The organism is Cytobacillus praedii (genome assembly GCF_001439605.1).
Lineage (GTDB): Bacteria > Bacillota > Bacilli > Bacillales > Cytobacillaceae > Cytobacillus > Cytobacillus praedii.
Map to the genome: position 1 here is coordinate 45,885 of NZ_LMBX01000014.1, position 97,126 is coordinate 143,010.

A 97,126-nucleotide genomic window follows, 5' to 3' on the forward strand; every position below is an offset into this window, starting at 1 on the left:
TGGATGAAAGCCCAAACTTGATAAAAAAACGAAAAAAAGGGTCTTCATCAAATAGATGAAAGCCTAAACTTGATAAAAAGACGTGAAAAAAGGCCTTCATGAAAGGAATGAAAGCCCAAACTTGATAAAAAGACGTGAAAAGAGGTCTTCAACGAAGGGATGAAGTCCCTAATTTGATAAAAAACGTGAAAAGAGGCCTTCGTGAAAGGAATGAAAGCCCTAATTTGATAAAAAAGCGTGAAAAGAGGCCTTCGTGAAAGGAATGAAAGCCCTAATTTGATAAAAAAGCGTGAAAATGTGCCTTCATGAAAGGAATGAAAGCCCAAACTTGATAAAAAAACATAAAAAGAGGCCTTCATTAAGGGGATGCCCCCCCCTACTTGGTAATTAACCGTGAAAATGTGCCTTCATGAAAGGAATGAAAGCCCAACTTGATAAAAAAACGTAAAAAGAGGTCTACATAGAGGGGATGAAGTCCCCAACCTTAAATAGGCAAAACTGTAGATCAACCCTGGCGAGAACTTGAAACTTTTACAGTGTATTCTCGTATAGAGAATGGAGTGAATGAAAGGGGGGACAAAATTTGGAAATTGTTCTATGGGCTATTGGTGGGATAGTATTTGTACTTGCATTGATTAACGGAATTGGTTTTTATAAGTACCGAAGAGAAATAATGAAGTTGGATGCTAATTATATTATTGAGTTTATTAAAAGGAATGCGGAGAATGGAAATGTTTCATTATCTATTAATTATAACAATGAAAAATGGGCAGAAGTGAATGAAAAGATTCCTCAACCTTTAGCAAGCACGGTTAAAATTATGGTAGCAATTGAATTTGCGCAGCAAGCGGCAGATGGTCGGATTGATCCGAAGAAGATGGTAAGTTTGCAAGAACTAGATTTATATTATGTACCGAGAACAGATGGTGGTGCCCATGAGGCATGGCTTGCACAATTTAAGAAGGCCAACATTGATTATGTACCATTAAGTGAGATTGCAAAGGGTATGATTGCATTCAGCTCTAATGCAAATACTGATTATCTGATTCAAGTTCTTGGATTGGAAAAAATCAATCGTGTGGCTGAAAGCCTAGAAATAACCAATCATGAGCCAATCTATCCGATTGTTAGCTCACTGTTTATTCCTTCAAGTCTAATGACAGAAATGAATTTATCCAAAAAAGAGACGCTGCATGAGCTCAAACAGATGGCCATGAACGACTATCGAAATCGCGCAATAGCTATTCATAAGAACCTTCTCTCCAAACCGCTAATTCCTCGAGAAAAGCAAAAACTAATTAAAGTGTTGAATATGAAATTTCAAAAAGTCTGGTCGGATCGTATAACACGTTCAACAACAGAAACATATGCATCTATAATGAAGAAGCTGAACAGCAAAGAGTTTTTTAATAAGAATGTTTATGACTATTTGGATCCAATTATGGAGCAATTAATGGGTAAACCTGAAAATAGTGATTGGCTCCAACATGCAGGGCAAAAAGGGGGCTCCACTGCATTTGTAATAACTATGGCAATGTATGCAACTGATAAGGAAGGCAATCAAACCGAATTAGCCTTTTTCGCCAATGAATTATCTTTAATAGAGCAAACAAAACTTTCTCGAGTGCTGAACGAGTTTCAGCTGAGGTTTCTCAGGGATTCAGAATTTAGAGAACTTATAAGGTCAGAGTTTTCACATTTGTAGAAAGGCACGGATATACCCTTCTTTTATTATGGATTCCTATAAAATAGTAGATTTCTCCGCAAAAAAGCCTAAAATGAATAATGGGAGGTTTTATTCATGCAAGAAATTAGTAATCTCGCATTATTCATTATTCTGTTATTTGTTTTTGTCCCGATTATTATTTCAATGAATCAAAAGTTAGGGATGGGCAAAGATATCCTCTATTCTTCGATAAGAGGATTTATTCAATTATTATTATTAGGATTTTTTATTTCATTTTTGTTTTCTTTAGAAAATGTTTTCGTCGTATTTGGCTATATTTTTCTCATGATGATTATTGCTTCATTAAATGCATCTAAGAGAGGGTTGGACCGGAAAAAGTCATTTTTTATATTACTTGCCGGAATTGCACTGTCTGTTCTTCTCTGTATTTGTATCTGGCTAGTTTTTGAAATTATCCCGCTTGAGGCGCAGTATTTAATTCCCGTAGGGGGGATGTTTATTGGAAATGCGATGATTGCTGGTGCGGTTGTTTTAGAAGCAATGAAAAACAATCCTGAAATGGAAGAAGAGTTTTTGAAGAAAAAGGCTATTAAAATAGCGATGATCCCAACAGTAGATATGTTAAAAACAGTCGGTCTGATTCAAATCCCTGGTACAATGACAGGTATGATTCTTGCTGGTGCAGATCCTTTCGGTTCAGTAAAATATCAAATTTTTATTATTTTTACCTTATTAGTTGTATCCTCATTGGCAGCCATCATCGTCTGTTTACTCAATTATAAATACATTATGAAGGAAATCTCCATCCAACAGGATACTAGTATTACATTATAAGAGGATGAAAATGAGTGCAACAAATTCAAATTCTGCAAAAAGTTATAGATTACATAGATGAACATATTAAGGAAGAGATCAATCCAATGGATTTAGCACGTATTGCCGGTTATTCTCCATTTCATTTTTATCGGTTATTTAATCAGCATATTGGCTTTTCCATAATGGAATACGTTTTAAGAAGAAAGCTGCAATATGCTTTATATGAGCTTGCAAATGGAAAGAAAATAATTGAAATTGCAATGGATTACGGCTTTCACACGCATGCTGGATTTACTAAAGCATTTAAGAGATGTTTTGGCTGTCCTCCTAGTCTTTATAAGCTTCATTGTCCAGTATCTCTCCCGAATAGACTAGATTTATTGAAATTACAGCAAAAGGAGGTTGGGGGAATCGTCCTTCAGCCGAAAATGATTTCAAGAAATGCCTTTTGGGTAGCTGGAAAAAAGTTTGAAATCCAAGCGGGCAATATTTCTTTTACGAGAGATGCACCAGCTTTCTGGGAAGATGGCGGATTTAATGACGGTGCAGTTGAGACAGATCTGTATAAATTACTCAATCCCAAAAAGCATGGTGAATATTGCTTTAATATTAGTCATGATATAGTTGAAAATCTTTTTACGTTTCTTTTTGCAGTAGACTATGAAAAGGATACTAATATCCCGACAGAAATGGTTAAATGGGAGATTCCTGCAGCGACATATGCTGTTTTTAGGACTCCGTTAGTAGAAGTAGATCAGTTTGTTTCTTCTATTAAAGGGACTTGGCGTTATATTATTGAAGACTGGCTCCCGTATTCAGACTATGAAGTTGATGAAGATAGCTATGATTTTGAGTATTATGATGAAAATTGTCACCATTGGGACCACGAGAAAATTTATATGGAAATTCATCTTCCAGTAAAAAAAAGAAGAGGGTGAAACTTACCCTCTAGACATTTTTAATACTTTTTTTAATAAGTAAAGCACCGGGGATAAGAGGATTGCACTTATCACGATAGCTGTATTAATTGAAAATAATGAAGCGATTCCTCCAATGATTGGTCCGCCGCTAATCTGACCTATTGCATCTACTTGCCCTTTCACCGAAAAAAAGGTTGCGCGGACGGATGATTCCGGAATTACCGTATTCAGCCATATTTCTTCGAGTGGATGCATAATCTGCCTAGCTAATTGAATAATTACATAAAAACTTATCAAACCAATAATAGACGTAGAGTATGAAAAACCAATTAGTGAACATATAATCAGCAAACTTCCTATAAATAGAGAGAGATAAATTAATTTAAGATGCTGATGAATAGAGCTTCGATTTATGACATGCAATAGTACAAAAGACAAAAGGACAATCAAAAATTGAATAGCACCAGTTACAATTACAATATTTCTTTCGGAGAAATAGGTGAGGGGGGATGCGTCAATGAAATGTGTTAGCCATAAACGATCAAAGCCCTCGCTATAAAATCCGAAAAACAATGCTATTAGGAAAAGCAATCTTATTAAACGAATTTCTTTAGAATAGTTAGCAATTTTGCTGATATTTGTTTTCATATTCATCCATACAGATGATTGTGTTTGCAATCTCAATGGGATGAACTTTTCTTCTTTCATATAAATCATTAAATAAACAGCGAGAGCGATCATGCAAAGTCCGCCAAGTATGATAGGCAGGTTCAGCATAAATATTCCTGTAACGATGCTTAAAGGAATTGCGATCATTTGACCAAGGTTGCTTGCCTTTGCTCCATTAACAAATGCACTAGCCGCCTGTTCTTCACCTATTTCATCACTAATCCATGCTTGTAATGACCCGCTGGTAAAGGTATAGCCGATCCCCCATAATATTTGTGAAAAAATAACAGCTAGAAATATTGGAAACAATCCTTCAACTAGAAATCCAATACCAATTAAAAGGTATCCAATAATAATTGATAATTTTCTGCTTTTTATATCAGAAACAACCCCAGTCGGAATTTCAAAAATAAAAACAGTTAGTTCAAGTACAGTACCAACCAATACCAGTTCAATCGGATTGAGATTGACTACTTGCACATGATACAACAAATTTACTGTAAAAATAAATGTGAAGAATAGTTGAGAAAAAAAACAGGTATGGATATATACAAAATATGGATTACGGTTCAATAAGCGATTCATATCATTCCTCCTTACATTTATCTTAAAGAGGAATGAACGTTATTTCTTTTCCAAATTTGCGATAATAGAATAAAAGAAACCTGTCTCAATACGTAAGAGACAGGTTTATCTGTTATTTATTCCTTGCAGCGAAGATTCTATTTCTTCCTTCTTGTTTTGCTTTATATAACGCTTGATCAGTAAGATCCAGAAGTTCTGAGAAATTATCTGCTGATTCTGGCAAATGACCAACTCCCATTGAAACGGTTACAGGCTTTCCAGTAGGGCTGTTCGTCGTTTCTAAAGTTTTCCTCAAACGCTCCGCAATTACTACTGCTTGTTCAAGTTCGATTTCTGGAAGGATAATCAGAAATTCTTCACCACCCCAGCGGAAGCCCAGATCACTTTCAATCGTTATCTCAGAAATTAATTTAGCGATGTATCTTAAAACCTCATCTCCTTTAAGATGGCCATACTGATCATTTATTAATTTAAAACGATCAATATCGAAAAGGATAATAGAAAATGGATCTGTGCTAAGTGTCATTTTTTCCAAAGCACGGCGATTATATAGGCCTGTTAGATGATCACGCTTTGATTCGCTTTCAGCAGAGTTGAGCTTTTTCTGGTAAAAATCAATTGCGATTAATAATGTACGCTTCAATTCTCTAATCTCAAAATACCATTCGGGAATTTTTTCTGTCGGTACCGGTTTGTTTTTTGTAACTTGATGAGCATAAATGGCTAAATCCCTAATTGGATCAACAATTTTTATTAACATAAAGATCGTTAATACAAATACAAATAGCATAAATGGGATCGTATAGAAGCTAATTTGTTTGCCTAGTTCGTAAGTTGGTTTATTTACAGCTATCTGTGAGGTTTGAGAAACAATCCCCCAGTCATTTGCATCAACAGTGGCATAGCCAGCTAACATTTTTTCTCCCAAAGTATTAATAACAACCCGACTTCCGCTGTTACCTTTTATTAATTCTTTTACTACTTCGTTTTCTTTAACATTGTCATTTATTCTATTTATATTGGGATGAAAAATGATATTTCCCTTTGAATCAACAACATAAACATATGAATCGTTTTGGTGCTTAGGATGCTGACCAAGAATGGTCTTAATACTGTTTTCTTCATGCAGATTGATTGTTCCAGCAAGAAAGCCAATATATGTACCGACATCATTAAAAACTGGAACAGATATTAATATAACTAATTTTCCATTTATCCCAACATAGGGGTCCGAAACTGTATGTCTTTTTCTCTCTAGTGCTTCACGAGCACCGATTGAATTTACTTTTGTTCCTTCTACATTAATATCTGGAACAGATGCAATAACAATCCCATTACGATCAACAAACCAGGTACTGTTGAAATAAGTTGTAGAGTGCAATAAATCATATAAATCTTTATATATATATTTTGAATCTAACGTTTTATAATCTTCGTCTCTTGCTTCGACACTTAAATTTGAAAACATATCACGAAAATGCATGTTTGTTGTATCAGCCAGTTTTTTTGCATAAAATTGATTCTCTATTAAATAATTTTTCTCAAGAGTATTTTTGCTTACTATTTGGCTTGATATTAAACTGCCAACATATGTGCCAATCATCGCAAAGCTCAACAAGAGTAAAATTAATAATTTTATACTTAATTTTATTGGTTTCATATCATTTCCTCAAAAAAAAGTACTATTCACAGTTTGAATAGCCTTAAGAAGAGTATACTATTATTTTTAAACGGATAACAATATGAAATTCATGTTTTAAAGCATAGAAATGTTGGAAATAGCAGATGTTCTATTAATATCAATATTTAGTGGAGATAGGGAACGCAAATTTTCTCCTTTAATTATTTTTCTACAATCATATTAAGGAGATGATCCAACCTCCGAATGCCCCAGCGGCAACAATTATCCAAGAAGGCAGTTTCCAAAAAACGAGCATGCTATATAAAATCCCAGCAAATGCAAAGTCCACTGGAGATACTATCGAGCTAGTCCAAATAGGGTAATACAATGCAGCAATCAAGATTCCGACAACAGCAGCGTTTACACCCATTAATGCACCTTTAATTTTTGGATTTTGCCGCAGCATATCCCAAAAAGGAAGAGTACCTAATATTAACAGGAAGGCTGGTAAGAAAATAGCGACCGAAGCAATTATTCCTCCTTTCCAACCATCCATCACCGCTCCGAGATAGGCTGCAAATGTAAATAGAGGACCAGGAACAGCTTGTGCAGCACCGTAACCAGCCAAGAAGCTCTCTTCACTTATCCAGCCGCTTGGAACAAATTCACGTTCAAGTAAGGGAAGGACGACATGACCGCCGCCAAACACTAACGAACCGGATCTGTAAAAACTATCGAACATTGCAATCCAATAGGATGAAGTAAATTCGCGTAAGAATGGCAAAATTATAAGTAAACTAAAGAATAATAGAAGACATCCTATACCTAACCTTCGGGATAGAGGAAAATGAGTTTTTACAGTATGACTCTCATGATTTTGTTTATAAAGGAAATAGCCAATTAGTGCAGATAGAACGATGATCCCAACTTGAGTAAATGCAGTTTGCCATAATAAAGAAGCAACTAATGCAAATAAAGCAATTGCTTTTCTGCTTAAATCTGGTGTTAGTTTCTGTCCCATTCCTAAAATAGCATGCGCAACAACAACTACTGCAACAATCTTCAATCCATGAATCCATCCTGCTTCTGAGACATCAAAGGTTTGCAGAAAGAGTGCAAATAAAATGAGAGCGATGACTGAAGGCAATGTAAAACCTAGAAACGATACAATTCCTCCTAAGACACCGGCACGCATTACCCCGATTCCAATCCCTACCTGGCTGCTTGCCGGACCGGGTAGGAATTGACATAAAGCAACTAAATCTGCATAGCTTTTTTCATCCATCCATTTTCTCTTGCGAATGTACTCTTCATGAAAGTAGCCTAAATGAGCAATGGGTCCTCCAAAAGATGTGAATCCAAGACGTGTTGAAATAATCAGGATTTCAATTAATTTAGAAAAATATCTTTCTGTTTTTTGAGATTTCAAAGTTGATCACCCTCTTGCATGTGTTTTAATATTTTACAGCTCTAGCGATTGATTCGCTGAAGTCTATCAATATTAAAAATATAACACTTGTTCTGTTCTTAGCAGAATGACCAACAAAAAATTTACAAAATCTTTACATTGTAATATATCCATTTTAATACAATTATTATATTGGAATGTTTTAGGAGGGAATGATAAACAATTGTCGAATTTATTCATATTACGAGGATTTGATATTTGTAAATAGATATTCTTTAAGGACGTGGTCTAAATGATAACTTACCCATTCTTAGATAAGGGAACAACAATTGGTGTAACGGCGCCATCTTCTGGAGTACAGCCTGAATTGCATGATCTGATAAAACAATCGTGCGAGCGAATGAAGTCAAAAGGTTTCAATGTTACATGCGGAGATACAGTTTGGACTCAAGACAAAGCAAAATCTGCACCAGCAAAGAAACGTGCCGAGGAATTTAATAAAATGATGGCTGATGAAAATATTGGCCTGATTTTTCCTCCTTGGGGCGGTGAGCTGCTGATTGAAATACTTGAGGAAATTGATTTTAGCCAGATTCAAAATAAGTGGGTTTTAGGTTATTCAGATACGAGTGTTTTATTGCTGGCAATCACTTTAACAAGTGGAATCGCAACCGCACATGGAACAAATTTAATCGATTTAAGAGGGGAATATTCAGACGAAACGACAGCCATGTGGGAGAAGGTGCTTTCAAAAAAGCATGGTGAATCTGTGCTGCAGCATTCGTCTAAGAAATATCAAGAAAAGTGGGAGCACGATCATCCAACTCCCTGTGTCTTCCATTTAACAGAACCAACTTCCTGGAAGACGATTTCAGAAGGGAAAGTTGAAGTAGAAGGTCGATTAGTTGGCGGCTGTATTGATATGATCCGGCATTTAATTGGCACACCGTTTGGTAATGTACAAAGCTTTAGACAGAATTATATTAATGATGAACCGCTTCTATGGTATTTTGAGAATTGTGAGATGACCGCGACTGATTTAAGAAGGTCTTTAGTACAAATGAAATTAGCTGGCTGGTTTGAAAATTGTGCAGGGATCTTGTTTGGCAGAAGTGCGGCGAATACGCCTGTAGGAAACTATACAGTAGAAGATGTTTATTTAGAATTATCAGCAGAACTCGATATTCCAGTTATTTATGATATCGATTGCGGTCATGTACCTCCACAAATGACTTTCATCAATGGATCATATGCTGAAGTAATTGTAGGGGAAGGGAAAAGTACAGTACGCCAATACTTTAGATAATTCGTGATTAAACAGGGGGATTATCAATGAAACAAAAAGGATTTGTTCGGCCAACTGATTATTATGATGAACGTCTATCTGTAATTGATGAACAAATATGTATGTTATTTAAAGAAAGGAAAGTGCTTTCGAACAAACATCCCGGATTTCCACCTGATGAGTACATTACCAAGTGGGCCGGAAAGTTCGAACTTTATGAGGACTTGCTCAGGTCTATATTTGGAGCACTTAGAATGGAAGATGAATTTAGACCTCGTGTTGAACCAACTAATTTTATTAAGCATATTCCAATTTTAAAATCTATTGAAATAGATATGAAAATATACACTGTAACCTTTATTCGGCAGTTTGAGAATGCGAGTGTTGTACACTTAGATATCAATTGGGACGGTACGAATGATTCTCGTGAAGAATTACATAATTACCGTACCTTTGAAATGAACTTAGGAAAGCAATATGATTGTCGGCCATATGGAGGAAGAGGAGGTACGGGTCAATATACACACCAATTCATTGTAACTCCTCCAATACCGGATGATCCAACTGGGCTTATTATTTCTTTTATTGAATATAACTCAATTTTTAGTGACAAGAAAACAGGAGTTGAAGTGAAAATTCATGTAGAGGAAGGTTGTTAATACATTTCGATTAGATAAGTTTGAGAGGGAAGCAGGATGAATTTTTTTATCAGAAAAATGACTGAACATTTTGCGGTGGAAATACTCAATTGGAAGTATGAAGCACCGTATGATTTTTATAATAATGACCTATGTACAGAAAATATAAAAGAACTCCTTGAGCAAACATATTATGCAGTCGTAAATGAAAATGATTTTTTAATAGGATTTTTCTGTATTGGCAGCTCTGCACAAGTTCCAATCGGTTTGGAATATGGTGCGTATTCGGATGGTTATATCGATATAGGGCTTGGCATGAAGCCAGAATTAACAGGGAAGGGTTATGGTTACTCATACTTTTCTTATCTTCTTCAATATATTAGGGAGATTTATACAGATAATAACGTCCGTTTAACAGTTGCTAAGTTTAATCAGCGTGCCATTCGTTTGTATGAAAAACTTGGGTTTGAACGTAAAATTGAATTTGCGAATAATTCAACTATTTTCTTAACAATGATAAAGGAATAAACGCAGGATTATTCGGAGGGGAATGGTTTTTCATACGAACAAAAGTAAATTATCCATTTATCTATTTTTTTATGGAGCCAGCTGTCGTATTTGTATATAAAATTGAAACGAATGATTACTTAACCGTCTCAAGGTTTTTAGATGGTGGAAGTTTGGAAACGTATGAATTGAATCATCCGGAAGAATTTAATACATTTACACATGAAGAATCGCACCCACTTTTTGGTCGAGGATACTTCATTCAACAAAACGATACTTACAAGATGACAAAATTCATTAATAAACAAATTCAAAAACACCGTGTAATCAACGATGGACCGATACACATTGTTTCAACAGAGTCGGCAGCTGGAACCATTAGGTATAGTATAGATAGGCCAAGGAAAGTGCTTGCATTTTCAGAGTTTTTTTCATTTGGACCATTGTGGAAGCTTGATAGGGAAGAAGGTCAGGCTTATCGAAATGAATGGCTTTTTGACAATATTAACATGGAGTTTCAAGATGATTATGAAAACGAAATGAGATTTGCCAATACGTTGCTTGAAATAGAAGACATAGAAGAGGGGGTTCCTATTTACATATGGGTTGGAAATAATACACTCGAGCAAATTGGTGTCCGTTTTATCTTGCAGCTGCTAAGCGGAAAAGCAAATGCTGTCTTTCTCATAAATTCTGCTGTCCTCTATCAAAAACTTATTAATCATCATCTACCCATTTACCATACTAGTCAAATGACACCTGATCACATTAAGCTTATTTTCGAACAAGGAAAGAATAGTCACCCATTATCTCTAGAAGATCGTGAACAATATGTAAGATAATGGAAATCACTGGCGCAATCAAAGGGAGTTCTTCGCCTATGGCGGAATAATGAAATAAGTAGCGTCTCTGAAAATCATTATGACTCATTAATCATTCAAATAATTAAAAAGATACATAGAGAACAGGTGCATAAAGATTTTATCAGGGCATCTAAAGTGATTGGAGAAATGCTGGAGCAAATGATGGAAGAATTCGTTAGCGATTCCTTTTTGGAATATAGAATTAGATATTTAATATACAATGGGGTACTCGAATTAAAGGGTGTACCTAAATCGATGAGACACTATAGCGTGAAGCTGAGATAATTAAAAATTTCCTTATGGGAGATAAACTGATGAATCCAATGAATCTCATGGCATTAGGATTACCTTTCGTTATCGTAATGTTAGTAATAATTTGTTTTTATAAAGTGTTTGTCAAAAAGAAAAGTGTGGCGCCTTTCTATACTCCATTTGATAAAATCACTGGTCAAGCTGAAGTGGAATACCATGAGGAGCAAGAAATTATAGCTGTGAATGAGGACGAAGGCGACGATAAAAATCGGTAAACAGTGTTTGACAGGGTATCCCAAGTAGGGGATATCTTTTTTTTGCACACTTAAGTTGAGTAAATATATTTTTCTTTTAAGGGAATAATATACCATGATGGACTAAGATTGTTGAGAATTCTCAAAACTGATTGATTACAAAAGGTTTTGAAGAAAAATGAAAGTCTAATATAGAAGGAGTAAATAATTATGATCTTTTATATAAGTATCCTATATCCTTCATTGGCAGCAAGACAAAACGTTTCTCAAAAGGTGTATAACCTATGAGGCAGCAAAAATTGATCATGCTCTTAATAATGATTCTCCCTTGGTTAACCATCCCCTTAATCGGCAAAAAATCAATCAAAAGATATTTATCTGCAGGTATATTTATTTCAATTATTGTTACCATAGAAAGTTTCATTGCCAAAAAAAGAAGATGGTGGTGGTTTCATGTTAAAATTCATCCGAATATACAAGGTGAGTTTCCTTTAATATGGGGTCCATTTCTAATTGGCTCGCTTTGGATTTTAAAATTTACATACCGAAATTTCTATCGATATATTATTTTAAATCTCATTATTGATACATTTTTCACATATGCATTTGTGAATTTCCTTCAATACATAGGAATTGGGACACTTGGACGTTTAAAAAAAATCCAATTATCATTGCTTTTCTTTTTCAAATCTCTCCTTTTGTATGGTTTTCAAACTATCAAGGAAACCTTCATAAAGGGTTAGAAAGGGAGAGTATAAAAAATAAAAATCACCACAACTTGATAAATGTGGTGATTTTTTTCTTGTACAGATTATTCCACTAGATCATCTTTAGACACGGCCCAAAAAGAAACTGCGATTGATAGACATACAACTATAAATGGAGCATAAAAAATTAGAAAATGACTCATGAAATCTCTCCTTTTAAGGATGATTGCTTTGTTTTCCTTGTACATATTCCTTATTAAACAAAAACAATCTGAGAAGCAGAATCAATGATGGAATTAATAATGCAAGTCCTGCAAGGAAAGCAAATATTAAAGCTGTTGCCATGGCTTCATTAGTAAAACCGTCATAAATAGTAAGATGTGGATATAGTAAGTATGGGTAATGAGAAATGCCATAGGCAAAAAAGGCAAGTGCAAATTGCCCCGTTAAAAGTCCAAATGCAAGACCATATCTGATTCGCTTCCATAGTAAATAAACTGTTCCAACAAATAGTATGAGTGAGAACGCAAACAACCACCATAAATGTATTAAGCGAGTATAATGCTCATGATTATGTCCGTGCATTTCAACGATTATTCCAGTTGCGGTAAGAATACAAGGACCTGCCCAAATAAGAGAATATTTCCGCATAAGTTCAGTCGCTTCTATGTCATTAGCATGATCTGCATACCATGTCAAAAATACAGCTGAAATATATAATACGGCTGTCAAACTTAAAACAACAATGCTCCAACTTAATGGGCTTGTAAAAAGCTTTAAATAATCGAGTACAGGACCTGTTTGCTCCAGCGTGACAAAACCTCCTTCTGAAATCGATATTACTATGGATAATGAAGCGGGTATAAATAGCCCTGATACCCCATATAAAAAGACATATATTTTTTGTTTAAGACCCCCATAGGTTGTAAATGCATAATAGGAGCCTCTAATAGCGAGCAAAATGATCGCTATGCTCACAGGAACTAGTAAAGTTGTACCGTAAAAATACGCTGTTTTTGGGAAAAAGCCGACAATTCCTACAAAGAAAAACACAAGAAAAACGTTTGTAACCTCCCAAACAGGGGATAAGTACCTCTGGATAATTTTCGTTAGAATATGCTGTTTACCTCTGTATAGACTATAAGCATTAAAGAATCCTGCACCAAAATCAATCGAAGCAATGATAATATACCCAAAAAGGAATAACCAAAGGACAGAAATTCCGATCACTTCAAGAGTCAATCCAGTTCACCTGCTTCCTCTGTTACTCGATCAGCTAGCTCCTGCTCAATTGTGTTCTTACGAAACATTCTTGAAAGAACAATGATACTGCCTATTCCTAAAATTATATATAAACCTGCAAATAAAATAAGCATCGTATCTACTTGGCCGCTTGATGTCGCAGCATCTTTTGTTTTCATAATTCCTCGTAAAACCCAGGGCTGACGTCCAACCTCATCAAGCCACCACCCTGCCTCAATTGCAAGAATGGAGAGCGGACCACCTATGACAATCAACGATCGATACCATTTGGAACTGATGAACGTCCACTTCCTCCATAAACCAGCAATAAATGCGATAGATAGCACTAACATCAACATGCCGATTGTAACCATCGCATCGAATAAATAGTGGATATATAGCGGAGGTGTTTCATCCTTCTTAAAATCATTGAGTCCAACGACTTCATAGCTAGGAATTCCATGGGCTAAAATGCTAAGGGCAAATGGGATTTTCAACGCATATTTCACTTCACCATCCTCAAGTATTCCATATAGGATTAGAGGAGCTTTTCCCTCCGTATCAAAATGCCATTCTGCCGCAGCTAATTTCTCTGGCTGATATTCAGCTAAATACTTACCAGAGAAATCACCAATGATAACCGTTGCAATTGTAAATATTAACCCAACTTTCATAGTGAAGAATAATGCCTTTTTATGATAGAGATGATTAGAGCCTTTCAGTAAACGGAAAGCAGCAATAGATGCGAGAACAAAGGCAGAGGTCATATAAGCTGACACAAGAACATGCGCAACCTTAGTAGGCATTGCAGGATTAAACATAGCTAGCAAGGGTTTAATATTTACTAAATGTCCATCTACTATGTCAAAACCTTGGGGTGCATTCATAAAAGCATTTACAATTGTAATAAAAATTGCCGAAAAAGAAGCACCTAGAGCTACTGGAATTAGTAGCAGCAAATGCTTTTTCTGGTTTTCAAACCGATCCCATGTATATAGATAAATGCCTAGGAATATTGCTTCAAAGAAAAAGGCAAATGTTTCCATGAATAAAGGGAGGGCAATTACATTCCCTGCAAGCTCCATAAAGTTTGGCCATAGGAGGGAGAGCTGTAAGCCTATCGCAGTACCAGTCACAACACCAACTGCAACTGTGATTACATAGCCGCGGGTCCATCTCCTGGCTAATAGAATATAATGTTCGTCCTGCTTCTTTATCCCAACCCATTGAGCCATCATAATCATTAGGGGGATGCCAACCCCAATGGTGGCATAAATAATATGGAAGGACAAAGTCATTTCAGTTAAAACCCGACTGAAGAAAACAGCTTCTTCATTTCCCATTTCAAAAACTCCTTTTCTTATCCTGCAAAAGCTCGGCCAATAAATGATAATCCCATAATTAGCGCAACAATAAATACCAGCCAAGTTAATTTTCTTTCGTGATTTTTATACATGAATGATCACTCCTTCATTCTGTCCTTTATATATTATTTTCTATAAAAGGGAGTTTGATGTAAGAAAGAATATTGCGATAATATTTTGCGGACAGAATATCAGAAAATACCATAATCTGTTAGTATGAAAATAAGAAAAGATACTCAAAATTTTATATTCTTACTCTAAGTCAAGAATTTTATATTTAAAGAAAATGTATGGTCTTGAATTTTAATCCTCAAATGGAGCCAATGGAGATCCAAATTGTTGTAGGTGGTGCAAATTTCGATGAATATTTTAGAGCAAGGTGAGTGAATGAAACACATATTGTTATCTAACTAAACCACGTAAATGCTAAATGCATATTTCATAACTGCTGGTATACTCAATTAGAATAGGAGTTTAACATGGAATTTAATTTTAATTGTTTCTTAATAATTTAGAAAAAGGTATATGGATTTAAGTCTCATAGAATAAGCAGTTTGTATGGATTCACATAAACTAGACAAAGGAATGCAAATAGATGAATTTATCAAATACAGAATTAAAAAAATTAAGTCAAAAAGTTACTCATGTATTAATGAATGGAATGAAATGGCAGATTGATGAAGATATACGTTTAATTGGCAGCGGAGTTATAAATGCCGTATTTTTAATTAGGGAAAGGGAAAGAGGGTTGCTTGCGGTTCGAACACCATGGAGATCGGAAGAACGGATGATGGACAAAAATTCAAGCGGAATTATTTCTTTACAAAAAGAAGCAGCGATAGCAAAGCATTGTGCTAAACATCAAATTCCTGTTCCTAAAATACATCAGCTATATATTGGGAATGACATTAATTTTCTAGTATCTGATTTTATTTCTGGAGATAACCAAAAAATTTCATCATATTCTATAGGGAAGCTACTATCAAAAATACATAAAGTCCCTCTAAACGACTTATTCATTATAGATCAAAAAGAACGAACATTAAGTAGAATAATCTCTGAAAGAATAGCAGAACGAGCAATATCATTAGGGAAACTGATAAATACTGATATCATCGTTCCAGATTCAGGAATATTAGAGACCATATTGGATACTTCTAATATAAAAAACCGCCTCTTGCACCTGGATGTAAGAAGACCAAATATCATAGGTGAAAATGGAATCGTTCAATCCATAATCGATTGGGATAATGCATTTATTGGGAATCCAATAATGGAATTAATGAGAATATTAGAGACACAAGAATTAAATGCAGAGGCCTTTTTAGAAGGATATAACGAAACAGAACTACTTAAAAATACAGAGGATGTGATCCAATTAATCTATCGGCTTGATACGGCTCTCATGCTCTCAATATTGTTTATTTCGTTTTTAAATGATAAAGATAAAGGGGAATACTATCTAAAGCGCGTTCAATTGTTAATCAGTGAAATAAATAAATGCTTATAAAAAAAATTGCCATGATTGTATTTAACCACGAGTAAATTTTTTTGCTATACATCTACTAAAGCAATGCTTATTGACTCTTTTTTTAGGCTATTTCAAAATAGGATTAGCATTTGGGGCTATTTTTATGTTAACAGTCTATTTGCATAGAAAAGGGGTATGGAAACTGAAATAATAAAAGGTGATTGCTGCAGTGTAAAATAGGCATCATTAACTGAGTATTCATCCTTTTATATAATTTTTACAATTCGAAAGAAATTGTTTCAACACGATGTATTGAAAAGTTTTTTCCGTAATTATCCAATCATAAACCATATCTTATTCATCCAAAATAAGATAGCTTGTTCATTAAACAAGGGGGAGATTACGGTTGAAATGGCATAAAAGAATGCTTACTTTATTGCAGAAGCAGGGAGACAAGAAAGTCGCATTATGTGTAGATACATCTACAAATGAAGTTCCAAAGATGCTGATTAATAATATTGTTAAGCTATTTGAGCAACTAAAACCGGATACACTATTAGTTCAGGCAGATTTTAAAATAAGGAGTATTACGCCAATAAAAAGTGATACCATTAAATATTATTCACACGGAAAGTCTTCCTACACACTAGTACTTGAATGGGCACAGGAAGAAAAATTAGATACTCTATTTTATATTACTGATGTGACCGGGTTTATACCTGAAGAAATGGATACAGTTGATTTTGATTTATATTGGCTCGTTCCTGATGATTTCATCCCAAATGTTCCATTTGGGAAAGTAATTAAAGTTGCTTAACAAGAAAGATCCCTCGCAAGATGTGAGGGATCCAATTTGTCTTAACTATGAATATGAAGCTGTTTTTTTTGATAATCTTTATAGATCAAATGCCACTTTCTAAATTTTGTCCATGCTTTTTCGAAATCAGGCTGGATAATCGACAGCTGTACCCAGCCTCTTTCAGCCAAGTAAGCACTTTTATAATGCAATTCAAAACCTGTTAGAGCTGCATCATCTGCCATATATTGATCATCTTCATTTCCTTTTAATGTGACAATCATGGGATACCCGTCAGTTGTTAAAAACGACATTTCCTCTTCATTCTCTGCGGCAAGCAACAGTTCATAACGGCTTTGTAACAGTTTATAGCGTCCATCATTTTCATAAGCATATAAGGCTTGCTCAAAGCTTTTGAATAGCTGGGAGGAGTAAGTAAATGGGATATTCCCATTTGCATATAAGCCAAGATCAAGATAAGATGGTAAATTCTTGTCCACTTCTATGACATGATTAGAAAAGACAATTGCAATTCCGCTCATCGTCCCTACAGCTTTCCCGCTTACTCCTGTTGCTAGGTATACATCAGCTAAGGAGAATGGCAGTGCTCCAAAGGAACTTACACAATCGACACATAATTTGACCTGATATTTTCGGCACAGGTGCTGAATCATTTCTAAATTATTTAGCATGCCAGTTGATGTTTCCCCATGAGCCATAAGGAGCCATTCATATTTTTCATTTTCAAGCTTTTCGTGAATTTGAGACTCTTTAAATGGCTCGCCCCATTCATACGAAAGTAGTTCGTATTTGAGATTCCACCGATCTGCTTGTGCTTTTAATCGTTCCCCAAACGCCCCATTGGTAAGAATTAACCCTTTCCCTGACAGACAGCTAATTTGCCCAACCATCGCCTCATTTGCAAGTGTGCCACTGCCTGACAATACGTGTACATATTTAGCCTTACTCATATTCAGAAGACGATTCTGGACACTCTTTAAAGAAACGGAGAAATCATAAGAACGATGAGAAATAGGCTCTTGCAGCAAAGCAGCACGAATATCATTGGTTAATTGAACAGGCCCTGGGAAAAAGGAGTACGTCTTTTGTTTTAATCTTGCGGCAACAGACTGTTCATAACGTGCTCTTGTTAGAACCATAGGAATAAATTGCGCATCATCAGAGCCAACTGGATCTGCGAAGGCTTCAAATCCCATTTGATCATATAGTTTTAATTCACGGACAGTTCCAGAAATAACTGCTGCGCTATACCCTTTTTTATACGCATAATCAGATAATGCCCCAGTAAGCATAAAGAAAACACGTCCATTCCGATGCTCTTTCCTAACAGCAAGAAGCCGGATTTCACAAAGCTTACCAGTTAACGCATCCTCCGATAATAGATTTTCAACAGGGCCTAACTTCTTATCTAAAGAGAAGGGACGCTGATCACGAATAGCAATCATTCCTACAAGCTCTTGATCTTTTAAAACAATAATATATTGATTTTCATTATGAAATGGATCCACACGTACTCCATTGGGATCTGGGGCGTGTTGTGGGATCTCTTCTACAAAGGTTTCATAGTTTAATTTTGCAATTTCCGCAAACTCTTTTTCAGTACGTGCAATTTTACACCAATACATTTGAAAAAACCTCTCTTTTACAAAGCTACATTCTAATGATATGCATCATGATTAAAATCTATTTTCGCATAAGAAGAGCTATATGGAAATACCTTTCTCCTAAAAATGGAAAACTGCAGTAAAATTAATCGATGCTCTACATGGAAGTAAGATTATCTTATTTTATTTATAATGCCAGATTAATAGAATCATTTCTAAGTGTTTTTAGTTTGGAATACAACAAGGCTAGGGGATGAATCTAAGACCTCTGATTTAAAAGGCAATAATTCCATCTGGTGAACTCTAGAACATTAGTCCTATTGATTAAAATAAAATGAATATTTATAATTATCAGTATATTATAAAGAGGAGGCTAAATATGTCTTTAACGAAAAAGATCCTATTGGGAATGGGAATTGGAATCGTTGTTGGCTTACTATTAAATTTAGCTTTGCCTGATATGTATGATACTGTCCAATCGTATATTTTATATCCATTAGGTAAAATATTCGTGAATTTAATTAAAATGCTGGTTGTACCAATTGTTGTTGTTTCCTTAATTCTTGGGACTGCTGGAATTAGCGATCCGAAAAAATTAGGGAAAATTGGTGCGAAGACTATTTCATTCTTTCTTATCACAACAGCAATAGCTATTATTTTAGCAATTGGAATGAGCTATTTGTTCCAGCCAGGATCGGGAGACTTTCAATTAAATGGAGCGAATTATGAGGCAACAGAAGCGCCACCTGTCATTGATACGCTTGTGAACATTATACCAACAAATCCAGTCAATGCGATGGCTGAGGAATCAATGCTGCAAATCATCGTTTTTTCGATTTTTATCGGATATGGGTTGTCCAGACTTGGTGAAAAGGTGAATGGAATCTATCGACTCATTGAGCAGGCAAATGATGTATTAATGTATCTAGTTAACGTAATTATGAAATTTGCGCCATTTGGTGCATTTGCATTAATTGCTACGGCAATCGGCGGTCAAGGATTTGGGGCCATTATGGCGATGGGCAAATATATGTTTGTTGTATTATTTGTACTTCTTCTTCAGCTTGTACTTGTATACGGATCAGCATTATCTTTCATAGGAAAAATGAACCCAATTAAGTTTTTTAAAGGATTTTCACCGGCTATGATTGTTGCTTTCAGCACGTCAAGCAGCAGTGCAACTTTACCCATCTCTATGAAATCAGCACAAAATAATTTAAATGTTTCAAAGAGTGTCAGTGGTTTTGTCCAACCGCTTGGTGCAACCATTAATATGGATGGTACAGCGATTATGCAAGGAGTTGCAACGGTTTTTATTGCACAAGTTTATGGCAGTAATCTTAGTTTAAGCCAATTGCTCACCATTTTATTAACAGCAACATTAGCGAGTATAGGAACTGCTGGAGTACCAGGTGTTGGGCTTATCATGTTATCAATGGTGTTGACATCTGTCGGTCTTCCTGTTGAGGCAATTGCATTGGTTCTTGGGGTCGACCGTTTGTTAGATATGTGCAGGACTTCTGTCAATATTACAGGCGATGCTGTATGTGCTGTCATTGTGGATCGATCGGAAGGTAAGCAGGAAGATTTCGTATCAGAGGAGAAAAGCGCTTAATGCTTCACTATAATTCTTGAAATTAGGCTCCTTTTGGGAGTCTATTTTCATTCATCCATCTTTTGTAAAATATTTCATAATAAACTATAATAATGTCAACTTTTTAGAATTCTAATAATTTTATGAATCGATGGAGGAGACTATGCAAACTATACATACTTTTGGCAAGCAGGATCCAAATAAGTCCTACATAAAGAGACCAGCAGTCTATGCGGTTGTTTTCAATGAAACAATGAAGAATGCAGCAGTCGTTCAGACAGACGGCGGGAAATGCTTTCTCCTTGGTGGAGGGCTAGAGGGTGAGGAAACACACATCGAATGCTTAAAAAGAGAAGCAATTGAGGAATTAGGCTTAGAAATAGAAATCAAACAATATATTGGATACGCGGAGAGATACTTTTTTTCAACGAAGGAATATACGGATTATTTGAGTCAGGGCTATTTTTATAGATGTGAGCTCGGAAAAAAGATTTGCGAACCGCTAGAAGAGGATCATCATTTAATATGGATGGAAATTGAAGAGGTTCAAAAAAATTATTTCATGAACACCAAAGCTGGGCAGTGAAAACGGCTTTAGAATTAAGTAGACAAAATGACAAATAAATTGCTAAGGGGAACTCTTTTACTTTCATCAGCATCGTTTATATCAAAAATTCTTGGATTTATCTATATTGTTCCTTTTACACTATTAGTTGGGGATTCTGGCTATGCTTTATACAAGTATGCTTATGGTCCTTATTCGATTATGCTAAGTCTTTCAACTATGGGCATCCCATTAGCTATTTCTAAATTAACTGCAAAATACAAACAGCTTGAAAGAGAGGACATCGTTCGGAAAATAGTAAAGTCAGGTATGGCAGTCATGCTTGTTACAGGCATGACTTCTTTCTTGCTATTATATTTGTTAGCTCCGTTCCTTGCAGGAATCGTTGTTGATGGAAAAGGCAATGGGAATTCGTTAGGGAGTGTCATCTTTGTCATACGTGTTGTCAGCTTTGCCTTGATCATTATCCCGCCTATGAGTCTGCTGCGTGGGTTTTTTCAAGGAAATGATTCGATGGGACCTTCAGCTATCAGTACAGTTGTCGAACAACTATCAAGAGTATTATTTATCTTAGCAGGTGTTGTCATTTCATTAAAATTCTTACATTTATCAATCAAATCAGCTGTGGGAGTTGCAGCATTTGGTGCATTTATTGGCGGAATAGCTGGGCTTGCAGTCCTTTTGTTCTATTTTTGGAAAAGAAAACGATTTCTTATGAAACCAAGAAACGAGATAGTCATACATAATGATATTTCGGTCATTTCTATATTTAAAGAAATGATCACATACTCTATTCCGTTCGTCATCATGGGACTAAGCCTGCCAATTTATCAAAATATTGATACATACACGATAAATGATGTACTAAGGAGTAATGGGTATGTGAGAGGTGAAGAGGAAATTGTTAACGCAGTTATCGGTCTTGCTCAAATTCTCGTGCTCATTCCTGTTTCGATTACTACGGGACTCAGCGTATCGATTATTCCAAACATAACAAAATCGTTTGTTCAGAATAATTTTGGTTTGTTAAAAGAACAGATGGGTCAATCTCTGCTAATTCTTACGTTTATTATCATGCCTGCTTCATTAGGGATCTTTGTTCTTGCTGAACCATTATATCAATTGTTATTAGCTGGAAATTCACCAGTATTAGGCGGCCAAATATTGAAGGTTTATGCCCCCGCTGCGATATTGATTGCATTCTATGGGATAACTACTTCTATTCTACAAGCAATTAATCAGCAGAAAAAGTTAATAATCGGATTATTTATAGGTATCATTATGAAAGTAATCCTGAACTTTGTTATTACCAAGTATTTTTTTAGAAAAGGGTTTTATCTTAGCAACATACGTTGGGTATTTTACTTCACTAACTTTTAACATATTGATCATCCAAAAGACGATTGGTTTAAAACGGCTAAAAATCAAATATCGGTTAGTGAGTATCTTGGTTTCTGCATTGATTATGGCTATTTGTGTTTACTTTCTAAAGGAAGTTTTAGAAGAATTTGCAGGTACATTTTTAGTTGTTATGATTTGTAGCACATTAGGTATTCTCCTGTTTACATCATTTCTTTATATGGCATAAATTTTATTCGATTTAAAAATTTTCTAAAGGGGAAGTAAGTCAGAGATTTTTAGAGAATTATTAAGCATTTACAAATAATTATCCAGATTTTGATGTTTGCCACACTATTTTAACTGTGATAATAATGGTATGAAATAAATATGAATGTTTTCTAGGGTTCCGCAAACTTATTTGGACTGGTCCGAGAGAAAACTCGCAGCAATTGCTGCGCCACGGAAGGATAAAAGCCTGGGAGATAACTGTTATACAGATCTCTTTGGCTTATTTTTTTTGACTAAAAAACGTTTGGGAGGAAAAAAGATGAACTGGGTTAAAGTTTTCATTGCTGCATTTTTTGAAGTATTCTGGGTGATAGGCTTAAAACATGCGGACGATTTATGGACATGGATTGGGACAATCATTTCGATTATTATTAGCTTTTATTTAATGATCATGGCTGGGAAAAAATTGCCGGTAGGGACGGTGTATGCCGTATTTGTTGGAATGGGTACAGCTGGGACAGTATTATCGGAAATCATTTTCTTTCATGAACCATTGAAGATTTCTAAGATCATTCTTGTTTTAATTCTATTAATTGGTGTTGTTGGTCTTAAGCTTGTAACGAAAGATGAGCAAATTGAGGGAGGGGATACAGAATGAGCTGGATGTACCTGATACTTGCAGGAATTTTTGAAATGATCGGTGTAACGATGATTAACAGTTTACACAAGAACGGCAACTGGAAATCGCTTTTCTTCATGCTTGTTGGTTTCGGATTAAGCTTTGTATTTCTCGCACTTGCCATGGAAAAACTGCCAATGGGAACAGCTTATGCGATATGGACAGGAATGGGGGCTTCTGGAGGAGCTATATTAGGAATGGTCTTATATGGGGAGCCAAAGGACTGGAAACGTCTTTTATTTATAACTTTGGTATTAGGCTCTGCAATTGGCTTAAAGATCGTATCATAGGATAATTTTTTTATTTAACTGTACAATTTAGTATTAAAACTTTCTATCACTTTACCGATATAATAAAGTGCGATTAACTATTGCGTATACTGCCAGATAATTCTTGAAGTTAATTTATTTTACACCAAATGGGAGTGACAGAAAGTTGAAGATAAAAACGAGTTTAATTTCTACCCTATCCATCTTAATAATAACGGTAATTGGTTTAGGCTTGTTTTCAATTGCTATAATTAATTCAACCATTGATCAAAATCAGTTATTAAAAAACAAAATGGAAGTTCAAAAAGGAATAGTTAAAGTTCAATATCGTCTAACTGGTGTTTCTAATGATGAACGAGCGTTTATCATTACCGGGGAGGAACAATATTCTGCTGGGATGCAAAATAAAGCAAATGAAATTAAGAAAACCTTTAAAGACATAGAAGCTTTAATAAAAGAAGACAAATATAAAAAAGATCTTGTTTCTCTAGAAGAAAGTTTCGATGAATTCTGGAAGATGAATCAGCAGGTAATAAGAACTTTCAATGAAAATCCATCTGAAGCTAGAAGTTTACATTTTGGCGAAGAGAGAGCTTTAAGGAAAGAAGTATTAGATCCCGCTGTAAACCAGCTAGTTGAAACCCTTGAGAAAGATGTAAATAGTTTAAGTAATAGGATAGAAAGAGAAGGAAGCTGGAGTAAGACAGCACTCCTTTCTGCCGTAATCATCGCGACAATCATTGGTGTTTTGTTAGGGATCTTCTTATTAAGGTCCATTCTTATCCCACTTGGTCAAATTAACAAACAATTAGAAGAAATTGCTCAAGGTGAGGCGGATTTAACAAAACGAGTAAGAATCAAGGGGAAGAATGAGTTTGGACAATTAGCTAAATCGTTTAATATGTTCGTAGAATCATTGAGAGATATCATTAAACAAGTTGGCAGCTCCTCAGAACAAGTTGCTGCATCATCAGAAGAATTAACAGCAAGTGCAGAACAATCAAAAGCGACTACAGAGCTTGTTTCTGCTTCTATGCAAACCATTGCAGATAGCAATGCAGACCAAAGTGAAATGATGGAGAATAGTTTGCAAGAAGTTAATCAATCACTGCAAAGCTTAGTAGAGGTGACAGAAAACACAGCAACGGTGGCAGAGGTTTCGTCAGCAATGAAAATACAGGCTGAAAATGGATCAGAATCTGTAAAAAAGGTTGTAGAGCAAATGGAGTCTATTCATCATTCGGTTGACTTGGCTGGTGAAGGTGTAAACTCTTTAGTATCAAGTGTACAAGAAATTAAAGAAATTTCTTCATTAATCACGGATATTTCCAGTCAAACCAATTTACTAGCATTAAATGCGGCAATTGAAGCTGCGAGAGCAGGTGAACATGGAAAAGGCTTTGCTGTAGTAGCAGATGAAGTCAGAATATTGGCGGACGAAACAAATCTTTCTGTTAATAAAATTCACCATCTAGTTGCAACGATTCAGAGCGAATCGAATGATACCGTCAGCAACATTGTCCAAGTTAAGGAAAATGTCGCTACAGGTATAAATATTTCGAAGGAAACTGTAACTAACTTTAAAGAAATTCTTGATTCAATTGAAAAAGTAACCGCACAAATCCAGGGGGTAGCTGCAACTACACAGCAAATAACCGCTGGTTTTGAAATGGTACAGCATTCAATTGAAGGAATAACTGAAGGAACGAAAGAAACTGCAGCAAGTACAGAAAACATTGCATCCTCCACACAAGAGCAGTTGGCTACAATGGAAGAAATATCCTATGCAACAGCCTCTTTATCAAAATTAGCTGAGGACCTGCAAACCATGGTATCACGATTTAAAGTATAAAATAATTGTATGACACCTCCAGTTTGGGAGGTGTTTTTTGTTTAGCTATATTTAATATTTAGAAAATTATACCAATACTTAGGTTTTTGTATTATAATCTTAGGAATATTTAAAAAGGGGAGAGATAACTGTGAATGAGTGTTTTGTTTGTAATAAACATAGTGGAGCTATTAAAACGGCTGGTGTACAGATCTATGAAAATGAGTATGTCTATATAGGGCATATTGATAGGAATGGAGAACCTAATTATTTAGGGCATATTATGATTGATTTAAAAAGACACGCTCCAACACTCGGAGATATGACGGCAGATGAAGCTAAAGCATTTGGATTAATGATGGCTAGGGTTAGTAAAGCACTCATGGAATCTGAACAGGCAGAACATGTTTATGCAGTTGTTTCAGGTAACACAGTACCGCATCTACATCTACACTTAGTAGCGAGATATCCAAATACGCCTAAGGAATTTTGGGGTCCATGGGAAGTATATGATTGGGGAGATGCCCCGATGGGTGACAATACCGATGTAGTGGCACTTTGCACCCGTATAAAAACGTACCTAGAGAACAATTGATATGAGTAGTACAATTAAAGAATTCACATGGGTTGGCAGCCAGGATCATTATGTTGATAAAATAAATGTTCAAAGAATTAATCACATAACTATTGGACGTTTTGGAGGGAATTCAGCAGCAGGTCAGTATAAAAATGAAGATGGCTGTTTAATATGGGCAGACGAGAAAAAGGAATGGGAATTTGCAATCATTCTGGACGCACATAATACTGCAGAAAGTGCAGAATTAGTAATAGATATATTTACATTGAAAAAAACAGACATTGCAGCTGCGTTTTCAATGCCCATGAACAAATGTTTTAAAAGACTTGAAAAAGTAGTCCTAGATCAATTTCAAGGAGAAGAATTTCTTTCTGCATGTCGTAGAATAAAGGGAGAAACGGCTTGTTTAATTGTCGCACGAAGGAATAAATATATTTGGTGGCTCTCTGTTGGTGACTGTATCTCTTATATCTTTCATCCAGAACTTGCTTCACTTGGTCAATACCAAATAAATCAACGACAATTCTTCGAATGGATTGGACAAGTCAATACATTTGAACAAACAGTTCCATGTTATAGCAGTGGTACAAGAGAGCTAAGAAAGGGATCAAACCAAATTTTTTTAACAACCGACGGACTTATTGAATGTCCTAATGACCCCTTTTCAAATCCAAAAGATATTTATAGTTTGCTTTCAAATTCAGAAGATAAAGAGAGCATTAAGTTGCTTCTTCAAAAAATTCAGGAGAATCATGTAAGAGATAGCACAACAATTATTTCTTGGAAAGTAGATATTGTTAATAAGGTAACAAGACCTAGTAATGAATAGAGATTCTGGTTTTTAACTTATCTTCATACAATCGAACCTGTTAAAATAATATTCCTTTTATCCTATTAAAAAAGTTAAAATGAAGAAACATAATCATAATTATCATCCTCCATAATCAAATTATATCAGGAAGTTGAAAATCTGTTATACTATATAAGGTGAATCTTAGAATTTAATGATAACCATCCCTTAATAAAACCTGGCTAATTATTGATAAAAGGAAGGTAATATATGTCTGTTGAAAATGAAAATATAACGAGATTACACATAGACAATAAAGAATACATATTAATTGGAACAGCACACGTTTCAAAGCACAGTGCAGAATTGGTTAAAGAAGTAATAGAAGCTGAACAGCCAGATGCTGTATGTATCGAGTTAGATGAACAAAGATATAAATCCATTACAGACGGGAATAAGTGGAAGGAAATGGATATCTTTCAGGTGATTAAAGAGAAAAAAGCCTCATTGCTATTAATGAATCTCGCTATTTCTTCTTTCCAGAATCGGATGGCCAAGCAATTTGGCATAAATGCAGGACAGGAAATGATTCAAGGAATTGAATCAGCAAAGGAAACAGGGGCTGAACTTGTCCTTGCCGACCGAAATATTCAAATTACCTTTTCACGTATATGGGGAGGAATAGGATTAAAAGGGAAAGCAATGCTGCTTACACAAGTAATCGCTAGTATATTCAGTAAAGAAAGTATTTCTGAAGAAGAACTGGAAAAGATTAAGGACCAAGATACGATTAATGCCATTTTAAATGAGTTCACTGAAACCTTTCCGAAATTAAAGACGCCATTAATTGATGAGCGCGACCAGTATTTAGCTGAGAAAATTAAAAACGCTCCTGGAGAAAAAGTTGTTGCTGTGTTAGGAGCAGCACACGTGCCAGGTATAACAAAGGAAATAAGGAAAGAACATAATTTAGCTCGCCTGAACGAAGTACCGCCAAAATCGAAGGCTCCCAAAATTATCGGGTGGCTTATTCCAATTTTTATTATCGCTATTATTGCCTATACCTTTAATACGAACCCTTCTGCCGGTCTTCAGCAAACATTAAGCTGGGTCCTTTGGCACGGAGCGTTTGCTGCACTAGGAACAGCCATTGCATTCGGACACCCGCTAGCCATTTTGACAGCGTTTATCGCTGCGCCTATTACAGCATTAGATCCAATAACGGCTGCAGGCTGGTTTGCTGGAACGGTACAGGCCTATTTCCGTAGACCAAGCGTAAAAGACTTTGAGACTCTGTCTGAGGACGTTTTTAGTTTTAAAGGTTTTTGGCAAAATAAAGTAACAAGAGTACTTCTTGTAGTTGTTCTGGCAAATATCGGAAGCTCGCTTGGAACCTTTATTGGCGGAGCAGATGTCATTCGTTTATTTATCAAGCATTTATAATGACAAAGGATGTTGTCTATGAACGTAGATAACATCCTTTTATAATAAAATGAGAAAGGTATGATCTGAAAATCTAAGAAAATTTGCAAAAACAGTAAGTTTTCCTTTTATTTAGTAGTAGGTACAATCTTTTTTGTAGTGAGTACTGTCATAGCATCCTCTACATCAATTGCAAAGCGGATTGGATTGTCTATTTTCTCAAAATGAATATACATCAGTCTTGGGTTATCAAAAAGCCAATGATTATGAAAGGCCGTCACAATAATATTGTTTTCGCGAAGCCTGCTAATAAAGGGATTTATTTCTTCTTGCAAAATCACTGTTTCCCCACTGCATAGTGCTCTGCCGTCCGCTGTTAATGATTCAAAAGCAAACATTTGTGGAATCAATAAAAATGATCTTCCACGCCTTCCAAGTACTCGAGGCATAATATTTGTACGTGATTTCATCACAATGCAAATGCCATCTTCAAATGTATGCATGCTGCCACCTAATATTCTATTGAACTCTTCACATATCTCTCTTCCCCGTCTGTTTGCTACACTTTGAACTCTTTGAGAATTTCCAACATTGCGTGTGATTAAAACTTCCAGTGCTCTTCTTACTTTTCTTGCAAATGTCAAAGGATTATCATTAGATTCGAAATGCATGTACATTAGCCGAGGATTTTCAAAAAGCCAATGATTGTGAAGAGCCGTCACAATAATACCTTGTTCACGCAAAATTGTCATAAATGGGTTCACTTCTTCTTGAAGGAGGACAGTTTCACCAAGACATAATGCCTTTCCATTCTGATCTAGGTTTTCAAATGAAAATGCCTGTGGAACAAACATAAAGGATTCTGCTCTCCGACCTAATACAACTGGGTGAATATTTGTCCTAGATCTTGTCGCAGTACAAACATCATTAATAACAGAAGGTGTTGCCCCCAGAATTTCCGCAAACTCCTGGCAAAGGGGATCTGGGTTCATGTTGCTCATATTGTTCAATTTCAAATCATCTCCTGATTATTAAATTTCTGGACATTATGTTCAGTTGCGTAAATTAAGGAACTTGACTGATTGTTTGTGAGTGAAAGTCTGTATATTTTACCTATGCACTAGGTTAACATCAAATGCAAAATTGGGTTATAGTTCGGCAGGGTTTTGATGCATATGAAAAAGGAATAAAGGGACAATTAACAATTTCTAATGAAGAAGGATTAAAGATCACTCGTGATTGGGAAGATAAAAAAGGACTTGTAAACGATCTACAAGCAAGCAATTAGTTTATTTTAGATAAATAAATAAAATCAAACGACTAGATAGGATTCCATCAACCTCATGTGTAATATATTAGTAATACAGATATTATGTCAGGAGAGATATTTATGACTGGAGCTATTGCTATTGTTATGGTTTTCTCTATACCAATCATCGCCATCGTAACCGATCATTTTCAAAAACAGTCAAAGATCAAGCACAAAATGATCCAGGACGAATTAGAATTGGAAAAGCTTAAACATCAAAACTACCTAATTGAAACGCAAAAAATGAGACTAGAGCTGGAACAAATGCAGCTCGAAGGACAAAAAGATAAAAAAGTATTGTGAAAATGCAGTAATTGGTGTTTTATTTGGCCGCAGGAATCATTGGGATTATATGATTCCTGCGCGTATTTAGCTTATAAAAAGGGGATTCTATTTTCTCTGATACTCGCCCGAATGTTAATTAATCAAATAGGATTCATCACATTCTTCAATGCCCGTCCCCAGTGAATTAACGTGAAAAGCGGAATCATCCTACCTCAATGATGCCCGGATTCAGTGAAATAACGTGAAAAGGGAAATGATCCCACCTCAATGATGCCCACATTCAGTGAAATAACGTGAAAAGGGGAATCATCCCGCCTCAATGATGCCCGCGTACATCGAATTAATGCGAAAAGGGGAATCATCCCACCTCAATGATGCCAGCGTCCATTGAATTAATGTGAAAAGGGGAATCATCCCACCTCAATGATGCCAGCGTCCATTGAAATAACGTGAAAAGGGGAATGATCCCACCTTAATGATGCCCGCATTCTGTGAAATAACGTGAAAAGGGGAATCATCCCGCCTCAATGATGCCCGACTCCAGCAAATTTACCTGTAAAGGGCTATCATTCCTAATTCTTTAATACCTGAGCCTATCGGAAATCTGAACATCATTTGTTGTCCAAAGTTAAATCCAATGTTTTCTTAGGTTCTTAATTCTTTTTAAAAATTTCAATTTTTATACATACAAGCCGTACTACATTCATCCAATATAAATGATCAATACAATAATGTAAAAATAATTACGCCAGAGAGTAAAAAAATATTGCGCTTTAATGAAAAATGAATTACTCTTAAAAGTAAGAGGAGGTGTAAATCTTGGAAGATCTGAGATTAAATGTTTCATTATTGCGTAGAAGAGTGCCTAATTTAACAACCGCAGCAAAATCTGTTGGATTACGTCCTGCTACTGTTTCTAATCTTTGCACAGGGAAGATCCCTGTTGGCAGGTCAGAAGTTCGCACATTAGTTGCACTTGCTTCGCTAGCTGAGTGTAGTCTAGATGAGTTGATCATTAGAGGGGAGAAGGTTGAGATGATTGAAACGAAGATCAAAGCTTTAGATTTATTTGCACCACTTGCAAAAGGCGGCACAATAGGTCTTGTGGCTCGCCATGGTATGGGCCAGCTTGTCCTGCTGTCTGAGTTATTTTTTCGCTTAAAAAAGGATGGTTTTACAACCATTTTGCTTATGCCAGAAGGAAACTTTCCAGAATTAAGTGATGTCAAAGTAAATACTGACATCATTGCTGCAACGATCGATGAAGCATATGAAGAAATCGCTGTGAAAGGAAAGACAACAGATATCGCATTCGCTGCAGATCGTAGAAATGTTTTAACTGGGGAAATTTACGACCTTCAAGAGCGATTACAGGGAATAGGGCTCAATACTGTCACCACCTTTTTGGTCGATTTGACCGGAGAATCAGTTGATGAAGACCTGCCATACGGTCCGCTTGAAACATTATGGCAATTCGATGCAGATTTGTCGGCAAGACATAAGTTTCCAGCAGTTAACCCAATTTATTCAACCTCCTCCGTTTTAGAAGGAGCCCATCTTGATCAAAATCACCTCGCCACACAACAGCGCGCACAAAAACTCCTACGTCGGTACCGTGAGCTCCTGTCATTAGTAAATGTAAGAGGATTGGAGTATCTCCCAGCATCAGAAATTCAAACGTTCAAACGTGGTGAACGGCTGGAAGCCTATTTAACTCAGCCGTTCTATGTCGCAGAAGAATTCACAGGACAAAAAGGGGAATCTGTTGCCTTAATAGAAACAATAAACGATGTCCGTAAAATCTTAGATGGAGTAACTGATTCTATCGAAACTGAAAGATTATCCTATATTGGTCAATATATTGCTGATTAATAAGAAAGCAAAGTAGAACTCGTTATTTGGGTTCAATTTTTTTTGTTTTATTTGGTTATTTTGTTTATCATGAATAATTAAATATTACTAAAGTTAATAAGAGTATGGAGCTTGTGAAGAGCTAGGATTTATCCTAACTTAAAGTCAGTATAAATATATTTATTTAAAAAATGTTCAAAACAGTTGTCTGATGTATTTTCTTTTTTCATGCAACTCTAAAGTTGCTCTTGACAAGCAACCTTAGAGTTGCATATACTAAATATATGAATTGGGACAAAGACGTTATATTCAAAGCACTTGGAGACTCGACTCGAAGGCTGATATTAGACGAACTTTCCAAACGAAACGAGCAGACGTTGTATGAACTTACAGTTCGACTCATAACGATCCACAATCTTTCCATTTCGCGACAGGCGATAGCTAAACATCTTGCAGCATTAGAAGATGCAGGGCTCGTATCTTCAAAACGAAAGGGGAAATATCGAGTACTTATATTTAACAATGAACCACTTAAAAATTTACTAGAAGGATGGATATAGATTTTATTGGGAAGATTTTAGATGAATCTATGATAACTCAGCTATGAGCCATTTTTAGCAAAGCACCTTACGTAATGACTTTAATTGGAGGGAAAAACAGAATGAAAATCATTGTAACCAGTATATTTGTAGATAACCAAGATAAGGCACTGCAATTTTATTCTGAAACACTGGGATTTGTAAAAAAACATGACGTTCCTACTGGTGAATTTAGGTGGATAACGCTTGTATCTCCTGAGGATGAAAAGGGTACCGAGCTTTTACTTGAACCAAATAACCATCCAGCAGCAAAAGAGTATCAACAGAAGTTATTTGCTGATGGCATACCAGTAACAATGTTTGGGGTTGCAGATATTCATGCAGAGTACAAAAAATTAATGGAAAAAGGTGTGAAGTTTACTATGGAACCCACAAAGATGGGTGATTTAACAATAGCAGTATTCGATGATACATGCGGCAACCTTATTCAGATTATGCAAGAATAAACAAAATACAAAATAAATGAGATTACTTAACGATATTTTCGATAAATTATAAGTACTGTGTAATTCTATTATTTAAAATAAATTACTTTATTTTAACCCTGTCCTAATTTTTGGGACGGGGTTTTATTTTTTTTTAGAATAACACGAAAGCCATATTTTGAATGAAATACTAGAGGTGAAATATAATACATATTCTGGCTTTATCCGCGGCATACAGAGTTGTAAGGGATTAAAATTTTGCAAAAATTTCAACGTTAAGGGCTTATTAAAATAGGAATTCCATTTATCTTTATAGGCTGTTGGATCCTTTTAAGAGAAGCTTTTTGTTACAGATGCTCTACTCTGTTACCAAGAAGTAGACTCTTATATATTTAAAAAAATATTTTATTCAATTACAGAAATATTAATTGAATAATGGAAATTTAATTGGTATAATATTCATAATATTATGGAAGGGAGTGAGATTACGCAATGACAAATTTCATGAAGATAACCTTGGATTTTAAATATATTGCCCCTCACTCATACGGATTAAATTAGTTAGAAATTGGTTGATTTGACCTATGATTTGAGCTTGGGCATATAAAAGCACAGGCTTTTTTGTTATGGATTAAACAGTTTGAGCCACAGGGTTATTTCATATAACTCTGTGGTTTTTTTGTTTGATTTATATAACAAATATTTAATTCCAGTTGTTATTTTCAACATTATAACTGGAGGTAATCAAATGGATTTACAAACACTTGGTTGGAACGATTTTTTCAAAGAAACATTTTTTCTGTATCAAGAAAAGGGCCTTCACCCTGGAAGAGTTATTTCACGAAAAAATAATAATTATGTAATCATTTGCGAAGAGAAGCTAGCTCTAGCCAAGATAACTGGGAAATTCCGATATAATACCCAAACTAACAAAGATTTCCCCACAGTTGGTGATTGGGTAGCTTTGGAAATGAAAAAACAAAGTAGTCATTTATTAATCCATGCAGTCTTGCCAAGAGAAAATGCGTTTGTCAGAAAGTCCCCTATATCTGGAGGAAGAAAACTAAAAGAAGGTGTGGTGATTGGTGGAAAAACAGAGGAGCAAATTATAGCCTCTAACATTAATACTGCATTTATAGTAATTGGTTTAGATAATAATTTTGAAATTCGGAGAATTGAAAGATATTTAACTTTGGTTTATCACAGCAATATAAATCCAGTCATCATCTTAAATAAACTAGACCTATGTTTTTCATTGGATGATTATATAAAACAAGTGAAAGACATTGCTGGTATGGTACCTGTCCATCCTATAAGTGCTGAAAAAGGAATGAACATGGATGTATTTTCAAATTATTTACTCCCCGGAAAGACTGTTGTGTTCTTAGGTTCATCGGGTGTTGGAAAATCAACGATAACTAATTATTTGTTAGGGGATGAAAAACAAAAGAAGCAATCCATTAGTAAGTCAACTGGAAAAGGGAGACACACAACAACGAGTGTGGAACTTATTCTTCATCATTCAAACGGAATGATCATAGATACTCCAGGTGTAAGAGAACTGCAACTTTGGGGAGATGAAGAAATTCTTGATCAAAGCTTTGAGGATATTAAACAATTAATCTATCATTGCAAGTTCAATAATTGTCACCATCAAAAAGAACCCGGCTGCGCAATTCAAAAAGCAATAGAGGATAATCTATTAAGCAGAAGTCGCTTTGAAAGCTATCAAAAACAGTTATTTGAATTACAAAGATTGCGTACAAAAAGAAGAGATTTTGAGAAAAAATTAAACAAAAAATAATGCAAATTAGATAAATAAGGAGTTGTCTGTTTATGTTGAAATTAAAATATCTTTTTGATAATGCGGATTTAGCAGAAATGTTATTAGGAAACTGGGAATATGATAAAGAATCTATTGATATGTTTAAATATTATAGGATATCTTCAAATGCTATTTATCCGTTTCAATCACGAAACAAGATACACATGCTAAGATATTCCCCAAAATCAGAGAAATGCCAGGATAATATTTTAGCAGAACTTGAATTTATTTCATATCTGCGTTCGAAACAGTATGGGGTTTTAGAAACTGCTCTATCAAAAAATGGGGAGGAACTTATTGAAGCACAAACCCCTTGGGGCGATTATCTTGCTTCTGTATTTAAACGTGTAGCAGGCGTACAGCTTAACAAGACCGAGTTAAGTGATATCATCCTTTTCAATTATGGAAAAGCATTAGGTAAACTTCATCAGTTATCAAGTGAGTATCAGCCAATTAAAAGCAAACGATGGTCATACAGTGACGTGTTAAATTGGATTCATCATACTCTAGTTGATTTACCAGATGAAACATCAGCTTTAATGGAAACAAAATTACTGCAAGACTATTTTCACTCTATTCCTATTACAAAAGCCAATTTTGGGCTGATTCATTATGATTTTGAATATGATAATGTATTCTACGATGAAGCGTCTAACTCTTGTAATGTGATTGACTTTGATGATGCAATGTATCACTGGTACGTAATGGATATTGTGCAAGCACTAGACAGTATGCAAGATTGTATTCCGATTGAATTGTTTCAGCAAAAAAAGCAATGTTTCATGGACGGGTATCGTACAGAATATGGAGTTCCAGAAGATATGCTGTCCTTAATACCAGCTTGCAGACGTTTTGCCAATTTATATGGTTATGTTCGAGTATTAAGATCGATTGAGGAAAAGTGGGAAAATGAACCAGAATGGCTAGTAAGTTTGAGAGCGGAATTAATAAAGGGTATGAAAGAAGAATCTTCTTGGTTTGGTATGAATATTTAAATTTTGAAGTTTGCATAAAAGGTTTTTTTCAAAAATAGGACGCAAATCCGGAATAAGATTTGCGTTCTATCTGAATCGGTTCAGTTAGCGAACAAATAAATCGGGAGATTCAACATTGATTCTTGAAAGAGCAATGTTACAGGTAAACAAGGGAAAGGAGTATGAATTTGAAAATGCTTTTCGCTAAGGCATCACCTATCAATTCTTCTATGAAAGGCTAGATCTCATATAACTGCAAGTTTGTGAAGTATTGGGGCACTGAGAAAGTATGGATGATCACATAATTAGAATTCATCAGTCCTCAGAATACCAGGAATGGGAAAATTTTACACTTCATTTTTACAACCCTTTCCCTTTTGTTTAACATTTTCATGGTAACTTTTTCGAAATAAGTATATTCCATAAATGGGCGCGTTTATTTAAGAACGCGTCTTTTTTATGTACAAGATAAGTGAATATTGTAGTTTCAAACTTATTAAATATAAGTTGTTCTTAACAAAGGTTGAACGTCCTATCTAAACATTCTTAAAAAAATATAAAAAGAGGAGAAGGAAGGGGTAAAGAAGGGATTCAGCTGTTTCAAATGGAAAGGATTAAATGGCTAGTATATTTGAAAAATTGATTAGCCTATATTCATTTAGTATAGTTAAGGTTATGGGTTATAAATGGACTAAAATATTCTGAACGTATCTAGTATTTCCACTGCTTACACAATCCAAAGAGAGGTTGTTTGGTTCTACTAATAGTTAAATTAAAGGAGTCGATTATATGGAAAAGGTCACACCATTTTTAATGTTCCAAGATGGCAAGGCAGAAGAAGCGATGAATCATTACGTATCAATCATTGAAGACTCAGAAATTACAAGTGTTGTTCGCTATGGAAAGAATGAAACAGGGAATGAAGGAACAGTAATGCAGGCTACTTTTTCCTTAAAGGGGCAAGAATTTATGTGCATTGACAGCAATGTGAAGCATCAGTTTTCTTTTACTCCTTCGTTCTCAATTTTTGTTACTTGTGACACTGAGGAGGAGCTTGACGATCTTTATGGAAAACTCATCATAGATGGGCAAGCATTAATGCCATTAGGTGACTATGGTTTCAGTAAGAAGTTTGGCTGGCTAAATGATCGGTTTGGTGTCTCTTGGCAGCTAAATCTCCCGAAATAAAATACATATTTGGAAAAGCACGGACAAATCTTCCGTGCTTTATTATTTGTCGTGTTTTTATAGGAATTATTGTTGAAATAACCTACAGATATTTTTTTTCTTTTTGAAAAAGTATTTTATAAAAACAAACATTGAAATATAAAATCGAGTTGAAAAATTTCATATTTGAGCGCATTAAATCAAACGGTACTCTTCAAGATGTTGAGAATTGCTTAGTAAAAGAACTTAAAAATAAGAGGTCGATTTCAAGCAATGAAAAAAACTAACAAATAGTTGTTTCACCTTTAGTTATCGTCCCATCTTGGTCATCTATGAAGTCAGTTCCATTCTCGCAGTTTTCTTTATTTTCCCATTTAACAATATATTCATTTCCCTTATGCCTAACTGATATTACTTCAACTTTACCAATGTTTTTAGTGTGTTCTTTTAATACGATTGATTCTGCTTCTTCTTCAGAGATTTTCGGCTCTGAGTAATTATTACAACTACTCATTACTAAAATTAACGATAGAGAAAATGAAAACACTATTCTTTTCAAAAATTTCCACCCCCATATTTATTTTGACGCTAGCACTAGTATAGATGTTTCAAACAACAACCTTTCTATACAACTTTTTTAGGAGATTTCTAGTTCCTAATAGGGTGTTCTAAACATAGAAGATTATAGTGAAAGAAATAATATTGATTTTTCATCATAAAGTTAATTTGAAAATCCCTTGTCTTTTCTGAATGTTTTTATCAATAATTGGAGCAGATGATTGTTGAAATAAACTTTGTCATATTGGCACTTTTTATTTAAAAAGCAGGAGATTGCAGTTTAAAGTCGTATTAAATTAGTAAAATTACAAATTTTGGGTTATCAGAATGAGAAATGAATAAAACGGGGGATGTAGAATGCCAAATAACTTACTATCTATGTTGAGGGATTATGAAGTGTCTGTAGCTACGAGTAAAGAAGCAGACCATATACTAGGACTTTTAAAAGAAGTTGCAAAATGGCTGAAAGAAAAGGGGATTGATCAATGGGGATTTCTGGCAGGTGGAGGAGAAGATGATGAAGTAAGACAAGCAATAAATAATAAAGAGACTTTTATTGTTAAAAGAGATGGAGAGATTGTGGCTACGTTTACGCTGTATCAGTCACAAAGCTCATGGGACAAATATATCTGGGGAAATTTAAATAATGAAGCTGTATACCTTCACAGATTAGCTATAACCCGTTCTAAAATTGGTTCCGGTCTAGGAAAGGAAGTATTGCTCTGGTTGGAAACTTATCTTAAAAAAGAAGGGAAAAATACAATCAGATTAGATTGCGTAGGGAGTAATAGTAAATTAAATGAATTTTATCGCAGTAATGGTTTTGAAAATGTAGGTACTGTTGATGGACATTCTATGTTTCAAAAGAACTTCTAAGTGATGATGATTTTGATTGGAAATACCTTGATAGTAAACTAGAGTAAAAGAAAGAGCTTCATTCGTCTTTACCTGTAGGAAAGTTATATCAGCCCACTAATATTTAAATTAGCATCTAATTAAGTTATTTCTATTTTTTCAGTTAGAGATTGTTTAAAGGAACTAATATCGGAATGAGCGGTAAAAAAACAATATTCCTAAGAAAAAAATAAAAAGCATTCTTGGTATGAACCTCGAATGCTTTTTGCCTTCTTAATTAGAATGAATGAACTGGACTCTTCCAATTTGCCCATCTGTTAATCGAACTTTAATTCCATGTGGATGTGTACCTGAATTGGTGAGGATATCTTTAACGACTCCTCTTGTAAGTTTTCCAGTTCTTTGATCTGCCTTCAATACAATATCTACAGTAATTCCTGGTGAAATGTCTTTACGATTTGTTCCATTCATTAGCTGCCCATTTTTCTGCGGGTATTGCTTGGTTTCTTTGTTTGCTGACTTTTCATTTTCTTTGCAGAAAGGTCAACATTTGATTTACCTTTACCAGAAGTGTTTTGGTTCTTTTTGTTTTCAAGCTGTTTTTTCATTGCCTCTTGCAAGCTTACTTTCTTTTTTTGAGCATCTGATTGATTGTTTTCTGTCATCTAAAATTCCTCCATTTGGAATATGTTAGTTAGAAGTATAATCTATTTATGAAATTTATGAAAGTACAAAGAATGGATGAATGATCTCTTTAATGAATTATTTAATCATTCTTTCCAGGAAAACAGATATAATTATTTTATTATCCAGAGGTGAAAAGCATGAGTACACAGAATAAATTAAATCCTATTGAAGCTGCAATTCATTTTATCAGCAAACACTTTTCTGATTGCCATGGCGCATTATTAGCTGGGAGTGTAGTTCGTGGAGAAGCAACAGAAACATCGGACCTTGATATTATCATATTCGATAATACTATTAATTCGTCTTATAGGGAGTCGTTGATAGACCAAGGATGGGCGATAGAGGTTTTTGTACATAACCTAACCACATATAAATATTTTTTTGAAAGTGATAGGAAAAGAGCCAGACCCTCTTTACCCAGGATGGTTTTTGAAGGAATGATCCTAAAAGATGAGGGAATAGTAGATTCTATAAAAACAGAAGCGAAGAACTTATTAGATAATGGACCAGAAAAATGGTCAGATGAAACAATGACGACAAAGCGTTATTTTATAACGGATGCATTGGATGATTTTATTGGCTGTTCGAATCGGGCGGAGGAACTTTTTATTGCAAATACACTTGCAGAATTGACTTGTGAGTTTATTTTAAGAACAAATAAACAATGGATTGGTACTTCAAAATGGCTCGTACGTTCATTAAGAAATTATGATGAAGTGTTCGCAAAAAAATTTGTAGAAACATTTGATACTTATTATAAAAGCGGAGAAAAAAGTCAAGTTATTCAATTAGTTGATTCTATTTTGCAGCCTTTTGGCGGAAGGCTATTTGATGGGTTTTCATTGGGGAAAAGAGAATGACTAATTTTAATAAAAAGTATATGTTAGTTTAAAGTTATAGTCTTACTATAAAGATTGTTCCTAAATCAATGATGAATAAGGAGGTTAACTAGTGAAAACAATCGTATTTACCGGTGGCGGGTCGGCTGGTCATGTAACACCAAACATGGCCATAATCAAGGAATTGAATAAGGATTGGGACATCCATTATATCGGTTCAAAAAAAGGGATAGAAAAAGAGTTAATACAACGAATAAGTATTCCTTACTATGAAATTCACAGCGGCAAGTTAAGAAGATATGCAGATAAAGAAAACTTGATTGATATTTTTAAGGTTATTAAGGGGTGCATTGAAGCAAGATCCCTCTTAAAAAAACTAAAACCAGACTTAGTTTTTTCTAAAGGCGGATTCGTTTCTGTACCTGTCATTTTAGCTGCAAAAAGTCTAAGAATACCTATTTATATTCATGAAAGTGACATGTCTCCTGGATTGGCTAATAAAATCTCTCAAAGATTTGCGACAAAAATATTTACCTCTTTTGATGAGACAAAGAGATATTTTCCTGAGCATAAAACCTTCGTCATCGGATCTCCGGTTAGAAAAGAATTGTTCAACGGGACGGCTGATAAAGGAAGGCAATTTCTTGGTTTCAGCAGTCGTCTACCGATATTAACGATTATGGGCGGAAGCTTAGGAGCAAAAAAAATAAATGAGGCAGTCCGAGCATCTATTGATAGGCTAACAGCTAATTATCAAATCGTCCATATATGCGGAAGGGATCACATAGATGAGACTCTTATAATGAATACTAGATATAGACAATTTGAATATGTTCATGATGAACTGCCAGATATATTAGCTGCAACAGATTTAGTCATTACAAGGGGTGGCTCAAATGCCATATTTGAATTTTTAGCGTTGCATATCCCTATGATAATTATCCCTCTAGGCTTGCATCAAAGTAGGGGAGATCAAATATTAAATGCTAAAGCATTCGAGGAGAAAGGCTACTCTATTACTATAGAAGAAGAATATTTAAATCAAAAATCATTAATCAAAACTTTAGATTCCTTAAACAAAAATAAAAGTATATATGATAAAAATATGAAAGATTCCATACAAAGGGATGCTTTGAAAACTCTTGTAAATGAAATCAATTATTTTACTTCAAGTACTAATAGATTGTGAGAAAACTAAAATTTGCAGTGTACAAAAATTACCTTTACATTTATAACGTTAGGGTATAGAATCTCTATATACCTAAAAAAACTAGGTAGGTGATTATTGTGTTTAATCGTGAATTGGTTAAAGGGAGTACATCGCTCTTGCTTCTGCAATTATTAGAGGAGAGGGACATGTATGGCTATGAACTTGTAAAAGAACTAGAGAAACGAAGCGAAAATGAATTTTCTGTTAAAGAAGGAACGCTTTATCCTGCACTTCATAAACTTGAAAAACAAGAATATATTGAATGTTATTGGCAGGAACAGAAGAAGGGGCCAGCAAGGAAGTATTATCGTATAACCGAAGCTGGCAAGGAAATGCTGCTCGAAAAAACCCGTGAATGGAACGAATTTGTATCAGTAATGAACAAGCTGATTGGGAGAAAAAAATATGGAACGGCTAAAGAATGAATTTTTAGCAGAGTTAGCACAAAGCCTTATTTCTCATCCAGATAAAGAATCAATTTTGAATGATTATGATGCACATCTGGATGAGCTTTTAGTTACGCTTTATACACTTGAAGACGAATCAGAGATTCGCGATCAAGTGTATTCAAGATTTGGAACACCCAAAGAGATAGCTGACATGTGGAAAGAAGAGCTTTCCGTGACTCCTAGTAAAATGAAGTGGCTGTTCGTAGCAGTAAATATATGTTTGTTTGTGGGAGGTGCAATTCTTACTATCGCGCATAATCTCCTTGATTGGGGATGGCTTACGAAAGTATGGAATCAATTGACATCATTTCCTATCGTAATTGCACTAATATACTCATTTTTTTGGGCGCTGCTAGGCTATGAAATTGGCAGAGGATTTGGACATAAAGGAAGAAAGCTAATGAAAGGAACCTTTTTAATCGCTTTACTTCCCAATATATTATTAATGATATTAACGGTTTTTAAAATCATCCCACATGAATGGTTTAGTCCTTTGCTGACAGAATCCTTTATCGGTATTTGTATCATTTTCACGATTCTTTTATACCCCATTTGCCTTATAAGTTACCGTTGGGGGAAAAAAGCTTCTGTGTAGGCTTTTTTTTATTCATATACATAGAAATTCTATATATATAGAAAAACTATATTCGTTTGGAGGTTTTAAACATGGAATTGAAAATAGAAAAGAGGGACTGGCTGTTTTTTCTTTTATGCTTAATTGCGGGGGTAATTGCAGAAGAAGCTTTTTTTAGAGATGAAATAGGCATTTCCTATTTTATATTCATTGCCGTTTTCTACACAATATTCTACTGGCGGTTTCGTTCATTTTCATTTTCGCATCAGCGAGTGGGATACCTTATCTTAATTTCAATTTGGCTTTTAGCTGCAGGCTACTACATGAATGATACAATTCTTTTTTATGCTTTAAATATACTTGTTATTCCATCACTTGTTATCTTTCATCTAGCCTTAATAACTTCTCCTAAAAAAATGGAATGGAATAAGCTGTTTTTCATTCTTTATACTACTTTAAAGCTTGCACATGGAGTACGCTATGCTGGCATATTCATTAGGCATATTGCAAAAAAGATAAACCGTGGCAACAATTCTAAACATAATAATGTTTTGAAAAAAGTTCTTATTGGTGTAGCTATAGCGGTTCCTTTTCTTTTTGTTGTTCTTAATCTGCTAATGTCTGCTGATGCACAATTTGAGAGGCTTTTAAGTAACATACCTAATTTATTTAACTTTCAGACAGAATATTTCTTTCGTATTATTATCATTCTAATTTACACATTGGGATTTTTTGGGTTCATGCAAGTTCTTTTACAAAAAAAGGTACAGATTGTGCAGAAGGAAGATACTTATAAGCTTCCTCAAATGGATGGAGTCGTAACCTTGACTGTTCTATTACTGTTAGATTTAGTGTATCTCTTATTTGTTGTCGTTCAATTTAAATATTTCTTTAGCGGAACACTTGGTGATGGGTTCACCTATGCAGAGTATGCCCGTAGAGGTTTTTTTGAATTGTTATTTGTTACGCTAATAAACCTGACCGTTACAATGGGAGTAATTAATTTTACAAAGAGTGTTCTAGGAAAATTGAAGACAACGATTCGTTTTGCCTTATCGCTGTTAGTTTTATCAAGCGGTGTTCTCCTGATATCAGCTTTTATGAGGATGTCGATGTATGAGGATGCCTATGGGTTCACCTTTACAAGAGTTCTTGTAACTTCATTCATGATTTTTCTTATGGTCATCTTTGCATACACACTATTGAAAATTTGGCTAGATAGGCTATCATTGTTTCATTTTTATTTCATTACATCCCTAATCTACTTCGCCGGAATGAATGTCATCAATTTTGATCAAATAGTAGTTGACCGTAATATCGAGCGTTACGAGACAACAGGGAAAATTGATATCCACTATTTAAATAGCTTCTCATCAACTGGAATTCTTGGATTGATTGAACTATATGAAAAGAATCCTGATGTACCAGGATTAGAAGCATTATTAAAACAGCGGAAAGAAGAAAGAGAGTATTTAAATCCTGATACATGGCAATCACATAACTTAATGAGAGATAAGGCTTATAAAAGACTAGGGAAATTGGAACTAAACTAATCACTAACATGGATGAAATGAAGTGTTTGCAATGGGGAATATCGTGTTAAATAAACGATTAGCAATTGTCTCGATACCTCTGATCGCTGTTCATTTTACTATTCTATCTTTTTGGATTTTTGATTGGCAAAATCCACCTACAGATTTAGGTCTAATTAGTTGGGGTGGTCCTATTCTATTAGGAATGATCATTTATTTTGTCTATTTGAACTGAACTGTACCAAAAAAAATGAAGGGTTCCTTATTATAATTTTATTTGGTTCAACTTTAATGACGATCATTTTATGTGTTCTTACAATAATGATTGAATGGATTTCAAACTCAATGCCTTAGATCGTGGAGTTTGTCAGTCCTAAAATATATTTAGGTTAATGATTTTTATAAATGGAATGACCATTCTATTTAGGTGCTTGTTGGCTGTCATAGCACGTGCGATATGTATCCAGAGCTTGAAGCTTTTAAAAGGGAATTATAAGACAGCAATTCCGATCACCCGTGTATTGTTTCAAGCTCCTAAATTTTTAGTTATATTGACATGAGCAAGGCTATCTTGGAATTATCTACATAAGCTTCAAAGTATAACTGTACATTCATAACAAGTATCCTGAATTATACCATTCGTAATTCACAAAATGTAAGCAATGCAGGATTTGTTCTTCTCAGTGTGGTGATTCCTTTTCTTATTGCACCTGTTGCCTTTTAACGAATTCTTCAAGAATTAAAATAACATCGTAATTAAATTTGAAGATGAATTAGTCGTCTAATCCGAATGTTAAAAGTGTAAAAGGTTATTTTTGATATGATGATTATTTCTCCTGCTGATTAAAGAAATAACATGAGCTATACTTTCTACCCCTGGTTTAATCTGACTCTCCTTCACTTGAGAGATGCTTAATCGAAGGAGATTATCCATTTTATATTCTGGCAAATACATTCTGGAGGCATCATCAACAAAAATACGCTGCTCGTTTAACAAATGAACTACCTGTTTTGCTAAAATATTTTCGGGCAAACGGATGGATAGATAGAAACCTGAAGTCGGTTTAGAAAATTGTGTATCTTCTGGAAGTAATAATACACAGGCTTCTTTGAGGATTTGCATTTTACTACGGTAAACCTTTTTAATTTTTTTGAGATGGCTAGTAAACATCCCACTTTTCAAATAGATTTCAAGCGTACCTTGAGAAATTGCTGAACTATTAAAATCCGCACTGAATTTATATCGTAAAAAATTCCTAATCATTAATGTTGGGAGAATGACAGCAGCAACCCTTAACCCTGGGAGAAAAACTTTCGAAAAGCTTTTTACATAAATCACTCTTCCAGAAGGATCAAAAGAAAATAAGGGATCTGATTTTCCATTTGGATCAAGGTCTCCTAAAAAATCATCTTCCACTATATAAACATAATATCTTTCAGCTAATTCAACAATTTTTTTCTTTTCCTTATTGGTATAACAATGTCCAAGTGGGTTGTGAAATCTCGGAATAATATAGAAAAATTTTATATCATTGTTTCGAAAAATGTATTCCAATCGATCAAAATCAATCCCTTCTTCCGATAATTCAATACCAAAAGCAGTAGCTTGTTGCAGATTGATAGTCTCGATGAAACCAAAATAAGTAGGCTGCTCAATGAGAATATTGTTTTTTCCATTTGGAAACGGCATAGAAGCTAATAAATTAAGAGCTTGCTGTGATCCAGAAACCACCACTACTCTTTCGGGCTGGGTGAATACTTGCAAATTTTGCAGATATTTCACTATCTGTACTCGTAATGAGTAAAGCCCTTGTTGATCAGAATATGTAAAAAGCTCTTCTTTATATATATCAATTGCTTGATTCATACAATGTTGAAAATCAATATAAGGTATGCATATGTAGCATGGTATAGTGGAATGGCAATGGGAGGAATTGCAAAAGTTAGTCAAATTCAATACCTACAGCCATTTTTAATGATTTTATTTGCAGCAGTTTTTCTCGATGAAACGGTCACATTCTTCACGATTGTAATTGCAATGATTGTTGTTTTTTCTGTTATTATAGGCAAAAATACATCCGTGGTAAAAAAGGGTCTATCTGGGAAGAGTTAATTGCTCATAACATTCAAGGTCATCTTTGTTAAGCTGATTGATTTGAACGCACATATTAAATTCATTAAATAGTGCGTTCTCACAATTCGCAGCCTTTCATTTGAAAATTCTTTAATTAATCAAAAATTAAACAGTAATAATAACTTTTCCTAGTGCATGACCTTCAGCAAAATACCTGAATGCTTCTTGTACTTCGCTTATTTTATACCGTCTATCAATTACTGGTTTTATTTTTTCATCCTCAAGCAGTTCTTTCAAGTTGATTAGATCTTTTTGGTTTGCTCTTTGCAGCAGGTTACTCATTTCTTTTTTACCTGTCATTGAAATAAAAGGGCCAAAAATTAAAGTTTGAAATAATTGTTCTTCAGATCTCCATACGTAAACAAATCTTCCATTTGGTTTTAATGCTGGTTATACGCTGAAAGGGGATGAAACCCATTCACCCCAAGAATTAAATCTTAATACTCTTTTTTTAGAGTGAAATCCTCCTTTGTATAGTCAATAACATGATCTGCACCTATTGCTTTTAATATTTCTATATTCCTAGTACTGCAAACTCCTGTTACATCAGCCCACATTGTCTTAGCCAATTGGACAGCGAATGTACCAACACCACCAGATGCCCCGTGAATTAATACCTTTTGTCCTGTTTTGAGCTTACCTTTGTCCCTTAATCCTTGTAAGGCAGTAACTCCAGCCATTGGCGAAGCAGCTGCTTCCTCAAAGGGGATATTGTGCGGTTTAAGGGCTAATGCATGTTCGGGAACAGCTACGTATTCGGCTAAACCGCCCCACCCGCAAATAGATAAATCACCAAACACTTCGTCACCAGTGTGAAACTGCTTAACATCTTTTCCTACTTCTTCAATCTGTCCGGCAATGTCACCTCCAGGCATGGGGTATTTAGGCTTTGTTAGTCCGAAGGCAAATCGAGCTAGAAACGGTTGACCTTTTAAAAGAACTAGGTTACCAAAGTTTAACGAAGAAGCATGAATTTTTATCAATACTTGATTATCTAGTGGTACCGGTTTTCCTACTTCTTTTAATTCGAGTATGTCAGGTGAGCCGTATTTGTAACTAACGACTGCTTTCATAAATCCCCCTCCAAATTTCCCACTAAATTTTTAGAGATTTAAACGATGAAAGACCTGTATCAAAAGTCTAATAAGGGAAATATATGATTTATTTTCACCTTAAGAACGTGTGGATATAGAATGAATAGATTTTAATATTCGAATAGATTGATTTTTGTTATCAATCTTATTGATAACTGAAGTTAGTTGAAGAGTGTTTATATTATCGTGAAAAAATTTTTAGGTTTGGAAATGTGAGAAGGAATTAAAAATGAAATTTATTGATCCATCCACATTATCAGGGGGGATACCGCCACATTCTTTTGAATGGTATAAGCAACTTCGCAATCTTCAAGGCATTTCAAATATACTTGGAATTCTTTAATACAACAGCCTAAAGGGGAATCAATTTTTGATAAAGAAGCAGCCAAAATGATAATCAATAAGAAGGTATTAGATGTTGGCTGCGGACACAGCGATTTCACACTTAAATGCAGTTTGCTGGCAAAAGAGATTGTGGGCTTTGATGTTACAGAAAATTTCATAAAAATTGGATTAGAGAATAAACGGGCCAACCTCTGCATATCCCCACCTTAAAAAAGTCATCAAAAATGGCGGGAAGATTCTCGGTCTTCATCCTGGGGATGAATGGGGGAAAGAATTGCCTCTTCTTTTTCCTAATCTCACTAATGCCCAAAAGGAACTCGGATTTTAGACACAATTAAGCACAGACTTAAAAGAAAGTAGTTATACATGTCATCATAGTGAAATAATAAAAAGTTTGGAATTTATCAGTTCTCCAATAGATGATTTAAAATTACACTGTTTTGGTCAACATCCTCCCATTTATGAAATATTAAAGGAAAGGAACTTATCTGAATTAGCTAAGGTTTTCAATCAGAATGGGACAGCAGATGGATTGCCCATAACGTTTCCCAGTTTTCTAGTTCGTGCAATTGTTTAATTATTTTTAACTGTAATATAATCAACTCATTTTATTAAGCAAGTCATAGCCCTATATAATTTTATTTGCTTTTGCATAGGTATGGGTGTTTAAACCCTGATATTCCATTCTGCTAGACTACTATCAAATAGTGAGGGAAGTTAGTGCTGATCTTTCATCCAATCCGAATGAAAGGTCAGCACTAAGGGCGACTGGAACCTGAAGTTAGATAATTACAAGGTAGTAACTAATCCTTACCATCTAAAGTGTGAACACTAGCACAATACTATAAAGCTACCTTCGTACAGGAAAAAATTATTTCAGAAAAAATCTTCCTAATCTGCAACTTTTTGTTATCCTGAAACGTGGATATGCTGAAAGGGGGCACAGCTTTGGATTTAGATGAGGCATATGAGGTATATGTAAAGGATCTATACCGCTATTTGTTATCCCTTTCAAAGGATCACTATACAGCAGAAGACCTAGTACAAGAGGCGTTCTACCGTGCATATATCCATTTAGGAGATAATGAAATTAATAATATTAAGGCATGGCTTTTTAAAGTAGCCTATCATGCATTTATTGATTCTTCCAGAAAGAATAATCGTTTAATTATCAGTGACAAAATCGAAGGTTTGAACAAGAATCAAATCAATCATGAAAAAAATCCAGAAAATCGGATATTAGAGAAGGAGAGTTTTCAAGTGCTGATAGAAGATATCCATTCTTTAAAAGAAACGGAAACACACGTGATTCTATTATGCGATTTACATCAGTTATCCCTAAAAGAATCTGCAGAAATATTAGAAATAAACCTAAATACTTTAAAAAGCCATCTTGTACGCGGTCGAAAAAAATTAATTGAAAGGGTTAAAGAGAGGAGGAGGCAAGATGAAAGAGAATAATCATGAGGACAAAGAAATTTATCAATCCTATATTAATCATTCCATTCAAGATTTTGAAAATAGTCAGACCATTAATGTAAAGAATCAAAGATTCATAATAAAAAAAGGAAAATACATGGCATTAATCACTACGATTATGATAAGTCTTGCGATACTGCTATTAATCATTCCTGTCATGACACTTAGTTCTTACCTATACTATGCGATCGGAGGAAAGGCAAATCATTTAATTGATATTGCCACAAAAACCGTCTATGTAACCGAGCCAAACATCAGTTTAGAGGAGATGGAATTGGAGGAACATATTAAATTCTTCTCTATGGACATTCAATTTGATATCTTCAAAAGAATTGGGAAAGAAGATTATAAAGCAGGAGAGTATTTCATTAACTATGCATTTGACAAACCTGCATTTCCAGAAAGGGAGATTCTTTTGGATCGACCTTTGCCAAAGATATCTAGTATGGAATCTTATCGTATGTTTCATCCGGATGCCGTAAAACCTCCTGGACTTGAAGTTGAATGGGATCTATTAAAAAAACTGCCTGATGGGACAGTTGGTGAAGTTTATATTTCACTAACTAAATTAATGAAAGCAGGAGAATTAGAAAAACAACTTGGCAAAAATGTAGAGGTTCGGTGGGTCGCAGTTGATACTGGACTTGAAAAGAAGCAAACAGATAAAGACGGCTATCCAGTCGCTCCAATCGGGTATCCTTTACAAATTGATCATACCACTTGGTCACCCTTTAATGGACGCGATCAAACAAATGAAGATGTTTTTATGGATATCCTTGAATTTCTGAGAAAAGATGAGGAGAATGCAGCAAAAATAGCAAGTGCAAAGACCCTTGCATTAGAAGAAAGAGTCCCCTATTTAAAGAAAAATGGGATTCATGTATACGGGGCTGTTGTGACAGGACCAATCCCAGAATTAAGAAAACTTCAAGAAAATGAAGCCATTCGAACAATGAAGGTAGGGGAAGTTAAACTATGGAATTGGAAGTAAAAAGCAAAAAAAAGCTGTATCAAAGAAAAAGCATTCCCACTGTCACAGGTCTTCTTTCCTTTATTATAGCAATTATTGCACTTTCGGGATTAAATATAGCATTAATTATGGATTATGATGAGTTCCCAGATTTTTTTCTAATTAAACTGCCTTTAGCTGGTTTGATTTTAGGGGCGATTGGGCTTTTTACGCAAAACAGGTCGAGATTGTTTTCAATCTGGGGAATTTTCTTATGCCTCTTCATATTTATTTTTACATTTATGATGTTTGGACTGGCATGGAGCATTAACCCAAAACCATAATAAAAAGGCTGGTGAATTTTATTTAGCAGTTCAGTTATTGTGGAGAAACAGGAGTAATAACATTCCAATTCTAAGACCAAATCGCATTGGGATTTGGTCTTTTACATTTGTTGATTTATCCCTGCAGAAAGATTGGGTTTAACCGATAAGGTCTTTAACTACGTTAAACTGTATAGTATAGATAAAAGGGCTTTGGGAGGAGGTTCTTGAATGAAGAAAGTTACTATAATTTCACTTTCAATTTGTTTTTTATTTGTCATAGGAATTGTCATTAATAGTAGTTTTCTAAAAATAGAAAAAGATATGATCAAATATGAGGGGCGTATTTATTCTAATATTTCGCAACTTGATTGGTTTGAAAAAGAAAAAAACAAGTACCAAAAAGGGGAAAGAATTGGTGAAATTAAAAGAATTTCCAAGTCTTATCTTTCTCTACGGAATTTTTCTGCATCTTAATTACCAAAAGGAACTGTTTTGTATAGTACCGTTAATACAAAAGAAGGAATAAAACCAATCATCATATTAGCTGAAACAGAAAATGATGGGATTTTATATTATAGATGGCTACCAAAAGAGTAATCAATTTCGGCTTTATAATTGAGGAACAAAAAATTAAACGAAGAAAAACGCTGGGATTAATTTTTCCAAGTGTTTTTCTTCGTTTTAAATTAGTTGCTAATTATTATTAATGAAAACTTTACTGTTTAATATGAAAATTGTCCACATTATCTGAACTTCTTATGAATATTACCAGCCATTATAATTATACTTTTACCTTCTTATCCGTAACCTCTAATACATCTAAAAGGAATACAAACACAGGAATTCCAACAATAAGTCCCCAAACTCCAAAGAAATGTTCACCGAAGATTAGCACGATAAATGTGTAAAATACAGGTAAATCAGTCTTAGCAGACATTAATTTTGGATTAAGAATGTAAGCCTCAATTGCATGAATAATCATGATTACAATAAGGATATAGATTACTTGAATGAAACCACCAAGTGTATAAGCAATTGTACAAAGCGGGATTAGTGAAATAATAACCCCTGCAACAGGGATTAACCCTAGTAAAAAGATTAGAATCGATAATCCCATTAATTGAGGGAAGTCCATAATCCATAATGCTAATGTAGTTAAACCGCAATTTACAATGGCAATAATAAATTGTGCTTCAATAACTTTACCAAACGTCAGGACAAATTTTTTGGCAAAAAACTCAATCTCATTGTAAAAAGGAGCAATTTTACTATTTTTAAATTTTGAAGTAAATTCGATTAATCTTGGCTTTTCTAATAAGAAGAATAAACTTAGAATCAGAGAAAGCATGACCTGAATGGCGATATTACTTACGCCGCTGAAGTACTTAAGAAGGAATGTAAATCCCTGCTCCAAATATTTCGAGATTTGGTTCGTTTCTATAAAACTCATGACATAATTGATGATGATATTGTCATGCTGCTGTGTATAGAAAACGGTAATCTGTGTGACTAGTTGGGAGATTTCAGCAACAATGATCGGCAAGTATTTGCTAATTCCAATCGTTAACAGCCCGATGATAGCCAAATATACAATGAGCACAGTTACTTTTCGATTCAATTTAACCTTTCTAGTAATCAGGTTAACTAATCGATTAAGTAAAAAAGAAAAAATAAATGTGATTAGAATTAAATTAATCATGCTTCTAAGCAAGTATAGAACGAATAATAAAATTCCGAAAATAATAAATCTTTTGAACGCACTTTTTTGTAATAAAGTTTGAATCGTCTCCATTAAAGTCAAATTCCTCCAATATGTCGTAGCAGATGGCTACACTTCTTACTTCTATTTTAGTCTATTTTTAAAGATAAGCATAATGATTTCATCAAAAAACAGATACTTTTTCACATTCACTTCAAGTATATTCCATGATTTAATTAAAATGATGAAACCTTCCTAAATTTGGAACGTAACAGTATAATATTTACATATTTTCTAAAGGAGATATAGAATGGGGAAAATAAAAGAATTAATTAGTTGGAAATTTTTATTATTTATAGCGATATCAATTATTCTTACAAATGTACCAATCATTGGGAACTATTTTCGTGTGGTTAATACGGTCATTCATGAATCAGGTCATGCAATCATTGCTCTTTTTGGAGGGAAGGTACACGAAATCTCCCTGTTTATGAATACAGAAGGCGTAACATATACTAGTCATTCTTCTTGGTTTGGCGGTTTTTTTACTGGGGGAGCAGGTTATGTTTTTTCTTCCTTTATGGCTTTCCTTTCCTTTTGGTTTATTAGCAGAAGGCAGTACAAGCCGTTAATCGTCATCCTTTTATTATTGATTGGATTAAATCTAATCTTTTGGGTTAGGAATTTCTACGGCATTTTTTGGCTTATTACATTTGGCGCAGCATTTATCTTTTTATTATTTAAGAGCACAGCCGCTATCGTCGAACATTTCTTATTGATGATTGCAAGCATTCTCTTAGTTGAATCTATTTCGTCATCATTTACTATATTTTTGCTAAGTTTTACACAGCCGCATGCAGCTGGGGATGCAACAGGACTTGCACAGGCAACACATATTATACCTGCGCAGTTTTGGGGAATAGTCTTCATATGCCAAGCCATAGCATTTGCAATAGCTGGATTTAAGGTTGGGGGCTATCGAATAAATAAATAGTTTCTTGCGTTTAGACATGGATGTATCAAGTGATACATCCTATTTTTTTATGCTTAAAAGGAAAATTAGCCAGTTTCGTTCTTTATTATGCAAAATTTTCTATAAAAATCTGCCTGTTCGTATTGGAATATGGTATTATTACGTTTGAATGTTTGTTATATGTTTTTTCGATTTTTTTCGATGAATTCAAACATACACTAAATGATTGAAGGAGATAAAAATGACAGATCATACAATAATTCGTTTTGAACAAGTAACGAAGCAATATGATAATGACCCACCAGTCTTGAACGATGTAAGCTTTGAAATTGAAAGAGGGAAATTCTATACACTTTTAGGACCGTCTGGCTGTGGGAAAACAACAATTTTGAGATTGATAGCTGGATTTATTGAGCCGTCCAATGGAAAAATTTTCATTAATGGAAAAATTGTTAACGACGTACCTGCAAATAAACGGCAAGTGAATACAGTTTTTCAGGACTATGCATTGTTTCCACATTTAAATGTATATGAAAACGTGGCTTTCGGATTAAGAATAAAGAAGCTAAAAAACAATGAGATTGATAGAAAAGTAAAAGAAGCATTAAGATTTGTCAACCTTGAAGGATATGAGAAAAGAGAAATTAAAGAAATGTCAGGCGGACAGCGTCAGCGTGTAGCTATCGCACGTGCGATTGTTAATGAACCAGAAGTTATTCTTTTGGATGAACCATTATCGGCTCTTGACCTGAAATTGCGTACAGAAATGCAATATGAACTACGTGAATTGCAGCGAAGACTTGGAATTACTTTTATTTTCGTTACACATGACCAAGAAGAGGCACTTGCCATGTCTGATGAAATCTTTGTCCTTAATAATGGCAATATTGAACAAAGTGGAACGCCAACAGATATTTATGATGAACCTATTAACCGATTTGTTGCAGACTTTATCGGAGAATCAAATATTGTTCCAGGCGTTATGTTAAAAGATTTTTCTGTACAATTTGCTGGAAAAACGTTTGAATGTGTTGATGGTGGTTTTGATCCAAATGAGGCAGTCGAAATTGTTATTCGACCGGAGGATTTAGAAATTACGATGCCAGAAAATGGGAAGCTTCGTGTGCATGTTGATTCTCAATTATTCCGTGGGGTCCACTATGAAATTAGCTGTAATGACCAGGATGGCAATGAATGGCTTGTCCATTCAACAAGGAAGGCAATCGTTGGTGAGGAAATTGGCCTCACGTTTGATCCCGAGGCCATTCATGTTATGAGACATGGGGAGACGGAAGAGGAATTCGACAAACGACTAGAAGCATATGAAGAGGGAAGCTATGAAAAGTAAATCACGGAATTTTTACCTCATTCCATATGTTATTTGGATCGCCCTTTTTGTCGTTATGCCGATTCTCTTGGTTCTTTATTACTCATTTTTCGACATTGATGGACAATTTACGCTTGATAATTATAAAAAGTTTTTTACACCGGTTTATTTGAAAATGACGTTTAGTTCTTTTTGGTATGCCTTTTTAATTACATTGTTCACATTACTTGTAGCGTATCCAATTGCTTACTTGCTTACAAAAACAAAGCATAAGCAGCTTTTATTATTATTAATTATCCTTCCTTCTTGGATCAATTTATTGCTAAAAGCTTACGCATTCATTGGTATATTCGGAACATACGGAGCTGCAAATAGCTTCCTTGAAGTAATTGGGATTGGGACGAAGCAAATCCTTTTCACAGATTTTAGCTTTATCTTTGTTTCTGTTTATATTTTCTTGCCATTTATGATTTTGCCTATTTTTAACGCGTTGGATGAATTGAATCCTTCACTAGTTGATGCATCCAATGACCTTGGTGCTTCAAAATGGACAACTTTTTTGCGGGTCATTTTCCCGCTGACAATTGATGGAGTAAAATCTGGGTGTCAAATTGTCTTCATTCCAGCCCTGTCACTGTTCATGCTTACAAGATTAATAGCTGGAAATCGAGTAATTACACTTGGTACTGCCATTGAACAGCATTTCTTAGTTACTCAAGACTGGGGGATGGGGGCAACGATCGCCGTCTTCTTAATCATTGCTATGGTACTAATTATGATTCTCACTGGGAAGAGAAAGCGGGGGATCTTATGAAAAAATTATCTAAACTATCAACAGTTTATTTAGTCATTATGTTTTTCATTCTGTATGCCCCGATATTATATTTAATGTTTTATTCTTTTAATAGTGGGGGAACGATGTATCATTTTGAAGGATTTACACTTGATTGGTACAAGGAGTTATTTGGCGATTCAAGACTGTTGATCATCGTTCTAAATACAGCTATTATAGCTCTGCTTTCAGCTGCAATTTCAACAATACTTGGGGTTGCAGGTGCATTAGCTATCTATTATGCAAGAAGAAGAAGAGTGAAAAACACATTGCTTTCACTGAATAATGTTTTAATTGTCAGTCCAGATGTTATTATTGGTGCATCCTTTTTAATTTTATTTACGATGGTTGGTATTAAGCTAGGATTTATCTCCGTATTACTAGCTCATATTGCTTTTAGTGTGCCAATCGTTGTTATTATGGTACTGCCAAAAATTGAAGAAATGAACACATCAATGATTTATGCGGCTCTTGATCTAGGTGCTAGCCGCTGGGATGTGTTGACAAAAGTCGTGCTTCCTTATATTACACCAGGGATTTTCGCAGGTTTTTTCATGGCATTAACATATTCATTAGATGATTTTGCCGTTACCTTTTTTGTAACCGGGAATGGCTTTACTACCTTATCAGTAGAAATTTATTCACTTGCCAGAAGAGGCGTTTCATTAAATATTAATGCTCTTTCTACACTTTTATTTATTTTCACTATGCTCCTAGTAGTCGGTTATTACTTCATCACTAAACGTAATAACAAGCCAGGCAGAATGGGGGTTAGATAATGAAAGAGCTGATTCGTGCATTATTAGCCGTATTAATTGTTTCGTTTATTTTAATATTTATTGTTTTTAGGCTTAACTCATCTCAGGGATATACGAGCGGAAATACGCTTACTATTTTTAACTGGGGCGATTATATCGATGAAGACCTAATTAAACAATTTGAAGAGGAAACTGGAATAAAGGTCATTTATGAGACGTTTGATTCTAATGAGGCCATGCTGACGAAAATCGAGCAGGGAGGGACTGCCTATGATATTGCCGTCCCTTCTGAGTACATCATTGATAAAATGATTCAAGAGGATCTGCTTCTTCCAATCGATCATTCTAAGCTCCCTAATTTTCAATATCTTGATTCCCGTTTCTTAGATTTGCCATTTGATCACGGGAACAAATATTCGATTCCTTATTTTTGGGGAACAGTTGGCATTTTATACAACACGAAAATACTTGGAGATCGTGAACTAACTAGCTGGAATGACCTTTGGGATCCGGCATTTAAGAATCAAATTTTGCTGGTTGATAGTGCACGTGAAGTGTTAGGTATGTCATTAAATAGCTTAGGCTATTCATTAAATGATAAAAACAAAGATCATCTTCAAGAAGCAAAAGAAAAGATAGATGCATTAACACCTAATATAAAGGCGATTGTTGGGGACGAAAACCGTTTATTATTACAAAATGAAGAAGCAGCGATCGGACTTGTCTGGTCTGGGACTGCTCAAGAAATTATGTGGGAAAATGAGAATGTCGAATACGTAATCCCAGAAGAAGGATCAAACTTATGGTTTGATAATATGGTCATCCCAAAAACTGCAAAAAATGTCGAGGCTGCACATGCATTTATTAATTTTATGCTAGATCCAGAAGTAGCAGCTCAGAACACAGACTATGTCGGCTATTCAACACCAAATAAAGAAGCATTAAAATTCATGGATGAAGAAGTAGTAAGTGACGAACGATTTTATCCAGATGAAGAAATGACTTCAAAGCTCGAGGTATATGAAAACCTAGGAAAAAGGATGCTCGCTCATTACAATGATCTTTTTCTTGAATTTAAAATGCATACAAAATAATTGTGAAACTGACTGGCCATTAGCTGGTCAGTTTTTTTATATCAGCACTTATCATATTCTTAAAGAATATTGGAGAAATTAATGGAAAAAGGAGTGATGAAATGAAACAGATGCTTTTCTTATTTATTCTTCTTTTTTCTCATATCCAGCCCATATCTGCGGAAGCTCCTCATATAAAGAGAGAACTAGCCATTGTAATTGATGACCTTGGAAACCATATGGAGGGAACAGAAGAAATTTTACAGCTTCCGATCACCTTAACTGCTGCAATTATGCCCTTTATGCCAAGTACAAAAGCAGACGCAGAACTTGCAAAACGAAATGGACATGATGTGATTGTTCATTTGCCTATGGAGCCAAAAAAAGGAAAGAAAAGCTGGCTCGGCCCTGGTGCTATCACAACAGACCTTAGTGATGAAGAAATTAGAAATCGAGTAGTCGCTGCTATTAAGGATGTTCCGCATGCAATCGGCATGAATCATCATATGGGCTCGAAAGCAACAGAGGATGAGAGGGTTATGAGAATTGTCATGGAAGTCTGTAAAGAATTTGGATTTTTTTATCTCGATAGCAAAACAACGTCAAATAGTGTTGCAGGAAAGATTGCACAACAACTAGACGTTCCATTTCTAGAAAATAACTTATTTTTTGATGACGTATATACAACACGCCATGTAACAAAACAAGCGAACCTATTAGCTGGAAAATTGAATAAAAGTGATCAATTAATTGCAATTGGACATGTCGGTATTTCTGGTCCAATTATGGCCAGTGTATTGGAAGCATATATTCCAGTTTATAAAAACAAAGCAGAACTTGTACCGCTTTCTAAGCTCATTCCTGGCTATGAGTTATTAGATGAAGGGATATAAGAAAAGAAACAACCTTATTGTACGTTTACAAGGTTGTTTCTTTTTTTACAGGAAATATTTAGAAGCCGCCCACATTCTGATCTGGTTAGTCCCGCAGTCGCTGCGAAGGTAGAAGAGGTGGACGGCTATAATTTTAGTATATGTTTTAGTGAAAAAAAGATTCTAGTTCACACACTTTTAGTGAAAGGAAATGAGTTTTCCACTATTATTAAAGATGATAAGAAATGTTTAGTAATTGAGGTGTACTATGAAGATTCGTGAAATCACTTTACGTCATTTAAAGATGAAAATGAAATCTCCTTTTTCAACAAGTTTTGGTACAATGCAAGATAAAGAATTTCTCCTCCTTGAAGCGAAATCCGAAAATGAGAATATCGGATGGGGAGAATCTGTAGCCTTTGACACGCCATGGTATACAGAAGAAACAGTAAAGACAAATTGGCATATGCTCGAGGATTTTATTATCCCGGCAGTATTAAACAAGGAGTTTAACCATCCAGATCAAGTATCAGATCTACTCTCATCCATTAGAAAAAATAATATGGCCAAATCAACAATTGAGGGGGCAGTATGGGACTTATACGCGAAAGAAAAAGGGATTAGCTTAACCAAAGCTCTTGGAGGAAATAAGGCGAAAATAGAAGTAGGAATAAGCATTGGTATTCAAAAAACTATTGATGATCTTTTACAATTAATTGATGGGTATACAGCAAAAGGGTACAAGCGAATGAAGGTAAAAATTAAACCAGGCTGGGACCTTGGGGTCATTCGAGAAATCCGCAAGCATTTCCCAAAAGTCCCATTAATGGCTGATGCAAACTCTGCATACACGTTAAATGATATCGATCTGTTTAAATCAATGGATGAATATGGGTTAATGATGATTGAACAGCCATTTGCTGCAAATGACTTTATCGATCACGCAAAACTTCAAAGGGAAATTACTACACCGATTTGTTTGGATGAAAGCATTCATTCGTTTGAGGATGCGCGGCTAGCAATTGAATTGAACGCTTGTCAAATAATTAATATAAAAATTGGCAGGGTAGGGGGACTAACAGAGGCGAAAAGAATTCATAATCTATGTAAAGAAAACAAGATTCCTGTATGGTGTGGGGGCATGCTTGAAGCTGGCATTGGAAGAGCGCATAATATTGCATTAACTACATTATCGAATTTTATTTTGCCTGGTGATACAGCTGGTTCTTCTCATTATTGGGAAAAGGATATCATTAACCCAGAGGTGACAGTAGAAAATGGATATATTAATGTTCCTGATCATCCTGGCATAGGTTTTGTGCCTAATAAAGAGATCATCCGGCAATATACTTGTAATGAAAAATTATTTTCTTAAAAAGCTCCCAGGAACATGTGGATCCTGGGAGTTGTATTAAGTTACGAAATATTCAATCAATATTTCTCGGGAAAGCGCAGATTCAGACATTTCCTTATTAAAATCGTCATCCAGCTAGTCTGATTTTGTCGTATGCTAAAGATATTGTCAGTTATTGAGGATAGAAGGGGTTACAAAGGGAATATCATTTGAAAGGTCGTTCCCTCCTTCTCTTTGCTGCTAATTTGGTAATCGCCATTCATCCGTTTAATGATATCAAAACAAATCATTAAACCAAGTCCCGTTCCTTTTGTCTTGGTTGAATAATATGGCTGGCCAAGCTGCTTTATTTGAATCGGATCGATACCAATTCCTTCATCGATAATACTAATTCTTACATGCCCATTTTCTTTGTAAGCGAATAATTCTAGATTGCCGCCAGATGGCATTGCCTCAATCCCATTCTTAATTAAATTGATTAATAACTGCTTGCATTCATTTATATTTCCATTAATAATTAATTTTTCTTCAATATTTGTAATTAGATTAACATTAGACATGACAGCAAATGGATGCATAAATTCTGCAACATCCGTTAATGTTTGCGAAAGAGGAATGGGCTCGCAAAAATGGTTTACAGGGCGTGCAAGGGATAGAAAATCTCCGATTATTTTCTGTGTCCGGTCCAATTCATCAAGTGAAACAGAGATAAACATCCCTTGTTTAGATGTTAAGTTCGTTTCGTCCTTCATGATTTGCAAAAAGCCTCGGATTGTTGTCATTGGATTACGAATTTCATGTGCAACTGAAGCCGCAAGCTGACTTACTGCATTCAATTTATCTGCATTTTGCAATTGTTCCAGCATGGCTAGCTGCAGCTTATTCATTTCGATTAAATAAATTATGATTGCAAGTGTTAGTATTGATAGAAGTGAAAAGGAGAATAGATATAAGAAATCATCAGATTGTCCAGATTGTACAAGTGCAATTATACGAGTACCAGTTATAAGAATATAGAACGCGACACCAATAAATAGTTTTCTCCAAGGGTTAGTTCTTTGATAATAGTTGTAAACGGATCCAAATAGGGGAATGATTAATAAATAATTTAATAGTAATAACAAAAATTCTTTAAGCTCTCCTAGTATATTTACTCCCAATAAAGCACCTATCGCAAGACCGCCACCAAGTGGTCCTATGTAGAAAAAAGCAATAAAAATAGGGATGAATTTCAAATCAAATGCAATTCCCTCAGCTACTCTTACAGGAAACGACATAGACAGTAGGAGTGAAAATAGAATCGTAATAAGAAAAATAATCCTTGTTTTCATTTCCTTTTTGTATCTGCTGAGAATGATATTTACAAAAGGGATCATCATCATAATAAAGAAATGAAAAATTAACTCTGCTACAAAATACTTCAAGAGAACCATTCCTCCAAGTCTAATTATTCCATATCTAATTAAACAAAAAGGGTGAGGAATCCTTTATATTATGTAGATTATTGTTGAATGAACCGGAAAAATAATTCCTTAATATTTTACAATACTCGACAATTAAAAATAACCGGCTCTTCATGAGCCGGTATAAATTACGTAAGAACTGCTTCCTTGTATTCAGCGGATGGAGTAGAATTCACAATTGTTTGCACTTCAGATCCATCCAAAGTCTCTAGTTTCAAGAGAGCTTCAACTAGGTTGTCGAATTGAACTTGGTTTGTTTCTATTAGCTTTTCTGATCTCTTTAAAGCTTTTTGAAATAGCTCTTGCATTTTTGCTTCTTTATCTGCCTTGTTAAAAGTTAATGTAAAGCCATCATCAAGTAGGCCAGTATCAACCATTTGTTCAATCACTTGTTTGGCTTGCTGAACATCGCCGCCAACACCAATGCTGTGCTCCCCTAGAATATGTCTTTCTGCAACACCGCCAGCCAAAATCATTGCAACTTGATCAAGCATTTCGCTAGTAGTCGACAGATGCATTTCTTTTGGGACCGGTGCTACATAACCAAGTGCTTGTCCACGGGGAATAATTGTAGCCTTACGAACAGAACCAGGCTTTGTAATTGCTGCAACTAAAGCATGTCCTGATTCATGAATAGCAACTCGTCTTTTTGTTTCTGCGTCCTGAAGTGCTCGGGTTGAGCTCCCAAGAACAGTTCTGTCTAAAGCAAAATCAATATCTTCTTTCGTAATACTTTCCTGGCCATTTTGCACAGCCCTACGACTGGCTGTTTCAAATAGTGATTGAAGATCTGCTCCGGAAAAACCAGAAGTGCTTTCAGCAAGTTCTTCAAGAGAACTTATGACATTTGCCGCCAATTTTCTATTTTTTGTATGAATCTCGATGATTTCTTTTCTTCCTTTTGTATCTGGAAGAGGTACATGAAAAGAAAAGTCAATCCGGCCTGGTCGTAAAAAGGCATCATCCAGCATATCTTTTCGATTTGTTGCAGCTATGAAAAGAATGCCATCATTAGAGTGTCCACCATCCAACTGAACTAGAAGCTCTGTTAATGTCTTTTCGCTTTCTTCACCGCCATGCTGCTTTCTTTTACCGGCAAGGGCGTCGACTTCGTCTATAAACACAACAGCAGGTTTATGCTTCCTTGCATTTTGAAACAATGTTCGAACGCGGGAAGCACCAACACCTACAAACATTTCATTAAATGCTGAACCGCTCGTTGAGAAGAATGTCGCACCCAGCTCCTTAGCAATTGCTTGTGCGAGCAGTGTTTTCCCAGTTCCAGGAGGACCATATAATAGGATCCCTTTTGGCGGCTTCAAACCCATTTGAACTGCTTGTTCCGGTTCTTTTAAAATAGAGAGAGTCTGCATAATCTCGTCTTTCATCTCTCCTTGAATTCCGCCAACATCTGAAAGAGAGATAGATGGAAGCGGTTTTGCCTTTGACACACTTTGCTTCATCGTATTTGCAGTACCAAGTCCGCCTTTGCCAGACTTATATAAATAAATGCCGATAGCAATTACTAATACAACTAGCCCGCCTAAAATCCATGGTGTATATGGACTAGTAGATGAAAATGTATATTCTACATGATAGTTTTCTACTAATTTATTAATCATTTGACTATTCGGCGGTACATGCGAAATAAATTCACCATCGCCTGTAATTATCGTTAGTTTTCCATTAATATGTTCATTTATCGTAACTAATTCACCATTTTGCGAGGCTATTAGTTCTTCAACTGATGAATAGGGGATTGTTTCAGATTTATAACCATCCTGCATAACAAAAAAGATGGCTGTTGCAATGACTAAAAGACCTACAATAATCGGAACAATTGTTGAAGCTTTTCTCCTATTTAATTTCAACTTTTTCCCTCCTCATTGTACCTTCTCATTATAAATACGAATACTATTTATGTGTAGTGGATGATTAATGTAAAAAATAGAAAACAATGTAAAATATGAGTAATGGAAGCGATAACCTAAATTGTTTAATTTACCCTTCACAAATGTTGGAAAGCAAGATATAATTACATAGGATAAATGGAATATACGTAACCACAAGGGGAGCAAAATGCTGAGAGTGAACATTTATTTGTTCTGACCCTTCGAACCTGTTAGATAATTCTAGCGCAGGAATGTGGAATGAATAGTTTTTTTGTTTTATTTACTATTCTCCCCTTGAGGTGTCGTACATTTGTAAAGGGGAGATTTTTTTTATGAAAAAATTAAGTTTAATCGCATTGATTGAGGCTTCTTTTTTTGCGGCATTTGCTATTATTTTGGATTTATTGCCTTCAATCAAACCAACACCTAATATTTCAATTTCAGTTGCCATGCTGCCAATCTTTATTTTGGCCTTTCGTTGGGGATTTCGGGTAAGTTTGATTTCTGGATTTATGTGGGGAATTCTGCAAATTGTGTTGGGGGATGCTTGGATCGTAACACCGATACAAACATTTATTGAATATGTCTTAGCGTTTGCATTCATTGGGTTTGCAGGTCTATTTTTCAAATCCATTCAAAAACATCTGAGATATGGAAAAAAGAAAATTGCACTTGCATGGATTGTAGCTGCCATATTTGTCGGAAGCCTTGCACGATATTTCTGGCATTTCTTAGCTGGTATTTTATTTTTTGGCAGCTATGCACCAGAAGGGATGTCACCGTTTCTATTTTCTTTTGCAGTAAATGGTGCAACAGCACTTGGATCATGGGTTCTCTGTTCAATTGTTACCGTAATAGTTGTTTCCACTGCACCACGACTAATTATTAGAAAAAATGAACCTATTGCTTTACCGCATAACAAAGCTTCGTAAGATATTTTAATCCTCTCTATATTTTATAGAGAGGATTTTTTATATATTTAAAATGGTGTGTCATACTATTTCAGTCAGAAAGTATTCGGAAGGATAAATTTATGAAAGTTAGGAGTAATTACTGGAAATACATGTTCAATATGGAAAAATAAGCATTATCTTAGAAAAATAAGTTGCCGAAAGTAACAGGGGAGTAATATGAACTTTTAAAAAATCTACAAATATGTGAACAACTTTTGAAATATTATACCCCTTCAATAACCATTTATTTCTCTAAGAAGGTAGCTTAAAAGCAATGTTCATCAGTATTCATTGTTATTTTAATATATTTGTAGCTCCAATAAAGTAAAAATATTCCTTCGCTTATTTGTCACATTCTTTTAGTTAACAACGTGGTAATATTGTAAATGAACCAGCAAGAACATTTTTAGATGTTCATTTGTTGAAGATTGTGAAAATATGTACACAATAATTGAAATTTATTATTTCTAATAAGAAAGGAGCCCCGTTATGAAATTGAAATGGGCTGTATTAGCGGTATTTTTCACTATTGTCACTGTGTTAACAGGGTGTGAACCATTAGCGGTCTTCGATCCTAAAGGGCCTCAAGCTGAAAGGCAAGCCAGCGACATTTTATTATCGATTGGAATTATGTCGGTAGTTGTTATTGTTGTTTTTGCTATTTTAATATATGTGTTGGTGAAATTTAGAGCTTCAAAACAAAGTGAAGACTATGAACCACCACACATGGAAGGAAATCCTTGGGTAGAAGCAATTTGTGTAGGTATTCCCGTAATTATCGTTGCTTATCTTTCCTTCGTATCCGTACAAAGTAACTACATCGTTGAGTCTGCTCCAAAGGGCTATGAAGAACAAGAACCATTAATTGTCTATGCTTCTTCATCAAACTGGAAATGGCACTTTAGTTATCCTGAGGAAAATATTGAGACCGTCAACTATTTATATATACCAACAGACCGAGCACTAGAATTTAAATTATATTCAAATGGACCAATTACAAGTTTCTGGATTCCTCAGTTAGGCGGTCAAAAATATGCGATGGCTGACATGATTACAACATTGCACTTAGCTGCTGATGAACCGGGCGAATTTATGGGACGTAATGCAAACTTCAGCGGGAAAGGATTTGCTGAAAATGCATTCAATGTGACTGCCATGTCTCAAAAAGATTTTGATGATTGGGTAAAGGAAGTAAAAGAAACGGCTGATCCACTTTCTAAAGAAAAATATAATGAATTACTTAAGCCTGGACATCTTGGCCAAATGACATTTACTGGAACTCATTTGGAGTTTGCTCCACCACCAGAACATGATCATGGATCATCTCAAACTGACTCAACTGAAGAGTCACATGAAGGTCATTCAAAAACAGTGGATTCAGAAGAAAACCACTCAAATCACAGCAATCATTAAGAATAGTAGGGGCAGGGGGACAGGTTCATTGTTCCAGCTGATTATGTTGTTTGGACACCGGACCTGATCTTATACCCTATTTGAATATTTAAATAACTAAATTAAATAATTATCTATTTGAAAATTATTTGTTTCGAAAGGAGAAACTTACGGATGGAATTCTTTGAACGATTTGCCATACCTCATCCAAGTCCGGTAATTTATGCATCAATGGTTGTTATTGCTCTTACTGTGATTGCGATCATTGCTGGATTAACCTATTTTAAAAAATGGGGCTACCTATGGCGTGAATGGTTAACAACTGTTGATCATAAACGAATTGGTTTAATGTATTTAATCTCTGCCTTGCTGATGCTTTTCCGTGGAGGCGTAGACGCCATCATGATGCGTGCTCAGCTAGCTGCACCAGATAATAAATTACTAGATGCGCAGCACTATAATGAAATTTTTACTACCCATGGGGTCGTTATGATCATATTTATGGCGATGCCGTTCATTTTTGCTTTTATGAACTATATCGTTCCATTACAAATTGGCGCACGTGATGTTGCATTCCCACGTTTAAATGCAATTAGTTTCTGGTTATTCTTTATGGGTGCAATGTTATTTAACATCTCATTCGTAATTGGCGGTTCACCTGATGCAGGTTGGACGTCATATTTCCCGCTTGCAGGAAATGAATTTAGTGAATCGGTAGGAACGAATTATTATATGATTGCGATCCAAATATCTGGTCTTGGTTCATTAATGACGGGTATTAATATGATCACAACTATTATGAAAATGAGAGCACCTGGTATGACAATGATGAAAATGCCAATGTTTACTTGGGCAACTTTAGTTGCAAACCTTATCATTGTTACGGTTTTCCCTGTATTAACAGTAGCTCTTGCTATGGGAACGATGGACCGACTTTTTGCAACCAATTTCTTTACAAGTGCAAACGGCGGTATGGATATGCTATGGGCAAATCTATTCTGGGTTTGGGGACACCCTGAAGTATATATCTTAATCTTGCCAGCTTTCGGGATTTACAGTGAGATTATCTCTACCTTCTCAAGCAAAAATTTATATGGCTATAAATCTATGGTTGCTTCAATGGTAATCATCTCAGTACTTTCATGTTTAGTATGGGCTCACCATTTCTTTACAATGGGTCAAGGGGCAGCATCGAATAGTTTCTTCTCGATTACTACGATGGCAATTGCCGTGCCAACTGGGGTTAAGATTTTTAACTGGCTGTTTACAATGTGGAGAGGGAAGATTAGATTTACCGTTCCTATGCTTTATTCAATAGGCTTTATTCCACTTTTCACAATTGGCGGAGTGACAGGGGTTATGCTTGCGATGTCAGCGGCAGATTACCAATATCATAATACAATGTTCTTAGTTGCTCACTTCCATAATACAATTATTCCGGGTGTCGTATTTGCGATGCTAGCAGGTCTTACGTATTATTGGCCAAAAATGTTTGGCTTTATGTTAAATGAACGAATCGGGAAATGGACGTTCTGGCTGCTTTCTATCGGCTTTGTTCTTGCATTCTTCCCAATGTATATTACTGGTCTAGATGGTCAAGCACGTCGTATGTACACATACTCTGAAGCAACTGGCTTCGGTACATTGAACATGATCTCATTCATTGGAGCAGGGATTATGGCAATTGCTTTCGCTTTAATCGTTTATAATGTTTATTATAGTATTCGTTATTCTCCAAGAGATATTGGATCAGACCCATGGGATGCACGTACTCTAGAATGGGCAACAAATACACCAGTTCCTGAATATAACTTTGCGATTTCACCGCAAGTTAATTCAATTCAACCATTCTGGGATGCTAAGAAAAAGGGCCATGTCCTATTCCCAGATAAGTTAGATAAAATTCATATGCCAAATAATAGCGGCATGCCATTTATCTTATGTTCAATCTTCTTCGTATGGGGCTTTTCGTTTGTATTTGCCATCTGGCCGCTTGTCATTCTTTCAACGATAGGCATCTTTGCGTGTTTGGCATTACGATCATTCGAAAAAGATCACGGACGTTATATTTCTGTAGAAGAAGTTAAAGAGACTGAAGAAAAAACAGGGGGAGCTAAATTATGAAAATAGATCACTCGCAACCTCTCGAATATAGTACTGGCCAAAATAATTTAAATATTTTCGGTTTCTGGATTTTCCTTGGTGCCGAAATTATGCTTTTCGCAACACTTTTTACAACCTTTTTCACATTAGAACACCGAACAGGCAATGGTCCTACCGGTGCAGAGATTTTCGAAATAACGCCTGTATTAATTGAAACCATTTTGCTTTTAACTAGTAGTTTTGTGATTGGCCTAGGGATTCATGCCATGAGATTAGGAAATAAGAAGGCAATGATTACCTTTTTTTCCATCACGCTGCTATTAGGTTTAGGATTCCTAGGTTTTGAAATATTTGAGTTTGTACATTATGTTCACATTGGAGCAGGATTACAAACGAGTGCATTCACTGCCAGCTTATTAACAACTTTAGGAACACATGGAGCTCACGTAACATTTGGTTTGTTCTGGGGATTGTCGATTATCCTTCAAGTAAAGAAAAGAGGACTGACACCTGAAACAGCGAATAAATCATTTATTTTCTCCCTTTACTGGCATTTCTTAGATGTAGTTTGGATCTTTATCTTTAGCTTCATCTACTTGAAAGGAATGATGTAAGATGAAACAATTATTCCCAGCTAAACAAGTGATGGGCTTTGTATTTTCATTAATTTTGACGGCGATTGCCCTAGCAGTTTATTTTCTTGATGTTTCATTCACAGCAGGATTAACGATTCTGATAGTTACAGCTTTTGTTCAAGCATTACTTCAACTTATCGTATTCATGCATGCGGGTGAAACAAAGGATAAATGGTCCATTTATGGGAATGTCTATTTCATGATATTCATAGCTTTAATTACAATATTCGGTACATTATTCCTCTTCTCTTGGGATATGTAGCATAATGCAGAAAAGGAGCACCCTAAATGGATGCTCCTTTTTTTGCTTTGTTTAGCACCTCTTCAGTAGCGACAAAAAATAGCCCCATTACAAAAATAAATACTGCACCCATAACTGTCCCAATCCCAATGGGAGTTAATATATTATTGCCATTTCCAAAAAAGCCGAACGAAAAGATGATGAAGCCAATTGCCAGTATCGATAAACCAACAATATTTATTGCTCTTAGTAAGCTCGAATTAAGATTCATTTTGCTCATCCTCCTTATATTTAAATTATTCTATTTGTTCACAAAATTGTCAAACTTTTTTTGAAAAAATTTTAACAATTTCAAAAACTATAAACGCTTTAACTAATAAAAATAGCTTGAAGACCAGGATATGTTGAGATTCAAGTCTTCAAGCATTTTAGTATATGAAGGTTGTTATTTTTTATAATGTGTCTCCAATTGTTTTCGAATATCCATTAATAGTTCCTTAACGGTTAATTGTTTTTCACTTTGTCCTTTTGTTAATGCAGATTTCAAAACTTCGGCCATTTCTTTCGAATTTACCTTTGGTTTCATGTTCTAACACCTACTAATATTCAATTATCATACATGGTAATCATTCATTAATGGTGCTACTGTGTTTATTTATATTATTCTCCTCCATTATTGTCCGTGAATGGTCTACAAGATTTCAAATAAAGGAAAAATACCGTTTACTAAATGGAAAAACAGGGTAATTGGACATTAACCCTCATAAAACAATTCAACCTTACGAATACTGTAATAAAATTAAAACCTTTATACGAAAAGAAGGTCTGATTATGCAAATGAAAAATATGGATATCGATAAGCTTTTGGAAGCAACCAAAGAAATAGGAGACGATGATTTTCACTATATGATCAGACACATCGAAATTGATTCATTACTTGAAAAAACAGAGAACTGGTGAAAACATTATTTCCATAAATAGAAGGTCCATCCACTCTTATTAAGAGTGGATTTTTATTTTTCATTTTTATTACAAATATGTAACAGTTTTCTATCGCAGCGCGTCAATAGCTATAAAGGAGTGAAGAATATGAAAAAAAAGTGGGTATTAGTGGTTGGCGCTCTCGTTTGTATGTTGTTTATTCTTACTGGCTTCTTTGCAACTCAATTAAAGGTAATGGGTGGATTAGAAGAAAAGGAAAATGTGATCGTATTAAAAAACAAACAGTGGAAAATTCATTTTTCTGAAAAACTCAATCCATCAAGTATTTCTGAGCATACTGTTTATGTTTTGAATCAAAAGGGAGAGAGACAAAAGGCAACTGTTTCATTGAGTGAAGACCAAAAAACAATTCTTATTGAACCGCCAGAAAACGGTTATAGGTTTTCGTCCTATACATTACAACTATCAGAGGAAATCAAATCCAACATGGGCAGAAAAATGATAGCTAGTATTATACAGAGATTTACTGTTAAAGAATCATTGCCGGTTGTTGAATCGAATAGTAAATTAAACGAACATATCTTAAAAAGAATGACAGAAGTGTGGGAAAATAAGGAGTACACTGTTCAAGAGAAAGCTGCAATGGATTCAGCAGCAGGTGAATCTGAAAAGTCACAAAGTCATTCAGAAACAAATGTACAAGTGAATGGAATTGATGAGGCAGATATAGTCAAAACAGACGGCAAATATATTTATCAACTGAAAGATAATACACTGCAAATTGTTAAGGCAATTCCTGCTGATAAAATGTCTATTGAAAAAGAGATTACTTTTAACCAATCGTTTTATCCTTTTCAAATGTATTTACAAAATGATCGGTTAATCGTTATGGGCACAAGTTACGAAGGTCAGGAGATCGAAAAAAAGCCAGCAGATATGAACATTGCACCTATAAATGAAACAACGAAAGCGATTATTTATGATGTAAAAGAGAAAAACAATCCAAAAGAAATAAGGGAGTTTGAGATTGAAGGAACCCTTGTTACTTCAAGGTTTATGGATGGTAAGGTATATTTAATTGCCAATAAATACCCAGATTATTGGCTGCTTCGTGAGAATCCAGAAATTGATATTCGACCTAGATATTCAGATTCTGCTAGTCATACAAAAATGCAAGCTATTAATTATGATCAGATACAGTACTTTCCAGAATCAAAAGAAACCAATTTTACAAACATTGCTGTGATTGATTTAGAAAAACCGGCTTCAAAAATAGCTCTCACAACGTATTTAGGCAGCGGAGAGCAGCTATATATGTCCAAAACCAATATTTATCTTGCTGTTACGAATTATATGCCAATGGCGATTAAAGGAGATTATTCATTCAGCCCAGATACAACGATTTATAAATTTTCTGTAGATGGCATGAAGGTTGATTTCCACAGTTCTAACGAAATTGCAGGGACAATATTAAATCAATTCTCGATGGACGAATATAAAGGGTATTTCCGCATTGCTACTACTAAGGGGCAAGTATGGGATAATTCAAGACCATCTGCCAATAACCTTTACATCCTGGATGAAAATTTAAAGCAAGCTGGAAAGCTAGAGGATTTAGCAAGAGGGGAACGAATATACTCAGCTCGCTTTATTAATGAAAGAATTTTCCTTGTTACGTTTAAGGAAACTGATCCACTCTTTGTCATTGACGGATCAAATCCTAAACAGCCAAAGGTATTAGGAGAATTGAAAATACCTGGATTTAGCAACTATCTTCATCCATATGATGAAAATCATTTAATCGGTTTTGGCCATGATACAAAAGTAGTACCCGGAAAAGGGGCAAACGGACAGCCGATTATTTTCACTAACGGTGTAAAGCTTTCACTATTTGATATCAAAGATTTGTCGAATCCAAAGGAGAAATTTACAGAAATAATTGGCGGGAGGGGAACCTATTCCCCATTAAACTATGACCATAAGGCCCTGCTTTTTGATAAGAAGAAAAACCTATTCGCTTTCCCAATAACCGTTTATGAAAATGGAAAATCATCTAATGAAATGGAATGGGACTCAACCTTTAAATTCCAAGGCGCGTACGTTTACAACATTGATCTAAAAAAGGGATTTTCTCTGAAGGCTAAAATGACTCATAATGATCCAAATGCCATTTATGAGGAGTGGGAAGACAGCATCCAACGGGTCCTTTATATTGGTGACTCATTCTATGCGTTATCGCCAAATAAAATTAGCTCGTATGAATTAGGATCTTATAAGTTAAAAGGAGAGCTGAATCTTAAAAAATAGTGAAAGGAAGCACCCAGATAATGGGTGCTATTTTTATTGAAGAATGATGGAAATTCCTTCATAATTAAACGTAAACAACTGTTCTTTTAAGACTGGAGTAATCTATGAATCTATTATTTTATTATGTTTGTTCTTATTTCTTTGGCAATATTTTAACCGCACATTTTCTTATTAAAATTCTTCATAAGGGAGAAATTAGCGGGGAAGGTTCAGGTAATCCTGGTGCAAGAAACGCAGGTCGTTTATATGGAAAAAAAGCTTTTGTTCTTACTTTTCTTGGGGATGCCCTAAAAGGAGCTCTAGTTGTTTTCATTGGCAGATTGCTTGAGTTGTCTGCGTTGGAACAATTAATAGGGCTTGCATTTGCATTAATCGGGCACATCAAACCAATTCTATTCCGGTTTAGAGGAGGGAAGGGAATCTCTACTTTTATTGGTGGGGCACTCACATTTGAACCATTATTAGCGATTGTTATCATTAGCGCATTTTTAATCACCTATCCATTTACAAAAAGTTTTACCTTTTCCGGTCTTGGTTCCTTTCTCGTTCTGCCTGTTGCTGTTTTTTTCCTCCATGATTCTGTCTCGTCGATGTGGGGATTCATTGGGCTGACACTTATTATTCTGTTAGCACATTCACAGAACTTGTTTGAAAAATGGAGAAAAAACAATCCTAACCGAAATTAACTTCGGTTAGGATTGTTTTTATTCAGGATCAGGACTATTTACCATAATGCCAGCAACCTGAGTCAATCGATCATAGAAAACAGGACCAGAAGGATGTTCATCCAGCCCAATCTCATGAAAGGCTTCCTTCATACAGCGAAGCCAGCACTTTGCTCGTGTTGGTGTGATTTCAAAAGGAAGATGTCTTCTTTGCATCGCAGGAGGGCCAAACTCTTCACTATAAAGAGCTGGTCCACCAGTAAATTGAGAAAGAAACATCCGCTGCTTTCTTTTTATTTCTTCCATGTCATCTTCAAACAGTGGCCGCAAATCTTTATCTGCATACACTCTCGGATAAAAAGCATTGACTAATTTATCAATGGTATCCGCGCCGCCAATTTCATCAAAAAGATTCTTAAATTTATAATCCATTTTTACTCACCTACTAACGATATTCTATCAGTTATCCTAATTATAATGATTAATAGTATAAATTTTTGTGATTTAGATCACGTTTGGTTAAACGTTCATTAGAGAAGATTTTCTAATTGTACATTATACATTACTCTTCCTAAAGGATAGTCAAATAGAAAGATAAATAGGGTGGGGAAAAGGAAGAAAAAAGATTATACAATGCGGAAGCGTCGAAGCGGGTCAAAAAGAAGTGGTGAAGGCAGGGAATAGGTTATCAAAAATGCTCGATTTCCAGAATAAAAATCTATTTATCTATTGTAAAAAAACTCTGGCTGCCTTGTATTGTAATATCATCATCTCCAGAAATGTGTGTGGTTTAATAAATTTTGGCTAAAACAAGGTTATTCTCGTTATAAACAAGTTCATCATATCTAATGTGCATGTGAAACTTGTTAGGACTCGATTATCTCTGATTGCAATTAATCTGGCTGAAGACTGCATAGACAAAGACAGTGCTTCCTTTTTATTAGCAATATTCGTCAAAAATTCTACTTTACTGCACATATTTTTATTAGCCCTTCAAATTCTGTCAAACCATTGTGATTTGGGGTATAACCAGCATTCGCAAGATACTAATTTATCCATTGTTTAAACTAATCTTCAAAAACAAATTTTATTTCTTCATCATGATTGCTGTTTTCTTCATCCGACATTTCGTAATCCGTTCCAAGGTTAATTACAGCTGACTCCGTCGTAAATGCACCATTCATACTTTCTATTAATAATGTCATTTCAGGAATATTATCTTCCATTTCAATACACCTCCTGATAATAGAGTGTGGAAATTCATCAAAATTATTCATAAACTCATACTCATTTTGAATAAGCATACTTCCATTAACAAAACCTATAAACAAGTCTGATTGGAGGTATGTTTTCAATGGAAAAAGATATTGAATGTTTAGATGATAAAGATATTATGCACCATTTAATGTCCGAACAAATTGCCTATATATGTGTGAAGGAAGAGGAAGAACGAATGCGTGCTGAAACCGATAATACAAAGGGGCATAGTACATGAAGAAGAATGCTTCTGCTTGTCTATTGATTATAGGGGTTTTATTATTTTCAGGCTTTCCTTCTTATGCATCGCCGCCATCCTATGCAAAATGGGGACAACTTGCTGTTAAGACAGCAAAAGAAAAATATCCTCGTGCGAATATTGTAGACTATTTGCATATTGGGAGAGAGGACAAGCCAAATTCTTCGATAGAAAAGTTTAAGCTTTGGGTGGATGATCAGGGTAAAGAGTTCGGACTACTCATTCAGATTGAATTTGATCCCAAAAATGATCAGGTTATACGTGTAAATACACAAAGAACAAGCAATTAAAAAATCCAATAGCATCTGCACGTAAAAGCAGATGCTATTGGATGAATTCAAACCTTTAATACATTAAAGTATCTTGCGTCAGGATGGGCAAAGACAATAGCTGAAACGGATGCTTCAGGCTCCATCATACAGCCGTCGGTTAAATGAACACCAATGTCCTCTGGACAGATTAAACGGAAGAGCTTTTTCTGATCATCTAAGTCTGGACAAGCTGGATAACCGAAAGAATAACGCTGCCCATGATATTTTGCAGAAAAACGATCCTTCATGGTCATTTCAACTGGATCAGGGAACCCCCAGCGATCTCTAATTTGGCGATGAATAAGTTCAGCAAAGCCTTCAGCCGTTTCAAGGGCAAGTGACTGAAGGGCATGGCATTCTAGAAAACGGCCTTGTTCTTTTAAATGATCTGCCACTTGACGAATGCCTCTCCCAGCAGTGACGGTAAAGAAGGCGACATAATCCATTTGTCCGCTAGCTGTAGACTTTAAATAATCTGCTAGACAAAGATAGGGTTCAACTTCTTGCCTTGGAAATTCAAATGTTTCAATAATGGCTGTTTGCTCTTCATTATAAATAATAATTTTATCGCCATCTGACTGTGCTGGGAAAAATTGATAAACTGCGGCAGGCTTGATCCAATCATTAGCCTTTGATTCTTGAAGCAAGTCATTCACCATATCATTTATTTTAATCGCCTTCTCATCACCTTCAGCAAGTAATTTTTCGAGCTTTCCTTTTAAGCCAAGATGATGTCCGATTAACATCTGCTTATTAATATAGGGTTCAATATGGGAAAGGGAATAGGACTTCAGTAATCTTCGTTTTAAATCCATTGGAACAAAAACAGGAACATTTATATCTAATTTTGGTCTCATTTTTATGGCTGTTGCTGTATTCAATCCGGTTCTATCAAAAGGTACAGCATTCAAAGCAGCGGTTTGTTTTTCGACTTGCTGAAGCTTTAGTTTTTCTACTTCTGAAGGCTCCTGCAGCTGGTTGGCAAGCGAAAGGCCATTCATCGCATCCTTTGCATAAAGTACGAGCCCATCGTACTCTTTAGCGATTTTTGTATCGGTAAATTTTCGTGATAAGGCAGCACCGCCAACTAAAATTGGGATGTCAATTCCAGCTTGCTTTAAATCATGGGCGGTTATGACCATTTGCTGTGCTGATTTCACAAGCAAACCAGATAATCCAACCATATTTGGCTTTTCCTTTTTTATCGTCTCTACTAGCTGTGCTGGTGCTACTTTAATTCCAAGATCAATCACTTCATATCCATTATTGCTTAAAATAATATCGACTAAATTCTTGCCAATATCATGCACATCACCCTTAACAGTTGCAAGGACAATTTTTCCCTTTCCGGCTGTTGTGTCATCCTTTTCCATATAAGGCTCTAAAAATGAAACAGAAGTTTTCATCACTTCTGCACTTTGAAGCACCTCGGCTACAATTAGTTGATTATCATTAAACAACCGGCCAACTTCCTTCATTCCATCCATTAGTGGGCCATTTATGATTTCAAGGGGAGCAGGATAGACTTTAAGTGCCTCTTCAAGATCAGCTGTCAGTCCTTCTTTCGTTCCTTCAACAACATAATAGGCAAGACGTTCCTCCAGTGTCATATCAGGCAAAATACTTTTCTGCTCCTTTTTCTTGTCACGATAAAAGTCTGTAAACTCTGCTAGCGCTTGATCAGTTGTTTCAAAAAGCAGCTTTTCTGCAAGCAGTACTTCTTCTTTAGGTATAGAGGCAAATCTCTCTAACTTTTCCGTATTAACAATGGCATAATCTAAGCCAGCTTGTGTGCAGTGATAGAGAAAAACAGAATTTAAGACCTCTCGACCGACAGGAGGGAGGCCAAATGACACATTACTAATACCTAGGATCGTTTGAACTTCAGGCATTTCGTCTTTTATTAGCCGAATGCCTTCTACCGTGGCTTTCGCTGATCCAATATATTGTACGTCACCTGTTCCAACAGGGAAGACTAGCGGATCAAAAATAATATCCTCCGGTTGAATGCTGTATTTATTCACCAGTAACTCGTATGAGCGCTTCGCAATTTCAAGCTTTTTATCAGCAGTAACACCCATCCCTTTTTCATCAATTGTACCCACGACCACAGCAGCACCATACGTATGAATTAGGGGAGCGGTCACTGCAAATTTTTCTTCACCGTCCTCAAGATTAATCGAGTTAATAATCGCTTTGCCCTGAGAGTACGTCAGAGCCTTTTCTATTACATTTTCATCGGTAGAATCAATAACAAGGGGAGCCTTCACTTTTTTGACAAGCTCTTTCATAAAGTTTTCTACATCTTCAAGCTCTTCACGATCTGGATCTGCAAGACAAACATCGATTACATGAGCTCCGCCTTTTATTTGTGCGCGGGCAATTTCCGAAGCTTCCTCAAATTTTCCTTCTCGAATCAATCGTTTGAATTTTCGTGAACCAATGACATTTGTTCGTTCGCCAACCATGATTGGACGGAGAGTAGGATCATCATAAATAAATGGTTCGATCCCGGAAACTTTATGAATTGTACTCTTTTCAAACACTCGCGGTGAATATTTTTTCATTTCATCGGAAATTGCTTTAATGTGTTCAGGGGTAGTTCCACAGCAGCCCCCGACGATATTCAGCCAGCCTTCTGAAGCAAAGCCTCCCAGTTTTTGTGCTAACGTCTCAGGGGTTTCATGGTATTGCCCTTCCTCATCAGGCAGCCCTGCATTCGGATAACAGCTAATTGCTGTAGATGCAAGGCTTGATAAGGATCGTATATGATCCTGCATGAATTCAGGGCCTGTTGCACAGTTTAATCCCACAGCCAATGGCTTCATATGTTCTAATGAGATATAAAAAGCTTCAATCGATTGTCCTGCAAGAGTGGTCCCCATCGGTTCAATCGTTCCAGATATAATAAGCGGCAATTGTTTACCCGTTTTTTTGAAAGCGTTTTGAATGCCAATGAATCCAGCTTTTACATTCAGCATATCCTGACTCGTTTCAAGCAGAAGAAGGTCGACATTTCCATCAATTAACCCTAGTGCTTGCTCCTCATAAGATTGAATAAGTGTTTCAAATGTCGTACCACCTGTAACACTTAATGTTTTTGTTGTTGGTCCCAGAGAACCAGCAACAAATCTCGGAAATTCATCTGTTGATAGTTGATCAGCTGCCTTTTTAGCAATCTGAGCAGATTTCTTATTAAGCTCGTAAGCCTTGTGTGCTAGCCCATATTCCTCTAAAACAACACTTGTTGCACCAAAGGTATTCGTTTCAATGATGTCAGCACCAGCATGCAAATACTCAAGGTGAATCCGTTCAATAAGAGAAGGGAGGGTAATTGTTAAATACTCATTGCAGCCTTCATATTCCTCACCGCCAAAATCATCTGCAGATAAATTAGCATTTTGAAGCATAGTGCCCATTGCGCCATCCATAATGAGAATTTTTTTCTCTAGTTGTTTAGTTAATACTGATTTTTGCATTTTCGTTCCTCCTCGTAATCTTAGCGCTCACTTCATGTGCATATAATGCTAATTCAGCAGTAAGATCAAAACGCATAAACGGTGTTATCAAGTAAATTCCATTAAAAAGTTCACATGCTGCATCGATTAAAGATTTCGCAATTGCTACTCCTTCAAGTGCTGCATTGACTGGGTCATCCTTAAGATTGGCCATACGGTTGCGTATTTCTTCTGATATTTTTATTCCTGGTACCTCATTATGAAGGAATTCTGTATTTTTGCTCCCTGTTAATGGCATAATCCCAATGTATATGGGCCTTTCTAAGTGTTTGACAGCTGCATGAATTTCCAATAATTTTTTCTCTGAAAAAACTGGCTGGCTAACGAAATAATCTGCCCCATAAGAAATTTTCTTTTCCAGTCTTTGCACGGCTTTTTCAATGGATCGAACATTTGGATTAAAGGCAGCACCCACAGAAAAAACCGATTGTTCCTGTAAATGTTTTCCTGAAACAGAAATCCCTTCATTAAATAGTTTAATCATCTTAATTAACTCAAACGATGATAAATCGTATACCGAAGAAGCCCCTGGAAAATCACCCACTCTTGCCGGATCACCGGTTAATGCCAATACATCATATAGTCCTAATGTGTGAAGTCCCATCAAATGAGATTGAAGACCAATAATATTCCTGTCTCTGCAAGTAATGTGTACTAATGGACGCATGCCTATTTCCTTTTTAACCCGATAGCCTAGTGCTGAATTACAAATTCTTGGCGTTGCAAGTGAATTATCAGCAAGAGTAATGGCATCAATTCCAATTTCTTTAAAAGCCTTCACACCCTCAAAAAATTTTGCTGTATTAAGGTGCTTAGGGGGATCAAGTTCGACAATAACAGATGATCTCATTTTTACGATATCCTCTAAAGGAGTATATTCTCTTACAGGTAGATTTCCATCAGAAATACGTATCTGCTCACGTTTCTTAATTAATTTTTCTGAAATTGGAGGGAGGCCCTTGAGTTCAGATGCAAAGGCTTGAATATGATCAGGCGTTGTACCGCAGCAGCCGCCAATTAATCGAACACCTTGATTTCGAAAAGCTTTTGCAGACTGTCTGAAATAATTTGGGTCTCCTTCATAATGAAATTTCCCATCCGTATAAGCTGGGATACTTGCATTTGGATAAGCTGATAAATAGGCTCGGTTTGGAAGGGGAATATCCTCCAATGTTTCTAGCATATGGTGGGGGCCAAGACGGCAATTTAACCCAACAACATCAGCGCCAAGATTCTCGAGCCGTTCGATAGCTTTTGAAATGGGTGTTTGATCCTGAAGAACACCGACTTCATGAAGGGAAACTTGGGCAATAATAGGTAATTCAGTTTCTTTCCGAACAATTTGGAGGACATTTTCCAGTTCTTCAATGTCATAATACGTTTCAAGTAATATACCATCTACCCCTTCAAGAAGGAGACAGTAGAGCTGCTCCCGAAAACTTCTTTTTATCTCCTCAAGAACAACCATATTTGGCTTCATTCCTCGGATTCCGCCAATTGTTCCAACTACATAGCTGTCTTTTCCAGCAGCTTTTCGGGCATTTCGGACTGCGGCAGTATTGATATCCTTTACATTATCCTCAAGGCCATATCTTTGAAGTTTTATATAGTTGGCGGCATAGGAATTGGTTTGAATAAGGTTTGCACCTGCATGTATATATGCTTTATGAATTTGCTGGATTTGATCCGCTTGTGATATATTTAATTCTTCAAAACAGCAATCTGTCCCATAAGAATAGAGTAGGGTTCCCATTGCTCCATCAGCAATGAGGATTTCATTTTTCATTCTTTCAAGGAAACTCATTTTCATTCTCCTCTTTGAAATACTTTTTCTTCGAATCTACTTGCAGATAGTGCTGTTTTAAAGTCCCTTAATAAATCCTCTGAGTTCTCCAAACCAACAGAAAGGCGAAGGAGGCTATTACTAATTCCTCGTTTTTCACGTTCATGTAAGGGCATGGCTGCATGGGACATTTTTGCAGGGTAGGAAAGGATGGATTCCACAGCACCAAGACTCACAGCAAACACAGGAATTTTCACCTTTGAAACAAAATCTCTTAATATCCTTTCATTTTCAAGTTCAAAAGAGAGGACAGCACCAGCATCTTTTGCTTGCCTGCCTTGTAAAACATAGTGTGGATGGTCCTCTAGGCCAGGATAGTAAACATTTTTGATGGCTGGATTTTCCTTAAGGGCTTGGGCGATTTGTTTGGCCGATTGGATAGATTGAGCAAGCCTCACATGTAACGTTTTGATTCCGCGTAGAACGAGCCAAGCATCCTGTACACCAAGCACTGCTCCAAATGAATTTTGCAAAAATCCAATTCTATCTGCTAGAACTGGGTCCTTTACTACAGAAAGTCCAGCAACAACATCACTATGCCCTGATAAAAACTTTGTTGCACTATGCAGAACAATATCTGCTCCTAAAGTCAATGGCTTTTGTAATGCAGGTGTTAGGAAGGTATTATCAACGAAGGTTAAAGCACCATGGGCCTTAGCGATCGAGCTGATTGCTTTAATATCAGTAACTTTCAGCAGTGGATTGGATGGAGTTTCAACGTAAAAGACCTTTGTATTTGGACGAATAGCTTCCTTTACTTTATCTAAATCAGTCATATCAACAAAAGTATGATTAATTCCATATCTTGAAAGCACTTCAGTGACAAAGCGGTAAGTTCCGCCGTATACATCCTCTGTAATTACTACATGATCTCCCTTTGACAATAAAAGGAATGCAGTTGAAATGGCAGCCATTCCTGAAGAAAATGCAAAGCCTCTAGTTCCTTCCTCCATATCAGCTATTACTGTTTCCAATGCTTCTCTCGTTGGATTCAAGCTTCGGCTATAGTCGTACTTTCCAAATGAATCGATATCATACTGATGGAAAGTAGATGCGTGTTGAATTGGAACACTGACTGCACCAGTTGGATGATCAATTTTTTGACTATTATGAAGAAGTTTTGTCTGAAAACTCCATGACTCTATCTCACACATTGCATACCCTCCGTCTGAGCTTTAGCAAAAGCCTGCTCTAAATCATTTATTAAATCTTCTGCATGCTCAATTCCGACCGAAAAACGCAGTAATCGATTGCATACACCTGTTTCAAACCGGATATGTTCTGGAATATCAGCATGTGTCTGGGTTGCAGGGTATGTTATAAAGCTTTCTACTCCTCCAAGACTTTCTGCAAAAGTAATGAGGTGGAGAGATTGTAAAAACGGATTTACCCATCCTTCATCTTTGATTCGGAATGAAATCATTCCACCTCGTCCTGGATAAAGTACATCAGTAACGGCATCATGTTCAAATAAAAATCTGAAAATTTCCTTTGCGTTTCTTTCATGACGTTCCATTCTTAAAGATAGTGTTTTCATTCCACGTATAAGCAGCCAAGAGTCAAACGGACTTAATACCGCACCTCCTGCATTATGATTAGCAGCTAATGCTTCACAGATTTCCTTGCCCCTTGCTACGATAAGCCCTGCCAATACATCATTATGGCCGCCTATATATTTTGTTGCACTGTGGATCACAATATCTGCTCCTAGTTTTAAGGGCTGCTGTAAAAGGGGGGTGAAAAACGTGTTATCAACAATCAGCAAAAGCTGATGTTTTTTCACAAAATAAGCAACCTCTTCGATATTGGTTTGCTCCATTAAGGGGTTCGTTGGTGTCTCGATAAAAATGGCCTTTGTTCGATCAGTCATTTCTTTTTCCAGGATTTCAGCAGAAAAAGATTGAACATATTTACATCGTAATCCCCATTGCTTGCAGCACTGTTTAAATAGCCGATAAGTACCACCATATAAATCCTTTGAAACGATAAATTCATCGCCAGATTGAAAGAGGGAGAGGACGGTTAGAATAGCTGCCATACCTGAACTACATGCAAATCCTTGATCGCCATCTTCAAGCTCAGCAATGGCCTTTTCAAGCAATTGGCGGGTTGGATTTCCGGTACGGATGTAATCATATCCGGTTGATTGTCCAATTCCTTCATGCCGATAGGCTGTAGAAAAGTAAACGGGGGGATTAACTGTTCCTGTATCTATTTCACTGCGATTGCCGATTTGGGCAAGAATTGTGTCGAGCTTATGCATTATTTACACTCCTTTTGTCTATAAAAATAAAAAAAGTCTTCTTTAAGAAGAAGACTTTTTCATAAGCATTAATTAGCCGTTCTTCTTATCTTTCAAGTTATAAAAACTTGCAGGAATTAGCACCTTATTAATCTGATAGATTAATGGTTGCTGAGGTGTCTACGGGCCTTACCCTCGACCTCTCTTGATAAGAAATCATTATTTAATTATTTCAAACTTTACAACATTTATATAATGAAAGTCAATGGATTTTGAAAAAATGTGCTAAAGTACAATAATATTATTATGTAAACTAAAAATTCTTCGATATATTTTTCGAATAAGGAAGTGCTAAAAAAAATTAATTGACCCATTTAACATTTATTTATAAGGAACACAAACACTTTTTTAGTATAAGTTTTTCCTTGGAATAGATAAAAAAAATATTTTTCACTATTTTCATATTAAAAACCTTTGAATATCAGGGTTTTACATGGTAGAATGGCTTTGAAAACGATTTATCCTCTGAAAAATATTATTATTCTAATAATTATCATTTTATGTAAAAAAGTGGATAAAAAGTTTATTTTGCATTTACTACAAATTCAGTTTTGGAGGTCATTTTCCATGAAAAAGCCATTGAATGGCGAAAAGCCTTTTGCTGAAGGCTTTCATGGCCCGAACCTTGGCTATGTCATTGAACTATATGAAGCTTACTTAGAGGACCCTAATTCTGTTGATCCAGAAATGAGGGCCTACTTCGAAACAACTGGAGCACCTGTTATTGAAGACCGAAAAGGGATTGCGGAAATTAGTGGTGTTAATCAAACTGTTCCGCAATTAGAAAAAACATTGTCAGCTATACGTCTGGCAGATAATATTCGCACATACGGGCATCTAGCCGCAGACATTTATCCATTAAATGATCATGAACCAGAAAAAAACCTTTTTGAGCTATCACATTACGGGTTAATAGAAGAGGATCTGTATGCAATCCCTGCAGGAGTCATCTGTAAAGACGCTCCTATTCCGCTTAAGAATGCGTATGATGCAATAGAATACTTAAAAAGCATGTATATGGGTACGATTGCATTTGAATTTCATCATGTATATGATGCAAATGAAAAAAACTGGCTGCGCCGTAAAGTTGAATCAGGCAGCTTAAAGCTTAAATTACAAGTCGAAGAAAAAACTAAGATTTTAAAAAGATTGACTGAAGTAGAAGAATTCGAAAAATTTCTTCATCGCACATTTGTTGGTCAGAAACGATTTTCAATTGAAGGGCTAGATTCAATGGTGCCCTTACTTGACGAAATTGTTGCAGAATCTGTATCAAAAGGGGCAAAAACCATTAATATCGGCATGGCTCACCGCGGGCGCTTAAATGTGCTTGCACATGTGCTTGGGAAGCCGTATGAAATGATTTTTGCTGAATTTCAGCATGCTCCAAATAAAGAACTTGTACCTTCTGAAGGATCAATTGGTATTAGCTATGGCTGGACAGGTGATGTAAAATATCATCTTGGTCTTGATAAACAAATTAAAGACGAAAATACGACAGTGACACGTTTGACACTGGCGAATAACCCAAGTCATCTTGAATTTGTCGGTTCTGTTGTCGAAGGTTTTACACGAGCAGCACAGGATAATCGAACAGCAAAGGGCTATCCAATTGAAAATCTAAACTCGGCAATGTCTATTATTATCCACGGGGATGCCGCATTCCCTGGTCAAGGGATTGTAGCAGAAACTTTAAACTTAGGTCAGTTAAAGGGTTATAATACTGGTGGCTCCCTCCATATTATTGCAAATAATACAATTGGCTTTACAACAGAATCTCGTGATTCACGTTCTACTAGATATGCCAGTGATCTCGCAAAAGGTTATGAGATTCCGATCTTGCATGTGAACGCAGATGATCCGGAAAGCTGTATAGCTGCAGCAAGATTTGCAAGTGAATACCGAGAAAAGTTTCAGAAAGACTTCCTAATCGATCTTATTGGTTATCGCCGCTTTGGGCATAATGAAATGGACGAGCCAATGGCAACGAATCCATTAATGTATAAAATCATTAATGAACAGCCAACGGTAAAAGAACTGTATGGACAGAAACTAGTAAATCAGTTAATCATAAGCAAGGCTTCAGTTGAAAATATAGAAGAAGATGTATTGGTAAAACTTAAAGCTGCCTATGAAAAAGTACCAGCAACAAAAAAAGAAACAGAAGAATTAAATCCGCCAGAAACAGTAGAAAAAGGCCTGCCAAAGCTTCAAACAGCTGTTCCTTTTGAAACACTTAAGGAAATTAACCAAGAGCTGTTAACATGGCCGGAAAAGTTTACAGTTTTCAATAAGCTGGACAAAATTCTAAACCGTAGAATGAGCGCTCTTGATGGTGAAAGAAAGATAGATTGGGGTCATGCGGAAACTCTAGCATTTGCATCAATTCTTCATGATGGAACGCCTATCCGGCTGACAGGTCAAGATTCTGAGCGAGGCACTTTTGCCCACCGGAATATTGTTTTACATGACAGCAGCACAGGTAAATCTTATTCGCCACTTCATTTATTATCATCGGCGAAAGCTTCCTTTGCCGTTCATAATAGTCCTTTATCAGAAGCAGCTGTACTTGGATTTGAATATGGTTATAATGTATTTGCACCGGAAACGCTCGTTATATGGGAAGCACAATTTGGAGATTTTGCTAACTCTGCACAGGTTATATTCGATCAATTCATCGCTGCAGGCAGAGCAAAATGGGGACAAAAATCAGGTTTGGTCATGCTGTTGCCACATGGATATGAGGGTCAAGGTCCTGAGCACTCAAGCGCTCGTTTAGAAAGATTTTTAACACTAGCAGCAGAGAATAACTGGACTGTAGCTAACTTGAGTTCAGCTGCACAATATTTTCATATTTTACGCAGACAGGCAGCGATTCTGAAACGTGAAGAGGTTCGTCCGCTAGTTATAATGGCACCGAAGAGTCTTTTACGTCATCCGCTCGTTGCTTCTAGTGGAAGTGACTTGAGTGAAGGTGAATTTCAATCAGTCATTGAACAGCCTGGTTTAGGGCAAAATACGGATAAAGTAACTCGGCTTGTTCTCTCCACAGGGAAAATGGCAATTGATTTAGCTGATCACCTGAAAGCTGTTGATAATCAAGAGTGGTTCCATCTTTTACGAGTAGAAGAAATCTATCCATTCCCGATGGAAGCCATTCATAATATAACGAAACGCTATCCAAACTTAAAGGAAATCGTTTGGGTACAAGAAGAACCAAAAAATATGGGTTCATGGAATTTTGTTGAACCAAGATTACAATTTATTGCACAGAAGGAAATAGATGTTTCCTATATTGGCAGACGCAGACGCTCAAGCCCTTCTGAAGGGGATCCAAATGTCCATAAAAAAGAACAGGCACGAATAATTGAAGAAGCATTTACGCATAAGCAAGAGGGAGGAAATTAAGGTGGCAGACATAAAAGTACCGGAACTAGCTGAATCGATTACAGAAGGAACGATTGCACAATGGTTAAAAAAGCCAGGGGATCTCGTAAATAAAGGGGACTACGTTGTTGAGCTTGAAACAGATAAAGTTAATGTCGAGATCATTTCGGAGCATAGCGGGATTTTAAAGGAAGTTCGTGCGGGGGAAGGCGATACGGTTAATGTCGGTGAAACGATTGCCGTAGTAGATGAAAGCGGAGAAACAGCTGCTGAGTCAGTTCAGCCTCAAGCTGAATCTGGAATTGCTCCTATTCAAGAAACACCGAAACCGGCTGTTCAACAAGAAGAATCGGTTCAAACAAGTAATGAGCATAAAAGCCAGCGTCCGATCGCGTCACCAGCTGCAAGAAAAATGGCACGTGAAAAAGGGATTGATCTTACACAAGTTCCTACTATTGATCCACTTGGACGTGTCCGTGCTCATGATGTCTCAACCTTTAACCCTCGTGAGGAAACAAAGCAGCAAGCGACACCAGCTTCAAAACAACAGGCAGTACCTGCTGTTCAGCCTGCTGGAAAAGAAGTCGAGCGTATTCGCATGACCCGCCGCCGTCAAACGATTGCTAATCGACTTGTAGAGGTGCAGCAAACAGCAGCGATGCTGACAACCTTCAATGAAGTAGATATGACAAATGTAATGAATTTGCGTAAACGTCGCAAGGATAAGTTTTTGGAAGAAAATGACGTAAAACTAGGATTTATGTCTTTCTTCACAAAAGCGGTTGTAGCTGCATTGAAAAGAAGCCCTTTATTGAATGCAGAAATTCAAGGCGATGAACTCGTTTTGAAAAAATTCTATGATATAGGAATTGCCGTGTCTGCGAACGAAGGTCTAGTTGTACCAGTGGTACGCGATGCAGATCGTAAAAACTTTGCTGAAATTGAAAAGGATATTTTAGATCTTGCTGAAAAGGCAAGAAATAACAAATTAGCTTTACAAGATTTGCAAGGTGGAACATTTACGATTACAAATGGCGGGGTTTTTGGTTCACTATTATCCACACCTATTCTAAATGGACCACAAGTCGGCATCTTAGGCATGCATTCCATTAAACTGCGACCAGTTGCTATTGATGCAGAGCGTATGGAGAACCGACCAATGATGTATATTGCATTGTCTTATGACCATCGAATTGTCGATGGAAAAGAAGCCGTTACTTTCTTATCTAGAGTGAAGGAATTAATTGAAGATCCAGAATCATTGTTATTTGAAGCATAATAGAGGAAGCAGGGTGGTTGTATCACGCCCTGCTTTTTTGTGTCGATCGAACGAACTCCCAAAAATAAAAAAGAGCGATAGGCATCAAAACCTGTCGCTCCAATTCTGAATTGATTTCACTTACTTTTTAAATGGTTTTAAACCGCGTTTTGTAATCTCCATTTTCAATATCCTAATCCATTCTTTCTCTGACCCAGACTTTAATGCATCACGATACGAGACGACCAATTGTTCATTACTCATAATCTTCATTCTGCATACCTCCTGAAATGGATTGAATATCTAGCTTTCATTCATTTTAATCGTTTCCGCTCCATTTGAAAACCCTAATTTTCTAAATAGATAAAAAAAGGACTTTCGAACCTTAAAAACGCTAAAAAAAAGTGGTTTACTCAACATAGATTATTCATTGGAAATAAATGCATAGGAGGATCCAGCTATGAAATTCGCGAAGCTGATATTTTTTTCCCTGCTTGTTTTAGTCATTACAGCTGGCTGTTCAAAAGAAAAAGAAGAAACAAAAAAGGAAGTAATAGCTGAATCAAAGGAAAATGGAGGTGAAAAAGAACAAAATTACGAGAAACAAGCAGAGGCTGAAAATAAAGAAACTGAATCTAAAGAGGAAGCTGAAGTATATGTAGCAGAAGAAACATTTGAAGAAATTGCATTTCAGAATGTCAACTGGTTCTTTGACTCTCCTGAAAGGCAGCCAAAAGGGGGGATTTGGGTGTTTACAGAAGAGAAGCATGCTGGTGAATTAGATGAGACATTTGAGTGGGAAAAGGAAGATGTATTACTCGTTCAAGTCAATGATCCCGCTTATATTAATCATGAAATGACAATAAAAGGGCTCCAAATCATTGATGAAAAAACAGTGAAAATTGTTGTATATTTAGAATCAAAGGAAGCGGAAGGAGATACAGTGCCTCGAAGATATGTAACTGTTGAGAAAGATACACTTATTGGGAAAGGCTTCCTTCTTGAAGATGAAAAGACTGGAGAAGCGATAAAGTTAAACTAAGAGAATAGTACATGCTCTCTTTTTTCTTCCTTTCCATTTAAAATAGAAGCAGTTTACTATAAAGGAGCGATTCTATGAACTTAGAACTTGACCATATTGTTCATTTTATTAAGGAACATCCAAATGTTTCCGTAGAAAAATGGAAGAATCAAGGGTATCATGCTGTTATGGGCGGAAGCCATGAAAAATGGGGAACATTTAATAGTTTACTCTATGTTGGCAATGCATATATAGAATACTTAACAATCGAGAACCAAGAGATTGCTGCCGACTCTGACAATCCTTTAATCTCTCAACTCGTTCATGACTTGTCAAAGGGAGAAGGTTTTGGCCAAATTTGCTTTCGAACAGATAATATGGTTCATTTGAAAACACAGCTTGAGAATAAAGGGTGTCAAACATATCCAATTTTTAACGGAAGCAGAACAAGGCAAAATGGTTTAATCATTAAGTGGAAAATGCTTTTTATTAAAGACTCTTCAAGCTTGCCCTATCCATTTTTTATCGAATGGGAGCAAGAAGATTCAGTTCGGATGAATGATTTAAACTCAAATGGGTATTTGGATGAAAGACTAGCCAAGCATTCTATTCAGTCTATTAAGGTAGCTGTTAATGACTGCGAATCGACGGCAAGGGATTGGGCAAATTTATTTGATTTTACCATAATTGGCATTCAATTGGATGAACATTCATCAGTGAAGAAGGCCATTCTTCAAGGAAACTCGTTTGAAATTCACTTTTGTCAGCCGCATAGTGAGAACAGCTCTATGCATAACATCCTTAGCAAAAGAGGAGAAAGACCTTTTGAAATTACGTTTGACCCCGTTCTTGATAAAACCTCTTTCACTTTATTTGAAGGGAAGTATAGTTAAATAATGAAAAAATGCGTTACAAGCTAGTAACGTATTTTTTAACCAATTTATTATTATTTGAAAATATTGAATATTAGATAATATATGTTAACATTAATTATAAGGATTTCACGATGTTATGTAGAACTGTTTAAACGAAAGGGTGATGGTCTCATATGACAGAGCTGTTAAGCTTGACTGTTGGGAAGCTATTGGAGGAAAAAGCAAAGCTGCATCCAGATCATGAAGCAGTTGTATACGCAGATAGAGGACTGCGGATGACGTATAAGCAGTTGAATGAAAATTGCAGACGAGCTGCAAAGGGTTTGATAAAGCTTGGAGTTGAAAAAGGAGAGCATATTGCAGCTTGGTCAACGAATACACCTGAATGGCTTATTACTCAATTTGCAACTGGCCAAATGGGAGCAGTTCTCGTTACTGTTAACACAAATTATCGAACGGCTGAGCTGGAGTATTTATTAAAGCAATCAGATGCGACAACGATTATCTTAATGGAAGAATACCGAGGTGCCTCTTACATAGAAATGCTGTATGAAATCGCTCCAGAATTAAAAACAAATGAACCTGGCCGCTTGCAGTGCAGCCGGCTGCCCTTCCTAAAAAATGTCATTGTACTCAGTGAAAAGCGATTCCCGGGGACTTTTAGCTGGGAAGATATTTTAAATTTAGGTGGCTCTGTGCCTGACTTTCAGCTTGATGAGCGCTTCAATAGGCTTGATCCTGATGATGTAATCAATATGCAATATACATCAGGAACAACCGGTTTTCCAAAAGGTGTCATGCTGACGCATAATAATGTCGTTAATAATGCATATAATATCGCTCATAGCATGCATTTAACAAAAGACGATCGATTATGTATTCCCGTGCCATTTTTCCATTGTTTTGGCTGTGTAATTGGGACGCTCGCATGTGTTTCGGTTGGAGCAACGATGGTCCCAGTTCAAGAATTTAATCCTAAAGCCGTACTTCAAACCGTTCAGGATGAGAAATGTACAGCTCTTCATGGTGTGCCAACCATGTTTATAGCAGAATTAAACGATCCTGATTTCAATCAATATGATCTATCTACACTCCGTACGGGAGTAATGGCTGGATCCAATTGCCCTATAGAAGTGATGAAGGCAGTGATTGAAAAAATGGGTATACGTGAGATTACGATTGCCTACGGACAAACAGAATCATCACCTGTCATTACACAAACGAGAACAGATGATCCAATTGAACTGCGGGTTGAAACGGTAGGCAAGTCTTTGCCGAATGTTGCGGTAAAGGTGGTTGAACCGGGAACAAGTAAAGAGGTGCCACATGGGGTACAAGGGGAACTATGCACAAAAGGCTATCAAGTCATGAAGGGTTATTACAAAAATTCTGACGCAACAAAAGAAGCAATTGATGCGGATGGCTGGCTCCATACTGGAGACTTAGCAGTAATGGATGAGCATGGTTACTGCAAGATCACAGGCCGTTTAAAGGATATGATTATCCGGGGCGGAGAAAATATTTATCCGCGCGAAATTGAGGAATTTCTATACACCCACCCAAGCATTCTTGATGTGCAGGTTGTCGGTGTACCTGATGAGATATTTGGAGAAGAATTGGTCGCTTGGATTATATTAAAAGAAGGAGAATCAGTAACAAGCGAAGAAATACGTGAATACTGCATAGGAAAAATTTCTCGTCATAAAATCCCGCGGTATTTTGAATTTACGGATGCCTACCCAATGACAGCATCTGGTAAAATTCAAAAATATCGGTTGCGTGAGCAGGCTAAAGAGAAAATAGAAAAAGCTCATACGTTGAATTAGATTTCTACTTATTTATTTTCCTCTAGATGTTTAAAACAGTCTAGAAAGGTGGTATATAACTATTGCCATCTTCTTAGAGAGAGGTTTATAAATATGGATAATTTTTCAAATGGACGATTATTAGAATTAGTTTACGATGGACGGACATATGAGTTTCTAGAATTTATTCGAATTGACCGAATATGTGAAAACACTTATATTACATTAAAGAATGTGATTACAACAGAAATGTTTACTTTTGATGAAAAGAAGATCAGAAGCATTCGGATGAAAATCCATCCCCATTCATTGTCACTTTCAAAAAAAAGAGAATCATCTTGCAGGAAGTAGCTCCTTTTCTTTATACTATTAAATATAAAGAATGAAGGAGTTGCTACAATGATTCATCTAAACTGGCGTGAACGAGAGACAGTGAAAAAGGTTAAATGCGTGCATACAGATGCAGCTAAATATATCGTAAACAGGGCATTAACTGCCGGTAAAACGTATGATGTTAAAAATGAAACAGAGGAATTTTATTTTATCATCGATAACTCAGGTAAAGTCGGTGGTTTTTACAAAGATTATTTCGAAAATGCATAACAAATGAAAAAAACTGTCAGCAAATAAAATGCTGGCAGTTTTTAAATATAAGGGATTTTATAGGAGAAGGTACAAATGAATATTAATGAAAAAGAACTTATTTTAACAGGTGATACGGTAAAGTTAGTGCCATTAGAACAAATTCATGAAGTCCCATTATGGAAAGCGTCTGACAATAAAGAAATATGGACGTATATGGCAACAAAAATTGATTCTCAGGAAGAATTGAGTGCTGAAATATCAAAAGCGTTAATAGCAAAAGAGCAGGGTACTCAATACCCTTTTGCTGTATTTCATAAAAAAAGAAATGAAATTGTCGGCAGTACACGCTTTCTAGATATCTCAATTGCAAACAAAAGTGCAGAGATTGGGTTTACATGGTACCATCCTTCAGTTTGGCGAACAAAAGTAAATACCGAATGTAAATACCTCCTGCTCAAGCATGCCTTTGAAAACTGGCACTTAAATCGTGTCTTTTTTAAAACAGATGGGAGAAATACACGTTCTCAACAGGCGATTGCCCGTCTTGGTGCGGTTAAAGAAGGGATAATGCGAAAGGATAGAATTATTTCTGATGGTTATGCTCGTGACACCGTCTATTATAGTATCTTAATTGAAGAGTGGCCAATAATAAAAAAAAGGCTGCTTGAAAAAATGAATTAAAAGAAACGAAAAGAGGATTACGTTTTAATCCTCTTTTCGTATTGCTCTTATCGATTATTATTTACATTTGAAGGAAACATCCTTCTGACACTTTTTGTGAACTCTTCAAATAAACCTTCAATTGGTTCCCCATTACGAAGATCATTTGAATAGGAAGTCATTCGATCATAGAAATCTGGATTTGCTGATACATATACATCGTCAATACTTTGGTCAACTGCTTTAACTTGATCAGCGATCTTTCTTTCAACTTCACGTGTTAACTCAACACCCTCACCAAGCTGTGCGGCAACATACGCATTATCGTCTGTAACAATCACATTGACATCTCTTACTTCTGGCATAGCCGAAATTTTATCTGCGACTTTGTCGGCTACTCTCATTTTCGGTGAATCAATATTGTCATTTTGCGTATTATTTCTTACACGGAGCAGTGGGTCTCGATCGTTAAGATTATTTGTACCATTATAACGATTCCCATTATTAACTCGTAAGGGATCCGTTACATCACGGTTTCCGAGAGCGGTATCATTTGCATTGTTGTTTGCTCCGCAGGCTGTAAGAAAAACAGTCATTAAAGCTGCAGTAATCATCCAATTAAGCTTTAACATACTTTCACTCCTTTCAAGTCATTCATATCTATTTTTCCTACAAATAAGCTCGCTATCCTTGTTTTATTTTTCTTATAGATGAGATTTTTTCCTTCTAAATGGTATGATAGGAACGATGAATGCGGAAAGCAGGGAATGATAATGACTTATGTTTTTATTGGGAGTGGCGGGATTGTTGGCAGTTTGCTTCGCTATTTGATTTCTATCTTGAATGAATTTTACTTCATGCAAGATGTCTTTCCATTCGGAACACTTGTTGCAAATTTAACAGGGGCGTTTCTCATTGGAATTTTCACAAGGACATTCACTGAAAACGAAAAAGTGAACCGTACGCTCGTTCTTTCAATTGGGACAGGGGCAATCGGTTCTTACACAACAATGTCCACCTTAAGTACAGAAACGATTAGGCTAATCGATCATGGAGAATTGATATTAGCGGTACTTTACATTGTGATCAGTTTAATTGGCGGACTGGCTGCATCATGGTTTGGCTACTTTCATACATACAGAAAAGTGAGGATATAAGAATGATATTCCACATGTGTTTAGTAGGAATAGGGGGTTTTTTTGGTGCAATTTGCCGTTACCTAATAACTTCCTACTTCCAAAGGATATTACCAAGAAGAATCCCTTTAGGTACATTAGCTGTAAATTGGATCGGGTCTTTTTTATTAGGATATCTGCTCGGAATAACAGAAGATAATGAGTTGACCTTACTTCTGGGAACTGGATTTATGGGCGCCTTTACAACATTTTCTACTTTTAATTTAGAAACAGTAAAGCTACTGACTAGTAAAGAAAAAACAGCGGGATTTATTTATATTGCAATAACGTATACAGGAGGAATTTTACTTGCTTTCCTAGGACTGGTTGCAGGGAAAATTGTAAAAGGAGTATAGCAAGGTGCTATACTCCTTTATTGTTAATTTGAACTTATTTCTGTACTTTTAGACTTCACAGAAGGATAAAGTTTTCTTCCAATCATTGTTTGTACGGTTAAGAAAATACCGCCGACTGTCCAATACAAAGGCAATGCTGCAGGAGCATTTAACGAAATTAAGACGATCATTATAGGGGAGAGAAGCCCCATGAACTTCATTTGCTGCTGTGTTTGGACAGGCATATTCGATTGTGAAACTTTAAATTGTAAATAATAAACGATCCCAGCCACAGCTGTTATCCATAAATCAGAATGGCCAAGATTAAACCATAAAAACGAATGAGCAGCAATTTCCTCAGAACCTCTAATCGCATAATAAAATCCCATTAATATTGGCATTTGAATGAGAATTGGAAGACAGCCCATATTAAGTGGATTGACATTATGCTTCTTATAAAGAGCAAACATCTCCTGTTGCAGCTTTTGCTGTTCTTTTTGGTCCTTAGCAGCTTTTAGCTTTTTTTGGATGTTATCCATTTCCGGCTTAAGGACATCCATTTTCTCTTTCATGATTTGCTGTTTTTTATATTGTTTTAACATTAAAGGCATTAACAGCAGTCGGATGGCAAGTGTAATTACAATAATTGCAATGCCATAGTTATCATTAAAGAAAACAGCCACTCCATGAATTAATGAAGCAAATGGTTCAACAACGAACTTTTGGAAGAAACCGTCACTATTTTGTGTATTGGGTGCTCCACAAGCAGATAAAAGCATTGTTCCCGCTACAAGCATTAATATTAAATAAATGTTTTTTTGTTTTTTCATTTTGTCACTCCTCTTAATAGTAAATGAATCAGATTACAATTAGAGGAGAAGCACCTTCTGGATCATCACCGGGACCTTGTTTTTTACGAATGCATTTTATCATCCAAATTAATAATGGATTTCTAAATTTATAATAAAATAACTGCTGAAACGGCAATTTATTCGATGATTCTAAATTGTGTGCAGTATCTAAAGAGTCATAAAAATGATATTCAATCTTCCATACCCAAATAAACTTAACAATCATTCCTAAAAGGAAGCTTGCATAAATTGTGTACTCCGTGGGAATATTCGAAATATCAATAATAAATTCAGTCATATTTTCACCTCATTACTTAAGGCCAATGGATAAATTATAGAGGAAATGACCGATTTTAGCAATGTTGAACATGTTACAATGAAGATGGAACATGAGGTTTCCTGTTGAACACATAGGAATAGAGTAATAGAATAGTAGGTAGACTGATAAATTAAGAACGGTGGGGTATTTTGTTATTACCGAAGCAAAAAACACTCGTAAAGTATTTAAAAATATTAATTCCCATTTTTATATTATTCATACTTGCCATTGAATCCAAAGAAATTTTCAAAGATTTTAATTGGCAGCTGCTTAATCATTACTGGGACAGGCTTGCACTTAATAAACTTTTTTTTATTTTAATTCTGGGTTTAATTTCCCTCATTCCAATGATATTTTATGATGTCATCTTACTTCAAATTTTTCATATATACATACCGAAAAGGAAGCTCATTTTCTTTTCGCTTGCAGCTAATGCTTATTCCAATCTAATCGGTTTTGGCGGGGTTGCAGGAACAACTTTGCGATCTTTTTATTATAAATCTCAAGTAAGGAACGACATGCCATATATCCAGACAATTGCTAAATTATCCCTGTTTTATCTGTCGGGACTTTCCATATTATCCTGGTTCACAGTCTTTTCCGATATGCATGTATATTCCGAAGTAAAGTTTATTAAGATTGCTGTCTTAGCAATCGCTTTATACACGCCTATTCTCTTAATTGTATTCTTGCTAAAAAAGTCATTTTGGAACTTAGGGCATATAAAACGCGGCTATATAAGCGAATTAATGGCTGTTTCTATATTTGAATGGCTATTTGTTGTAATCTGCATCTGGGGAATCGCAAATTTTTTAGGTGTGTCTGTCCCTTTTACGAAAGTATTTCCAATTGTAATCATTTCTGCATGTGCTGGTATTATAAGTCTGATTCCTGGGGGAATTGGCTCCTTTGATCTCGTTTTTCTAATTGGTATGGAGACAAAAGGGGTACCCGCAGAGCTTAGCCTGTTAATTATCATGTTTTACCGTCTAAGCTATTACATTCTTCCAGCTATATTGGGAACGCCATTTATTATGAAGCATTTTATGATGAAAAAACATACACGAAAATAGGGGCTGTTCATCAACAGCCCCTTACTTTTATAGTGATTCTTGCTTAATATTAGGATGAATGGAGAATAAGAGCTTTGCAGAAACTAATCTTTTACGAATGATGATGCCAATCCATGAAGCAAGTGCTGCTTTAATCAAACCAACTCCAAGGAAAGGAGTAAATCCGCCAGCTAAAGCCTGTGTCCAAGTAAGATCTGCTGATATTTTTAACCAAGTGGTTCCAAATGCTAAAGTAATGATCATCCCGATAGTATTAGCTATCATTGCATTTTTAAAAGTAAAACCTGTTTTTTCCATATAGAAGCCAATGATAAAAACTGCTGGTACAAAACCAACCAAAAAGCCGCCTGTAGGTCCAACCAATTTAGAAATTCCACCTGAAAGTTCTGCAAATACAGGTACACCAGTTGACCCAATGATTAAATATAGTAAAACAGAAAGCGTTCCATAGCGGGAACCTAGAATCGTTGCAGCTAGTCCGATGGCCAGTGTTTGTCCAGTAATGGGAACTAGCGGGAGGGGAATTGTTATTTGTGCCAAAACACCAATAATAGCAGCGAATAATGCAGTAACAATCATAGATCTTAATTTCAGTTGCTGATTTGTCATTTCTGTACTCCTCTCTATGTTAACTATAATTATAAATAAGTTAACAATATAAAATTAATATTTTCTTAATCCTTTGTCAAGCTCTTTTTACTTGATGAGACATGGCTTGTGTAATCATACTCATTTCAGGGTAATATAAAACTATTAATCGCTTATAAGGGGAGGTATATTTATGAGCACTTCATATAATGATGACAGTCTTTCTCTACATACAGATTTATATCAAATAAATATGGCAGAAACGTATTGGAATGACCATATCCATAATAAAAATGCCGTTTTTGAAGTTTTTTTTCGTAAGATTCCCTTTGGAAATGGATATGGAATATTTGCTGGGTTAGAAAGAGTCATTGAATTTATTGAGCAATTCCGTTTTTCAGAGAGTGATATCGCCTACTTACGTGATGAATTGCATTATAAAGAAGATTTTCTTGAATATTTACGCTCAATTACTTTTACTGGTTCCATTCGTTCATTAGAAGAAGGGGAGCTGGTTTTTGGAAATGAACCAATTTTGAGAGTAGAGGCACCGCTTGCACAGGCACAATTAATTGAAACAGCCTTGTTGAACATTATTAATTATCAAACGCTTATTGCGACGAAAGCAGCACGAATCAAGGAAGTTGTAGGAGAAGAAATTGCAATGGAATTTGGCACGCGGCGGGCACATGAAATGGATGCAGCCATTTGGGGAGCAAGAGCTGCTTATATTGGCGGTTTTCAATCAACCTCAAACGCAAGAGCTGGAAAGAAATTTGGCATGCCTGTTTCTGGCACACATGCACATGCACTTGTACAAGCATACCGTGATGAATATACTGCTTTCCATAAATATGCGGAAAGGCACAAAAACTGTGTATTTCTTGTAGATACTTATGATACATTGAAATCTGGAATACCAAACGCCATAAAAGTAGCACAAGAGCTAGGGGATAAGATTAACTTTGTAGGTATTCGACTAGATAGCGGCGATCTTGCTTATCTATCGAAAGAAGCCAGGAAAATGCTTGATGCTGCAGGTTTCCATCAAACGAAAATTATCGCCTCTAATGATCTAGATGAGTATACAATCTTGAATTTAAAAGGGCAAGGTGCGAAAATTGATGTATGGGGAATTGGAACAAAATTGATTACTGCCTATGATCAGGCTGCTCTTGGAGCGGTTTACAAGCTTGTTTCGATAGAAAATGATGCGGGAGAAATGGTAGACACAATTAAAATCAGCGGCAATCCTGAAAAAGTTACAACACCCGGTCTAAAAAGAGTATATCGAATCATAAATAAAAAATTTAATAAATCTGAAGGGGATTACATTGCTTTAGATTTTGAGAATCCTCAAGAAGAAAAACGTTTGAAAATGTTCCATCCTGTTCATACATATATAAAGAAATATGTTACAGATTTTGAAGCAAAAGAGCTCCATAAAGATATTTTTCTTAATGGAAGACGTGTTTATTCATTGCCAGCTCTCTCATCCATTCAGCAATATGCAAAGGAAAATTTAAATCTCTTATGGGAAGAGTATCGGAGATCATTAAATCCAGAAGAGTATCCGGTCGATTTAAGCCAAAAATGCTGGGACAATAAAATGAAACATATAGATATGATTAAACAAAAGGTAAAAGAGTATTTGGATAAGAGGAACTAGGGGGAAGAGAAATGACATTACAAAAAGAAATCATGCAAAGTCTGCATGTTAATCCAGAAATTGATCCAAAAAATGAAATTAGGAAAAGGATAGACTTCTTAAAAGAGTATCTCATTCGTACAAAATCGAAAGGGTATGTCTTGGGAATAAGTGGCGGACAGGATTCGACGCTTGCCGGAAGATTAGCACAGCTGGCGGTAGAGGAGCTTCGCGGTGAGGGGCATAGTGACGTTTTATTTATTGCTCTTCGCCTTCCATATGGTGTACAAGCAGATGAAACCGATGCAAAGTTAGCTTTATCCTTTATTAAAGCTGATCAAGAATATGTTTTTAATATTAAAGATTCCGTCGATGAGGTTCAAAATGAATTTAACTCCAACGTCCAAGGTCACCCATTAAGTGATTATCAAAAGGGGAATGTTAAGGCAAGAATGAGAATGATTGCCCAATACGCTTTTGGCGGGGAAAAAGGACTGCTTGTTATTGGTACCGATCATGCTGCTGAAGCGATCACAGGATTTTTCACAAAGTATGGGGATGGCGGTGCAGATGTTACCCCATTAACTGGACTAACAAAAAGACAGGGGAAGGCATTGCTTAAAGAATTAAGTGCGGATGAGAGATTGTATTTAAAAATACCAACCGCTGATCTTCTTGACGAAAAACCTGGCCAAGCAGACGAAACAGAACTTGGCATTACCTATGAAGAACTGGATGATTATCTTGAAGGGAAGCAAGTACCTTTGGATGTCGCGGAGAAAATTGAAAAACGCTATTTAATTACCGAACATAAAAGACAAGTACCGGCGTCGATGTTTGATGGATGGTGGTAAGAAATCCGTAACTATCTTGATCAGCCTCACGCTTAGCATAGGACGAGCCTCTCGGAAAGGTACTTTTTCCTTCTTGAGAGGTTTCGTATGTTACCTCGATAGAGAAGACAGCATACTATAATCAATTCTCTGATATTTTCTTCATAGAGAATAATTATCAAACGCTTGGAAGAAGTACCGACCCCCGAAAGTTAGAGTAATAAATCTAACTTTCGGGGGTGTTTTTTATGGCAAAATATAGTGAAGAAT

99 protein-coding genes, 3 pseudogenes and 3 riboswitches are annotated in these 97,126 nt (G+C 35.8%); of the genes and pseudogenes, 72 read left to right on the plus strand and 30 right to left on the minus strand.

Annotation, left to right across the window (positions count from 1 at the left end):
• Positions 1–583: 583 nt before the first annotated feature.
• The 3 genes from ASU02_RS15290 (at position 584) to ASU02_RS15300 (ending at position 3,441) form a co-directional block, all read left to right on the plus strand.
• The gene (locus ASU02_RS15290; protein WP_057765123.1) at positions 584–1,705 is read left to right on the plus strand and encodes a serine hydrolase; all 1,122 of its coding nucleotides are present in this window, start codon (positions 584–586) and stop codon (positions 1,703–1,705) included.
• Positions 1,706–1,801: 96 nt separating this feature from the next.
• Positions 1,802–2,521, plus strand: coding sequence for an ABC transporter permease (locus ASU02_RS15295; protein ID WP_057765126.1), 720 nt, complete (start codon positions 1,802–1,804; stop codon positions 2,519–2,521).
• A gap of 14 nt (positions 2,522–2,535) precedes the next feature.
• Positions 2,536–3,441 (plus strand): AraC family transcriptional regulator, encoded by a 906-nt coding sequence (locus tag ASU02_RS15300; RefSeq protein ID WP_232426265.1) that lies wholly within the window; start codon positions 2,536–2,538, stop codon positions 3,439–3,441.
• A gap of 3 nt (positions 3,442–3,444) precedes the next feature.
• Here ASU02_RS15300 and ASU02_RS15305 read toward each other — a convergent pair whose 3' ends face one another.
• The 3 genes from ASU02_RS15305 to ASU02_RS15315 form a co-directional block, all read right to left on the minus strand.
• On the minus strand, positions 3,445–4,677 hold the full coding sequence (locus ASU02_RS15305; RefSeq protein ID WP_057765127.1) for an MFS transporter: 1,233 nt from the start codon (positions 4,675–4,677) through the stop codon (positions 3,445–3,447).
• Between the two features lie 112 nt (positions 4,678–4,789).
• Positions 4,790–6,337: a sensor domain-containing diguanylate cyclase gene (locus tag ASU02_RS15310; protein ID WP_057765129.1), complete on the minus strand. Its 1,548-nt coding sequence runs from the start codon at positions 6,335–6,337 to the stop codon at positions 4,790–4,792.
• A gap of 196 nt (positions 6,338–6,533) precedes the next feature.
• Positions 6,534–7,727: a chromate transporter gene (locus ASU02_RS15315; protein ID WP_057765131.1), complete on the minus strand. Its 1,194-nt coding sequence runs from the start codon at positions 7,725–7,727 to the stop codon at positions 6,534–6,536.
• A 271-nt stretch (positions 7,728–7,998) separates the two neighbouring features.
• Between ASU02_RS15315 and ASU02_RS15320 the strand changes: the two genes are divergently transcribed.
• The 7 genes from ASU02_RS15320 (at position 7,999) to ASU02_RS15345 (ending at position 12,248) form a co-directional block, all read left to right on the plus strand.
• Positions 7,999–9,012 (plus strand): S66 family peptidase, encoded by a 1,014-nt coding sequence (locus ASU02_RS15320; protein WP_057765133.1) that lies wholly within the window; start codon positions 7,999–8,001, stop codon positions 9,010–9,012.
• A 26-nt stretch (positions 9,013–9,038) separates the two neighbouring features.
• Complete coding sequence (locus ASU02_RS15325; protein WP_057765135.1) at positions 9,039–9,650, plus strand: hypothetical protein; 612 nt, start codon at positions 9,039–9,041, stop codon at positions 9,648–9,650.
• Positions 9,651–9,686: 36 nt separating this feature from the next.
• On the plus strand, positions 9,687–10,157 hold the full coding sequence (locus ASU02_RS15330) for a GNAT family N-acetyltransferase (RefSeq protein ID WP_057765137.1): 471 nt from the start codon (positions 9,687–9,689) through the stop codon (positions 10,155–10,157).
• Positions 10,158–10,309: 152 nt separating this feature from the next.
• On the plus strand, positions 10,310–10,978 hold the full coding sequence (locus ASU02_RS15335) for a DUF1835 domain-containing protein (RefSeq protein WP_057765139.1): 669 nt from the start codon (positions 10,310–10,312) through the stop codon (positions 10,976–10,978).
• Positions 10,979–10,987: 9 nt separating this feature from the next.
• Complete coding sequence (locus tag ASU02_RS27385; RefSeq protein WP_082631819.1) at positions 10,988–11,284, plus strand: DUF3658 domain-containing protein; 297 nt, start codon at positions 10,988–10,990, stop codon at positions 11,282–11,284.
• 29 nt (positions 11,285–11,313) lie between these two features.
• On the plus strand, positions 11,314–11,526 hold the full coding sequence (locus ASU02_RS15340) for a DUF3951 domain-containing protein (RefSeq protein ID WP_057765141.1): 213 nt from the start codon (positions 11,314–11,316) through the stop codon (positions 11,524–11,526).
• A 263-nt stretch (positions 11,527–11,789) separates the two neighbouring features.
• The gene (locus tag ASU02_RS15345) at positions 11,790–12,248 is read left to right on the plus strand and encodes a hypothetical protein (RefSeq protein ID WP_057765143.1); all 459 of its coding nucleotides are present in this window, start codon (positions 11,790–11,792) and stop codon (positions 12,246–12,248) included.
• Positions 12,249–12,316: 68 nt separating this feature from the next.
• Here ASU02_RS15345 and cydS read toward each other — a convergent pair whose 3' ends face one another.
• Genes cydS through ASU02_RS15355 form a run of 3 tightly spaced genes read right to left on the minus strand, consistent with a single transcriptional unit; the run spans position 12,317 to position 14,797 of the window.
• Positions 12,317–12,415, minus strand: a complete 99-nt coding sequence (cydS, locus tag ASU02_RS27390) for a cytochrome bd oxidase small subunit CydS (protein ID WP_408607280.1) — start codon at positions 12,413–12,415, stop codon at positions 12,317–12,319.
• A gap of 13 nt (positions 12,416–12,428) precedes the next feature.
• Positions 12,429–13,454, minus strand: coding sequence for a cytochrome d ubiquinol oxidase subunit II (locus ASU02_RS15350; protein WP_057765145.1), 1,026 nt, complete (start codon positions 13,452–13,454; stop codon positions 12,429–12,431).
• Positions 13,451–14,797 carry a cytochrome ubiquinol oxidase subunit I gene (locus tag ASU02_RS15355; RefSeq protein WP_057765148.1) on the minus strand — a complete coding sequence of 449 codons (1,347 nt, stop codon included), beginning with the start codon at positions 14,795–14,797 and terminating at the stop codon, positions 13,451–13,453. The genes ASU02_RS15350 and ASU02_RS15355 overlap by 4 nt, the downstream gene beginning before the upstream one ends.
• 616 nt (positions 14,798–15,413) lie before the next feature.
• Between ASU02_RS15355 and ASU02_RS15360 the strand changes: the two genes are divergently transcribed.
• Together ASU02_RS15360 and ASU02_RS15365 are read left to right on the plus strand one after the other, a co-directional pair.
• Positions 15,414–16,328 (plus strand): aminoglycoside phosphotransferase family protein, encoded by a 915-nt coding sequence (locus ASU02_RS15360; RefSeq protein WP_057765150.1) that lies wholly within the window; start codon positions 15,414–15,416, stop codon positions 16,326–16,328.
• A 367-nt stretch (positions 16,329–16,695) separates the two neighbouring features.
• Positions 16,696–17,106, plus strand: coding sequence for a VWA-like domain-containing protein (locus tag ASU02_RS15365; protein ID WP_057765153.1), 411 nt, complete (start codon positions 16,696–16,698; stop codon positions 17,104–17,106).
• Positions 17,107–17,147: 41 nt separating this feature from the next.
• Here the strand turns inward: ASU02_RS15365 and ASU02_RS15370 are convergent, their stop codons facing one another.
• Positions 17,148–18,731 carry a GNAT family N-acetyltransferase gene (locus ASU02_RS15370; RefSeq protein WP_057765155.1) on the minus strand — a complete coding sequence of 528 codons (1,584 nt, stop codon included), beginning with the start codon at positions 18,729–18,731 and terminating at the stop codon, positions 17,148–17,150.
• 358 nt (positions 18,732–19,089) lie between these two features.
• On the opposite strand from ASU02_RS15370, the gene ASU02_RS15375 reads away from it, so the two are divergent.
• The 9 genes from ASU02_RS15375 to ASU02_RS15415 all read left to right on the plus strand — a co-directional run bounded on the left by ASU02_RS15375 (position 19,090) and on the right by ASU02_RS15415 (position 28,027).
• Complete coding sequence (locus tag ASU02_RS15375; RefSeq protein ID WP_057765157.1) at positions 19,090–20,325, plus strand: dicarboxylate/amino acid:cation symporter; 1,236 nt, start codon at positions 19,090–19,092, stop codon at positions 20,323–20,325.
• Between the two features lie 142 nt (positions 20,326–20,467).
• Positions 20,468–20,890 (plus strand): NUDIX domain-containing protein, encoded by a 423-nt coding sequence (locus ASU02_RS15380; protein WP_232426266.1) that lies wholly within the window; start codon positions 20,468–20,470, stop codon positions 20,888–20,890.
• Between the two features lie 27 nt (positions 20,891–20,917).
• Positions 20,918–22,249: a putative polysaccharide biosynthesis protein gene (locus tag ASU02_RS15385; protein WP_456297728.1), complete on the plus strand. Its 1,332-nt coding sequence runs from the start codon at positions 20,918–20,920 to the stop codon at positions 22,247–22,249.
• 348 nt (positions 22,250–22,597) lie between these two features.
• A riboswitch (guanidine-I (ykkC/yxkD leader) is annotated at positions 22,598–22,694 on the plus strand.
• A 63-nt stretch (positions 22,695–22,757) separates the two neighbouring features.
• A complete protein-coding gene (locus tag ASU02_RS15390; protein WP_057765159.1) occupies positions 22,758–23,096 on the plus strand; it encodes a DMT family transporter in 339 nt (112 codons plus the stop codon).
• Complete coding sequence (locus tag ASU02_RS15395; protein ID WP_057765161.1) at positions 23,093–23,407, plus strand: DMT family transporter; 315 nt, start codon at positions 23,093–23,095, stop codon at positions 23,405–23,407. Before ASU02_RS15390 ends, ASU02_RS15395 begins: the two co-directional genes overlap by 4 nt.
• A gap of 145 nt (positions 23,408–23,552) precedes the next feature.
• Positions 23,553–25,238, plus strand: a complete 1,686-nt coding sequence (locus tag ASU02_RS15400; protein WP_057765163.1) for a methyl-accepting chemotaxis protein — start codon at positions 23,553–23,555, stop codon at positions 25,236–25,238.
• Positions 25,239–25,368: 130 nt separating this feature from the next.
• Complete coding sequence (locus ASU02_RS15405) at positions 25,369–25,812, plus strand: HIT family protein (RefSeq protein ID WP_082631820.1); 444 nt, start codon at positions 25,369–25,371, stop codon at positions 25,810–25,812.
• Between the two features lies 1 nt (position 25,813).
• Positions 25,814–26,623: a protein phosphatase 2C domain-containing protein gene (locus ASU02_RS15410; RefSeq protein ID WP_057765167.1), complete on the plus strand. Its 810-nt coding sequence runs from the start codon at positions 25,814–25,816 to the stop codon at positions 26,621–26,623.
• 231 nt (positions 26,624–26,854) lie between these two features.
• Positions 26,855–28,027 carry a TraB/GumN family protein gene (locus tag ASU02_RS15415; protein ID WP_057765169.1) on the plus strand — a complete coding sequence of 391 codons (1,173 nt, stop codon included), beginning with the start codon at positions 26,855–26,857 and terminating at the stop codon, positions 28,025–28,027.
• 107 nt (positions 28,028–28,134) lie between these two features.
• Here the strand turns inward: ASU02_RS15415 and ASU02_RS15420 are convergent, their stop codons facing one another.
• Positions 28,135–29,007, minus strand: a complete 873-nt coding sequence (locus ASU02_RS15420) for a DUF1259 domain-containing protein (RefSeq protein ID WP_057765308.1) — start codon at positions 29,005–29,007, stop codon at positions 28,135–28,137.
• Between the two features lie 134 nt (positions 29,008–29,141).
• Between ASU02_RS15420 and ASU02_RS26430 the strand changes: the two genes are divergently transcribed.
• The 8 genes from ASU02_RS26430 (at position 29,142) to ASU02_RS15455 (ending at position 36,462) form a co-directional block, all read left to right on the plus strand.
• Positions 29,142–29,294: a hypothetical protein gene (locus ASU02_RS26430; protein ID WP_157684515.1), complete on the plus strand. Its 153-nt coding sequence runs from the start codon at positions 29,142–29,144 to the stop codon at positions 29,292–29,294.
• A gap of 102 nt (positions 29,295–29,396) precedes the next feature.
• Positions 29,397–29,618, plus strand: a complete 222-nt coding sequence (locus ASU02_RS15425; RefSeq protein ID WP_057765171.1) for a hypothetical protein — start codon at positions 29,397–29,399, stop codon at positions 29,616–29,618.
• Positions 29,619–30,419: 801 nt separating this feature from the next.
• Positions 30,420–31,472: a P-loop NTPase family protein gene (locus ASU02_RS15430; RefSeq protein WP_057765173.1), complete on the plus strand. Its 1,053-nt coding sequence runs from the start codon at positions 30,420–30,422 to the stop codon at positions 31,470–31,472.
• Positions 31,473–31,735: 263 nt separating this feature from the next.
• On the plus strand, positions 31,736–32,011 hold the full coding sequence (locus ASU02_RS15435) for an ArsR/SmtB family transcription factor (protein ID WP_057765175.1): 276 nt from the start codon (positions 31,736–31,738) through the stop codon (positions 32,009–32,011).
• 101 nt (positions 32,012–32,112) lie between these two features.
• Positions 32,113–32,496 carry a VOC family protein gene (locus ASU02_RS15440; RefSeq protein ID WP_057765177.1) on the plus strand — a complete coding sequence of 128 codons (384 nt, stop codon included), beginning with the start codon at positions 32,113–32,115 and terminating at the stop codon, positions 32,494–32,496.
• A 658-nt stretch (positions 32,497–33,154) separates the two neighbouring features.
• Entirely contained in the window at positions 33,155–34,279 is a 1,125-nt protein-coding gene (gene rsgA / locus ASU02_RS15445) for a ribosome small subunit-dependent GTPase A (protein WP_157684516.1), read from the plus strand.
• Between the two features lie 32 nt (positions 34,280–34,311).
• Positions 34,312–35,295, plus strand: a complete 984-nt coding sequence (locus tag ASU02_RS15450) for a phosphotransferase enzyme family protein (RefSeq protein WP_057765181.1) — start codon at positions 34,312–34,314, stop codon at positions 35,293–35,295.
• 768 nt (positions 35,296–36,063) lie between these two features.
• Positions 36,064–36,462, plus strand: a complete 399-nt coding sequence (locus ASU02_RS15455) for a VOC family protein (RefSeq protein ID WP_057765183.1) — start codon at positions 36,064–36,066, stop codon at positions 36,460–36,462.
• Between the two features lie 262 nt (positions 36,463–36,724).
• Here ASU02_RS15455 and ASU02_RS15460 read toward each other — a convergent pair whose 3' ends face one another.
• Positions 36,725–37,000, minus strand: coding sequence for a hypothetical protein (locus tag ASU02_RS15460; protein ID WP_057765185.1), 276 nt, complete (start codon positions 36,998–37,000; stop codon positions 36,725–36,727).
• Positions 37,001–37,356: 356 nt separating this feature from the next.
• On the opposite strand from ASU02_RS15460, the gene ASU02_RS15465 reads away from it, so the two are divergent.
• Positions 37,357–37,875 carry a GNAT family N-acetyltransferase gene (locus ASU02_RS15465; RefSeq protein ID WP_057765187.1) on the plus strand — a complete coding sequence of 173 codons (519 nt, stop codon included), beginning with the start codon at positions 37,357–37,359 and terminating at the stop codon, positions 37,873–37,875.
• A 252-nt stretch (positions 37,876–38,127) separates the two neighbouring features.
• On the opposite strand, the gene ASU02_RS15470 is transcribed toward ASU02_RS15465, so the two are convergent.
• On the minus strand, positions 38,128–38,325 hold the full coding sequence (locus ASU02_RS15470; protein WP_057765189.1) for a YwbE family protein: 198 nt from the start codon (positions 38,323–38,325) through the stop codon (positions 38,128–38,130).
• Positions 38,325–38,519 (minus strand): hypothetical protein, encoded by a 195-nt coding sequence (locus ASU02_RS15475; protein WP_057765191.1) that lies wholly within the window; start codon positions 38,517–38,519, stop codon positions 38,325–38,327. The genes ASU02_RS15470 and ASU02_RS15475 overlap by 1 nt, the downstream gene beginning before the upstream one ends.
• A 159-nt stretch (positions 38,520–38,678) precedes the next feature.
• Here ASU02_RS15475 and ASU02_RS15480 point away from each other — a divergent pair, with 159 nt between their 5' ends.
• The 6 genes from ASU02_RS15480 to ASU02_RS27000 all read left to right on the plus strand — a co-directional run bounded on the left by ASU02_RS15480 (position 38,679) and on the right by ASU02_RS27000 (position 43,380).
• The gene (locus ASU02_RS15480; protein ID WP_057765193.1) at positions 38,679–39,401 is read left to right on the plus strand and encodes a nucleotidyltransferase domain-containing protein; all 723 of its coding nucleotides are present in this window, start codon (positions 38,679–38,681) and stop codon (positions 39,399–39,401) included.
• Between the two features lie 91 nt (positions 39,402–39,492).
• On the plus strand, positions 39,493–40,569 hold the full coding sequence (locus ASU02_RS15485; RefSeq protein WP_057765195.1) for an undecaprenyldiphospho-muramoylpentapeptide beta-N-acetylglucosaminyltransferase: 1,077 nt from the start codon (positions 39,493–39,495) through the stop codon (positions 40,567–40,569).
• Positions 40,570–40,667: 98 nt separating this feature from the next.
• The gene (locus ASU02_RS15490; RefSeq protein ID WP_057765197.1) at positions 40,668–41,015 is read left to right on the plus strand and encodes a PadR family transcriptional regulator; all 348 of its coding nucleotides are present in this window, start codon (positions 40,668–40,670) and stop codon (positions 41,013–41,015) included.
• On the plus strand, positions 40,996–41,634 hold the full coding sequence (locus ASU02_RS15495; protein WP_057765199.1) for an HAAS signaling domain-containing protein: 639 nt from the start codon (positions 40,996–40,998) through the stop codon (positions 41,632–41,634). The genes ASU02_RS15490 and ASU02_RS15495 overlap by 20 nt, the downstream gene beginning before the upstream one ends.
• Before the next feature lie 71 nt (positions 41,635–41,705).
• Entirely contained in the window at positions 41,706–43,166 is a 1,461-nt protein-coding gene (locus tag ASU02_RS15500) for a DUF4153 domain-containing protein (RefSeq protein ID WP_057765201.1), read from the plus strand.
• Between the two features lie 22 nt (positions 43,167–43,188).
• Positions 43,189–43,380 carry a hypothetical protein gene (locus ASU02_RS27000; protein ID WP_057765203.1) on the plus strand — a complete coding sequence of 64 codons (192 nt, stop codon included), beginning with the start codon at positions 43,189–43,191 and terminating at the stop codon, positions 43,378–43,380.
• A 558-nt stretch (positions 43,381–43,938) separates the two neighbouring features.
• Here the strand turns inward: ASU02_RS27000 and ASU02_RS15510 are convergent.
• Positions 43,939–45,039, minus strand: a pseudogene (locus tag ASU02_RS15510) (aminotransferase-like domain-containing protein); the annotation flags it as partial.
• Here ASU02_RS15510 and ASU02_RS15515 point away from each other — a divergent pair.
• Positions 45,040–45,258, plus strand: a pseudogene (locus tag ASU02_RS15515) (EamA family transporter); the annotation flags it as partial.
• 126 nt (positions 45,259–45,384) lie between these two features.
• On the opposite strand, the pseudogene ASU02_RS27305 reads toward ASU02_RS15515, so the two are convergent.
• Both ASU02_RS27305 and ASU02_RS15520 read right to left on the minus strand, forming a co-directional pair.
• A pseudogene (locus tag ASU02_RS27305) lies at positions 45,385–45,603 on the minus strand (zinc-binding dehydrogenase); the annotation flags it as partial.
• Positions 45,604–45,716: 113 nt separating this feature from the next.
• Positions 45,717–46,352: an NAD(P)-dependent alcohol dehydrogenase gene (locus ASU02_RS15520; RefSeq protein ID WP_332307643.1), complete on the minus strand. Its 636-nt coding sequence runs from the start codon at positions 46,350–46,352 to the stop codon at positions 45,717–45,719.
• 1,314 nt (positions 46,353–47,666) lie between these two features.
• Here ASU02_RS15520 and ASU02_RS15530 point away from each other — a divergent pair.
• The 4 genes from ASU02_RS15530 (at position 47,667) to ASU02_RS15545 (ending at position 49,946) form a co-directional block, all read left to right on the plus strand.
• Positions 47,667–48,179, plus strand: a complete 513-nt coding sequence (locus tag ASU02_RS15530; protein WP_057765209.1) for a sigma-70 family RNA polymerase sigma factor — start codon at positions 47,667–47,669, stop codon at positions 48,177–48,179.
• On the plus strand, positions 48,166–49,188 hold the full coding sequence (locus ASU02_RS15535) for an anti-sigma factor (protein WP_057765211.1): 1,023 nt from the start codon (positions 48,166–48,168) through the stop codon (positions 49,186–49,188). The genes ASU02_RS15530 and ASU02_RS15535 overlap by 14 nt, the downstream gene beginning before the upstream one ends.
• A complete protein-coding gene (locus tag ASU02_RS15540; protein ID WP_057765213.1) occupies positions 49,173–49,490 on the plus strand; it encodes a hypothetical protein in 318 nt (105 codons plus the stop codon). Before ASU02_RS15535 ends, ASU02_RS15540 begins: the two co-directional genes overlap by 16 nt.
• 210 nt (positions 49,491–49,700) lie before the next feature.
• Positions 49,701–49,946: a hypothetical protein gene (locus ASU02_RS15545; protein WP_057765216.1), complete on the plus strand. Its 246-nt coding sequence runs from the start codon at positions 49,701–49,703 to the stop codon at positions 49,944–49,946.
• Between the two features lie 307 nt (positions 49,947–50,253).
• On the opposite strand, the gene ASU02_RS15550 is transcribed toward ASU02_RS15545, so the two are convergent.
• Positions 50,254–51,264 (minus strand): AI-2E family transporter, encoded by a 1,011-nt coding sequence (locus ASU02_RS15550; RefSeq protein WP_057765218.1) that lies wholly within the window; start codon positions 51,262–51,264, stop codon positions 50,254–50,256.
• A gap of 217 nt (positions 51,265–51,481) precedes the next feature.
• Here ASU02_RS15550 and ASU02_RS15555 point away from each other — a divergent pair, with 217 nt between their 5' ends.
• The 7 genes from ASU02_RS15555 (at position 51,482) to menC (ending at position 58,381) form a co-directional block, all read left to right on the plus strand.
• Positions 51,482–52,165: a M50 family metallopeptidase gene (locus tag ASU02_RS15555; protein WP_057765220.1), complete on the plus strand. Its 684-nt coding sequence runs from the start codon at positions 51,482–51,484 to the stop codon at positions 52,163–52,165.
• 220 nt (positions 52,166–52,385) lie between these two features.
• A complete protein-coding gene (locus ASU02_RS15560) occupies positions 52,386–53,492 on the plus strand; it encodes an ABC transporter ATP-binding protein (protein WP_057765222.1) in 1,107 nt (368 codons plus the stop codon).
• The gene (locus ASU02_RS15565) at positions 53,482–54,285 is read left to right on the plus strand and encodes an ABC transporter permease (protein ID WP_057765224.1); all 804 of its coding nucleotides are present in this window, start codon (positions 53,482–53,484) and stop codon (positions 54,283–54,285) included. Before ASU02_RS15560 ends, ASU02_RS15565 begins: the two co-directional genes overlap by 11 nt.
• Positions 54,282–55,082 (plus strand): ABC transporter permease, encoded by an 801-nt coding sequence (locus tag ASU02_RS15570; RefSeq protein ID WP_057765227.1) that lies wholly within the window; start codon positions 54,282–54,284, stop codon positions 55,080–55,082. Before ASU02_RS15565 ends, ASU02_RS15570 begins: the two co-directional genes overlap by 4 nt.
• Positions 55,082–56,155, plus strand: coding sequence for an ABC transporter substrate-binding protein (locus ASU02_RS15575; protein WP_057765229.1), 1,074 nt, complete (start codon positions 55,082–55,084; stop codon positions 56,153–56,155). The genes ASU02_RS15570 and ASU02_RS15575 overlap by 1 nt, the downstream gene beginning before the upstream one ends.
• Positions 56,156–56,256: 101 nt before the next feature.
• A complete protein-coding gene (locus ASU02_RS15580) occupies positions 56,257–57,027 on the plus strand; it encodes a divergent polysaccharide deacetylase family protein (protein WP_057765231.1) in 771 nt (256 codons plus the stop codon).
• 247 nt (positions 57,028–57,274) lie between these two features.
• Complete coding sequence (gene menC, locus ASU02_RS15585) at positions 57,275–58,381, plus strand: o-succinylbenzoate synthase (RefSeq protein WP_057765234.1); 1,107 nt, start codon at positions 57,275–57,277, stop codon at positions 58,379–58,381.
• 170 nt (positions 58,382–58,551) lie between these two features.
• On the opposite strand, the gene ASU02_RS15590 is transcribed toward menC, so the two are convergent.
• Together ASU02_RS15590 and ASU02_RS15595 are read right to left on the minus strand one after the other, a co-directional pair.
• Positions 58,552–59,784 carry an ATP-binding protein gene (locus ASU02_RS15590; RefSeq protein WP_057765236.1) on the minus strand — a complete coding sequence of 411 codons (1,233 nt, stop codon included), beginning with the start codon at positions 59,782–59,784 and terminating at the stop codon, positions 58,552–58,554.
• A 167-nt stretch (positions 59,785–59,951) separates the two neighbouring features.
• Positions 59,952–61,694, minus strand: a complete 1,743-nt coding sequence (locus ASU02_RS15595; RefSeq protein ID WP_057765238.1) for an AAA family ATPase — start codon at positions 61,692–61,694, stop codon at positions 59,952–59,954.
• Between the two features lie 187 nt (positions 61,695–61,881).
• Positions 61,882–61,984: riboswitch (TPP riboswitch) on the plus strand.
• A 63-nt stretch (positions 61,985–62,047) separates the two neighbouring features.
• Here ASU02_RS15595 and thiT point away from each other — a divergent pair.
• From thiT to qoxD, 5 genes are all read left to right on the plus strand, one after another.
• A complete protein-coding gene (gene thiT, locus ASU02_RS15600) occupies positions 62,048–62,647 on the plus strand; it encodes an energy-coupled thiamine transporter ThiT (protein WP_057765240.1) in 600 nt (199 codons plus the stop codon).
• A 510-nt stretch (positions 62,648–63,157) separates the two neighbouring features.
• The gene (gene qoxA, locus ASU02_RS15605; protein ID WP_057765242.1) at positions 63,158–64,081 is read left to right on the plus strand and encodes a cytochrome aa3 quinol oxidase subunit II; all 924 of its coding nucleotides are present in this window, start codon (positions 63,158–63,160) and stop codon (positions 64,079–64,081) included.
• A 153-nt stretch (positions 64,082–64,234) separates the two neighbouring features.
• Positions 64,235–66,184, plus strand: coding sequence for a cytochrome aa3 quinol oxidase subunit I (gene qoxB, locus ASU02_RS15610; protein WP_057765244.1), 1,950 nt, complete (start codon positions 64,235–64,237; stop codon positions 66,182–66,184).
• Positions 66,181–66,777, plus strand: coding sequence for a cytochrome aa3 quinol oxidase subunit III (qoxC, locus tag ASU02_RS15615; protein ID WP_057765246.1), 597 nt, complete (start codon positions 66,181–66,183; stop codon positions 66,775–66,777). The genes qoxB and qoxC overlap by 4 nt, the downstream gene beginning before the upstream one ends.
• A gap of 1 nt (position 66,778) precedes the next feature.
• Positions 66,779–67,060 (plus strand): cytochrome aa3 quinol oxidase subunit IV, encoded by a 282-nt coding sequence (gene qoxD / locus ASU02_RS15620; RefSeq protein ID WP_057765248.1) that lies wholly within the window; start codon positions 66,779–66,781, stop codon positions 67,058–67,060.
• Between the two features lie 22 nt (positions 67,061–67,082).
• Here the strand turns inward: qoxD and ASU02_RS15625 are convergent, their stop codons facing one another.
• Positions 67,083–67,310 (minus strand): hypothetical protein, encoded by a 228-nt coding sequence (locus tag ASU02_RS15625; RefSeq protein WP_057765249.1) that lies wholly within the window; start codon positions 67,308–67,310, stop codon positions 67,083–67,085.
• A 174-nt stretch (positions 67,311–67,484) separates the two neighbouring features.
• Complete coding sequence (locus ASU02_RS26710; RefSeq protein WP_165571657.1) at positions 67,485–67,625, minus strand: hypothetical protein; 141 nt, start codon at positions 67,623–67,625, stop codon at positions 67,485–67,487.
• Between the two features lie 245 nt (positions 67,626–67,870).
• On the opposite strand from ASU02_RS26710, the gene ASU02_RS27230 reads away from it, so the two are divergent.
• From ASU02_RS27230 to ASU02_RS15635, 3 genes are all read left to right on the plus strand, one after another.
• Positions 67,871–67,999: a hypothetical protein gene (locus ASU02_RS27230; RefSeq protein ID WP_269745989.1), complete on the plus strand. Its 129-nt coding sequence runs from the start codon at positions 67,871–67,873 to the stop codon at positions 67,997–67,999.
• 129 nt (positions 68,000–68,128) lie between these two features.
• A complete protein-coding gene (locus tag ASU02_RS15630; protein WP_057765252.1) occupies positions 68,129–70,288 on the plus strand; it encodes a beta-propeller domain-containing protein in 2,160 nt (719 codons plus the stop codon).
• 104 nt (positions 70,289–70,392) lie between these two features.
• Entirely contained in the window at positions 70,393–70,974 is a 582-nt protein-coding gene (locus ASU02_RS15635; RefSeq protein WP_057765253.1) for a glycerol-3-phosphate acyltransferase, read from the plus strand.
• Positions 70,975–70,992: 18 nt separating this feature from the next.
• On the opposite strand, the gene ASU02_RS15640 is transcribed toward ASU02_RS15635, so the two are convergent.
• On the minus strand, positions 70,993–71,385 hold the full coding sequence (locus ASU02_RS15640; protein ID WP_057765255.1) for a globin domain-containing protein: 393 nt from the start codon (positions 71,383–71,385) through the stop codon (positions 70,993–70,995).
• 196 nt (positions 71,386–71,581) lie between these two features.
• Here ASU02_RS15640 and ASU02_RS27395 point away from each other — a divergent pair, with 196 nt between their 5' ends.
• Positions 71,582–71,761: a zinc ribbon domain-containing protein gene (locus ASU02_RS27395; RefSeq protein WP_408607281.1), complete on the plus strand. Its 180-nt coding sequence runs from the start codon at positions 71,582–71,584 to the stop codon at positions 71,759–71,761.
• A 259-nt stretch (positions 71,762–72,020) separates the two neighbouring features.
• Here ASU02_RS27395 and ASU02_RS26440 read toward each other — a convergent pair whose 3' ends face one another.
• The gene (locus ASU02_RS26440) at positions 72,021–72,179 is read right to left on the minus strand and encodes a hypothetical protein (protein WP_157684518.1); all 159 of its coding nucleotides are present in this window, start codon (positions 72,177–72,179) and stop codon (positions 72,021–72,023) included.
• A gap of 128 nt (positions 72,180–72,307) precedes the next feature.
• Here ASU02_RS26440 and ASU02_RS26715 point away from each other — a divergent pair, with 128 nt between their 5' ends.
• Positions 72,308–72,448, plus strand: a complete 141-nt coding sequence (locus tag ASU02_RS26715) for a hypothetical protein (RefSeq protein WP_198317451.1) — start codon at positions 72,308–72,310, stop codon at positions 72,446–72,448.
• Positions 72,445–72,759, plus strand: coding sequence for a DUF3889 domain-containing protein (locus ASU02_RS15645; RefSeq protein ID WP_057765257.1), 315 nt, complete (start codon positions 72,445–72,447; stop codon positions 72,757–72,759). Before ASU02_RS26715 ends, ASU02_RS15645 begins: the two co-directional genes overlap by 4 nt.
• A gap of 47 nt (positions 72,760–72,806) precedes the next feature.
• Here ASU02_RS15645 and metH read toward each other — a convergent pair whose 3' ends face one another.
• Genes metH through ASU02_RS15665 form a run of 4 tightly spaced genes read right to left on the minus strand, consistent with a single transcriptional unit; the run spans position 72,807 to position 80,404 of the window.
• Positions 72,807–76,259 (minus strand): methionine synthase, encoded by a 3,453-nt coding sequence (gene metH, locus ASU02_RS15650; RefSeq protein ID WP_057765259.1) that lies wholly within the window; start codon positions 76,257–76,259, stop codon positions 72,807–72,809.
• On the minus strand, positions 76,237–78,102 hold the full coding sequence (locus tag ASU02_RS15655) for a bifunctional homocysteine S-methyltransferase/methylenetetrahydrofolate reductase (RefSeq protein WP_057765261.1): 1,866 nt from the start codon (positions 78,100–78,102) through the stop codon (positions 76,237–76,239). Before ASU02_RS15655 ends, metH begins: the two co-directional genes overlap by 23 nt.
• 2 nt (positions 78,103–78,104) lie before the next feature.
• Positions 78,105–79,295 (minus strand): cystathionine beta-lyase, encoded by a 1,191-nt coding sequence (gene metC, locus ASU02_RS15660; protein WP_057765263.1) that lies wholly within the window; start codon positions 79,293–79,295, stop codon positions 78,105–78,107.
• Positions 79,283–80,404, minus strand: coding sequence for a methionine biosynthesis PLP-dependent protein (locus ASU02_RS15665; protein WP_057765265.1), 1,122 nt, complete (start codon positions 80,402–80,404; stop codon positions 79,283–79,285). The genes metC and ASU02_RS15665 overlap by 13 nt, the downstream gene beginning before the upstream one ends.
• Positions 80,405–80,486: 82 nt before the next feature.
• A riboswitch (SAM riboswitch) is annotated at positions 80,487–80,598 on the minus strand.
• Positions 80,599–81,010: 412 nt separating this feature from the next.
• Here ASU02_RS15665 and sucA point away from each other — a divergent pair.
• Together sucA and odhB are read left to right on the plus strand one after the other, a co-directional pair.
• On the plus strand, positions 81,011–83,851 hold the full coding sequence (sucA, locus tag ASU02_RS15670) for a 2-oxoglutarate dehydrogenase E1 component (RefSeq protein ID WP_057765267.1): 2,841 nt from the start codon (positions 81,011–81,013) through the stop codon (positions 83,849–83,851).
• 1 nt (position 83,852) lies between these two features.
• Positions 83,853–85,109: a 2-oxoglutarate dehydrogenase complex dihydrolipoyllysine-residue succinyltransferase gene (odhB, locus tag ASU02_RS15675; RefSeq protein WP_057765269.1), complete on the plus strand. Its 1,257-nt coding sequence runs from the start codon at positions 83,853–83,855 to the stop codon at positions 85,107–85,109.
• A gap of 120 nt (positions 85,110–85,229) precedes the next feature.
• Here odhB and sda read toward each other — a convergent pair whose 3' ends face one another.
• Positions 85,230–85,361, minus strand: a complete 132-nt coding sequence (gene sda / locus ASU02_RS15680; RefSeq protein ID WP_057765272.1) for a sporulation histidine kinase inhibitor Sda — start codon at positions 85,359–85,361, stop codon at positions 85,230–85,232.
• A gap of 187 nt (positions 85,362–85,548) precedes the next feature.
• Here sda and ASU02_RS15685 point away from each other — a divergent pair, with 187 nt between their 5' ends.
• From ASU02_RS15685 to ASU02_RS15710, 6 genes are all read left to right on the plus strand, one after another.
• Positions 85,549–86,130 carry a hypothetical protein gene (locus ASU02_RS15685; protein WP_057765273.1) on the plus strand — a complete coding sequence of 194 codons (582 nt, stop codon included), beginning with the start codon at positions 85,549–85,551 and terminating at the stop codon, positions 86,128–86,130.
• Between the two features lie 74 nt (positions 86,131–86,204).
• Complete coding sequence (locus ASU02_RS15690; protein WP_057765275.1) at positions 86,205–87,002, plus strand: VOC family protein; 798 nt, start codon at positions 86,205–86,207, stop codon at positions 87,000–87,002.
• Positions 87,003–87,166: 164 nt separating this feature from the next.
• Positions 87,167–88,810 (plus strand): AMP-binding protein, encoded by a 1,644-nt coding sequence (locus ASU02_RS15695; RefSeq protein ID WP_057765310.1) that lies wholly within the window; start codon positions 87,167–87,169, stop codon positions 88,808–88,810.
• A 93-nt stretch (positions 88,811–88,903) separates the two neighbouring features.
• Positions 88,904–89,140: a hypothetical protein gene (locus ASU02_RS15700; protein WP_057765277.1), complete on the plus strand. Its 237-nt coding sequence runs from the start codon at positions 88,904–88,906 to the stop codon at positions 89,138–89,140.
• Positions 89,141–89,188: 48 nt separating this feature from the next.
• Entirely contained in the window at positions 89,189–89,392 is a 204-nt protein-coding gene (locus ASU02_RS15705; RefSeq protein ID WP_057765279.1) for a DUF6501 family protein, read from the plus strand.
• 75 nt (positions 89,393–89,467) lie between these two features.
• On the plus strand, positions 89,468–90,055 hold the full coding sequence (locus tag ASU02_RS15710) for a GNAT family N-acetyltransferase (RefSeq protein WP_057765281.1): 588 nt from the start codon (positions 89,468–89,470) through the stop codon (positions 90,053–90,055).
• A gap of 47 nt (positions 90,056–90,102) precedes the next feature.
• Here ASU02_RS15710 and ASU02_RS15715 read toward each other — a convergent pair whose 3' ends face one another.
• Entirely contained in the window at positions 90,103–90,666 is a 564-nt protein-coding gene (locus ASU02_RS15715) for a YhcN/YlaJ family sporulation lipoprotein (RefSeq protein WP_057765283.1), read from the minus strand.
• A gap of 141 nt (positions 90,667–90,807) precedes the next feature.
• Here ASU02_RS15715 and crcB (ASU02_RS15720) point away from each other — a divergent pair, with 141 nt between their 5' ends.
• Positions 90,808–91,191, plus strand: a complete 384-nt coding sequence (gene crcB, locus ASU02_RS15720) for a fluoride efflux transporter CrcB (RefSeq protein ID WP_057765285.1) — start codon at positions 90,808–90,810, stop codon at positions 91,189–91,191.
• Between the two features lie 2 nt (positions 91,192–91,193).
• Positions 91,194–91,565, plus strand: a complete 372-nt coding sequence (gene crcB / locus ASU02_RS15725) for a fluoride efflux transporter CrcB (protein WP_057765287.1) — start codon at positions 91,194–91,196, stop codon at positions 91,563–91,565.
• Positions 91,566–91,588: 23 nt separating this feature from the next.
• On the opposite strand, the gene yidC is transcribed toward crcB (ASU02_RS15725), so the two are convergent.
• Together yidC and ASU02_RS15735 are read right to left on the minus strand one after the other, a co-directional pair.
• On the minus strand, positions 91,589–92,374 hold the full coding sequence (yidC, locus tag ASU02_RS15730) for a membrane protein insertase YidC (RefSeq protein ID WP_057765288.1): 786 nt from the start codon (positions 92,372–92,374) through the stop codon (positions 91,589–91,591).
• A 28-nt stretch (positions 92,375–92,402) separates the two neighbouring features.
• A complete protein-coding gene (locus ASU02_RS15735) occupies positions 92,403–92,693 on the minus strand; it encodes a hypothetical protein (protein ID WP_057765290.1) in 291 nt (96 codons plus the stop codon).
• A gap of 170 nt (positions 92,694–92,863) precedes the next feature.
• Here ASU02_RS15735 and ASU02_RS15740 point away from each other — a divergent pair, with 170 nt between their 5' ends.
• On the plus strand, positions 92,864–93,787 hold the full coding sequence (locus ASU02_RS15740) for a lysylphosphatidylglycerol synthase domain-containing protein (RefSeq protein WP_057765292.1): 924 nt from the start codon (positions 92,864–92,866) through the stop codon (positions 93,785–93,787).
• A 27-nt stretch (positions 93,788–93,814) separates the two neighbouring features.
• Here ASU02_RS15740 and ASU02_RS15745 read toward each other — a convergent pair whose 3' ends face one another.
• Positions 93,815–94,396, minus strand: coding sequence for a biotin transporter BioY (locus ASU02_RS15745; RefSeq protein ID WP_057765294.1), 582 nt, complete (start codon positions 94,394–94,396; stop codon positions 93,815–93,817).
• Between the two features lie 172 nt (positions 94,397–94,568).
• On the opposite strand from ASU02_RS15745, the gene ASU02_RS15750 reads away from it, so the two are divergent.
• Positions 94,569–96,044 carry a nicotinate phosphoribosyltransferase gene (locus ASU02_RS15750; RefSeq protein ID WP_057765296.1) on the plus strand — a complete coding sequence of 492 codons (1,476 nt, stop codon included), beginning with the start codon at positions 94,569–94,571 and terminating at the stop codon, positions 96,042–96,044.
• 11 nt (positions 96,045–96,055) lie between these two features.
• On the plus strand, positions 96,056–96,877 hold the full coding sequence (gene nadE / locus ASU02_RS15755; protein ID WP_057765299.1) for an ammonia-dependent NAD(+) synthetase: 822 nt from the start codon (positions 96,056–96,058) through the stop codon (positions 96,875–96,877).
• Positions 96,878–97,126: the final 249 nt, after the last annotated feature.

Excerpts from the sequence above, each read along its gene's own strand:
- sda (WP_057765272.1), bottom strand. The coding sequence starts at position 85,361 with ATGAAGATTATGAGTAATGAACAATTGGTCGTCTCGTATCGTGATGCA.
- ASU02_RS15470 (WP_057765189.1), bottom strand. The coding sequence starts at position 38,325 with ATGAATGGAACAAATCGTAAAGACATTTCACCAGGAATTACTGTAGAT.
- menC (WP_057765234.1), top strand. The coding sequence starts at position 57,275 with ATGAAGATTCGTGAAATCACTTTACGTCATTTAAAGATGAAAATGAAA.
- ASU02_RS15625 (WP_057765249.1), bottom strand. The coding sequence starts at position 67,310 with ATGAATCTTAATTCGAGCTTACTAAGAGCAATAAATATTGTTGGTTTA.
- ASU02_RS15385 (WP_456297728.1), top strand. The coding sequence starts at position 20,918 with ATGACAAATAAATTGCTAAGGGGAACTCTTTTACTTTCATCAGCATCG.
- ASU02_RS15580 (WP_057765231.1), top strand. The coding sequence starts at position 56,257 with ATGAAACAGATGCTTTTCTTATTTATTCTTCTTTTTTCTCATATCCAG.
- ASU02_RS15440 (WP_057765177.1), top strand. The coding sequence starts at position 32,113 with ATGAAAATCATTGTAACCAGTATATTTGTAGATAACCAAGATAAGGCA.
- ASU02_RS15655 (WP_057765261.1), bottom strand. The coding sequence starts at position 78,102 with ATGAGTTTCCTTGAAAGAATGAAAAATGAAATCCTCATTGCTGATGGA.
- yidC (WP_057765288.1), bottom strand. The coding sequence starts at position 92,374 with ATGAAAAAACAAAAAAACATTTATTTAATATTAATGCTTGTAGCGGGA.
- ASU02_RS15465 (WP_057765187.1), top strand. The coding sequence starts at position 37,357 with ATGCCAAATAACTTACTATCTATGTTGAGGGATTATGAAGTGTCTGTA.
- ASU02_RS15310 (WP_057765129.1), bottom strand. The coding sequence starts at position 6,337 with ATGAAACCAATAAAATTAAGTATAAAATTATTAATTTTACTCTTGTTG.
- ASU02_RS15295 (WP_057765126.1), top strand. The coding sequence starts at position 1,802 with ATGCAAGAAATTAGTAATCTCGCATTATTCATTATTCTGTTATTTGTT.
- ASU02_RS15645 (WP_057765257.1), top strand. The coding sequence starts at position 72,445 with ATGAAGAAGAATGCTTCTGCTTGTCTATTGATTATAGGGGTTTTATTA.
- ASU02_RS15330 (WP_057765137.1), top strand. The coding sequence starts at position 9,687 with ATGAATTTTTTTATCAGAAAAATGACTGAACATTTTGCGGTGGAAATA.
- ASU02_RS15380 (WP_232426266.1), top strand. The coding sequence starts at position 20,468 with ATGCAAACTATACATACTTTTGGCAAGCAGGATCCAAATAAGTCCTAC.
- ASU02_RS15555 (WP_057765220.1), top strand. The coding sequence starts at position 51,482 with ATGGGGAAAATAAAAGAATTAATTAGTTGGAAATTTTTATTATTTATA.
- qoxC (WP_057765246.1), top strand. The coding sequence starts at position 66,181 with ATGAAAATAGATCACTCGCAACCTCTCGAATATAGTACTGGCCAAAAT.
- ASU02_RS15410 (WP_057765167.1), top strand. The coding sequence starts at position 25,814 with ATGAGTAGTACAATTAAAGAATTCACATGGGTTGGCAGCCAGGATCAT.
- ASU02_RS15375 (WP_057765157.1), top strand. The coding sequence starts at position 19,090 with ATGTCTTTAACGAAAAAGATCCTATTGGGAATGGGAATTGGAATCGTT.
- ASU02_RS15345 (WP_057765143.1), top strand. The coding sequence starts at position 11,790 with ATGAGGCAGCAAAAATTGATCATGCTCTTAATAATGATTCTCCCTTGG.
- ASU02_RS26440 (WP_157684518.1), bottom strand. The coding sequence starts at position 72,179 with ATGGAAGATAATATTCCTGAAATGACATTATTAATAGAAAGTATGAAT.
- ASU02_RS15455 (WP_057765183.1), top strand. The coding sequence starts at position 36,064 with ATGGAAAAGGTCACACCATTTTTAATGTTCCAAGATGGCAAGGCAGAA.
- ASU02_RS15575 (WP_057765229.1), top strand. The coding sequence starts at position 55,082 with ATGAAAGAGCTGATTCGTGCATTATTAGCCGTATTAATTGTTTCGTTT.
- ASU02_RS26710 (WP_165571657.1), bottom strand. The coding sequence starts at position 67,625 with ATGAAACCAAAGGTAAATTCGAAAGAAATGGCCGAAGTTTTGAAATCT.
- ASU02_RS15700 (WP_057765277.1), top strand. The coding sequence starts at position 88,904 with ATGGATAATTTTTCAAATGGACGATTATTAGAATTAGTTTACGATGGA.
- sucA (WP_057765267.1), top strand. The coding sequence starts at position 81,011 with ATGAAAAAGCCATTGAATGGCGAAAAGCCTTTTGCTGAAGGCTTTCAT.
- ASU02_RS15475 (WP_057765191.1), bottom strand. The coding sequence starts at position 38,519 with ATGACAGAAAACAATCAATCAGATGCTCAAAAAAAGAAAGTAAGCTTG.
- ASU02_RS15355 (WP_057765148.1), bottom strand. The coding sequence starts at position 14,797 with ATGGGAAATGAAGAAGCTGTTTTCTTCAGTCGGGTTTTAACTGAAATG.
- ASU02_RS15630 (WP_057765252.1), top strand. The coding sequence starts at position 68,129 with ATGAAAAAAAAGTGGGTATTAGTGGTTGGCGCTCTCGTTTGTATGTTG.
- metH (WP_057765259.1), bottom strand. The coding sequence starts at position 76,259 with ATGCAAAAATCAGTATTAACTAAACAACTAGAGAAAAAAATTCTCATT.
- ASU02_RS26715 (WP_198317451.1), top strand. The coding sequence starts at position 72,308 with ATGGAAAAAGATATTGAATGTTTAGATGATAAAGATATTATGCACCAT.
- metC (WP_057765263.1), bottom strand. The coding sequence starts at position 79,295 with ATGTGTGAGATAGAGTCATGGAGTTTTCAGACAAAACTTCTTCATAAT.
- nadE (WP_057765299.1), top strand. The coding sequence starts at position 96,056 with ATGACATTACAAAAAGAAATCATGCAAAGTCTGCATGTTAATCCAGAA.
- ASU02_RS15540 (WP_057765213.1), top strand. The coding sequence starts at position 49,173 with ATGGAATTGGAAGTAAAAAGCAAAAAAAAGCTGTATCAAAGAAAAAGC.
- ASU02_RS15550 (WP_057765218.1), bottom strand. The coding sequence starts at position 51,264 with ATGGAGACGATTCAAACTTTATTACAAAAAAGTGCGTTCAAAAGATTT.
- ASU02_RS15395 (WP_057765161.1), top strand. The coding sequence starts at position 23,093 with ATGAGCTGGATGTACCTGATACTTGCAGGAATTTTTGAAATGATCGGT.
- cydS (WP_408607280.1), bottom strand. The coding sequence starts at position 12,415 with ATGAGTCATTTTCTAATTTTTTATGCTCCATTTATAGTTGTATGTCTA.
- qoxD (WP_057765248.1), top strand. The coding sequence starts at position 66,779 with ATGAAACAATTATTCCCAGCTAAACAAGTGATGGGCTTTGTATTTTCA.
- ASU02_RS15640 (WP_057765255.1), bottom strand. The coding sequence starts at position 71,385 with ATGGATTATAAATTTAAGAATCTTTTTGATGAAATTGGCGGCGCGGAT.
- ASU02_RS15420 (WP_057765308.1), bottom strand. The coding sequence starts at position 29,007 with ATGAGCAACATGAACCCAGATCCCCTTTGCCAGGAGTTTGCGGAAATT.
- ASU02_RS15570 (WP_057765227.1), top strand. The coding sequence starts at position 54,282 with ATGAAAAAATTATCTAAACTATCAACAGTTTATTTAGTCATTATGTTT.
- ASU02_RS15545 (WP_057765216.1), top strand. The coding sequence starts at position 49,701 with ATGAAGAAAGTTACTATAATTTCACTTTCAATTTGTTTTTTATTTGTC.
- ASU02_RS15425 (WP_057765171.1), top strand. The coding sequence starts at position 29,397 with ATGACTGGAGCTATTGCTATTGTTATGGTTTTCTCTATACCAATCATC.
- ASU02_RS15750 (WP_057765296.1), top strand. The coding sequence starts at position 94,569 with ATGAGCACTTCATATAATGATGACAGTCTTTCTCTACATACAGATTTA.
- ASU02_RS15535 (WP_057765211.1), top strand. The coding sequence starts at position 48,166 with ATGAAAGAGAATAATCATGAGGACAAAGAAATTTATCAATCCTATATT.
- ASU02_RS15360 (WP_057765150.1), top strand. The coding sequence starts at position 15,414 with ATGAATTTATCAAATACAGAATTAAAAAAATTAAGTCAAAAAGTTACT.
- ASU02_RS15500 (WP_057765201.1), top strand. The coding sequence starts at position 41,706 with ATGGAATTGAAAATAGAAAAGAGGGACTGGCTGTTTTTTCTTTTATGC.
- ASU02_RS15685 (WP_057765273.1), top strand. The coding sequence starts at position 85,549 with ATGAAATTCGCGAAGCTGATATTTTTTTCCCTGCTTGTTTTAGTCATT.
- ASU02_RS15710 (WP_057765281.1), top strand. The coding sequence starts at position 89,468 with ATGAATATTAATGAAAAAGAACTTATTTTAACAGGTGATACGGTAAAG.
- crcB (WP_057765287.1), top strand. The coding sequence starts at position 91,194 with ATGATATTCCACATGTGTTTAGTAGGAATAGGGGGTTTTTTTGGTGCA.
- ASU02_RS15565 (WP_057765224.1), top strand. The coding sequence starts at position 53,482 with ATGAAAAGTAAATCACGGAATTTTTACCTCATTCCATATGTTATTTGG.
- ASU02_RS15690 (WP_057765275.1), top strand. The coding sequence starts at position 86,205 with ATGAACTTAGAACTTGACCATATTGTTCATTTTATTAAGGAACATCCA.
- ASU02_RS15370 (WP_057765155.1), bottom strand. The coding sequence starts at position 18,731 with ATGTATTGGTGTAAAATTGCACGTACTGAAAAAGAGTTTGCGGAAATT.
- ASU02_RS15340 (WP_057765141.1), top strand. The coding sequence starts at position 11,314 with ATGAATCCAATGAATCTCATGGCATTAGGATTACCTTTCGTTATCGTA.
- ASU02_RS15715 (WP_057765283.1), bottom strand. The coding sequence starts at position 90,666 with ATGTTAAAGCTTAATTGGATGATTACTGCAGCTTTAATGACTGTTTTT.
- ASU02_RS15560 (WP_057765222.1), top strand. The coding sequence starts at position 52,386 with ATGACAGATCATACAATAATTCGTTTTGAACAAGTAACGAAGCAATAT.
- ASU02_RS15450 (WP_057765181.1), top strand. The coding sequence starts at position 34,312 with ATGTTGAAATTAAAATATCTTTTTGATAATGCGGATTTAGCAGAAATG.
- ASU02_RS15745 (WP_057765294.1), bottom strand. The coding sequence starts at position 94,396 with ATGACAAATCAGCAACTGAAATTAAGATCTATGATTGTTACTGCATTA.
- qoxA (WP_057765242.1), top strand. The coding sequence starts at position 63,158 with ATGAAATTGAAATGGGCTGTATTAGCGGTATTTTTCACTATTGTCACT.
- ASU02_RS15305 (WP_057765127.1), bottom strand. The coding sequence starts at position 4,677 with ATGAATCGCTTATTGAACCGTAATCCATATTTTGTATATATCCATACC.
- thiT (WP_057765240.1), top strand. The coding sequence starts at position 62,048 with ATGAAAAAATTAAGTTTAATCGCATTGATTGAGGCTTCTTTTTTTGCG.
- ASU02_RS15735 (WP_057765290.1), bottom strand. The coding sequence starts at position 92,693 with ATGACTGAATTTATTATTGATATTTCGAATATTCCCACGGAGTACACA.
- ASU02_RS15415 (WP_057765169.1), top strand. The coding sequence starts at position 26,855 with ATGTCTGTTGAAAATGAAAATATAACGAGATTACACATAGACAATAAA.
- crcB (WP_057765285.1), top strand. The coding sequence starts at position 90,808 with ATGACTTATGTTTTTATTGGGAGTGGCGGGATTGTTGGCAGTTTGCTT.
- ASU02_RS15480 (WP_057765193.1), top strand. The coding sequence starts at position 38,679 with ATGAGTACACAGAATAAATTAAATCCTATTGAAGCTGCAATTCATTTT.
- ASU02_RS15435 (WP_057765175.1), top strand. The coding sequence starts at position 31,736 with ATGAATTGGGACAAAGACGTTATATTCAAAGCACTTGGAGACTCGACT.
- ASU02_RS26430 (WP_157684515.1), top strand. The coding sequence starts at position 29,142 with ATGCAAAATTGGGTTATAGTTCGGCAGGGTTTTGATGCATATGAAAAA.
- ASU02_RS15635 (WP_057765253.1), top strand. The coding sequence starts at position 70,393 with ATGAATCTATTATTTTATTATGTTTGTTCTTATTTCTTTGGCAATATT.
- ASU02_RS15325 (WP_057765135.1), top strand. The coding sequence starts at position 9,039 with ATGAAACAAAAAGGATTTGTTCGGCCAACTGATTATTATGATGAACGT.
- ASU02_RS27230 (WP_269745989.1), top strand. The coding sequence starts at position 67,871 with ATGCAAATGAAAAATATGGATATCGATAAGCTTTTGGAAGCAACCAAA.
- ASU02_RS15495 (WP_057765199.1), top strand. The coding sequence starts at position 40,996 with ATGGAACGGCTAAAGAATGAATTTTTAGCAGAGTTAGCACAAAGCCTT.
- ASU02_RS15390 (WP_057765159.1), top strand. The coding sequence starts at position 22,758 with ATGAACTGGGTTAAAGTTTTCATTGCTGCATTTTTTGAAGTATTCTGG.
- ASU02_RS15520 (WP_332307643.1), bottom strand. The coding sequence starts at position 46,352 with ATGAAAGCAGTCGTTAGTTACAAATACGGCTCACCTGACATACTCGAA.
- ASU02_RS15665 (WP_057765265.1), bottom strand. The coding sequence starts at position 80,404 with ATGCATAAGCTCGACACAATTCTTGCCCAAATCGGCAATCGCAGTGAA.
- qoxB (WP_057765244.1), top strand. The coding sequence starts at position 64,235 with ATGGAATTCTTTGAACGATTTGCCATACCTCATCCAAGTCCGGTAATT.
- ASU02_RS15320 (WP_057765133.1), top strand. The coding sequence starts at position 7,999 with ATGATAACTTACCCATTCTTAGATAAGGGAACAACAATTGGTGTAACG.
- ASU02_RS15705 (WP_057765279.1), top strand. The coding sequence starts at position 89,189 with ATGATTCATCTAAACTGGCGTGAACGAGAGACAGTGAAAAAGGTTAAA.